The sequence below is a fragment of the Pseudomonas sp. WC2401 genome (assembly GCF_041200115.1).
GTDB lineage: Bacteria > Pseudomonadota > Gammaproteobacteria > Pseudomonadales > Pseudomonadaceae > Aquipseudomonas > Aquipseudomonas fragi.
Genome location: NZ_CP165623.1, coordinates 3,806,214 through 3,917,481, shown reverse-complemented (window position 1 = coordinate 3,917,481; position 111,268 = coordinate 3,806,214). Strand labels below are relative to the sequence as shown.

Below are 111,268 nucleotides of genomic sequence, written 5' to 3'. Positions count from 1 at the left end.
CGTCGGCTACTTGTTCACCCCCAGTGTGACCCGGCAGTGAAGCGCTGGCTTGCAGGTTGGCGGCTGCGCTCGCGCAACACCATCGCACGCTGGATTGCCTTGACCACCATTGTCGCGATGCTCACGGCGCTGGCATTCAATGCCCTGTTTACCCAATTGGCAGGGGTCTGGGCCTACCCGCCGCTGAGCGAGATCGGGCTTTTGGAGAAGATATCCCTGACCACCAAGCTGATAGAGGCCTCCCAGGCCCCGCAGCGCGAGCGCTTGGCGGCGGCCGCCACTGACAGCAGCCTGCATATCAGCTGGCATGCCAGCCGCGAAGGCCTGGATTTGCCCCAGGTCGCCGATGCTGTGCAGCGCACAGCCACCCCTCTGGCGCAGCGCCTGTTCAACAGCCCGGAACGACGCCTGGAGGCCTATCAGCCCGAGGACTGGCCACAGCAGAACGGTCATTACGCCTTGCTGGTGCAACTGGCAGATGGCTCCTGGCTGATGTTCAGCATTCCGTCGCGCAGTTGGGGCCTGGGGCAGTGGCAACGCAATTTGATCCTGGTTGTGCTGGTGCTGCTGTCTACCGCCCTGGTTGCGCTGATAGCCACGCGCCATCTGGCCAGGCCGTTGCAACAATTTGCCGAGGGTGCCCGACGTTTCGGGGTCGACTTTCGTGCCCCGCCCATCGAGCCGGTCGGGCCTACGGAGATCCGCCAGGCAATCCTTGCCTTCAATGCCATGCAGGCGCAGTTGCAGCACTTCATCAAGGACCGTACCCAGATGCTCGCGGCCATTTCCCATGACTTGCGCACGCCGCTGACGCGCATGCGCCTGCGCGGTGAGTTTATTGACGACCCTGATCAACAGCAGCGGTTATTTCGCGATGTCGACGAAATGCAGGCCATGATCAACTCCAGCCTGGCGTTCTTTCGCGATGACGCCCGGCTGGAGCAGGCCACGTCATTTGATTTGGCCGAACTTCTGCAAACTCTGGTGGATGACTACCGTGACCAGGCCATCGACATTGCCTTCAGTGGCCCCGCGCACCTGGTGTACTTCGGGCGCCCGCTGGGCCTTAAGCGTGTGGTCACCAACCTGCTGGACAACGCCATCAAATACGCCAGCGAGCCTGCCGTTGAACTGAGTGGCGACGATGAACAGGTGACGGTGCGCGTGCTCGATCGCGGGCCGGGCATTGCTGTGCAATGCCATGAACAGGTGTTCGTACCCTTTTATCGGCTTGAAGGTTCGCGGAACAAAAACACCGGCGGAGTGGGGCTGGGTTTGTCGGCTGCCCGCGCGATTGTGCTGGAGCATGGAGGCTCGCTGACCCTGAGCAACCGTCAATCGGGAGGGCTGCAAGTCAACGTGCAGTTACCGGTATTAAAGGCTGACGGCGCAGCATGATCGGCTAAATTTATGTGTTTTTGGTATCCGTGCCCAGCGCGTAAGTTGTTTTCCGGCAACTTTGGTTGACGACCGCGAGTTTGCCACTTGAGGTGCCCGGCGGTCGCTGCCGTGGGCCTTCACACCGCCACGGGCAGCGGCGAGCCGTGCTCCGTTGACGGAATATCATGCAGGGAAATCCGTGATGTCTCCGGCAACGCCAGGCCTCCGGCCAGGGCCAGCAAGGCCACTGCGATCAGGTAGAACGCCGGCGACAGATTGCTGTCCGTGATGCTGATCAGCCAGGTTGCCATCAGTGGTGCAGTACCGCCGAAGAGGGTGTAGGCCATGTTGTAAGTGATGGCTGAGGCCGTATAACGCGTGCGGGTAGGAAAGGTTTCCGAGAGCAATGCTGCGGTCACCACACCACACAACACTGCGCCTATTGCCAGAAGCATCACACCGACGACGGACGCGGCAAACCCGCCGGAGCTGGCCAGCAGAAACGACGGGTACACCGCGACAATCAACAGCACGCAAGCCGTTACCACCGTCGCCCGGCGCCCGACCCGGTCCGAATACAGCCCGGCCAGCGGGCAGATGGCGGCGGCGAAGAGCAGGGCGATCAGCGACACCAGCAAAGCGGTTGCCCGGCTCAGGCCACCGGCGACTTGCAGGTAGGTCGCAAAGTAGGTCGTGAACATATAGAACGACAGCGCCGTGAGCGACACAAAGGCCCCCAGACAGCAGATGGCCGCACCATGATGGCGCAAGGTTTCCTTGAGCGGTGAGTGGGCCACGGCATGCTCCTGCTTCACCGCCTGGAATGCCGGGGTTTCGTCCAGCTGCCAGCGCAGATAAAGCCCCACCAGCCCCAGCGGCGCGGCAATCAGAAACGGCAGGCGCCAGCCCCAACTGGCCATGGCCTCGGCCGATAACGACGCCTCGAGGGCGTAGGCCACCACGGCGGCGGCGGCAAAAGCGGTAAATGTCGATACCGGCACAAAGCTGCCATACCAGGCCCTTTTGTCGTTGGGCGCATGCTCCATCAGGTAGGCGCAGGCGCCTGCGTATTCGCCGCCTGCTGAAAATCCCTGGGCGCAACGGATCAGGGTCAGCAGCAGCGGTGCCATTACGCCGATGGCGGCATAGGTGGGCAGAATACCAATCAATGTTGTCGCCCCGGCCATCAGCAGGATCGTCATCGCCAGGGTGCGCTTGCGCCCGATACGGTCCCCCAGCATGCCGAAGAACACCCCGCCCAAGGGCCGAAAGGCAAAGGCCACAGCAAACACGGCAAAGGTCTTGAGCAATGCGGCACTGGCATCGCCGCTGGGGAAAAATTGCTGGGCGATGGTGGTGGCCAAAAAGCCATATACGGCAAAATCAAACCATTCGACAAAATTACCGATGGCGGCGGCGACAATCACTTTTCTCAGCGTTTTGGGGCTGACGTGCTCTGTGGATACGCTTGTCATGTTCAACCTCGACCTGTCATCAGTTTGCGATGATTATCGAGGCCGGCGCTGCAACGCTTCGCTCCAGAAGTGTCATCGGCGTATTCAGCACCGACGTGTGCCGTGATTTACACCTGCGGTGCTGGCGCCGGGCATGGCGCAACAGGGCGCTGGGCGCCAGGCCAGGGGGCTTTTTTCGAAAAATCCGGGTACTGCAGTATCGTCTGCAAAAAATCGTTGACGGGCATGGGCCGGGCGTAGAAATAGCCTTGCATGAAGTCCACGCCGCAGGCCCCCAGATAGTCGCGTTGCTCCTCGGTTTCAATGCCCTCGGCCAGCACCTGCAGATCCAGTTTGAGTGCCAGGTCGAGGATGGAGTCGAGGATATGCACCGACAGGGCATCGGCGCCGATCATGGAGACAAAGCTTCGATCTATCTTGATGTAGTCGACTTTGAATTGCTGCAAATAGCTCAGGCTGGAGTGTCCGGTGCCAAAATCATCCAGGGCAATTTGCACGCCGAGCCCATGCAGCTGTTCTATCAGTTGCAGCGCGGTGGGGGTGGGCTTGATCAGTTCGCGCTCAGTCATCTCCAGAACGATGATGATCGTACCTGGTTTAAACGCCTGCAAAAATGCAGTGCAATCATCCACCAGCTCGAAACTCTCAAAGTGTTTGGCGCAAATATTGAAACCGATATGAAAGGGCTGTACCAGCCCAGGCGCATGCGGCGCAAGTAATTGCGCGGTGCTGTGCATGATTGTTCGGGTCATGGCAATGATCAGGCCAGATCGCTCGGCAAGCGGTATAAAACTGTTGGGGGTAATGATCCCTTCATGGGGATGATCCCATCTGATCAGCACTTCGCATCCCACACAGGTACCCGAAGTTGACGAAATAACCGGCTGTAAATAGGGAATGAACTCATTCGCTGACAGGGCGCGCTGAAGTTCCATGCTCGGAGCCAGCACGCGGCCAAGCATCCAATAGGTAAACCACGCGGAAAACAGGCCCAATACCAATAAAAGGCCGAGCAGCACCGAATAGGTTTCGAGTGTATGTCTCAACAGAGTGCCCGGCGGGTAGGCGGCCTGAACAGTAAAGCCATACTCATTGGACACCTGTTTTTTGCTGGCCGTCGCAGCGTCATTGAAAGGCGGTGTGTGCGTGACGCCGTGTTGAGTCATCCAGGTGTTACCCACCTGAAGTGATAAGTTGCTGTGTTTATTGATCAGGTGCAGGGCATCCTGGATATGCCGGCCATCGATGCCCACCAGAACACTTTTATTGCCCTGTTGCGTTCTCAATACCAGAACTGAAGTTTTCGGCCCGGGGGTAGCGTGGTCAACCAGGCGCAAACGGCCACGCATATAACTCGACGGGTTGATCTGCATGTTTATATCGGTGCCGTATAAAGAACTGCAATACACCTGGTTATCAATGGCCAGGTTGGTGGCGCGCAGAAAGCGATACGTGGCCACCGCCTCGCGCAGTTCCTTGGCCACTTCAGGGCAGGGCACCCCGGCAAGGCTGATCAGTTCATCGGCAGCGGCCTGTGCCTCGACCAGCATGACCGTTATCTGCCGGAATGCCTCGTGAGCGGCATTGCTGGAGGTGCGGGACAGGTCTGATTGGGTCTTGAGGTAGACCAGGAAGCTGCCCAGGATGATAGGCAAGATGCCGATGGCAAACGAAATCAAAAGGACCTTTTTCGAGGAATAACGTAGTGCGCGATTCATGGACAGCCCTGCGAGGTTCAGCCGAATAAAATGCACGAGTCCCAGCCCTGAAACACACTGAACCCAAGGTCCGATACTAGCCCCTCAAAACCGCCAGTAACACCCGTAAACCGTGGCTTTCAGGAGGGGTAAGGAAAAGTAAGGGAAGTGAAAGCCTATATAAGGTTTATGGCGGGTTGCGGGGCCAGGGCTATGTGAGCATGGCGTTGAACTTGGCCGCGGACGCTTCAGCATGTATTCACCCAACGCAGTACCCATTGTGGGCAGGGACTTCGCTTTCAAGGCAGCCCTGGCCGTGCAGGAGCAGGAGGGGGTCAAGAATGTCGACTTTCGCAATGCCTTGCGTTTTCTTGATGTGCTGACCCGCCAGGGCCGCCTGTTGAACGAGGGCGAGCGCGAGGCTGTGGTCCATCAGATAGCCGCCCATCTGTGCCGCTGTGGCCTGTACCGCCCGCTGGTTGTATTTGCCCAGTACAACCGTGCCTTGACCCAGGTGGTGAGGTCTATCGCTTGCACACAGGATGATGTACTCAAGGCAGCCGATGTTATCAGGTACTTGTTCTCGGTACTGGCCAAGGCGAAAAGTCAGGGGGTTTGCTTGTATGACACGGGCGATACCAGTGATGTTTCATTGTTTGTACGGCGTGAGTTCCAGCGCGGCAGCAAATGGACCGGGCTATATGGTTACGGCGGTGCAGCGGTGATCAGGTTGGCACATGGCAAACCCCCATCAACATATTATTGATGTTGTAGTAGTACTCGACATCCGAGAACCGCGAATACGTAATAAGACCCCCCTCCAGCCCGCGGCGCATAAATAGGGCCTGTTTGTCGCTGTTGTCACTCTCGAAAACGGTGGCGTTATGGGTGTTGAATAAAAACCTGGAGGTGTCGAGTTTTTCAAAGTGTACGTCGAGTCGGCGGTTATATAAGAAGCCTTGTTGCTGCGGACTCTTCAGGTTGAAGTAGAGGTAGATTTCACCTGCGTCCATGTTAATTGACATGTCGCCTTTGCCGGTCCAGCGCTGACCATTCTCGGTTGAATAAACAAAATCAATAGAGGCATAGCATTGCGCTTGAGGGGTGTCCTCATGGTAGCTATAGGCTTGTAACGCAATCAGGGTGCCAAATACCATGATGGACGCCAGGCTCAGCCACAGGGTTATTTTTTTTGTTCGATAATGAGGTAGTTGGTGCATAGCGCCTCTCCTTTGCTCTCCGGCTTTTCGCAGCTGACTAAAAGTTCGGACAGGGTTTTCTTGATGTAATAGTTAGTGCCTGTCGTGCCCACGGCAGGGCCAAATATCGCCATCGCTGCTGCAATATCACGCGCGGCGGTTTTATCGCCCAGTTCAACATACTGTTTTGCATGTTCGCTTTGCGATAACAGCCGCCAGCGCTCCAGTTGCACCGGTTTATTAAACAGCATATAGGCATAACCCGCCGGCAAGAGCATGCCCGCTAACACGAGCGGATAAAAAAGGCCGTTGCGCCAGCTCTGTTTTCTGGATGGGGGTGCCGGTATAGGTGGGGTGATGTGTATTGGCGGTGGGGTGTCGTCCTGTATTGCTAACACCGGTGTTGGTTCAGGCAGGGAGCAGGCTTGAATACCCGTGTTATCGGTGGCCAGGGGCTCTGCCTGATGCTCCTTGTCAGGGGGTATGTTTTCGCTGGAGATTTTTTCAATATTTAAAAGCAGAACAACGCCGCGCCTGGGCAACGTTTTTAACACAGAGCGGTCCAGGCCGACTTCCGAGAGGTAATGCCTGAGGGTATGAAGGGCCTTATAGTAGCTGCTGTCCGATACGATAAGCCCGCGCTCTCCCCATACGCGCCGGATCAAGTCCTCCTTGTCGGTCACGCCCTCGATCAGGGCTAATAACAGGTGGCCCTCGTTACTGGTAAGGGTGGTTTGCAGTGGAGGGTTGCGCAGTAAAAGCTTGTCATGATCATAGCTGCATTTGACCGTCGTTAATGCGTTTGAAGTTTCACGGTCGCCCTGCATCTTACTTACCTTTGATGTTTTCCTGTGCAAGAAGATCATAGGCAGATGCTATCAGTCAAGCTTGGGTGTAGGAAATATCCTATCTATACGGTTGCGCTGTTTGTTTATTCGGGCAAGTGCGTAAAGTCAGTGTGTGTAAGAAGTTTTAAGCGTCTGAAGTGCTGCAAGTAAGGCTGGGTAAGATTATTAGGGGGTGGACTATATAAACTGAAAGTTGGATGTTTTATCAGGCGTTGGATAGGGTGATGGTTGCCATGTATGGGTTTGGAAGTGCGGTTGGAAAGTGTCTTGTATTGATGCTGGCGTTGGCTGCAAGTGCAGGGCTCGGCGGTTGCACTGCCCATGATTGGGTTCACGCGGCGGGAAGTATCCTGCAGGCCCGGGATGCCTACGATAAACAGGCGCGCGGCGACAGCATCGCGAGGGCCAACTCTGCTGCCGCGCAAGCCGGGCGCTAACGGGCAAATCTTCTGGCCGCCATCACGCACAGGATCACCGCTGCTGTCACGCCAAACATGCCCAGGCTGACCCTTTCATGCAGCAGGGTGGCGGCCAGCGCCAGGCCAAAAAACGGCTGCAGCAGCTGCAACTGGCCCACCGCAGCGATACCGCCCTGGGCCAGCCCGCGATACCAGAACACAAAGCCGATCAACATGCTGAACACAGAGATATAAGCCAGCCCGGACCAGGCAGGGGCGCTGATGCCTGCGAACGAGGGGGGCGCCCATAACCACGCCAGGGGGGCCATCACCGGTAACGCGAGCACCAGTGCCCAGCAAATCACCTGCCAACCGCCCAGGGTGCGCGACAGTTTGGCGCCCTCGGCATAACCCAGACCGCAGATCAGTACGGCCAGCAACATCAAAATGTCACCTTCGGGGGCGGCTGTCAGGCCCTGGGAGAGGGCATAGCCCACCACGCACGCGCTGCCCAGCACCGAGAAACACCAGAAGGCCGGCCGTGGTCGCTCGCCCCCACGCAGCACCGCGAATGCCGCCGTGGACAGGGGCAACAGGCCGAGAAACACAATGGTATGCGCCGACGTTACATGTTGCAGGGCCAGGGCGGTCAGCAGGGGAAAGCCGACCACCACGCCGCAGGCCACGATTGCCAGGGCCAGCAACTGGCTGCGCTGCGGTCGGCGGGCCTTGAGCAGGCCGAGCATGGCCAGTGCCAGCACGGCGGCAATGCTGGCGCGCGCCAGAGTCAAAAAAACCGGATCAAACTCCAGCACCGCCACCTTGGTCGCGGGCAGCGAGGCGCTGAAAATAACCACGCCAATAAACCCGTTGATCCAGCCGCTCAGGTTGTTATCCGCAGTGGGGTTTTGCAGGTTGGAAGTGCGTTCCATCGAATGTCACACTCAAGGTTGATTGCGCGATTGCATGCCGCACATCCTATGGCTGATGATTAATGACAATCAAAAAATTGTCATGGATACAAAGCCCGATGTCCCGATCCCGTTACAAGTCACTGGTTGACGCTTTTGCCGACGATATCCGCAGCGGACGCCTGTCGCCGGGCACGCGTTTACCCACCCACCGCGAGCTGGCGGCGCATGAGGGCCTGGCCCTGGTGACGGCCAGCCGGGTCTATGCCGAACTTGAGGCGATGGGCCTGGTCAGCGGTGAAATCGGGCGCGGCACTTTCGTCAGGGAGACCTCGCTGCCCCCGGGGCACGGCATCGACCAGCCTGATGTGACGGCGGGGATGCTGGACCTCAACTACAACTATCCCGCCGTGCCCGGCCAGGCCGAACTGTTGCGCACGGCCTTGCGCCAATTGGCGTTGTCTGGCGACCTTGAGTCCCTGCTGCGCTACCAGCCCCACGGCGGGCGCCTGCATGAGCGGGGGGCGGTGGCGCGCCATCTGCTGGCCAGCGGGTTGAACGTGCCAGGTGAGCAGGTGCTGATCGTCAACGGCGCGCAGCACGGGTTGACCGTGGCCCTGATGGCTTTGCTCCAGCCAGGTGACGTGATTGCCGTGGATGCCTTGACCTACCCGGGTTTCAAGGCGCTGGCGCTGGCGCTGCACCTTGAGCTGCTGCCGATCCCCGGTACCGAACACGGGCCGGACCTTGATGCCCTTGCCAAGCTGTGCCGCAGCCGATCGGTGCGGGCGATCTATACCATGCCCACGCTGCACAACCCGCTGGGCTGGGTGATGGACCTTGAGCAGCGCAAGCAGCTGGTCGCGATTGCCCGGCACCACGACCTGCAGATCATCGAAGACGCGGCCTACGCCTTTCTGGTGGAAAACCCGCCGACGCCTCTGGCTGAGTTGGCGCCGGAAAGAACGCTGTATGTTTCCGGGTTTTCCAAGAGTGTTGCCGCCGGCTTGCGCGTGGGCTTTATCGTGGCGCCTGCGGCCAAGGTCGCCGCACTGGAGCGAGTTATCCGCGTCACGGCCTGGAATGCGCCCGGGATAATGACAGCCATCACCAGCGCCTGGCTCGATGACGGCACGGTGAGTCGCCTTGAGGGGCAAAAGCGCAAGGATGCCCAGCGAAGGCAGCTGATTGCTGACGAAGTATTGGACGGATTGCATAGAGTGCGACACCCATCATCCTACTTTGTCTGGCTACCCCTCTCGGAGGACGCCAGGGCCGATCAAGTGGCTGCGGCACTTGAGCGTCAGCAGGTCTCGGTGTCCACGGCCCAGCCTTTTGCCACCTCGCCCCATGTGCCCCATGCAATCCGGTTGGCACTGGGATCGGTGGCAATCGGGGCGCTGCGCGAAGGGCTGGAGAAGGTGCGGTGGGTGGTTGGGGCGTACGCCTAGGTTTGAGTTTTTCCTATACCGCTTACTTTTATCTTACGTTGCTTAGTAAATTTCCCTACCTTGTCTGCTTAAGCGCAGATGAATAAGGACAGGGTGATGTCGGACGGATGGAGTGACCAGGAATTAGCCGCGTCGGTAGAGGCCTATCGCGACATGCTAGAAAAACAGGTTAGCGCCACCCCTTTTGTTAAGGCCCATATCTATCGCGGTTTAGCCAAACGTTTCGGCCGCGATGAGGGGGCTTTTGAGCGCCGGATGCAAAACATCTCAGCCATTTATGAAGCAAGGGGGCTGAGGTGGGTTAAGGGCCTCAAGCCGCAAAAGAATATCGGAACAGCGATCAAGGCCAGATTAATTGACATGATCGACTCGCAGCCGAATATCAGCCTTGTAGATGAGGAATTGGCAACCGCCGTAACCCAAGCAGAGCAAGAGCATGCCTTCGATCCGAAGAGCATTGAAGACGCCAGGAATCGCGTTCTTGCGAGTATTGTCCGCCGTCGTGGCCAAGCCGCGTTTCGGCAAAAGTTGTTGGTTGCCTATGGCGAGCGCTGCGCAATCACCGGGTGTGATCTAGTGCAAGTGCTGGAGGCTGCGCATATTCATCCTTACAGGGGTGAACAGACCAACGCAGTCTCAAACGGCTTGCTGCTGCGCGCTGATCTGCATACGTTGTTCGACCTTTACCTGATTGCCATCGTGCCAGGCAGTCGCCTTATTCGCCTGGCACCTGCATTGAGCCAGTCCGACTACACCCGCTACGAAGGCATGCCACTCAATACACCCGCATCCCCTTCAGCGATGGCCAGTAATGAAGCATTGCAGTGGCATGCCGATCAATGCACCTGGCTTAAATCCCCGACCGGCTCATCGGGCTGATCATACGCACACCCAAGCTCAGGGCCTGGGTCACCAAAGCCCGCATATCGGCAGTGTTTTCGTTCATGACGCACTGTGCCAGTTTTTCGCCCAGGGTTGGGGCGGTGTCGGTGCCTTCAGGGTAGGCCCGCAGGATCAACAGCCCGCTGTTGGTCAGGACCACTTCGAAAAAGGCTACACCCGACATGCCGTCGAAGTGGATGTAGCCAATGTCGGCCAGCCATTTGACCGTGGCCAGGAACAGGTTTTCTTCCTTTTCCAAGGCCTCGCGGTTGCTGTCCGCCAGGCCTTTATAGTCAATAAAGCGCTCGGCAGTCAGGGTGATGGGCAAGGGGAAGTTACGGTACAGGTGGCCCAGGATCAAACCGGCATAGCAGTCGAACAATTCGATATTGTTGGACGGCAAGGTGTTGATCGAGTGAAGGTTTTTCTCTGTGAGGTGACCGGCTAATCCTTTGAACATGCGAACCTCTGTCAGCTGTGTCTGTATGGCGTGACTGAATAAGCGTACCCCTTGGTATAGCACAGCCATGTACGGGGAACCTGACCTGTAGCAATTGTTACAAGGTAAGTCGAACAGCCCGGAAAATCCCTAAAAAATCAGGTGCATAACTGGCTATTTAAAATCAGGCTGCTATTACTGTGGGGCGCGATAACCTGCGCAAGGCCCGGTTGGCCGAGGCTATTAATTATCAGGAGGATAGATGTCAAAGCCTGCATGGATGCGCAACACCCTGGTGGCGGCTGCCTTGTTGAGTGTGCTGGCAGCGCCTGCCCATTCAGCGCAGGACCGCACCCTGCAGCTGGCCATTGGCGATGAACCAACCGAAGGCTTCGACCCGATGCTGGGCTGGAGCCACGGCAGCTATTTGCTGCTGCACAGCCCTTTGCTCAAGCAAAACGAGGATTTGTCCTGGAGCAGTTTTCTGCTTAGCGATTATCAGGCCAGCGCGGATGGCAAGACCTGGACCCTCAAGCTCAAGCCCGACCTGAAGTTCTCAGACGGCTCGCCGCTCACGGCCAAGGACGTGGCTTACACCTACAACAATGCGGCGGCCAGTGGTGGCAAGGTCGATATGGGCAACTTCCTCAAGGCTGAGGCGGTGGATCCACTCACGGTGCGTATTGAGCTCAAGGCGCCGCAAAGCACATTCGTCAATGTGCTCGGTTCCCTGGGGATCGTCTCGGCAGATAAATACGACGCCAAAACCTACGCGCAAAAGCCGATTGGCGCTGGGCCTTACCGGTTGGTCAGCTACCAGCCGGGCCAGCAGTTGATTGTTGAGGCCAACCCGTATTACGCCGGGCAAAAGAACGACTTCAACAAGCTGGTGTTTGTGTTCCTGGATGAAGACAGCGCCTTTGCTGCTGCCCAAAGCAAGCAGTTGGGCATTGTGCGTATTGCCCCTTCGCTGGCAGTGACACCTGCCGCGGGCATGAAGCTGTGGGTGCGCCCCAGCGTGGAAAACCGTGGCATTGTGATGCCAACCATTGCCTCAGGTAAAAAAGACGCTCACGGCTACCCCATCGGCAACGATGTGACGGCCGACGTGGCCATTCGCAAAGCCATCAACTACGCCATCAACCGCCAATTGCTCGCCGACCAGATCCTCGAAGGCCACGCGATCCCGGCCTACACCGGCGTGCAGGGCTTACCGTGGGACAACCCGGATGCGGCGTTCAAGGATGGCGATATCGACAAGGCCCGACAGTTGCTGGAAGACGCGGGCTGGATTGAAAACGCCCACGGTATCCGTGAGAAAGATGGCCTGCCGGCTAAAGTCACCCTGTGGTACGCCAGCGGCGATGCCACCCGCCGGGATCTGGCCCAGGCCGTGCGTTCGATGCTCAAGCCTGTGGGCATCGACGTGGACTTGAAGTCCGGCAGTTGGGAAACCGTCGAGCGCAACATGCACGCCAACCCGACCCTGTTTGGCTGGGGCAGCCTCGACCCGATGGAGCTTTACCATCACTACAGCAGCAAGGCGGCGGGCGTGGAGTACTACAACCCCGGCTATTACCGTAACCCGGTTGTCGATCAGCATCTGCAGCAAGCCCTCGATGCGCCGACCTGGCAGCAGGCCGTGCCGTTCTGGCAGCAAGTGGAGTGGGACGGCAAAACCGGTGTCGGGGTAAAAGGTGACGCGGCCTGGGCCTGGTTGCTCAATGTGCAGCACACCTACCTGACCGATGAGTGCGTCGACCTGGGCAAGGGTGCCCCGGAAATTCACGGCTCCTGGTCGTTGCTCAATAGCGTCGATGGCTGGAAGTGGACCTGCCAGTGATTCGCGGCGTGTCGCTTTTCGTGGTGCGCTTGATGGGCCTGCTGCTGGTCACGGCTGCGGGCACCTTTGCCTTGCTCAGTTTTTCTCCGGTGGATCCGATCCGCGCCTATATAGGTAACGATCTGCTGCACGTCCCCCCCGAGCAGTACCCGTTGATTGCGGCGCGCTGGGGGCTCGACCTGCCGTTGTGGGAGCGTTTTCTGCGCTGGTTCGGGCAAATGCTGCAAGGTGATTTCGGCTATTCCATGCTCTATAACGCGCCGGTCTCTCAAGTGATCGGTGAGCGTTTTGCTACCTCGTTTGCCCTGCTGTTTTCGGCCTGGCTGTTTTCCGGAATCGTCGGTCTGGCCATGGGGCTGACAGCGGGTCGTTACCTGAACCGTTGGCCCGACCGGCTGATCTCGACCCTGTCTTATGTGCTGGCGTCCATGCCGACGTTCTGGATTGGCTTGCTGTTGCTGTCACTGTTTGCCGTGACGCTCAACTGGGCACCGATCTGCTGTGCCTGGACCCCCGGCAGCAATGCCGAAACCGCATCCTGGGGTGACAAGCTCAGGCACTTGATCCTGCCCATGCTGGCCCTGGGGGTGCTGGGCGTAGGCAATATCGCCCTGCATACCCGCTCGCGGGTGGCTGAGGTGATGAACAGCGAATTTATCCGTTACGCCCATGCCCAGGGCGACAAAGGCTGGCCGCTGATCAACTTTCATATCCTGCGCCACGCCATCACTCCAGCCTTGTGTCTGCAGTTTGCCTCGGTGGGGGAGTTGATCGGCGGCTCGTTGCTGGCTGAAAAAGTGTTCGCTTATCCGGGCCTGGGGCAGGCCACGATCGATGCCGGATTGCGCGGCGATATTCCATTGTTGATGGGGATCGTGATGTTTTGTGCGGTACTGGTGTTTACCGGCAACAGCATTGCCAACGCGCTGTTGCTGCACCTTAACCGTGGGGCGGCGCGCCAGTCATGACTTACAACCCCAATGGCGCATTGCTCAGGCTTTGCCTCTCGTTGTTGATACTGCTGGGATTGATCGCCTACGGTCTCTCAATCATCCATATTGATGTCTCCATGGATCTGCTGGCACGGCGCCTGCCACCCTCTGCGGAGTACTGGTTTGGCACTGACAGCCTGGGTCGTGATCTGTGGTTGCGGTGTTTTCAGGGGATGACCACCAGCCTGCAAATCGGCCTGACGGCGGCCTTTAGCAGCGGTTTTCTGGCGATGCTGGCGGCCAGTTTGTGTGCATTGAACAAAACCCTGGATTACCTGATTCGCGGGCTTATCGACAGCATGCTGGCGCTGCCGCATTTGTTGCTGCTGGTATTGATTTGTTTCACTTTGGGCGGCGGTAAACAGGGGGTCATCCTGGCTGTGGCACTGACCCACTGGCCGCGCCTGGCCCTGATCCTGCGTGGCGAGATCATGCGCATCCGCGAGACGGATTTTGTGATGCTCTCGCACCGCCTGGGCAACAGCAGCTTCTATCGCTGGCGTCATCACTTGCTGCCCTTGCTGATGCCGCAGTGGATCGTCGGCACCCTGTTGATGTTCCCCCATGCGGTCCTGCATTCGGCGGCATTGAGCTTTCTGGGTTTTGGACTGGCACCCCATGATCCGTCATTGGGCCTGTTGCTGGCAGATGCGCTAAGGTACTTGAGCAGTGGCGCCTGGTGGCTGGCGTTTTTTCCGGGTTTGATTCTGGTGGGTCTGGTGCTGGTCTTTGACCAATTTGCGCGGGCATTGCAGCAGCTCTGGATAAGGATTACCTGATGCTGAAATTCGACCGGTTTGCGCTCGACGTTGCTCATTACCATTGGCTGGGAAACAAAACCTGGCATCCGCTGTTGAGCAATATCTCTCTTGAAGTACGCCCCGGTGAATTGACGGCACTGGTGGGCTCCAGCGGTGAAGGCAAAAGCCTGCTGCTGCAAAGCGCTTTGGGCTTGCTCCCGGAAAACATGCGCTGTCGCGGTGAAATAGTGCTCGACGGACAGGTGCTGGGGGAGGCCGGCAAGGTCAACCAGCGGGGCAAAGCCCTGTGCTACGTGCCCCAGGGTGTCAGCGCCCTGAACCCGCTGATCAAGGTCGGGCCTCAATTGCAGCGTGCCGCACAATTGAGCGGGGTCAGGCTGGGGCTCGATGCGGTGGCCGAGCAACTCAAGCACTACAATCTCAAGCCGGAACTGGTCGACGAATTTCCGCGCATGTTGTCGGGGGGCATGGCCAAACGCGTACTGGCCAGTTGCGCGGCCCTGACCCCTGCGCGTTATATCCTCGCGGACGAGATCACCTCATGGCTGGATGACGAACACGCCTGCCAGTTACTGACCCACCTCAAGGGCTTTTGCCTGCAAGGCCGGGGGATTTTGTGGGTGACCCATGATCTGGCACTGGCGGCGCGCTTTGCCGACAGGATCGCCGTGCTGCATCAGGGCGAACTGCATGAAACCCTGAGTGCTGAAGAATTGCGCGAAAACGGCGGCAGCCCTTGGTTGCAGTCACTGTGGGCGGCCTTGCCCGAGCAACAGTTCTTTGCCCGTCGGGTACCGGAATATGCTTGAGGTCCAGCAGCTCAGCATCGTTCAGGATGGCCGGCAGCTCTGGGACAGCGTGTCGTTCCAGGTCCGGCCGGGGGAGCGCCAGGGCATCTCGGCGCCCAGCGGTTACGGCAAAACTACCCTGGGCCGGGTGCTGGCGCAATGGCAGTCAGCAACTTCGGGCCGTGTGATGGTAGGTGGCAAGCCGTTGTCGCAAAAGGGTTATTGTCCAGTCCAGCTGGTGCCGCAGCATCCCGAGCAAACCTTCAACCCCTATCGCACCACTGGCGAGAGCCTGCGTGATGCCTGGTCGCCGGATGCTGTATGGCTGGCCCGTCTGGCGGTGAACCCTGACTGGCTGGCGCGCCGCCCTGACGAATTGTCGGGTGGCGAACTGGCGCGTATCGCCTTGCTCCGGGCACTGGATCCGCGTACCCGCTATCTGATTGCCGACGAAGTGACGGCGCAACTGGATGCCCATGTGCAGGCGCAGGTGTGGCAGGTCTTGCTGGAAGAAGCCCGGTGCCGGGCGTTGGGGATGATTGTGTTCAGCCACAACAACGCGTTGTTGCAGAAGGTGTGCTCGAGTATTTGGGTGCCGTAGTGCGCCGCAGGCAATCCGGCCGTTTAGCCCGGGCGGGTTGTTCCGGCCATCAATGCATCCACCACCGCGCGGGCCATCTCGACGCCGTGTATCACGTACCACATCTACCTGCTGTCAGGACCGATCACTGAACTCAGTGACTGGACGAGACTGTCCACGCATTTTAAACGCCGCAAGGCGGCTGGGATTCTCTCGGAAACTTCCCGCGAGTGAGAGGGATCAGGCAGGTGCAGGCGTTGCAATTTGTGTGGGAAACACCGGATTGCTTTTGTGGGAGCGGGCTTGCTCGCGATGCAGGCGACGCGGTTTAAAGTTGGACCGCGTTGCACCAATCGCGAGCAAGCCCGCTCCCACAGTTGCCAGTTGCCAGTTGCCAGTTGCCAGTTGCCAGTTGCCAGTTGCCAGTTGCCAGTTGGTCAGGGCTGATTTTCCAGGCCATGCAGTTCGCAGTACTGCGCCCAGTCCATACCCGCCATTTGCGCCACTTCGCGATGCGCTTCAAGGCGCTGTGCGGCGAATTCCTCAGGGGTGGCGCTGGTCAGTTGCAGCGTCAGCTCCCAGGCAAAAAGGCCCAGGCGTTCGGCTTCGGCCTCGAAGGCTTCGTTCAGGCGTTCCTGGCGATATTCTTTCATCGACTGGCCCACTGCGCGGGCAGCCAAAGGGTTCAACGTTGCAAGTTCTGCAGCCAGTTCGGGGTGTTCGTCGAGAAAACGATCAAGGGCTTTTTGATGTCGGGTGCCGGGTTCAGTCATGACTATTTCCACGCAGCAAGGCAGGGGCGCCGCTATACAGGATACGGCGGCCGGTGATGATGAACACTACGTCAATACCCAGCAAGGTAATGGCCGACAGATAATCGGCGCGGGGCAGGGTGATATCGCGTTCATAGCAGCTCTGCGCATGGCGTCCGACACCGCCAGCGTCAGCCAGTTGCGCCTGGGTCATTTTCAGGCGCAAACGCTCTTTTCTCAGCCGTTCACCATATGTGTTCATTTACGTCGCCCAAACAGGCACAAGTGATAATAAAAGAGTAAGTCAAACCGTCAGGCAGGGGAAGACTTGTGGGTAGGATGGGCCTTTTATTTAAAGGCACAGCAGGATGTCGCGAGACGATCCTGCCGGGCGGCGGTGCTTATTGCGCCGTTTTTTTCTCGGTTTCCGGCAGGAACCAGTTCAGCAGCAGCGCACAGATACCCCCTGTGGCCACCCCGGACTCCAGCACGTTGCGCAAGGCGGCAGGCATATGCGCGAGGAACTCCGGCACTTGCGATACACCCAGGCCCAGGGCCAGGGATACGGCAATGATCAGCAGGGCGCGACGGTCCAGGGTGATGCTGGCCAGGATATTGATGCCCGAGGCCGCAACGGCGCCGAACATGACCATCGCGGCACCGCCCAGCACTGGCTCAGGCACGGCCTGGATGGCACCTGCAACGCTTGGGAACAGGCCCAGCAAAATCAGCATGGCGGCAATCCAAACGCCGATATGGCGGCTGGCGATACCGGTGAGCTGGATCACGCCGTTGTTCTGGGCAAACACCGAACTGGGGAAAGTATTGAAGATACCCGCCAGAAACGAGTTGGCACCATTGACCAGCACGCCGCCCTTGATGCGTTGCATCCATACCGGGCCATCCACTGGCTGGCGCGAGACTTTGCTGGTAGCGGTCACGTCACCGATGGCTTCCAGCGAGGTCACGAGGTAGATCACCAGCATCGGAATAAACAGCGCCCAGGAAAACCCGAGGCCGAAGTGCAGCGGCATCGGCACCTGGAACAGTTCAGCCTGGTGCATGCCGGTGAAGTCCAGGCGGCCCAGGTAGCCGGCCAGGGCATAGCCCACGGCCAGGGCGATAACGATGGCGCAACTGCGCATCCACACCAGCGGGATACGGTTGAGGATCACGATAATGGCCAGCACCACGCCCGAGAGCATCAGGTTTTCGCCGTTGGCGAACGTGCCGTTGCCCATGGCCGTGAAACCGCCGCCCATGCTGATCAGGCCGACCTTGATCAGGGTCAGGCCGATCATCAGCACCACGATGCCGGTGACCAGCGGAGTGATCATGCGTTTGACGAAGGGCAGAACCCGGGAGATGCCCATTTCCACAAACGAGCCGGCAATCACCACGCCAAAGATCGCCGCCATCACGCCTTCAACGGGCGTGCCTTGCTTGACCATCAGCGCGCCGCCGGCAATCAGCGGGCCGACAAAGTTGAAACTGGTGCCCTGCACGATCAGCAGCCCGGCGCCAAAAGGGCCGAAGCGTTTGCACTGGACAAAGGTGGCGATGCCGGAGATGACCAGCGACATGGAGACAATCAGGTTGGTGTCGCGGCTGGACACGCCCAGTGCCTGGCAGATCAGCAGGCCGGGGGTGACGATCGGCACGATAATGGCCAGCAGATGTTGCAGCGCTGCCAGAAAGGCGATCCACGGCTTGGGACGGTCTTCAAGACCCAAGACCAGCTCGCTGGTCTGAGGCTCGGCTTCAAGCGGGGTTTTGAGAGAGGTCATGGCGTGCGCCCTGGAAAAAAGAGCGCGATTCTACTGGTGTTGAGCCATTACGCCCAGTGCTGGATTGCGCAGGGGCCTGGCTTGCTGTGGGAGCGGGCTTGCTCGCGATGCAGGCCGCTCGGTTTATCTGATCGACCGAGTGGCTGCTATCGCGAGCAAGCCCGCTCCCACAGTAAGGGGGGGATTACAGATGCAACGCATGCCCCAGCGCACGCAACGCCGCTTCCTGCACGGCTTCACCCAGGGTCGGGTGGGCGTGGATGGTGCCGGCGATGTCTTCCAGGCAGGCGCCCATTTCCAGTGACTGGGCAAAAGCCGTCGACAACTCCGAAACACCCGCGCCCACGGCTTGCCAACCGACAATCAGGTGGTTGTCACGGCGCGCCACAACCCGCACAAAGCCGGTTTTGGCTTCCAGGGTCATGGCCCGGCCATTGGCCGAAAACGGGAAGCTGGCGCTGATGTAGTCCAGTCCTGCTTCTTGCGCCTCGACCGGGGTTTTGCCCACCACCACGATCTCCGGGTCGGTAAAGCACACCGCGGCAATGGCCGTGGGGCTGAACTCGCGGTGCTGGCCGGCAATGATCTCGGCCACCATCTCGCCCTGGGCCATTGCCCGGTGGGCCAGCATCGGCTCACCGGTCAGGTCGCCAATGGCCCACACATTGCGCATGCTGGTGTGGCAACGGTTGTCGACGCGAATGGCCGGGCCGTTCATGGCCAGCGCCAATGCCTCAAGGTTGAAACCTTGTGTGCGCGGGCGACGACCCACTGCCACCAGCACCTGATCGGTTTCCAGGGTCTGGCTCTGGCCCATGCGGTCGCGCATCGACAGGGTCTTGCTGCTGGCCTGGAAGCCTTCGACGCTGTGTTCCAGGTACAGGGTAATGCCCAATGCCTTGAGGGATTCGGCTACAGGCAGGGTCAGATCCTTGTCGTAAGTCGGCAGGATCCGGTCGCGGGCTTCCACCACCGTAACTTCCGCGCCGAGCTTGCGGTAGGCGATACCCAGTTCCAGGCCGATATAGCCCGCGCCGACCACGGTCAGGCGCTTGGGAATGGCGGTGGGTTGCAGGGCTTCGGTGGACGAGATGATCGCGCCGCCAATGGGCAGGATCGGCAGGTCGACCGTCTGCGAACCGGTGGCCAATAGCAGGTGTTCGCACTCGATGCGTTGCCCGTCGACTTCCACGGCCTTGCCATCGAGAATGCGCGCCCAGCCATGGATGACCTTGACGCCATTCTTTTTCAGCAGTGCGCCGACGCCGCTGGTCAGGCGGTCGACAATGCTGTTTTTCCACTGCACGCTCTGGCCGATGTCCAGGGTCGGGGCCTGGGTCTTGATCCCCAGCGGCGAGGTGCCGCTACTGTAGCGCTGGGTGGTGTGGAATTGTTCGGCAACGTGAATCAGCGCCTTGGACGGAATGCAGCCGACATTCAGGCAGGTACCGCCCAGCGACTGGCCTTCGATCAGTACCGTCGGGATGCCCAGCTGGCCGGCGCGGATCGCCGCCACATAGCCGCCGGGGCCGCCACCGATAATCAGCAGCGTAGTGTGTTGGGTTGGCTGCATGTTCACTCCACAAACAGGGTGGCAGGTTGTTCGAGCAAGCCACGCATGGCCTGGATAAATTGCGCCGCGTCCATGCCGTCGACCACGCGATGGTCGAAGGAGCTGGAGAGGTTCATCATTTTGCGGATGACGATCTGGCCCTTGACCACCACCGGGCGCTCGACGATGCGGTTGACGCCGATAATCGCCACTTCGGGCAGGTTGACCACCGGCGTGCTGACGATGCCGCCCAATGCTCCCAGGCTGGTGAGGGTGATGGTTGAGCCGGTGAGTTCTTCACGGGTGGCCTTGCCGGTGCGCACGGCGTTGGCCAGCCGGGCGATTTCATCGGCAGCGCCCCACAGGTTGAGGGTTTCGGCATGGCGCACCACAGGCACCATCAAACCGCCGTCGCTTTGCGCGGCGACGCCGATATGGGCGGCGCCAAAGCGGGTGATGATTTGCGCTTCGTCGTCGTAGCGCACGTTGATCTGCGGGAAGTCGCGCAAGGCCACAACCATGGCTCGCAGCAGAAATGGCAGCAGGGTCAATTTGCCGCGGCTTTCGCCCCATTTCTGATTGAGCTGGGCGCGCAGTTCTTCCAGGGCGGTGACGTCCACTTCCTCGACATAGCTGAAGTGTGCGGCGCGGCGCTTGGCGTCCTGCATGCGCTGGGCGATCTTGCGGCGCAGGCCGATCACCGGGATCTGTTGCTCGTCATTGCGAATCGCATAACCGCTGGCCGGGGCGACGCCGGTGCTGGCGTCGCGGGCCAGGTAGGTATCCAGGTCGTCATGCAACACGCGCCCGGCCGGGCCGCTGCCCACCACAAAACGCAGCTCGATGCCCGCATCCCAGGCGCGCTTGCGCACGGCCGGGGAGGCCAGTGGCCGTTCATTGGCTTCACGCGCCACAGGCGCGGTGCGCTGCACGGGCGCCGGCTTGATCGACGGTGCGGCCACGACGGCCACTTCAACCCGGGCCTGGGGGGCGGCTTTGGCAGGGGCGGCTACAGGTTCCGCTGCAGTGACAGGCTGTGCGCCTTCGCGCAGGTTGCCAGCACCTTCGACTTCAATGCGGATCAGCTCGCTGCCCACGGCCATTACTTCGCCAGGCTGGCCACCCAGGGCCAGCACGCGGCCAGCCACGGGGGAAGGAATATCTACCGTGGCCTTGTCGGTCATCACATCGGCGACCACCTGGTCTTCGCTGACCATGTCACCGACTTTGACAAACCATTCCACCAGTTCAACTTGCGCAATGCCTTCGCCAATGTCCGGCATCTTGATAACGTGCGTACCCATTCAGACCTCCATAACCCGTTGTAATGCCGCACCCACTCGCGCCGGGCCAGGAAAATAAGCCCACTCCTGGGCATGGGGATAGGGGGTATCCCAGCCGGTTACACGCTCGATCGGTGCTTCCAGGTAATGGAAGCAGTGCTCCTGGACTAGTGCGATCAGTTCGGCGCCAAACCCGCAGGTACGGGTGGCTTCGTGAACAACAACGCAACGGCGGGTCTTTTTCACCGAGGTGACGATGGCGTCCAGGTCCAGCGGCCAGAGGCTGCGCAAATCGATGACTTCAGCGTCGATGCCGGTTTCTTCGGCGGCGGCCTGGGCCACATACACGGTGGTGCCGTAGGTCAGGATGGTGACTTCAGTGCCGGGGCGCACGATGGCGGCGCAGTCCAGCGGGACGGTGTAGTAACCGTCGGGAACGGCGCTGGCCGGGTGCTTCATCCACGGCGTTACCGGGCGGTCGTGGTGGCCGTCGAACGGGCCGTTGTACAGGCGTTTTGGCTCCAGAAAGATCACCGGGTCATCATTTTCGATGGCGGCGATCAGCAGGCCCTTGGCGTCGTAGGGGTTGGACGGCATCACGGTACGCAGGCCACAGACCTGGGTAAACATAGCCTCGGGACTCTGGCTGTGAGTCTGGCCACCATAGATGCCGCCGCCGCAGGGCATGCGGATGGTCATTGGCGCGATAAACTCGCCGGCAGAGCGGTAACGCAGGCGCGCCGCTTCAGAAACAATCTGGTCGGACGCCGGGTAGAAGTAGTCGGCAAACTGGATTTCGGCTACCGGGCGCAAGCCATAGGCGCCCATGCCCACGGCGGCACCGACGATGCCGCTTTCCGAGATCGGTGCGTCGAACACCCGCGAGCTGCCGTACTTGGCCTGCAGGCCTTCGGTGCAGCGAAACACGCCGCCGAAGTAACCCACGTCCTGGCCAAACACCACCACGTTATCGTCGCGCTCGAGCATCACATCCATGGCCGAGCGCAGGGCCTGGATCATCGTCATGGTGCTGGTACTCACGGCGTTCTCCATCTGAATTTTATTGTTGTCGTTCATCTGGTTATAACCCCAATTCCTGGCGTTGCCGACGCAAATGCTCGGGCATTTCCTTGTACACGTCTTCAAACATGCTCGCGGCGCTCGGGATTTGCCCACCGGCCAGGGTGCCGAAACGCTCGGCTTCCTTTTGCGCGCCGATGATTTCGGCTTCCAGTTCGGCGCTGACCGCAGCGTGCTCTTCTTCCGACCAGTTGCCGGTGGCAATCAGGTGCTGCTTGAGGCGAATAATCGGATCGCCCAGCGGGAAGTGGCTCCAGTCATCGGCAGGACGATACTTGGACGGGTCGTCAGAAGTGGAGTGCGGGCCTGCGCGATAAGTGACCCACTCGATCAGGGTTGGGCCCAGGTTGCGCCGTGCGCGCTCTGCGGCCCAGGCCGAGGCGGCGTACACCGCGATAAAGTCGTTGCCGTCCACCCGCAGCGAAGCAATGCCGCAGCCCACACCGCGCCCGGCGAAGGTGGTGGACTCGCCACCGGCAATGGCCTGGAAGGTCGAAATGGCCCATTGGTTGTTGACCACGTTGAGGATCACCGGGGCGCGGTAAACGTGGGCAAAGGTGAGGGCGGTGTGGAAATCCGATTCGGCGGTGGCGCCGTCGCCGATCCAGGCCGAGGCGATTTTGGTGTCGCCCTTGATGGCCGAGGCCATGCCCCAGCCAACGGCCTGTACGAATTGGGTGGCCAGGTTGCCGGAAATACTGAAAAAGCCGTAGTCACGCACCGAATACATGATCGGCAATTGCCGACCCTTGAGCGGGTCGCGTTCGTTGGACAGCAACTGGCAGATCAGGTCCACCAGCGGCACGTCCCGGGCCATCAGAATGCTTTGCTGGCGGTAAGTGGGAAAGCACATGTCGTCGATATTCAGGGCCAGAGCCTGGGCGCTGCCGATGGCTTCTTCGCCAAGGCTTTGCATATAGAACGACATTTTTTTCTGGCGCTGGGCGACCACCATGCGCGTGTCAAAAATTCGCGTCTTGAGCATGGCGCGCATGCCTTCGCGCAATACCTCGCTGGATACGCCTTCGGCCCACGGACCAAGGGCTTGGCCCTGGTCGTCGAGCACGCGGATCAGGCCTTTGGCCAGGTCGGCGGTATCGGCAGGTTCTACGTCGATCGGCGGCTTGCGCACCAGACCGGCATCGGTCAGGCGCAGGTAGCTGAAGTCGGTCTTGCAGCCTGGGCGGCCGGAGGGTTCGGGAACGTGCAGGCGCAGCGGTGCATATTCATTCATGGCTTTCTCTACGCTCGATCTTGTCGTGTTTATAGGCGCGGGAGCTAGGTGATACTGTCGAAGATCTGTCTGATAAAAGCCCAGATCTTGTCCTACAACAATCATATTCCTGACGCAGAAGAATATTTCTCTGTAGTTCGTTGTGCTTTGCAGCGTTTAAGGATAAGAATTCTGCATAAACATAAAAAACAGGTGCTTTTGTCTCATGCGCAAGCTTGATCGAACCGATATCGGGATTCTCAACAGCCTTCAGCAGAATGCGCGCATCACCAATGCGGACCTTGCGCGTTCGGTAAACCTGTCGCCGACGCCGTGTTTCAACCGGGTCAAGGCCATGGAAGAACGCGGCCTGATCCGCGAGCAGGTGACCTTGCTCGACGCCGATATGCTGGGGCTGCACGTCAATGTGTTTATCCATGTCAGCCTGGAAAAACAGGTCGAGGAAGCCCTGCAGCATTTTGAAGCGGCGATTTCCGATCGCCATGAAGTCATGGAGTGCTACTTGATGGCCGGCGACCCGGATTACCTGATCCGCGTGCTGGTGCCCAGCATCCAGGCGCTGGAGCGCTTTATGATGGACTTTTTGACCAAGGTGCCTGGGGTGGCCAATATCCGCTCCAGCTTTGCCCTCAAGCAGGTACGTTACAAAACCGCATTGCCGCTGCCGCCCGGCGGGCTGACCCTGGAGGAGTGATCACACCCGCAGCCGCCAGCGCTCGTTGAAGCGCAGGTCGACCACCGACAGCGGTTCCACGTCAATCAGGTTGAAGGAGGCGGTGGTTGCGGCCAGGGCATGCAGAATCGCCGCGCGGATCACAAAAGGGTGGGTCACCACGGCAAAGTGGCCATCTTCACGAAACTCGTCGAGCCAGGCGCTGACCCGCAGGCACAAATCCTGTACCGACTCGCCGCCGTGGGGGGCCGAGCAGGGGTTGTTGATCCAGTTGTTCAGCGCCTGGGGCATGCTCTGTTGCAGGTCACACAGACGCTGCCCTTGCCAGTCGCCGATATCGTAATCACCCAGGGCGGGCACGATTTCAATTTCGCCGCCCAGCGCCTGGGCGGTTTGCAAGGTGCGGGTTTCGGGGGCACAGAGGATGCGCACCGGTTTTTTCAGCCTGGCACTCAGCTCCGCTACCAGCAGCAAGCCCTTGGGGTCAGCCGGCTCGTCCAGGGCAAAGCGCCCTAGCCGCTGTGCCTCGGTGCGCGCATGACAAATAAAGCTGAGGCGGGTGGGCATGCTCAAGTCCTTGGGGGTATCGGGTTGCGAGTGACTGCGTGTGCTCGCCCTTCAAGTCAGTTTAGGCGAGTATTATGACGGCGTAATCCACTCTCAAGGTACTTTGCAATGGCTGCTGCTCGCTTGAAAAAAGTCTTCAATACCGCTGCATTGCTGGCACTGATGGCCAGCGCCAGTGCGGCGTTTGCCCATGCCCACCTCGAATCATCCACACCTGCCGCGGGGAGTACGGTGGCCAGTGCCGACGAACTGCGCCTGGTCTTTACCGAAGGCGTGGAGCAGGCGTTTACCAAGGTGGTGATCAGCCATGACCACACGCCGGTGGCGGTTAGCAGCCTCAAGACCGAACCGGGCAACCAGAAGGTGCTGATCGTGACCCCGGCGCAGCCCCTGCCAGCAGGCACTTACCAGGTGAAGTGGAACGCGGTGTCGGTCGATACCCACAAGAGTGCGGGCGACTACAGCTTTACGGTGAGCCACTGAGTTGATTGTCAGCGCAATGGTGGTGTGCCGGTTTGTACATTTCTGCGTGGTGCTGCTGATGTTCGGGGCCTGTGCCTTCAGGCTCTTGTTGCCGGCGGCTGGGCTTCGTGTGGAGATGGACCGACAGTGGCGCCCGGTCAATCGCCTGCTGGCGTGGGTGGGGCTGGGCAGTGGCCTGGCCTGGTTGCTGCTGACGACCCACTCGATGGCAGGCAGCTGGCCTGACACGCTGGCCCCGGCGACGCTGTGGCTGGTGTTGGGCAGCACCTTTTTTGGCCAGGTGTGGGCGTTTCACCTGCTGTTCTGCGTGTTGCTGCTGGTTGCCCTGTATGCGCGTGCGGGTTTTTACCTTGTCGGGACGCTGGCGGTCCTGTTGCTGGCCACGTTGGCCCCGGTGGGGCACGGCGCAATGCTGGATGGCTGGCGCGGGCAATTGCTGATGCTTAACCAGTGGGTGCATCTGCTGTGTGTCGGGGCCTGGATCGGCGGGCTGCTGGGGTTGCTGCTGACGCTTGTGCGGCCCGCGGCACAGGACGTGGCGGCGGTGTTGCAGCGCTTCAGCAATCTGGGGTTTGTCCTGGTTGCGGGGATTATTCTGACCGGGCTGATCAATACCCGGGTGCTCACCGGTGCGCTCTGGCCTACACCCCTGTTTGAGGGGTTCGCCCTGATCTTGTTGATCAAGGTGACGCTGGTGGGCGTCATGCTCTTGCTGGCGCTGTTCAACTTGCTGATGAGCCGCAGGGGGCACTTCGCCGTATTGCGCCGCAGCGTGGCACTGGAATGGCTGTTCGGGCTGGCGGCGGTGGCTGCCGTGTCGTTGCTGGGTACCTTGCCGCCGCTGGTGGTGGGGTAAAAGCCGGAGTGCATCCATTCGTAGCAGCTGACGAGTAGAACGAGGCTGCGTCCGGCTGCGCAGCAGTCGTCGATTCGGTCAGCCCGGTGGTTTATGCCTACCGCGAACACCGGGTTTACGGCCGCTTCGCGCCCGGACGCAGCCGTCGTTCCTCGGCAGCTGCTACGTATGCCGCTAGATCAGCAAAAACACGCCCAGCAATCCACCGAACACCAACCACTTCTCGGCGTAGTAACGCGTGCGGTTGCGTTTTTTCAGCTCCTTGCCGCGCAGGCGAATCTTGTACAGCCGGGTAAAGGCGCGGTTCAGGGCACCGGTTTTGTCAGTGGCAGCGTTCGGTGAGCTGGCGGACGCCATCACCGTGCGGCTGAACCACTGGTTGAAAGCGCTGGCCCAGCGATATTGCATCGGGCGTTCGATATCGCAGAACAGGATGATGCGGTTTTTATCCGTGGTGTTTTCGGCGTAATGAATAAAGGTTTCGTCAAATATCACCGCTTCGCCGTCACGCCACGCATAGTTTTCCCCGTCGACATTGATATAACAGCCCGGGTCGTTCGGCGTGTCCAGGCCCAGGTGAAAACGCAGGGAACCTGCATAAGGATCACGGTGGCGCACCAGCTTCGAGCCGGGTGGCAATTCGGCAAACATGGCGGCCTTGATAGTCCCGATGCCGTTAAGCAGCTCGATGGTGCGCGGGCACAGCTCGACCGCTGAAGGGTGATTGTCGCCATACCACTTCAGGTAAAAGCGCTTCCAGCCGCTCTTGAAAAAGGAGTTGAAACCCACGTCATTCGGCTGTTCGGAGCGCTTGATCGCGCCCGCGGTCATCAGGTTGCGCGCTTCTTCGCGGATTTCCTGCCAGTGCTCCTGCAAGGGTTGCAGCTCGGGAAAGTCGCCAGGCTTCAGGTACGGCTGGCTGGGGACCTTGGAGAACAGGTACAGAAAGCAGTTGATGGGCGCCAGGAAGGTGGAGTGATCGCTCAACTGGCGAACGAGTTTATGGCGAACCTTGCCCCGCAGGTGGACATACGCGATGGACAAAACGTAAACAGCAATAATGATGAGTTTCAAGAGTATCGTCACAAGTCAGGAGAAACGCAGCCCGGCAAACACGCAAGTGGCCCGATATCTCGTAAGAAATATCGGGTACTGGTGCCGCTTTTTGGGAGCCAATATGTAAGGTTAAAGCAGCACTTTGGCCATTTTCCAGCCTTTCATAACGTTTTTGTCATCTTTGCTTACAGTCTTTGGTCGTGTTGCGAGTGCCGCCCTGGTATGAAAAAGCCGCTTCAGGCTTCGTTGCCGGCGTATTTTCCCAGCAAGGCATCGACTTCGGCGGTCCCAGGGGCGGTGGCGGGGCCGCGGCGGGTAACGGCCAGGGCCGCTGCTGCATTGGCTCGCGTCGCCGCGTGTATGGGGCTGTAACCGGCCGCCAGTGCGGCAATCATCACCCCGGTATGGGCGTCGCCGGCACCGTTGCTGTCGACAGCCTGGACCTTGAACCCGGCCACAGGCTGCTGACCATGCCTGTCGCTGACCCAGCAGCCCTGCGGGCCGTCGCGCACAACGCTGACGCAGCCTTCGGGCAGGCGGGCGGCCAGGGCGGGCAGGGCGTCGAGCAGTGTCGGGCTGGCGGTGAAACTGCGTGCCTCGGCGCTGTTGCTGGTCCAGAGGCTCAGGCGCGGCAGCAGGGCGTTGAGCAGTTGCGGGGCGATATCGGCCAGTAACGGGCCGGGGTCGAACGCCACATGCACGCCGGGCGTCAGGCTCAGGATCCAGCGCAACAGAGGTTCGGCCTTGTGGGCATGCAACAGGCTGTAACCGCTGACATAGACGTAATCATCAGGCTGGACGATGACCTGTGCCAGATCCTCGGCAGACAATCCGCCTTCGGCGCCGATACAGGAAATAAAGGTCCGCTCAGCGCTGGCTTCGGTGAGGGCCACGCACACGCCGGTGTCCTTGCCCGGGTCGATGGCCAGGGACAGCTGAATACCTTCGGCATGCAGGGCCTCGCGGGCCAGATCACCAAACCGGCCCCGGCCGTGGCGACCCAGGTACACGCTCTGCAGGCCATTGCGTTGGGCGGCGGCCATCACATTGAAGCCACCGCCTGCGTAAAAACAGGCGTCATGGGCCAGGACATCGCCACCGGAACGGGGCAGGGTGTCCAGCGCCATCGCCAGGTCGACGATCACCTGGCCGGTATGCAGCAATCTAGCCATGGGCGGCCTCCGGTGCGCAGCGGCGGCGGTCTTTGGCGCCGCCCGACAGGGCATACAAGCCCGCGGCGACTGCGAATGTAACGACCCAGCCAAGGCCGTTGTGGCCCAGCCATGAATCGGCCAGCGGCCCGACAAACCAGTCCGCATCCGAACTGCCCACCCGGGTAAAACAGAACCCCAGCACCAGCGCGATGGCCCAGGCCCCCAGTGCGCGCCACTCGATGCCGCCTTTGTACCAGTAGGCGCTGCGGGAGCTGACGTCGAGCAGGTCGTGGGCGCTGTAATAATGGCGGTGCAGCAGGTCGACGATAAAGATCGCCACCCAGGCCGTGATTGGAATGGCCGTGAGTGAGATAAACGTGATGAAAGGGCCGTAAAAACTGTCAGCAAACAGCATGAAGTAAATCGAGCCACAGAATATGGCCACGATGTCCACGACCACGGCCTGCACCCGCTTGATGTTCACGCCCAGGGTCAGGGTCGTCAGGCCTGCGGAATATACTGACAGATGATTGGACAGCAGCAGGCCGCCAAAGGCGCTGAGCAGGTAGGGCACAGCCATCCAGGACGGCAGCAGGTTGCGGATGGCCGCAATGGGGTCGGTGGCGGATGCCAGCGCGTGGTTGCCCACGGTCAGCAGACCGCCAAGGGTGATCAGCAACACCAGCGGGATCCCTGCGCCCCAGGCCGCCGAGACCACCAGTTGCGAGGCGCTGACGCTGTGTTTCTGGTAGCGCGACATATCGGCACCGGCGTTGGCCCAGCCGATGCCGGTGCCTGCAGCCATGATGCCAATGCCAATGATCACGGCGCTCATGGGCGCGGGGCTGGCGTTCAATACCCCTGGCCAGTCGATGGTGGCGCAGAGAAAACCGCCCACCAGCAGGTTGAGCGCGCCAAACACATAGGTTGCCCACTTCTGGATCACCAGCAGCGTGGCATGGCCAAGCCCGGAAACCGCCAGGGTCAGCAGGGTGAAAATACCGATAAATACCAGGGTCAGCAGCGGAGCGCTTTTGGCTTCGGTGGGGGTGTTGAACAGGATCGTGCTCAGAGACAACAACACGAAAGCGGCGGTGGTGGTATTGACCGTTTCCCAGCCTACCCGGGACATCAATGACACCAGCGTAGGCGCCATATTACCGCGCACGCCGAAAATGGCCCGCGACAATGTAAGGCTTGGCGCTCGCCCACGTCGTCCGGCAATGGAGATAACGCCGACCACGGCGAACGAGCCTGCGGCACCGATCAAGGCAACAATCACCACCTGCCAGATTGCCAGTTGATGAAAGGCCACCAGCGTGGCCCCCAGCGGCAAGCCGAGAATGCTGATATTGGCGGCAAACCAGACCCAGAACAGTTGAAGCGGGTTGCCCTTGCATTCGCTTTCGGGGACGGGCTCGATGCCGCGGGTTTCCAGTTGCCCGGCAGAGTGCCCGGCGTCAGGGGATGTCATGGCGTGTAGCTCCTGAAGCTTTTGTTATCGTTGTAGGCAGGCCGGGCTTGGGTGTGAGGCCCGTCGTGGTGCGGTCAAGGGCAGGGGGTCAGCTGTGGCGAAGGGCTAGCAAGTCGCGCACCAAGGGGTCCAGCTGCATGCTGTTGACCGCGACGATTTGCTTGATCAGCGCCGCAGGCCAAAGTTGCAGGCCGCCGCAGGCACCCAGCATGGCGCCGAGCATGGCGGCAATGGTGTCGGTATCGCCGCCAATGCTGGCGGCCATGCACAGGGCATCGAAGCTGCTCAGGGATCCGCTGGCCACGCGCTGGGCGAGGGCAAAGGCGGCGACCACGGACTCTTGAGAGGCTACCGATGTGCCGATCACGTCATACAACAGGTCGCCGATATTGTCAGGGTTGCACTCGCGACTGGCCTGCCTGGCCCAGCGAATGCGCGGGCCAATGCGGCCGCCAGCCACCCAGTGGCCGTGGTGTTCGGCCATAAACGCCATTTCAGTACCGGCATTGAGGGCGTGCTCAAGTTGGGTGCCATTGAGCCCGCTGGACACCACGGCGGCAACCGCGGCGGCACTGGCAATCCCCAGGCTGGTGTTGTGCGTCACCTGGCAGGCCTGGACCACAGACTGGATAAAACGCTCTGGCTGGCGCACGTCGCTGGCGATGCCCACCGGGGTTATGCGCATGGCTGCGCCATTGGTGGTGCCATGACGCCCGGACTCTTCGGGGCTGTGGCCCGCGAGGATCATCTCGATTGCACGCTTGGTCGACGGCCCCAAAAGGTCCTGGGAGCCTTTGGCCTGCATGTTGGCTTCCCAGGCAATCAGGCGTTGGGCAAGCAGGTGCGGGTCAATGCTGCCCCGGCCTTCGACCAGCAGTTGGCCAACCAGGATGGCCTGCTCGGTGTCGTCGGTAATTGAGCCTGCAAGCATGCCCGGGGCGATGGGCTGATCGGCGGGGGCGTTTTCAAGGGTGCCAATGTGGCCAAAGCGGGACAGAATCTGCCCGCGGCTCAACGACTGGGTCGGCATGCCCAGGGCATCGCCCAAAGCCAGGCCATAAAACGCGCCCAGCGCTCGATCCATCGCGGTCATGTGGGTGTTCCAAACGAGTGGTACATGCGAAAGTGCTGTGGGTCCAGCCAACTTTCGACCATTTCCATCAAGCGCCCCTGGCGGTCGTAAGTAGTGCGCAACGCCTTGAGAAATACGGTCCCGGCAGGGCGCCCGAGCATGAGGGCGTCTTCTTCGTTGAGGGGTTCGGCGCCAATCCATTGGTCGCCGCGATCTGCGACAAAACCGTAGGCTGCCAGGGTTATGGTCAGGGAATCGTCGATCAGGCCAACCCTTGGCAAGCCTTCCAGGCCACCGGTCGCGGGCATCAGCGAGCGCTCCAGGGAGATGGCGGTGCCATCGTCCCGGCGCCGGCGACGTTCCAGGATAATAAACTGGCTCAAGCCAAATTGATGGAGCAGATCCGGGCGCTCTATGGCCTGGAGCCTGAGCTGCTCAGTGTGGATGCGGGCACCGGTGCTGGCCAGTGCCTGGGTCCAGCCGTTGTTCTGGTCGAGGGTAATACCGTCATAGGTGACGATGGCGCCGCCTTCATTTTGCGTGGCTATATATTTTCGCCTTTCCAATTCCGTCAGTGCTGCACGCAACGTGCTGTGGCTGACGCCCAGTTCTTGAGCCAATTGGTCTTCTCCTGGCAGTGGGTTGCCGTCTGCCAGGAGACCGCTTTCGATACGGTGGACGAGCTCGTCGACCACCCGTTGTTGTTTGTTGAATCGAACCTGTTTGATCATGCCGAAAGTAATAGCTCAGCAATTGAGGTTCGGCAATATTCTCAACCTGGTATCAACCATAAAGGGGTGGTTATAACGGCTGTTGCGTGTCAGCAAGGATGCCTTGCGCCGGCGGGCAGCCCCGGCGCAGGGGGGGACGGGTGTTTCAGCCGCACGCCTTGAGGTTGACCGGACCCACGAACTCGTTGCCGCGGCCCATCACACAGGCTACCGCCTGATTGCGCTGGCGCTCCCAGGCCTGGACCGGATAGGTCTTGTTCCACGCCTCGTACAGCTGGCGGTCCTGTTTTGACAGGCGCAAGTTGTATTGCTTGCTCATATAAAAGTAGGTGCGGGCAATCATGCCGCGAATGGAGGGCCGGGGCATGACCTTCTTGGACTTGAAATCAACCTGTGTCAGGCACGAGCCATATTGGCCCTTTTGCACGGGCAGCCAGCCAAAACTGAAGTTGTTTCTGTCCCCGTTGACCTCGCCGATGCTGGGCACCAGGTTGTGCAGGTCCGCTTCGGCCACCTTGAACACCGGGTCGTTGCGGGTGCAGTTTTTGCGTCCACCACTTTGCCAGCACTGGCGGTGATGACCGATCTGCCAGGCGGGCACGATATGCTCCCACTCAATCCGTGCGGCGCGGTTGGCATTTTTGCGTGGGGTATAGCCACAGGCTTTCAGGTCGACACGGTTGCCGGTGTATTTGCAGCCGCAGTAGAACTCGGTGGACTGCGGTGCGTAGAGCTTCCAGGCGACTTTCTTGGCTTCGCTGAAGGTTTGCGGGGCGCCAGCGTGAGCGCTTAAAACGGTAAAGAGACTGACCAGTGCCAGTAAACAAACCCTCATCGACTCAATCTTCCTCAGGCACAGTCCAGAACACGTTAATGGCACCATCATCGCGATAGGCAATGGTGACGTTGTCGTTTTCGGAAATTTCTTCGATCAGGCGTTCCCAGAACTCGGGGTTGTCGCCTTCAAGTCGTTCAAGCACCGCCATCTTGTCTTTTTGCGCTTTGGGCGAACTGATGATTTTTTGTATACGCGTGCCGAAAATTTCGTAGGGGCTCGGTGGGGTCGGCTCTTTCGCCGCTTTTTTAGCCATGATGCGATCCTTGGTGTGCTGTATGCGCATACAGTATTTAACTGCGCCAGATTTGGCAACTGTTTGCTGCTTTGGCAAGCAAACCGGCGCTTGGTTCTGGGCGCAAAAAAAAACCGCCTCCCGGAGGGGAGGCGGCTTATTGAATCGCAAGTGCTTGAAACTCCGGGTTTAGTACTCCCAGAACATGCGCTGCAGCTCTTTGCTGTCCTGGGTCTTGGTCAGTGCAACCATGGCCAGGATGCGGGCTTTCTGAGGGTTCAGGTCGTGGGCGACCACCCAGTCATTCTTGTCGTCCGGCTGTTCTGCGTTACGCAGTACGAAACCGCCGCTGTTAACGTGAGAAGAACGAATGATTTGTACGCCATCTTTGCGCAGGGCTTGCAAGGTTGGCACTACGCTCGACGCCACCGAACCGTTGCCGGTACCTGCGTGGATGATGGCCTTGGCGCCGGATTGGGCCAGTGCCTTGTAGGCGGTGTCGTCTACATTGCCGTAGGAGTAGGCGATGCCTACGTTTGGCAGGCTCTTGATGTTTTTGATGTCGAACTCGGAATCCATGGTGTGGCGCTTGGCCGGCAGGCGGAACCAGTAGGACTTGCCTTCAACCACCATACCCAGCGGGCCCCAAGGGCTTTTGAAGGCTTCGGTCTTGATGTTGATCATTTTGCTGACATCGCGACCGGACTGGATTTCGTCGTTCATGGTCACCAGCACGCCTTTGCCGCGCGCTTCCTTGCTGCCAGCAACGGCAACGGCGTTGTACAGGTTGAGCATGCCGTCAGCCGACATGGCAGTGCCCGGGCGCATGGAGCCGACCACGACAATCGGCTTGTCGGTTTTTTCCACCAGGGTCAGGAAGTAAGCGGTCTCTTCCAGGGTGTCGGTGCCGTGGGTGATGACGATGCCATCGACATCATCGCGTTCGGCCAGCTCGGCAACCCGGCGGCCCAATTGCAGCAGGTTGTCGTTGGTGATGCTCTCGGAAGCAATTTGCATCACTTGCTCGCCGCGCACGTTGGCCAGCTCGCTCAGTTCGGGAACACCGGCAATCAGCTTGTCGATACCGACTTTGGCTGCCGTGTAAGTGGCGCTGTTGGCAGCGCTGGCGCCTGCTCCGGCAATGGTGCCGCCAGTGGCCAGAATGATGACGTTGGGTTTGCCGGCCGCTTCTTGCGCCTGGGCAGTTGGCAGAGCCAGCAGCAGTGCCAGGGCACCTGGAATGATTGATTTCAACACAGCATTTTTCATTATTTTTTCTCTTATTAGTGAGTGTGCCGATGTACGCACACCGAGCACGGCACGGGCCATCCATTGGCGGCGTGCGGCGTAGGTGAAGCACTATCTATGCCAGTGGCAAAGGCTCTGGGTGGCCCGTTCAAGCCACTGATTCACAGGGTCCAATGTCACTTGCTGCAAGCTCTGTTGCGAGCCTGGACGGTTTCCCGAACAAAGGCAGGTTTTATGTTCGGAGAATCGAATGCGCCGTGGGGTGGGCAGGGGCTTTTTTCACGTTGACAAATAACCAGCGGTTTTCCATAGTGAGGTTCAAGCAAACGTTTGCGCGGCGTTTTTTGAGCCTGTGATGACAGGCACTCACCCTGAGCTGTTGCCCGTCACACGGCGCTTGGCATTCAGGTGTAGCGCAGGCAGGACGTTGCTCACAATAATCATAAGATCGGAGTTACTGCCATGAAGCTGCCATTTGCTGGTCGCCTTCTCGCTGTCGCCATGCTGGCTGCAGCATCCCTCGCTCTGCCTCTCGCCCATGCCGAAACAGCGCCAAAGCCCAAGGTCGGGCTGGTGATGAAATCGTTGGCAAACGAATTTTTCGTCACCATGCAAAAGGGCGGCGAAGACTATCAAAAGGCCAATGCGGCCACGTTCGACCTGGTCTCCAACGGGATCAAGAACGAAACGGACACTGCAGGCCAGATCGACATCATCAATCAAATGATCATTGCCAAGGTCGATGCGCTGGTGATTGCGCCCGCAGATTCCAAGGCCCTGGTTTCGGCGATCAAAAAAGCCCGGGATCGCGGGATCGTAGTGGTCAACATCGACAACCAGCTGGACCCTGACGTGCTCAAAAGCAAAGGCCTCGATGTGCCGTTCGTGGGGCCCAACAACCGCCAGGGCGCGCGTGAAGTCGGGGAGTACCTGGCGACCAAGCTGCAGGCAGGCGATGAAGTGGGGATCATCGAGGGCGTGTCGACCACCACCAATGCCCAGATGCGCACCGCAGGTTTCAAGGATGCAATGACCGCTGCCGGCATGAAAATCGTGCCGGTGCAGTCAGGCAACTGGGAAATCGACGGCGGCAACAAGGTTGCAGCGGGCATGCTCAGTGAGTACCCGAACCTCAAGGCTATCCTGGCCGGCAATGACAGCATGGCCCTGGGCGCGGTGTCGGCTATCCGTGCCGCAGGCAAGGCCGGCAAAGTCCAGGTAGTGGGCTATGACAATATCGATGCGATCAAGCCGATGCTAAAAGATGGCCGGGTACTGGCAACGGCCGATCAGGCGGCCGCCAAACAGGCGGTTTTCGGCATTGAAACCGCGCTCAAGCTGGTCAGAAAAGAGCCGGTCGAGAACCTCAAGGACGGTGTCATCGACACCCCTGTGCAACTGGTCACCCACCCTTAATCCGGCCCGCTGTCGCAGGCACCTGCCCAATCGGCAGGTGCCCGGAGAAATGTCATGTCTGCACCTGATGCCAGCGTGGTCCTCACGGTCGGCGGGATTGGTAAAACCTATACACAACAGCCGGTACTGGCAGGTATCGACTTGTCGCTGTATCGCGGCGAAGTGCTGGCCCTGACGGGGGAGAATGGCGCCGGTAAAAGCACCCTGTCGAAGATCATCGGCGGCCTTGAAATGCCGACCCTGGGGCACATGCATTTCAATGGCCAGGCCTATGCGCCCGGCAGCCGCTCGCACGCCGAGAAGCTGGGGGTGCGCATGGTCATGCAGGAGTTGAACCTGCTGCCCACCCTGACCGTGGCGGAAAACCTGTTTCTGGATAATCTGCCCGGGCGCCTGGGCTGGATCAGCCGCAAGCAATTGCGCAAGGCGGCGATCGAGGCTATGGCCCAGGTTGGCCTGGAGGCGATAGACCCCGACACCCTGGTCGGTGAGCTGGGCATTGGCCATCAGCAAATGGTCGAGATCGCCCGCAACCTGATTGGCGACTGCCATGTGCTGATTCTCGATGAGCCCACGGCGATGCTCACGGCGCGTGAAGTCGAGATGCTCTTTGTGCAAATCGAACGGCTGCAAGCCCGGGGCGTGGCGATCGTTTATATCTCCCACCGGCTTGAAGAGTTGGCCCGTGTGGCCCAGCGCATTGCCGTGTTGCGCGACGGTTGCCTGGTGTGTGTCGAGCCAATTGCCGATTACAGCAGCGAGCAACTGGTCAACCTGATGGTGGGGCGCGAGCTGGGCGACCAGTTGGACCTGGGGCCGCGCAGCCTGGGTGAACCGGCGCTCAAGGTCACTGCGCTGAGCCGTACTGACAAGGTGCGCAAGGTCTCGTTTGAGGTCAGAAAAGGCGAAATATTCGGTATCTCAGGTTTGATCGGCGCAGGGCGGACGGAGCTTTTGCGCTTGATCTACGGCGCCGACTTGCCCGACAGCGGCACGGTTGCCCTGGGCTCACCGCTGCAGGTGGTCAGCATCCGCTCGCCCGCCGATGCCGTGAAACAGGGCATTGCCCTGATTACCGAGGATCGCAAGGGCGAAGGTTTGCTGTTGAGCCAGTCGATCAGCGCCAATATCGGCCTGGGCAACATGCAGCGCGTATCCAGGGCGGGTGTGGTTGATGGCCAGCAAGAGGCGGCATTGGCCCGGCGCCAGATCGACGCAATGGGCATCCGCAGTAGCGGCCCCGAGCAGGTGGTGTCGCAGCTGTCCGGTGGCAACCAGCAGAAGGTGGTCATTGGGCGCTGGCTGGAGCGCGACTGTTCGGTCCTGTTGTTCGACGAACCCACGCGTGGCATCGACATTGGCGCCAAGTTCGATATTTACCGCCTGCTGGGCGAGTTGACGCGCCAGGGCAAGGCGCTGGTGGTGGTGTCCAGCGACCTGCGTGAGTTGATGTTGATCTGTGACCGCATCGGTGTGCTGTCTGCGGGGCGTCTGATCGATACGTTTGAGCGTGACAGCTGGAGCCAGGAACAGTTACTGGCCGCGGCCTTTGCCGGTTATCAAAAAAGAGATGCGCTGCTCGCAGAAGCAGCGCCACAGGAAGCCCTATGAAAACCTCTCTCGCGCCGCGAAAAAATACCCATAACTACTATGGCATGGGCACTTACCTGGGGCTGGCAGGCGCCTTGCTGGCCATGATCATTCTGTTTTCCAGCCTGAGCGATCACTTTTTCTCCTATGACACGTTAAGCACCCTGGCCAACCAGATTCCGGACCTGATGGTGTTGTCGGTGGGCATGACCTTTGTGCTGATCATCGGCGGTATCGACCTGTCGGTAGGCTCGGTACTGGCCCTGGCGGCGTCTACCGTCAGCGTGGCGATTCTGGGCTGGGGCTGGAGCATCCTGCCGGCGGCCCTGCTGGGCATGGGCTGCGCAGCACTGGCCGGAACCCTTACCGGTTCGATCACCGTGGCCTGGAAAATCCCGTCGTTTATCGTGTCGCTGGGGGTGCTGGAGATGGCCCGGGGAGCGGCCTACCAGATGACCGGTTCGCGCACGGCCTATATCGGTGACGCTTATGCCTGGCTTGCCAACCCCATCGCCTTCGGCATTTCCCCCGCCTTTATCATCGCCTTGCTGATTATCGTGGTTGCCCAGGCAGTGCTCACCCGTACCGTGTTTGGCCGTTATCTGATCGGCATTGGCACCAACGAAGAAGCCGTGCGTCTGGCAGGTATTAATCCAAAACCTTACAAGATCCTGGTCTTCAGCCTGATGGGCTTGCTGGCCGGGGTAGCGGCACTGTTCCAGATCTCGCGCCTTGAAGCGGCAGATCCCAATGCCGGCTCTGGCCTGGAGTTGCAGGTGATCGCGGCGGTGGTGATTGGTGGCACGAGCCTGATGGGCGGCCGTGGTTCGGTAATCAGCACCTTCTTTGGCGTGCTGATTATCTCGGTACTGGCCGCGGGGCTGGCGCAAATCGGCGCGACGGAGCCGACCAAGCGTATTATTACCGGTGCTGTCATTGTGATAGCAGTGGTATTGGACACATACCGCAGTCAACGTGCACAGCGACGGAACTGAGCAATGGCAACGATTAAAGATGTCGCGGCAATGGCAGGCATTTCGTACACGACGGTTTCCCATGTGCTGAACAAGACGCGCCCGGTAAGTGAGCCGGTGCGCCTGAAGGTTGAGGAGGCCATTGCCCGCCTCGACTATGTGCCCAGTGCGGTGGCGCGTTCGCTCAAGGCCAAGACCACGGCCACGATCGGCCTATTGGTGGCCAATAGCCTGAACCCGTACTTTGCCGAACTGGCGCGTGGTATCGAAGACTACTGTGAGCGCAACAACTACTGCGTGATCCTGTGCAACTGTGACGACGACCCCGAGAAGCAGCGCAACTACCTGCGGGTGCTGCTTGAAAAACGGGTCGACGGGCTGGTGGTGGCTTCGGCAGGCGGGGATCTGGGCATGGCCAGCGGGCTGGTCGGAGTGCGCACGCCGATGGTTATCGTCGACCGCAGCCTTGAGGGTGTGGAGGCCGACCTGGTGTGCATCGATCACGAACTGGGGGCGTACCTGGCCACTCGCCATTTGCTGGAACTGGGCCATCGTGCCATTGCCTGTATTGGCGGGCCGGCCATCACCCGCGTCGCCCAGCTGCGTCGGGCCGGTTATCTGCGCGCGTTGGCAGAGGCGGGCGTGGCGGCGCCGCAGCACTGGATGATCGAGAGCGACTTCAGCAGTGTCGGGGGTTATCAGGCCGCTGTCGGCCTTTTGCAACACAACCCGCCATCGGCCATTTTTGCCTGCAATGACATGATGGGCATTGGTGTGCTGCGGGCAGCAGCAGAACGCAATATTCGGGTGCCGCAGCAGTTGTCGGTGATGGGTTTTGATGATGTACAGATGAGCCGCTATGTCTATCCGTCGTTGACCACGGTCGGGCAGTCAATAGTGCAATTGGGCGAAATGGCTGCGCAGTTGCTGTTACGCCGTATCGCATCGCCCGGGCGTGCGGTGGAGCAACGAATCATCAAGCCCGAGATTGTGTTGCGCGAGTCCACTCGGGCTTATGCCGATGCCGCGTTCAAATCCCCCCAATCAATCACCGGATGAGTGTCGATACATGCAAGCAAATGTAGTGGTGGTTGGCAGCCTGAACATGGACCTGGTGACGCGTACGCAGCGGTTGCCGCGCCCGGGAGAAACGGTGTTCGGGCAGTCCTTTACGACGGTGCACGGAGGCAAGGGGGCCAATCAGGCGGTGGCAGCATCGCGCCTGGGTGCGGCTGTGGCTATGGTCGGTTGTGTTGGCAGTGACGCCTATGGCGTACAGCTGCGCGACGGGCTGCTGGCCGACCGTATTGATTGCCAGGCAGTGCGCACCGTACCAGGCAGTGCAAGCGGCGTGGCGCTGATCACGGTCGCGGCTGATGGCCAGAACACCATTGTGGTGGTGGCAGGTGCCAATGGCTGCCTGGAGCCTGACGATATCCAGGCATTTGATCAGGTTTTGCAAGCCGCGCAGGTGCTTGTTTGCCAGCTTGAAGTGCCGATGCCTACAGTAGGTTATGTACTGGGTCGCGGGCGCGAACTGAATAAAACCGTAATTCTCAATCCGGCCCCGGTCAGTGGTCCGCTGCCTGGGGCGTGGTACGACGCGATCGATTACCTGGTCCCCAATGAGAGCGAGGCCTGGGCGCTCAGCGGCGTAGTGGTTGATGGTCTTGAGTCGGCAGAGCGTGCTGCTCGCCAACTGATCCAGTTGGGCGCGCGCAAGGTGATTGTCACCCTGGGTGCCCAGGGTGCGCTGTTTGTCAGTGCGCAGCGGGTTGCGCACTTTGCGGCGCCCAAGGTTGAAGCGGTCGATGCCACGGCGGCGGGGGATACCTTTGTCGGAGGCTTTGCAGCCGCGCTGGCGGCGGGGATGGCTGAAGATGACGCTATTCGCTTTGCCCAGGTAGCAGCAGCGTTATCGGTAACCCGCGCCGGTGCTCAACCCTCCATTCCCATGTTGCATGAAGTACAGGGCCTTGCCACACCATGAAAAAAACTCCGCTGCTCAATATCGCCCTGTCGCGGCTGATAGCCTCGTTGGGGCATGGCGATATCATTGTTATTGCCGATGCCGGGTTGCCCGTGCCCAAAGGGGTCGAGCTGATTGACCTGGCACTGACCCCAGGCGTACCGGACCTTGCCAGTACCCTGCAGGCCTTGCTCAGCGAGATGCAGGTGCAAAACCATGTGCTGGCCCATGAGCTGCTGCTGGCACCGTGCGCGGCGCTGTCATCCATTGAGGTGCATGCCAGCAAAGGGGCGTTGGGCTCGCAGCGCCTTCTGTCCCATGACGCTTTCAAAGAGCTTTGCCTGCAGGCAAAAGCAATTGTTCGCACAGGCGAATGCCACCCTTACTGCAATATTGCCTTGATATCAGGCGTCATCTTTTAGACAGACACTACATGGAGTTGGTTATGCCGGTATTTACCCGTTTGTTTCAGCCACTGATCAGGAGTGTCGTGCTTTTGTCCGCCATCACGATTTCGAGCGTCCACGCAGCCGACAAGATTGATCTGATTATCGACACCGACCCTGGTGCAGATGATGTCGTCGCGTTACTGCTGGCGCTGGCCTCGCCCGAGCAGCTGAATGTGCTGGCCATTACCACCGTGGCGGGCAATGTGCGGCTCGACAAGACCTCGCGCAATGCTCGCCTGGCCCGAGAGTGGGCTGGGCGCGAAGAGGTTCCGGTGTATGCCGGGGCGCCCAAGCCTCTGGTGCGCACGCCGATCTACGCCGAGAACATCCATGGTCAGGAGGGGGTGACCGGGGTGCCGGTCCATGAGCCTGCCAAAGGGCTTGAGCCGGCCAATGCGGTTAACTACCTGATCGATACCTTGCGTACGGCCAAGCCAGGCAGCGTGACCATTGCCATGCTCGGCCCGCAGACCAACCTGGCACTGGCCTTGATCCAGGCGCCCGATATCACCAAGGGCATCAAGGAAGTCGTGGTGATGGGCGGGGCCCATTTCAATGGCGGCAATATCACGCCGGTAGCCGAGTTCAACCTCTATGCCGACCCGCATGCGGCAGAGGTGGTTTTGCACAGCGGCGTGAAACTGACCTATGTGCCCCTTGATGTCACCCACAAGATCCTCACCAGCGAAGCACGCCTCAAACAGATCGCCGCGTTGGGCAATACGGCCGGCAAGCTGGTGGGGGATATTCTCAATGAATACGTCAAAGGCGACATGGTTCACTACGGCTTGCCGGGCGGGCCTGTACACGATGCCAGTGTGATCGCTTACCTGCTCAACCCCGGGTTGTTCTCCGGGCGCGAAGTCAATCTGGTCGTGGATACCCGTGAAGGTCCCACGTTTGGCCAGACCATTGCGGACTGGTACAACACCCTGAATCAGCCAAAAAATGCCTTTTGGGTTGAAAACGGCGACGCCCAGGGGTTTTTTGACTTGCTGACGGAGCGCCTAGGCCGCTTGAAATAAGTGGCGCGTGCCCGGGCTCAGGTCAGTTTTGCCAGTTCCGTATGGCGATATTTTTCGAACACCTGGCTGACAAAAGCGCGTGCGGCCTCTGTGCCAAGCTCTTTGACCAAAAGGTCGATGCCGATGATCGCCAGCTCTTCAGGGCTGCCCGGGCTATAAGAGCACTGTCCTTGATGCCACTTGGCCTTGATATCTGCGTCGATGCTGACTGTTGTCATGGGGTGCTCATGAGAGGGGCGTGAAAGAGCGATTTTAGCAAAAAGTCGCTGTGACGCCATCGACAGAGCCGGGTTAATCGCGTCATGGGGCATTTGCTGTGTCAAATTGCCCATCGGCGCGCTGGTGCGTGCCACACTTGCATTTTTTTCCAGAGGTGCATGCGCCATGCAAATTGATTTGAACGCCCCTGACGGGCTTACCCTGGCGTCGGTACGTCAGTTGCTGGCTTCGGCCAGTGACGATGGCCACACGCAATTGCGTGTGACACGCGCGGGTGTTGCCTTTATTTCTTCTGGCGTGGTGGGCGGTGCAGATATAGACGGGCTGCTGTTTCGCCTAGAGACCTGGGCAGCAGGCTCAGGTTATGTCGGAAAAGTTGCGGCCAGTGATGAGGTCTGGGTGATGCAAATTTTCAATGCGTTAAAAGACAACTGGCCTAACCCGCCATTTGACTACATTGATGTGTACTAATTCTTACACATATTTGGCAATGATTAGAGGCGTACGCTACATGCCTGCTCGGGCAAACTGCCTGCGCGTTGGCTAAACAGAGGGTGCTGACAGGCAGCATGCAACCTATATGCGAAAAAGCTGTCGCAAAGGTTCAGACTTTTTTACTTAAGGAGGCTTCATGTCTTGGAAGCTAGTGTCATTGGGTTCGTTGTTGGCGGTCGTAGCGCTGTCCGGGTGCAGTACGTCAGGTTCGGGCAGTGAGCCCGCTGCCGAGGCAGGGCATAGCCGCTGTGATGCCAGTGCAGCTGCCTTTGTAATCGGCAAGAAAGCATCGGCCGAACTGCTGGAGCAGGCTCGCATCAAAGCCGGTGCGCAGAATGCACGCGTCTTGATGCCCCACGATGTCATGACGCTCGAGTACCGCTCGGATCGTTTGAACCTGAACACGGATGACCAGGCGGTCATTACCCGCGTGAACTGCGGCTAACGTTCTGTCAGGCATAAAAAACCCCGTCACATGGACGGGGTTTTTTTGTTCGAAGGAGATTTACTCCGGACGAACCTGTGCAGCTTGCATACCCTTTTGGCCTTTCTCAGCCACGAAGGAAACGGTCTGGCCTTCTTTCAGGCTTTTGAAACCGTCGCTTTCGATAGCTTTGAAGTGTACGAACAGGTCGTCACCGCCACCTTGAGGAGTGATGAAGCCGAAGCCTTTTTCATCGTTGAACCATTTTACGGTGCCGGTTTGGCGATTAGACATGGTGTATCTCCAAGAAACTTATATTTTCAGTAGTACTGTGCTGCTCAGGCCAACTGGGCACACCGAGCTATCATAGTCGAAATGTGCGCTTTGGAACCCCCCCTGAACCACAGTTTGCTGCGATGTTAGCTTCGGTCTGCTGCCTGAAATGCTCGAAGCCCCCGGTTTCCGGGGGCTTGAGGGTTAAACGGGCTTGGAAAAAAAGCACTCGCGAATGAATATTTTTTACGCGAAAAATGGTTTCTGGCTATTTTTGCCCTGAATCAGGCCCGAATTCGCTCTGCAGTCAGGTCTATTTTTTCGCGCGGCAGGCCTGGATTGCGTCCAGCGCCTTGGTTCGCAACTCTGCACTCGGCTGGGTAGTCTTGCTCATCAGTTGGGTGATTTCAGCCGTGCTGAACTTTTCGGACAGTTTTTCCGCGCCGCATGCACAGTGTTGCTGGGCGGTCTTGACGTCGACACTTTGGCTTGCCGCCGCTACGCAGTCCTTCATGTAGTCGTTTTTTGCGCCTGCTGGCCAATTATCGGCTTGGGCGCTCAGGGGTAACAGCAGTGCCAAGGGTGCTGCGAAGGCGAGTAAGCGGATCGTGCGCATAAGTTGCTCCTTGTAAGCATGAAAGCCGAGTGTGTATCACTGAGTATCTGAAAGGTGAGTGCAGCTCAAGTTCACCGCTTTGTAAAAAAGTACCCTTTATTTTGGATGCGGGGCAGGGTGCGCAACAGGCAGCGTACATCTGTGCTAGCATGCCGCCCTTGGCTTTTTTTGCGTTTGCATGCTCGCGCAGTTGCAACCCAGAGCCATCAACCCTATTTATTTGAACTCCAGTCACTCTGGTTCGGTTTCCGGTTGGCCGCAAGGCTCCTGCCACTGTGAGGCAGGCAGACCACCGAATCGCGTACTGGCTCATCCCAACCCACGTGACCTTTGGTAGGGGTCACCACTAGGAGAGGAGGCGCCATGCCAACTATTACTCTTCCCGACGGCAGTCAACGTTCTTTCGATCATCCGGTATCCGTGGCCGAGGTTGCCGCGTCCATTGGCGCAGGCCTGGCCAAAGCCACCGTGGCCGGCAAGGTCAACGGCAAGCTGGTTGATGCCTGTGACCTGATCGAACATGACGCCACCTTGCAAATCATCACGCCCAAGGATGAAGAGGGGCTGGAAATCATTCGTCACTCTTGCGCCCACCTGGTCGGCCATGCAGTGAAGCAACTGTTCCCTACGGCCAAAATGGTCATCGGGCCGGTGATTGACGAAGGTTTTTATTACGATATCGCCTATGAGCGTCCGTTCACTCCGGATGACATGGCCGCTATCGAGCAGCGCATGCAGCAGCTGATCGAAAAAGACTACGACGTCATCAAGAAAGTGACGCCGCGTGCCGAAGTCATCGAGCTGTTTGCCGCGCGTGGTGAAGACTACAAGCTGCGCTTGATCGAAGACATGCCGGATGAGCAGGCCATGGGCTTGTACTTCCATGAAGAATACGTCGACATGTGCCGTGGCCCTCACGTGCCCAATACACGCTTCCTGAAGTCGTTCAAGCTGACCAAGCTGTCGGGCGCCTACTGGCGCGGCGATGCCAAAAACGAGCAGCTGCAGCGTATCTACGGCACGGCCTGGGCTGACAAGAAGCAACTGGCAGCCTACGTTCTGCGTATCGAAGAAGCCGAAAAGCGCGACCACCGTAAAATCGGCAAGCGTCTTGGCCTGTTCCATACCCAGGAAGAAGCGCCGGGCATGGTGTTCTGGCACCCGAACGGCTGGACCCTGTACCAGGTACTTGAGCAGTACATGCGCAAAGTACAGCGCGACAATGGCTACCTGGAGATCAAGACTCCACAGGTCGTCGATCGCAGCCTGTGGGAAAAGTCCGGTCACTGGGCCAACTACGCCGAAAACATGTTCACTACCCAGTCGGAAAGCCGCGACTACGCGATCAAGCCGATGAACTGCCCTTGCCATGTGCAAGTGTTCAACCAGGGTCTCAAGAGCTACCGTGAGCTGCCGCTGCGTCTGGCCGAGTTCGGTGCCTGCCACCGCAATGAGCCGTCGGGTGCCCTGCACGGCATCATGCGCGTGCGCGGCTTTACCCAGGACGATGCGCACATCTTCTGTACGGAAGAGCAGATGCAGGCCGAGTCCGCCGCCTTTATCAAGCTGACCCTGGATGTCTATGCCGACTTCGGCTTCAAGGACATCGAGCTCAAGCTGTCGACACGTCCTGAAAAGCGTGTGGGCTCCGATGAACTGTGGGATCGTGCCGAAAGTGCATTGGCCTCAGCCCTTGATAGCGCGGGTCTGCCATACGACTTGCAGCCGGGTGAAGGTGCCTTCTACGGGCCGAAGATTGAATTTTCTCTGAAAGATTGTCTGGGTCGTGTCTGGCAGTGTGGTACCCTGCAGCTCGATTTCAACCTGCCGATCCGTCTTGGCGCAGAATATGTGTCCGAAGACAACAGCCGCAAGCACCCGGTTATGCTGCACCGCGCGATCCTTGGATCGTTCGAACGCTTTGTCGGTATCCTGATCGAGCATTACGAAGGTGCGTTCCCTGCATGGCTTGCGCCGACGCAGGCAGTGATCATGAATATCACTGACAAACAGGCAGATTTTGCTGCTGAAGTTGAAAAAACTCTCAATCAGAGCGGATTTCGTGCCAAGTCTGACTTGAGAAATGAAAAGATCGGCTTTAAAATCCGCGAGCATACTTTGCTCAAGGTTCCCTATCTCTTGGTTATCGGAGATCGGGAAGTCGAGATGCAGACTGTCGCTGTGCGTACACGTGAAGGTGCTGACCTGGGCTCGATGCCCGTCGCGCAATTCGCTGAATTCCTCGCACAAGCGGTTTCCCGGCGTGGTCGCCATGATTCGGAGTAATTATTATTAAGCGTGAAATGAGACAAGATAAACGAGCTGCACCGAAAGCCCCGATCAACGAGAATATCTCGGCACGCGAGGTTCGGTTAATTGGGGCTGAAGGCGAGCAGCTTGGGATTGTGTCAATTGAAGACGCGCTTCTTAAAGCTGAAGAGGCCAAACTGGACTTGGTGGAAATTTCCGCTGATGCAGTACCCCCAGTTTGCAAGCTGATGGACTACGGCAAATCGATCTTCGAAAAGAAGAAGCAGATTGCTGCTGCAAAGAAAAACCAGAAACAGATTCAGGTTAAAGAAATCAAGTTTCGTCCAGGGACGGAGGAAGGGGATTACCAGGTAAAACTGCGCAACCTGGTACGTTTCCTGAGTGATGGGGACAGGGCCAAGGTATCGCTACGATTCCGCGGCCGTGAGATGGCCCACCAGGAGCTGGGTATGGAACTGTTGAAGCGGGTTGAAGCTGACCTTGCGGAATACGGTACCGTCGAACAGCATCCTAAGATGGAAGGACGCCAGCTGATCATGGTCATCGCCCCGAAAAAGAAGAAGTAATCAATAGGGCACGGCAGGCCTTCTGATTATGTTTATCAACTGAATGCGGAGTATCCGAACATGCCAAAGATGAAGACTAAAAGTGGTGCTGCTAAGCGGTTTCTGAAAACTGCTAACGGTATCAAGCACAAGCACGCTTTCAAGAGCCACATCCTGACCAAAATGTCGACCAAGCGTAAGCGTCAACTGCGCGGTAGCAGCTTGCTGCATCCGTCTGACGTGGCAAAAGTCGAGCGCATGCTGCGCCTTCGTTAATTTTTGGTTAAGACTAGAGGAAGTAACTCATGGCTCGTGTAAAGCGTGGCGTTGTCGCCCGTAAACGTCACAAAAAAATTCTGAAACTGGCTAAAGGCTACTACGGCGCACGCTCACGCGTATTCCGTGTTGCCAAGCAAGCGGTAATCAAGGCAGGCCAATACGCCTACCGTGACCGTCGTCAGAAAAAACGTCAGTTCCGCGCTCTGTGGATCGCTCGTATCAACGCTGGTGCTCGTATCAACGGTCTGTCTTACAGCCGTTTCATCGCCGGCCTGAAAAAAGCTTCCATCGAGATCGACCGTAAGGTTCTGTCTGATCTGGCAGTGAACGAAAAAGCGGCGTTTGCTGCGATTGTCGAGAAAGCTAAAGCCACTCTGGCTTAAGTACCCCCGACAGTCACTCGGGCTTGCCTGTGCAAGCCCGGGTGCTAAACGTCATAAATAGGGGAAGAGCCTTCAAGCTCTTCCCCTATTTTGTATCTGGAGTCTGTACATGGAAAACCTGGATGCGCTGGTCTCTCAAGCACTAGAGGCTGTGCAAAGCGCTGAAGATATCAATGCCCTGGAGCAAATCCGGGTTCAATACCTTGGTAAAAAGGGTGAATTGACTCAGGTGATGAAGACCCTGGGCAATCTGCCGGCAGAAGAGCGTCCGCAAGTCGGTGCGCTGATCAACGTTGCCAAGGAGCGTGTCACAGAGGTTCTCAATGCGCGCAAGGCGTTGTTTGAAGAGGCCGAACTGGCCGCCAAACTGTCTGCCGAGTCCATTGATGTGACCCTGCCTGGCCGTGGCCAGACCTCTGGCGGTCTGCATCCGGTAACCCGGACTCTGGAACGTATCGAACAGTTCTTTACCCACATTGGCTACGGCATTGCCGAAGGCCCTGAGGTTGAAGACGACTATCACAACTTCGAGGCGCTCAACATCCCAGGCCATCACCCGGCCCGGTCGATGCATGACACCTTCTATTTCAATGCCAACATGTTGTTGCGCACCCATACCTCGCCGGTACAGGTCCGCACCATGGAATCCAAAAAGCCGCCGATCCGCATCGTCTGCCCGGGCCGTGTGTATCGTAGCGACTCCGATATCACCCATTCGCCGATGTTCCACCAGGTTGAAGGCCTGCTGGTCGATCGCGATATCAACTTCGCGGACCTGAAAGGGACCATCGAAGAGTTCCTGCGGGTGTTCTTCGAAAAAGAACTGGCCGTGCGTTTCCGTCCATCCTACTTCCCGTTCACCGAGCCTTCCGCTGAAGTGGATATGGAATGTGTGATGTGCAGCGGTAAAGGCTGCCGTGTCTGCAAGCAGACTGGCTGGCTGGAAGTCATGGGCTGCGGCATGGTTCATCCGAACGTGCTGCGCATGTCCGGGATCGATCCGGAAGAGTTCTCGGGCTTTGCCTTCGGCATGGGCGTTGAGCGTCTGGCCATGCTGCGTTACGGCGTGAACGACTTGCGTCTGTTCTTCGACAACGACTTGCGGTTCCTCGCGCAATTTCGCTAGTCGTAACGAATTCTTAGGAGAGCAGGATGAAATTCAGTGAACAATGGCTGCGTGGTTGGGTAAACCCGCAGGTAGGTCGCGACGAGCTGGTTGCTCGTCTGTCGATGGCCGGTCTTGAGGTCGACAGCGTTACGCCGGCCGCCGGTGTATTCAGTGGTGTGGTGGTGGGCGAGGTGCTGAGCACCGAGCAGCACCCAGATGCCGACAAGCTGCGCGTTTGCCAGGTCAGCAATGGTGCCGAGACGTTTCAGGTAGTGTGCGGCGCGCCCAACGTGCGCCCTGGCTTGAAAATTCCGTTCGCCATGATCGGTGCTGAACTGCCGGGCGACTTCAAGATCAAGAAGGCCAAGCTGCGTGGCGTCGAGTCCAACGGCATGCTGTGCTCGCAAGCAGAGCTGCAAGTGGGCGAGGGCAATGACGGCCTGATGGAGTTGCCGGCTGATGCGCCGGTGGGCGAAGACATTCGTGTGTACCTGGGTCTTGAAGACGCCAGCATCGAAGTCGACCTCACGCCGAACCGTGGCGACTGCCTGTCGCTGGCAGGTCTGGCCCGTGAAGTGGGCGCTCTGTACAACGCCCCGGTCACTCGCCCGGTGGTTGCGCCAGTTGCTGCGGTACACGAGGAAGTGCGTCCGGTTGAAGTGCTGGCACCTGCTGCTTGCCCGCGCTACCTGGGCCGTGTGATCCGCAATGTCGACCTGTCCCGGCCAACGCCGCTGTGGATGGTTGAGCGCCTGCGTCGCGCTGACGTGCGCAGCATCGATGCCGCTGTCGACATTACCAACTATGTCATGCTGGAACTGGGTCAGCCGCTGCACGCGTTCGACCTTGCCGAGATCAATGGCGGCATTCGTGTGCGCATGGCCGAAGAAGGCGAGAAGCTGGTACTGCTCGACGGCCAGGAAGTCACCCTGCGCAGCGACACGCTGGTTATTGCCGACCATACCCGTGCCCTGGCTATTGCCGGCGTAATGGGTGGCGAGCACAGCGGTGTGACCGACAAGACCCGCGACGTATTCCTTGAAAGCGCTTTCTTTGATCAGATCGCTGTAGCTGGCAAGGCCCGCTCCTACGGCCTGCACACCGACGCTTCGCACCGCTATGAGCGTGGCGTGGACTGGAAGCTGGCGCGTGAAGCCATGGAGCGCGCCACTGGCCTGCTGCTGGACATCACTGGCGGCGAAGCTGGCCCGATCATCGAAACTGTAAACGAGCAGTACCTGCCATCGATTGCGCCAATCACCCTGCGTGCTGCGCGTATCAGCCAGATGCTGGGCATGGAAATGGACTCGGCGGAAATTGAGCGCCTGCTCAGTGCCCTGGGCCTGACCATTACCGCTGAAGGTGAAGGGCAGTGGCGTGTAGAAGTGCCTAGCCATCGTTTCGATATCAGCCTGGAAGTTGATTTGATCGAAGAGCTGGCGCGCCTTTACGGCTACAACCGCTTGCCGGTTCGTTATCCGCAGGCCCGACTGGCACCGCAAGCCAAGGCCGAAGCGCGCAGTGACCTGCCGGAACTGCGTCGTCTGCTGGTAGCGCGTGGTTATCAGGAAGCGATCACCTACAGCTTTATCGACCCGAAACAGTTCGAACTGTTCAGTCCGGGTGTTGAACCGCTGCTGCTGGCCAATCCTATCTCCAACGACATGGCTGCCATGCGTGCCTCGTTGTGGCCAGGCCTGGTCAAGTCATTGCAGCACAACCTGAACCGTCAGCAAGATCGCGTCCGCCTGTTTGAAAGCGGCCTGCGTTTTGTTGGTCAACTGGAAGGCCTGAAGCAAGAGCCGATGTTGGCTGGTGTGGTGTGTGGCAGCCGTTTACCTGAAGGTTGGGCACAAGGTCGCGATGTTGTCGACTTCTTTGACGTCAAGGCTGATGTTGAAGCGGTGCTGGGTTTTGCTGGTGCACTGGATGCATTCACCTTTGTGCCGGGCAAACATCCTGCCCTGCATCCGGGTCAGACTGCACGTATCGAGCGTGACGGTCGCGAAGTTGGCTATGTCGGTGCCATCCACCCTGAGCTGTCCAAAAACCTTGGTCTTGACCGTCCAGTGTTTGTTTTTGAACTGGTTCTGGCAGAAGTCGCGGCAGGTAAAATGCCGAAATTCCATGAGTTATCGCGCTTTCCTGAAGTGCGTCGTGACCTGGCGTTGTTGGCTGATCGTGACGTAGCAGCCAGTGCTGTACTGGATGTAATTCGTGAAAATGCAGGCGAATGGCTGACAGACCTAAGGTTATTTGATGTTTACCAGGGTAAAGGCATTGATCCGCATAGAAAAAGCCTTGCGGTTGGCTTGACCTGGCAGCATCCATCGCGCACTCTTAATGACGATGAGGTGAACGCCACAACGCAAAATATCCTCACCTCGCTTGAACAAAGGTTGAACGCCACGTTAAGGAAGTGACGTATGGGGGCTCTGACAAAAGCTGAGATGGCGGAACGTCTTTATGAAGAGTTGGGCCTGAACAAACGTGAGGCCAAAGAATTGGTCGAGCTGTTTTTTGAAGAAATCAGGCACGCTCTTGAAGACAACGAGCAGGTTAAATTGTCGGGTTTTGGCAATTTTGATCTGCGTGACAAGCGACAGCGGCCAGGCCGCAATCCGAAAACGGGAGAAGAAATCCCGATCACGGCTCGCCGTGTAGTCACTTTTCGTCCAGGGCAGAAGTTGAAGGCCCGAGTAGAGGCTTATGCTGGAACCAAGTCATAACGACGAGCTCCCGCCGATCCCGGGCAAACGCTACTTCGCCATCGGCGAAGTTAGCGAGCTGTGCGGTGTAAAACCGCACGTGCTGCGCTACTGGGAGCAAGAATTTCCTCAGCTCAACCCCGTAAAACGTCGCGGAAACCGCCGGTATTATCAGCGCCAGGATGTGCTGATGATCCGGCAGATTCGAGCGTTGCTTTATGATCAAGGGTTCACCATTGGAGGGGCGCGCTTGCGGCTTTCTGGTGATGAAGCCAAAGATGACACCACGCAGTACAAGCAGTTAATTCGGCAAACGATTAGCGAGCTTGAAGATGTTTTGCAGGTCCTGAAAAAATAACCAAAGCGTTTTAAAATACTTTCGTATTTCAAAAGCTTAAGGTATATTTCTCGACGTTCTAGCAAGTTGTAACGCCTAGTCGGGGCGTAGCGCAGTCCGGTAGCGCACTAGCATGGGGTGCTAGGGGTCGAGTGTTCGAATCACTCCGTCCCGACCATATTATTCAATGACTTAGCCACCTTTTGGGTGGCTTTTTCATTTCTACCCTAGTGACTTTTCGAGTGACCTTGGGTTTCCTGCTATCCCTGCCTCCTCTTCAGGATCGTCAGCGCTGGTGCGCGTGAGTCGGTTACTGATACCTTGTTTGCAGCCTCAATCAGTTGGTCCAGCTCTGCCGCTGAGTAGTGACTGGTGATGCTGCCGTTCTTATGGCCGAGCAATGCTTTGCGATCCTCCTCAGTCACGCCTGCTGCACGCAGCCTTCTGCCAAAGGTGTGCTTCAGGTCGTGAATGCGGATCCGGGCGAAACCATCATGTGCCGGCCGCAAATACTTCTCCTGCCATTTCTTCGCCGCCCTGACCCTAGCCTTCTTCCAGGCTGAGTCATTCATGCGGTGAACCATTGTTTCGTCCCCATCGCCGTCTGGCTTGCCGAAAGGGAAGACGTACAGCTTGTGCTGGCCTCGCTGCTTCTCAATGACCGACTTGGCCACCGTGTTGAGAATCACCAGGCGCTCGTCCCGGTTCTTTACGCCAGATCGTGCACTTCGTCCGCCGAACCCGGCCGGAATCAAAAAAACCGTGGTATCCAGTTCCGGTACCGCGATTTCCCAATCCCACTGAAGCTTGCAAACCTCCTGCTCCCGACACCCCGTATTGACCTTGAACATGGCCATGGTCTGCAGGTGTGGCGGCAGTTCTGCGAACAAGATCGACTGCTCTTCCCAAGAAAGTGGGTAGGGCTTGCGGCAGTTCGTCTTCTCATCCAGGAGCGAGATCATCGGCACAACATCAAGCCATGGTCTGCGCTCATCATCACGCCACTTGCGCGCACATAGATTGAGAACCCTGATTGCCCGTTGAAGGGCAATATTGACCGTGCGATTCGTTACAGGCTTGCCCTCGGCAGGGTGCAGTTTGGAATGAATGTACGGTGCCAGGGAGTCGTCATCGATGTGCGTGATCGGCATGTCCCCAATGAACGGATCAAGCTGAGCCATATAGGTTGCAGATATATGGATTGACGCCTGATCCTTCACCTCCAGCAAGAAGCGGGTAGCCGCCTCTCGCCAGGTCCTGACCTTTTTGACACCGTAGACCTTTTCCTGTCGAAGCTTTTCCAGCAAGTGGATCAGGTACTGCTCGGCTTCTTGGCGGTCACAAGTGCCAGTACTCTCTTGAATTCGTTCTCCTCTGTACTTTTTGTCGATTTTCCAGATGCCGCTCGGCATTTTCTGGAGGCCGGTGATTGCTTTTTGGGCCATGGCGTAGCTCCGTTATCTTTGCCTTGGCGCTCGCTGCGAGGCCGATTGTTGTCCTGATTGACTGCTTTTTCAATCAGCCTGCTTGCGATGTACGCATCTATCCACTCGTCCAGCTCGATCCGGTCAAAGCCGACACCCTGGGTGCCGATGCGGAATTCCCGGACGTGGGGCCTGACTGTTTTGTCGAATTCGCCGCGGCACATCCCGAGATAGCCCGGTGCTTCGCCGGCACGAAGAATGCGCGGCAGGTGCTGTCCGACCTTTGCGGCTGTTGCGTTTGCCATGGTGAAATACTCCAAACCGCCGCGCTGGGCGGCATAGGGCGGGTTACGGGCGGTGAGGGTTATGCAGAACGGCGTCGGCTTTCTTTCTGGCGTTCTACATCGATCTGCTCATAGAGGGCATCGACCCTTTTGCCTTTCCGGTCGAGGGCCTGAGATCGTTTAATGTGATCTTGCACTGCCTTGCCATAGGGCTGCATCAGCTCAAGAAGCCGCAATTTCTCTTCAGGGTCTTTCGATTCATTGAACCTGGCGGCCAGCCGATCGCGCTCCTTGAAGTCCACCGCATCGAACGCCCGACTTTCTTTCTGCATTTCCTCAAGCACTTCGGCCGATTGCCTTTGCCAGCGGATGTACAGAACATCGCTTAGTTTGGGCTGGTAGAAATGCTGGCTCCTGATCCAGGCCACCAGGTCATCCTTTGTCATCTCATCAAGAACATCTTTCATGGCTTGCTTGCTCATCAGTAGTCACCCCAGCCCAAGCCCTGAATGTATTCGTTCGGAATGGTAACGGCCTCGGCCGGCACCGTGCTTTCGACTTCAAGGTTGCCGAAATACTCAATAGCTGCCTTGGCGCGCTCCATCGAGAGCTGTGCATGACGCATCTGCCAGGACTTGCGCGCCTTGTACGAGCGCAATGCCAGCGCCTTGTCGGTGTAGGCAAAACGCCTGCCCCAGTTTCCGCCTTCTTTCAGGACGCGCTTACGGCGCTTCTTTACCGTCTCGGCGGTCCAGGTGTATTGCGGGCCGGTGGCCAGATCGCAAGTGTGTTTGTCGCCGATGTAGAAGCATTGCGCTGTTTCGCCGATCACCTGGTACGTGATGCAGTGCACCTCAAGCCCATCAGGGCCAATGGTGTCTATGTAGCGGAAGTGGTCCGGCCAGGCTTTCTTCTTTTCTTCAGGCATGACTTCGTCCTTGCCGCTGTAGCGGCTGACTTTGAATTGGGGGAGGGTTACTTCGGGGTGTTGAGACGGGCTACCTCTAAAGCATCTTCGCCTTGCTGAGTCATTTCCCAATATGCCGGGCTGCGCTGCACGCGATTCAAAAGCCCTAGCTGTGTCAGAACGTCAAACCAATGGCGACCAATATCAACGTCTTGATTGTCGCTTGCGCACTCTTCAAACCGGCGCAGTTTGCTGATTACCTTTTCGGCGAATGGCAGCACCACTGCTACTGGTGCGTGTTGTTCGGCGTAAAGTGGAGTTTCTACCTTGCAACAAATTTCAAAGCAGTTGCCGCATTCTGCCTTGGTAAGAACTGCCCCGTCGGCATACAGCACCGCAACCGGCTCGCTCTTGAGCAGGGTGGCTGGCTTATCGAATGCTCCCGACTGCATCAGTTCCAGCAGGCGATCAGCGCCAATTTCATCGGTGTCACCCCAGCAATGATCATCGCCAACTGCCTGAAGGCATTGAGCGTCGTCTTCTGTTAGCTCGCCCGAACTGCCAATCCAGCCGCACTTGATGCACTCGGAGACGTAGTACAGGCCCACGAGCGGCTCAGTGCCCAGCTTTCGGTGCTTGATTTGATTGCTCATATTTTCTCCCGTGCACGCCGCTCAGCCGCTTCGGCCTGGCGCAACTTGCTGCATGTGGTGTGGTTGCCGTGGGCGCGTGACCTGTTGCATTGGTCACAGACTGTTTGCAGATCCAGCGGCCGCATGGGGCCGCCGTTGATCCTGACTGTTCGGCGCAGGGCGCTCATGCCGCCTCCTGCTGGACGTCCGGCTTTCGGATCAGTCCAAGGCGAACGCCTTCATCGCGAACAATCAAGATATCGTCGCCATAGCCCCAAGGATTCTCGAAGCCGTTATCCATGGTTGGCTGGAAATATCCGTAGCGCATCGTCTTCCCGATGAGTACGAATGCACCGATAGATCCGGCCAGGCTCTTGAGGGTGCCGCCGTGCGAGAAACCATCCCCGCGACCTTCCTTTACAACGTTGATGCGGGCACCGGTGTAGTCGTCAAACAGCCAGACGATGTTGCGGCGAGCGTTGAGGGTTAGGTACGCATCGTGCCCTGCGCCCCTGTTACGAAAGAAGCGCCGGCCGCAATTAGCAATAACCCTGATGAATTCGTTCGCAGCGATGATCCGGTCTAGGCGCAGCTGGCCGATGGTTTTGTTTTCTGTAGGCATGGGGAGTCCTTGCCGGGCCATGCCCGGGCGGTGGAGTGGGGGAATGATGGCTTTACGGAATCAGGACCAAGCGGTAGAGTGCGCGAATCCTGAAGCTCCGAATGGATCGAGCGAAAGTCAGCTTTGTGGGGCGCATCCACATGGCGGGCCGCCAGCAAGCCTAGGCACGTCTGGCGACGGGGGTGTGCAGTGGTAATCCCATTGCATCACTCGCACTTTGGACTCGGTACAGGAGGTTCTTTATGCAAATCAAGATCACTATCAGGCTAGACCTGCCAGTTTTGATCGTGCTGCTTAAGCTCGCACTGATCTTGCTGTAATGGTTGACCCAGGGGCAGAGCCGCTTCCTGGGGTTTACCCTCTTTATCCTCCGCAGTAACCTGAATCACACTGTGAGGGAAACATCTCCATTTGATCTCGCGGCCTGGGCGCTGCCGCCCATTGCACGACAGCCCGGATTCCGATAGCACCTTTGCGGCGTGCTGTGCGGAACATCACGCGGGGCTTTCCCTTCTGGGTGAAGCCAAGATCTCTCTCGGTGATGTCGATCAGCCGTATCCGATCCTCGGAAAGCAGTCGGATGTCGTCGATATTCGCATTGATGCACGGGTAACATTCAAGGGAGCGGTGCGGCATGACTTTAAAGCCAGCCCTGCGTATCAACGCATCGCGCATTTCGTCCGTGTGCCTTACCAGAGGCTGCCAAAGTTCACGGCCCCCGTGTCTCTCCGAATTTGTTACATGCTCCGGAGCGTTGGAACGGTGCTTGCTCTCGCTTCGACGCACGCCGGTCAGTGCGGCGGCTTCCTGCTCAGGGTCATTAATTCCAGCCACTTCAATGCTGGTATCACCTTCAGCTCGGCGGTACAGAATTGACCTTGTCCACCAGCCCCCGGCCAACCACATTTCCTTTTGACCAGAGCGAGCATACCTTCCGACTTGGTGCGCTCCGTGACAAAGCCGTAGGCCTGGGCAAGTTTCTCGCCTTGGACCACACGCTCTGACCACCAGCTTGCCGACCAGCCAGTGTCGGAGTAGAGGCAGACGACATCCTTCAAGTTTCGTTCATGCGCCCACTGGATTAGGGCGATGGAGTCGTTCCCATAACTGCAGAACAATACATTCATGATTATCTCCAGCCAGTAACCGGGCTCACCGGCTGGCGTGATTCTTTGATATGAGGTATTACGGGTGACCGGCATGGAGCAGAACTGAGGTGACAATGAAGTTTAGTGATGTGAAAGTAAGCTCGCGAGGTGAGATCGATCTCACAAAAATGATGCAGTCCGGACATCCAGTTGCGTGGCTATCAAAGCTATGCTGGGAAATAACAGAAGCAATGGTATGCCTCGATCCGAACCCTGTAGCCCGCGTTTATAAATCGATGAATTGTGCGATTACTGCGTGGCATATGCACGATTGGATCTGGCAATTTAGTGACGATCAGATGAAGTCTGAGCTTGCCAGACATCTGAATGTCCAGAAATTCAAAAGCATGCAAGATTTCAGCCGTGCCATCCAGAAAGCATGCCCTGCAATATCGCTATGTAGGCAAGTTGGAACGGCAGTGAAGCACGTATCTGTAGCTTACAATCGCCCGGATGTCACGACTCGCGTAGTCCATAGTGATCAAGACGGGATCATTAGCTATAGCGTCTTGATTGTTGATGGTGAAACTGAGCACTTAGATATTGCTGTCTACAGTGCAGCATTTGAGGTTTGGTCCCGTATATATGTGCATCTTGAGTTTCCTCTATGGGAGCAAGTTTATGCCTTGTGGCCCCAGTGGCAAGAGATGGAGAACTCGAAGTCATAACGCCATGGCATGGATGATAGATTGGTCGCGGGTCTTAGGCCGAAGCGCGTTTTAGTTGTTCGGTGAGTTGTGTTGGTAGCCCGCGTAATAATAAGCTGCCGGCCTCTGCATCATATTCAATGTCTGATCCGAGCATGTGAGATTCAAAGCTGATCGACAGGCCATTAGTGCGCCCAGTGAAGCGCCGGAACTGGTTCAAGGTGCGCTTATCTGCTGGGATTTCAGGCGAAAGGCCGTAGTCCTTGTTGCGGATAAAGTCGAAGAAGGCTTTCGGGCGGTCTTCGTCGATCAGCTCTGACAGTTCGTCGAGGGTGATCGGTTCGCCAATCTTGGCCTGGGCCATTGAGTAGCTGACCAGCGCCTGAGTCTTTTCGCGGGCGCTGTCTTCGTGTAAATCCTCAGCAGTTACAAAGTCGCTGAATGCCTTGAGCAGCGTGCGGGTTTCACCCGGGCCGTCGACACCTTCCTGACAGCCGATGAAGTCCCGGAAGTAGTCGGTTGCTTTGCGGCCCTTCGAACCTTTTAGGTACGAAATGTACTGCCGCGACTTCGGGTTGCTGCGCCATTCCGAAATATTGATCCGGGCTGCCAGGCTGATGTTGCCGAAGTCCAGATGCTTGGAAAGCGTGACGCTGAGGTCAGGATTAACGGTGACCCCTTCGCTGTTCTGGAGCAGGGCAACTACCAGGTAGTCGGTCAGGCCTTGCTGGTAGTGAGCGAACAAGGCTTGCCCGCCAACGGAGAGGTTTGACTCTTCCATCAGCTTGGTCAGGTGCTCGACAGCGGTAGTGCTGAACTCGATAAAGTCGCCGCCTTCGATGTAGGCCTGCAACCAGCCGCTGAAGGGGAAGGCGCCGGATTGGGCGTGAAAGAAACCCCAGGCCTTGCCGGTCTTGGCGTTGTAGGCGACGTTCAGGTCGTGGAGCAGGTTTTCAGTGACCTGCGATTCGGCCAGTTCTGTGCCGCTGACGTGCAAAACTGCGGGGGAGCCATCTGGCTTCTTGTCGATCGTATGGATGATGCTGTGACGGATAGGCATGGGCTTACCTCGGAATAGCGCCGCCCTCCGTGACCGGATGCAGCGAGGTTATTTATCGTTAGTGACGTGCAGCCGTGACAATCAATGAAGGCGGATAAACTCCGCTAATTGATGATCGGTCATGCGGTCGGCGCCGCGAATGAAGCGCGATATCAGGTCCTGCTCTTCATCAATCCCGGTGCGCGCCATGGTTCGTTTCAAAGCGGCGTCATCGTTGTGATAAAGAGCTGTGACAATCTTTCGTGACAGCAGGAGCGCTTCTTTTTCCTCTGCGCTCAGCTTGTCCCGCACGCGCTGTTCGCGCTTGCGCTCGGTTGCAGATTTGGCCATGGCCTTTCTCTTCAAGTCCGGTTGGTGGCAGCGATGGGGGATGCGTAGTGGCAAGTTGCTATAGCTTTGTGATCAACTAAACGGTCTGAACTACTACTCAAAGGATTCACATGAAACTGAAAATCACCGCCCTGTGCCTGCTCGCTGTGTTGGGTGGCTGCACAACTGCCGGTCCATACGTCACGAATATCTCTAGCGATGGTCGCAACGGCCTGAACATTGAGCGGTGCGCTGTGAAGCTGAACGCATTTATGGGAACCGTTAGCACTACAGAATGCACAAGCCAGAACCTGCAGCTCAGCCGTAACAACTAAGGGCGCGAACTCTGCCCGGAGTCCTGACTTTTCAGCTGCGAGTGCGCTGGGCGGCAGATGGTGTTGAGTTTTTCGAAGGCTGCGCCTTACTGAGGCGTTGATGCGTCTCACAGATGGCTGCCGAAGAAGACAAACACGGCGAGTATTGCACCGATGCGTAATGCCCAATTTCGCAGGTGTTGCCCGAATTGCTTGATGTTGAACTGCGCGGCTTTGGCTTCCAGTTCCCGGGCATGGTTGGTGGCGTTGTTGTGACCGAAGCGCTCGGCTACGACCACGCCAGTAGCCCGGTTGACCAGCAAGAAGGTGTTGTTGCCGCTTGGGCGCACAATGATCACCGGTGCCAGTGGTGGCGGCATTACGCCGGGCTTTTGGTAAAACTCGGCAGTGGCCTGGCGTGTGCGTTCGCGCAACCCTTCAAGAATTGCGCAGCGCTTGGCGAAAGATATATGCATGGTCGATCCTCGACAGGGTTACGGTTATTCGTCAGCACTCAGGCGCTGCGCTGTTTGCCGATGGGTGCGTAATGGAGTGCTGACGAATAAACGCAGGTATTAAAAAGCCCAGTCGAAACCGGGCCGTGTTGCACTCTTAAAACACCACCGTATGTAAGAGCCTGGCTGTGCGGGCGTGCCCGTCTTTGTTTACTTGTGCATGGCTGAATCCTCCGTTTTGATCGTCAGCAGGGCGGGGTGATACAGGTGTCCAGCGTCTGCTGGGTTGGCGTCCGCATCGGTCTGTACTCAAGCGGGGTAATGCCGAAGATCAGACCGATGCGTCCTGGTGCTGGGGAGTACCAGGGGCTCGGGCAGTTAGCGACAGGCTGTCGTGGCGCTGGTTGATTCGGGTTATACGGTCAGCTCAAGTGCGTCGGCGCGGCGCACCAGGCGCATTTCGGCGAAGCGACGTTCTGAGGGGCGACGGTCGCGGCGCGACATTTCGCTGTCTGTAGCGGCGTGCAAGGCGATCAGCCCGGCCAGTAGCAAGCAGAGTGGGCTGATGATCTGTCGACGCATCGCTTCGGCGATCATTGCGCCCTGACGGTGAACGCCAAGCTTGTACATGGCGCAGGCCAGTCGCTTGACCACGGTGCCCGGCGCAATGTCGAACGCTCTGGCGATCTCTTTGGCGGTCAGTCCCTGGGCAACTGACAGCACGAATTGCAGTTCCCGCGGCGCAAGGCCTCGGCCGAGGTGGCCTTTCCATGCACCGTCTACGATTGTCGATTCCATGATGTTTACTCGGTTGTTTTCCCGCTGCATCCGGCAAGCCAGGTGCAGAAGTGAAAGTGTCCGTTAGCAAGCCTGAGCGCCGAATGTCGGTGGCCTAAGCGATGCCTTATTGCGTGCTGTTCCCTGAACTCAAACGCCGTATGGCGTCAGGGCTTGTCTGCAGGTTGTTAAAGAGCGTTCCGGTTACCCGAGCCCTGTTGGGGCCTGTCGAGCCAGTTTGGCTACTCGACGAGGCAAAGATAAGCCAATGCCTATTTTGTGTAAATAGGCATTAGCTAATTATTTTCCTGTGGACGTGAAAAAGCCCGCGTTGGCGGGCTTCAGTTTGTTGCTGGAAACAGGTGCTCGGTTGGCTGGTTTAGCCAGCCAGGCGGGGTTCAGCCGTACAGTTTGGCTGTCGACTTCAAGGCATCGGTATGCAGAAAAATATCGTCCAGGGTTTCTATCGGGTGCCGAGTTTCTTTTTTGTCAGCATCGAACAGGCCGAGGTATTTTTGCGCACGGTTGAAGTGGAGGCGGGCGATGGGCTTTCTGTTGTTGTCATCAAGAAGAATGCCGAAATAGCTCTGGGTGTCACGAGCAACGATGCGTTTGGCATCAACCTCGGTACGCACAATCGCTTTGACGATGTTGTAGCCTTCAGTTTCTTCTTCAGTCGTAACAATCAGATCCTTCTCTTCGTCTGCCGGGAGTTCAACCTCTGGTGTAAGAGAGGGCGTCACGGGCTGACTTGAAAACACCGGCTGAGTATTACCGCTGATAGCGGACTTGAGGCGTTCGTTAATTTGGTCACCGAGAAACTGCACTGTAGCCTTTCTGGTCAGGTGGCCGAACTGTTCGCGGACTTTTTGGGTAATGACGCCATCGTAAATTCGAGAAGCGAAAAGCCTTACGAAATCATCGTCAGGCTCATTGAATTGAGCAGCCAGGATACGTTTGATTTGGCCGACATATTTGAGCTCGCCTGCGGCACTGATGATGGAGTCCACATCAAACGCCGATTTGGTCAGTTTTTGCAGCTCAGGGATGGCGTGTTCGTCGATATTCAGGAGGTCGAGTTCTAGAAAGGGCTTCTCGTCCATTTTGTTTGGGGCGTCCAGGTCGGTGAAGAACTTGTAGACCTGGCCGTTTGTAAGAATGGAAATGCGTGCGCTTGTGACATGGAAGTAGCGGAAGAGCTGGCCGGCATGGTTGATGTTCAACGGCTCGCCGATTTTCTTGCTTTCAATGAGGATCTGAATGGCACCATCTTTCAGGATGGCGTAATCAACCTTTTCGCCTTTTTTCGTGCCGATATCGGAGGTGAATTCAGGCACTACTTCAAGCGGGTTGAAAACGTCATAACCCAGAATGGACTGGATAAAGGGCATGATAAAAGCATTTTTAGTTGCTTCTTCGGTTTGAATGGCTGCGCTCTGTTGTCGAATTTTTGCCGCTAATCCTGCGAGCTTTTCTTCAAATTCCATGATTCCCTCCACAGGGAAAAATTTTCTACAGTTTGCGAGCATTCCATGCGAGAAGAACCCTTGCCTGGATATGGACGCGTTCGAGTTGTGCGCCTTCAATCACAATTGCCGGATAAATCGGGTTGTCAGAAATCATTCTCAGCGAGCCGCCGGTCATTCGCTGCAGCCGCTTGATGAACAGGTCGCCATCCAGGGTGAAGACGTAAATCGCGTCCGTCCGAATCTCAGTGATGCCGCGATCAACGAGCAAAGAGTCACCATTACGGAAGGTGCCATCCATGCTATCGCCGTCACCATCAATGATGGCGAGGTTCTCTAGTCTGGAGTAATTGAGGCCTTGGCTTTTGAGCCAGTCAACGTGAACAGTTATATCCCGTATGACTTCGGTGTTGTGTTCGGGAGGACTTCTGCCTGGCCCCATAGATGCCGTTACATCAAGGTGGGGGATGGTGAAGAAGTTAATGTCTGCGCTCTTTCTGCGAAAGTTAATGGCAAACACGTTGCTCTCCTGATCAACATCAGTTGCTTGCACAACAGGACTCGATACAGATAGAAAATCGGATACGCGATCGCTAAGACCCCAGTGCGAGGGCTTAGCCACATCCGAGAAATAGTCCATCAGCTCCATGAGCTTGGCTTTGTCTATTCGCCCAGTCTTCACCCAACCCTGGACAGACGGAGGCGCCACGCCGAAATCTTCGGCGAGCTTCTTTTTTGAAACACCTTTGGCGAGTCGAGCTTGCTCGATGGCTGCGCCTAATTCTTTACCTGTAAGCATTGCCTAATTAAGCCTATCCGCAGGTTGAGTAGGCAATAGCTTGTCCGTGATTAGCTAATGCCTTATATTTGCCCGGCGATCTAACGGAGAACATCCATGACACCAGCACAAGCAGCTCGGGAGGCGGCCCGCATCGTAGGGAGCCAGACCGATCTGGCAAAGCGCCTTACCGTCTCAGCCCCGACTGTCAGTCAGTGGTGCTCTGGCGACCGGCCAATTCCCCCACCAAGAGCTCTGCAAATCGAAGCTTTGACAAAAGGCCAAGTAAAACGCGGTGACCTTTGCCCATCGTTTCCCTGGTCCGAGATGGTCGCGTAGTCCAGAGATTCGATTGTCAGGCCATTTGGCACAAGGGAACAGCACCTCGGATTAGCTGTTAATCCATCCAGTTACCAAATCGCAGGCAAAAAAAAGCCGGTGGCTAGACCGGCTTCTTCACAACTTCTTTCGGGGGCCATTATGTGCACCATTTGTTCATCACGCAACACCGCTGACGTGATACCTCGCCTTGCACAAATACTTGCCACGACCACCGCACAGGAGGCCGTGTAATGGCCCGTATCCGCACGATAAAACCCGAGTTCTGGACCAGTGAACAGGTCATGGAATGCAGCCCTTTGGCGCGTCTGTTGTTTATCGGCGTGTGGAATTTCTGCGACGACGCGGGCAATCACCCCATGTCGGCCAAGACCCTGAAGGCACTGGTGTTCCCAGGCGATGACATCACCTCGGCGAAAGTCGGTGAACTGCTCGCCGAGTTGTCAACGAATGGGCTGATCGATCTCTACGAGGTGTCGGGTAAAGAGTACCTGCACGTCAACGGCTGGAAGCATCAGAAGATCGACCGACCGACGATCAAGCACCCTGCATATCGACTGACTATCGACGCTGACTCGGAGAGTGCTCGACGAGCCCTCGCCGAGGAACCGCCAGAGCCTAGACGAGCCCTCACCCCCGGAAGGGAAGGGGAATGTAAGGGAGAAAACCCACCCAACGCGCACGAGACGTTCGACCCACGCGAAATGGTCGCCATGACCCTGGACTGGTTGCCAGATCCAGAAACCCTAAAAACCTATGCCGTTCACGTTGGCCTGTCTGGCGCTCTGTTCACTCCAGCCGTGATTGCCCTGTTCACCTGCCACTACGAGCCGAAGGGTGTGATCAACACCCAGGCCGAGTGGGTGAGCATGCTGGTCAAGTGGGTGCAGCGTGATCAGGTCAAAACCGCCGGAACCAACGTCAGCCGGTTCCCGGGCAAGCCCCGTTCTGACGAACCCTTTGACGATGAAAACACCGACTGGCTGCATCAGGAGGCCACCCAATGAATCAAGTTTCAGTAATCGCCACCGGCCTGTGGGCCAAGGTGCAGACCGGCCAGTTCATCGCTGCCGGTGAAAGCGAAAACATTCAGCCCGCCGCCGAGCTGTCCCAGGCCACGGCCAAGGTCATCAACGGCTTGTTCCGTGAACTGCGCTCGATCTTCCCGGCATGGAAGCAGGCTTGGCCGGATATGGCGACCTACAAAGCCGCCAAGCAGCAGTGGATGCGCGGGTTTCTTGAGGCCGGGATCTGCAGCACTGAGCAACTGCGTTTCGGCCTGATGCAGGCCCGCCAAGCTGCCAAGGACTTTGTGCCGAACGTGGGTGTGTTTATCGGCTGGTGTACGCCTACAGCAGAAATGCTCGGCCTGCCGAGGTTAGCTGCGGCCCATCGCGAGGCTTGCCGTAACGCGCATCCGTCGATGGCCGGTCAGGCCAAGTGGACCCATGACGCGGTGTGGCATACGGCCAAAGAGTGCGGTTTTGAAAACCTCAATCGGCTGTCCCACGACCTGAGCATCAAGCTGTTTGAGCGCAACTACACGATCACAGTACGCCGCATTCTGGCGGGCCTGCCGTTGCAGAAAATGCCGCTGGCTTTACCGCCACGGGCCATTGAACGCAGCGCGCCCGAAGTGGGCAACAAGGCTCTGGCGGCACTGCGGGCCATGCGTTCGGGAGGTGCTGCACATGCCTAACTTCCGCCTGGCCCCGGTTAAGCCGAGCGCCTACCGCTGGGCTGTTCACTGCTGCTCCTACAAGCTCGATTTGAGCCATAAGCCCGACCAGGCCGTGGCCCTGTTTGATCATGAAAGTGCGGCACACACGTTTGGTCGCCTGATGTGGCCAACCACTTACGAGGTTGTCGACCGGCAACCTGCGCAGGAAGGTGACTGTTGAACACCAAAATCCAAACCCTGACCGTGAAGCTGTCCGACGCCGAGATCGGGCGTAATGCCAAGCTTGAGCATGTGCGTGACCTGCGTGATGCCGGCCACCCTGCGTTGCACTTCCGGTTCTCCAAGAATCGCACCCGTGGCTCCTGGTACTTGCTCAACAAGCGCCGCTGGCACCGCATTGGCGCCTTTCCGGACTTGAGCGCCAAGCAGGTGCTGGCCGCGCTGCCGGCCGTGCGCCTGCGCGTTTCGGCTGATGCAGGCTCGACCATTTCCCAGTGGGCTACTACGGGCGAACTGCTCAACTGGTACGCCGATCGTATGGCCCGTGACCGTAGTTTGTCGGCCAAGCGCAAGAATACCGGTGCCTCGGCCATGAAGTGTCACCTGCTACCACGGCTTGGTGATTTGCCGTTGGAGGAGGTCAACAAGGCCACCCTCGACACCCTGTTTATGTGGCCGCTGCAGGAAGCCCTCTCAATCGATTATGTGCGTCTGGCGTTTCAGTTGCTGGCCCTGGCATTCCGGCAGGCGTTGAAGCTGGGCCTGATCTCGTCCAACCCGATGGCGGGAATCAAGTTCAGCGACTTCTCCAAGGCCAAGGTAGGGATCAAGCCGTCGCGTCTGCGTGGTGTGCAGTTGCAGGATCTGTTGGGCGAGCTGGAGCAGGCCATGGCGAGCAATCCGGCTGACGCCATGCTGGCCCTGATGATGCTGTGCCACGGCACCCGGATCGGCGAGACCCGGCAAGCGCGCTGGCCGCATATCAGTCTGGCCGAGCGCGAGTGGTTCATTCCGGCTGAACACACAAAGACCGGCGTGGAGCATCACCTGCCACTGACTGACCAGGTGCGCGCCCTGTTGATCCAGTACCGCGAAACCCAAACTGCCAGCGGCTATGACGGCCAGTACCTGTTCCCGGCCCGCAATGGCAAGGCGCTGAGCGAAGGGCAGGCTAGTGCCGTGTTCACCCGGTTGGGCAAGGGCGACTGGACCAGCCACGACCTGCGCAAGGTAGCCCGTACAGGTTGGGCAGACCTCGGCATCGACCACCTGATCGGTGAGCTGCTGATCAATCACGCGATGGGCCACAACGTGAAGGTGTACATCCAGTCGGACGTGATGGGCCGCAAGCGTGACGCGCTGGAGAAGTGGCACGACCATCTAGACCAGAAGGGTTTCAACCTGATCCATGGGCAGACAGGCGTTAGATTCGGAGAATCCGGTAATACGCTGGAGGCCGCTAACGGCGTGGCGTGCAGCTCTATTCAGAAAACAACCATAGGTGAGGTTTCAAAATGATGATTCGTAAAACGCTGCACCGGCCTTTGGGTGATACCGAACACATGCTTGAGCAGTGGGGCTGGTGGCGAATGGACGGGATGGGGATTCCCAGCTATGCCTCGCCAATGCTGGCTTTGATGCGTGACGCGCTGCCTTCCAGCACGAAGTCTTACACCATCACTGATGAACTGGCATGTGCTGTAGACGGGGCGTTGGCCAGGCTGTGCAAGCGTGACCAGCAGATGGGCGATATGGTCTGGCTTTATTACGGATCCAAGTGGCCGGCAGTGCGGGTAGGTCGCCACTTCAAAGTGAGTGAGATGAAGGCGCGAGAGCTGATCAAGGCGGGCGTGGCTTGGATCGACTGCGTTCTGGAGACCCTGCGTGAGGCAGCGTGAAAAGAGTTGTCCATATGGAATAGCTCTGTTTTTATAGCACCGTGTTTAGCTGTTACAGCGGGACACCACAGAGAAAGCCCGGCCATTGAGTCGGGCTTTTCAATTTTAGATAGATTGTGGCGTCTTCATAGGTAAGCAAAATAATTTAAGTTCTTGGGTTCTATGTCGATAATGTCATGTTGCCATCATATTTGGATGGGCATTATGGAAGCCAAGGAGTAACAAATGTCAGATGTGTCGTGGTATTACGCGTTAAATGGTTCGAGATGTGGTCCGTACACTCTCGAGCAGATGAGTGGTTTTTTGAGCTCTAATGATATTAACGCTGATACTAAAGTCTGGGCGGGCACTGGTGATTGGGTCAGCTTGAAAGATACTGTGCTGGCTCAAAATATTCAGCGACCGTCTGGGCCCCCACCTTTGGCAGCCTCTGATGTTGATGATCGCTTTGTATGGGCTTTGGTTGGTGTACAGCTGGTAGGCGGGTTAGTCGAGTACTTATCAGGCATCAGCATTTGGTGGGCTTTCCTCATCCTAAATATAGGTCTGTGCGTCTTCGATGAGAGGCGCTTGAAGGCTGCGGGTCATTTGGCTCCGCAAAGTTACTGGGCGCTTCTTGTTCCAGTTTATCTTTGGAAGCGTGCGTCGCTACTGAACCAGAAAAAACACTATTTTTACGGCTGGATGGCTGCATTCATTGTGTCGGTTTTGCTAAGTGTCGTTGGAGACGAGTCTGCAATTGAGGACGCGGCATGCCCTATCGTTACCGAAATCATTCACAAACAGTTCTATCAAACGTCGTCTTGTCTTGCCGTGACGATTGACGAAGAAGTGAGGAGCGGTTTTTATCTCGCCCATGCCATTCTCGATAATGGTAACGACATTGATATCACTATTGAGAAGAAAGGGGAGCAGATTTTAGTCCGCATTCCCAAGCAGTAATTACCTAGTCTGAGCCAGATCGAATCTGCTCCTAGTTGTATTTCTTGGTTTTTACAGTTCATTAAGCCTCGGCATTTGCCGGGGCTTTTTCGTTTTCGGCCCCGCCACACCCATCGCGTCAAGCTGGGAGTGCTGTCGGGGCCGAACCCATTCTGCTCCCAGCTCGGGAGGACACCGGATGCCTCATATGCCTGATAAGCCAGACACCTGGGTGATAGCGCTCGCGTGGCTGAGTCAGCACTCGCCGACGATCTATGCCGCCACACTGTCCTTTGTAATGGCGGCGCTGCGGATCATCTACGGCGGCGGCACTCGGCGGCAGGCAATGCTCGAAGCAACCATCTGCATGCTGCTCACCACCAGCCTGATTGCGGTGCTGGAGTACTTCGGCCTGCCGTCCAGCCTGGCTACACCGGCAGGCATCTGGATTGGTTTCTTGGGTGTGAAGAAGATCGCCGACCTGGCTGACCGCTTCGCTGACTTCAAGCTGCCACGGCGGTCCGAGTGATGGCCTGCAGCGGATGCGCCGCCCGGCGCGAACAACTCAACAAGTGGAAGGCGATTGCATATGAGCGAGCAGCAGAGCTCTTTGGCTGGCCTGCTCAGCCAGGTACTGGCCGAACAGATCAAGCAGACAGTGATCCTCCAGCGGATAGCAACCCAGCAGACCCAGTTGATCACAGCCTTGGCGGAAGAGGGGATTGAGCAGAACCCCGAGTCAGAGCCTCTGACCTACATGAGCGGCGCACCGCGCCATCCAGCATGAGCCGCCTCCAGACACTGGCCACACGCCTGCAACCCCAAGCCAATCGCATCGCAACCGCAGTGCCTGGGTCATGGCGCAGTGACAAGGCCACCTCGACCCAGCGCGGTTACGGCTACGCATGGCAACAGGCGCGACTGGTGCACCTCAATGCCCATCCCTTGTGCGTCTACTGCGAGCGTGATGACCGGGTGACAGCGGCCAGCGTGGTCGACCACGTCATCCCGCACCGTGGCGACATGACGCTGTTTTGGGATCGCAGCAATTGGCAATCGCTGTGCAGACCTTGCCACGATATCGTCAAAAAGCGTGAGGAATCAGCAGGTTGAACGGCCTTGCAGTGTCAATCTTTATTGTTCGTTTTGGCCACAAATATACGAATGAGAATATTTATCAATAAAGTTGTTGCAATTAATTCGCATTTGTGGTTTCGAGAATGATTCTTATTTGATTTAATGAGAATATTTCTCATTTAGTGGGGGGGGAGGGTAAAACTCCAGAGGCCTTTTGCTCCTAGACCACCCATCCCCGCACGCGCACATTTTTTCCCCTTTTCAGGAATTATTGTTAATGGCTTTAACACCCAAGAAGCGGGCATTCGTCGACGCTTTGCGGGGCGGTGCCTCAAACAAGGACGCAGCCATCGCCGCAGGCTACGCGGCGTCCAGCGCATCGGCCGCCGGATCACGGCTGGCAAAAGACCCTTACGTCATGGCCGCAATGGCCGGGACGACCTTTAACAAAAAAGTTAACAAAATTGTTAAAGCTCCAGCAGCGCAACAACCGGCTGCTGATGCGCCACAAGCAGCTGATTCCGATGACGGCCCGGGCTTCGATTTGAACAGGGCCTTGTCATTCTCCGACCCGAAAGCGTTCCTGCTGGCTGCCATGAATGACCATGAAGCCGAGGCAAAGCTGCGGGTCGATGCCGCCAAAGCGCTGATGCCCTTTATGCACCCGCGCAAAGGCGAGACCGGCAAAAAGACCGAGCGCGAAAACGCGGCGAAGATTGCCGGGGCAGGGCGCTTTGGCTCAAGCCCACCCCCATTGAAGGCGGTCAAGTAAATGCAATGGACGACTGCCTGCCCGGACTGGGAGGAAAAACTGCGCCTGGGGCAGTCGATTATCCCGCGCCCATTGTTTCCGCAGGAGGCCGAAGACGGTCTGGCGGTGTTGCGCGAACTAAAGATCGTCGACGCCCCAGGCAGCCCGACCATTGGCGAGTCCTGCGCCGAGTGGGTGTTCGACTTTGCCGGGGCGATCTTCGGTGCCTACGACTACACCACCGGGCGCCGGATGATCTCGGAATACATGCTGTGTATCCCCAAGAAGAACTCCAAGTCGACCATTGCCGCCGGGATCATGCTCACCGCGCTGATCCGCAATTGGCGCATGTCGGCCGAGTTCATCATCCTGGCCCCGACCAAGGAAATTGCTGACAACTCGTTCAAGCCTGCGGCCGATATGGTCAAGCACGACGAAGAGTTGCGCGACCTGATGCACGTCCAGCCGCACCTGCGCACCATCACCCATCGGGAAACCGGCGCCACGCTCAAGGTGGTGGCCGCCGATGGCGACACGGTGGGCGGCAAAAAGGCCGTGGGCGTGCTGATCGACGAAGCCTGGTTGTTCGGCAAGAACGTCAAGGCGCCGGACATCATCCGCGAAGCCACGGGCGGTCTAGCGTCACGGCCTGAAGGCTTTGTGATCTGGCTGACCACGCAGTCCAACGAGCCGCCTGCCGGTGTGTTCCGCGAAAAGCTCAAGTACTCCCGCGCCGTGCGTGACGGGCGTATCGATGACAACCAGTTCCTGCCGGTTGTCTACGAGTTCCCGCAGGCAATGATCAAAAGCGGCGAAGCCCGCCTGGTCGAGAACTTCCACCTGGTGAACCCGAACATGGGGTTCTCGGTGGATGAAGCCTTCCTGTTGCGCAGCTTCAAAATGGCGCAAGAAGCAGGCGAAGAAGAACTGCGCGGCTTTCTGGCCAAGCACGCCAATATCGAAGTCGGTTTGGCGCTGCTGTCCGAACGCTGGGCCGGGGCGGACTTTTGGGAGGTGCAGGGCAAGCGCCCTGGCTTGAGCTTCGATGACCTGCTGCGCCAGTGCGAAGTGATCGATATCGGCATCGACGGCGGTGGTCTGGATGACTTGCTGGGCTTTGCAGCTGTCGGCAGGCACCGAACCACCCGTGAGTGGCTGTTGTGGACGCACGCATGGGCACACCCATCTGTGCTCACCCGTCGCCAGTCCGTGGCGGCCAACTTCCACGACTTCGCCAAAGACAAAAACCTCACCTTGGTCGATCAGATCGGCCAGGACGTAGAGCAGGTGGCAAATCTGGTTTCCCGGGTTGAGCAATCCGGCCTGTTGGACAAGGTCGGGCTCGACCCGGCGGGTATCGGCGCGATTCTCGATGCCCTGGTCGAAGCCGGTGTACCCGAAGAAAAGGTTATTGGTATTTCACAGGGCTGGAAGCTGGGCGGCGCGATCAAAACCGCCGAGCGCAAACTGGCCGAAGGCACCTTGATCCACGGCGGCCAGCCGATGATGGCCTGGTGCTGCGGTAACGCCAAAGTAGAGCCACGCGGTAATTCGATTTTGATCACCAAACAGGCTTCGGGCTCGGCCAAGATCGACCCGCTGATGGCCACGTTTAATGCGGTGACGCTGCTGTCGCTCAATCCCCAGGCCCAAAGTGGCCTCGACAACTACCTGACCGATGGATTCTTTGGGCTCATCGGCTCGAACTCATAGGCTGAATATGGCTTCTCGTTGGTACAACCCACTGTCGTGGCGCATGTTTGGCTACACCGATCCGGCCTCGGGTAACTATGTTGAAGTTGACCTTGAGGTCGGAGGTAGAAAAACCAAGGCTGGTGTCCGGGTCACGACCAAGACCGCACTGTCCATCAGCATGGTCTGGTCTTGCGTAAAGATCCTGTCGGAGTCGCTTAGCGGCCTGCCTCTGAAGTTATTCGAAGACACCGACAAGGGGCGAGAATTGGTGCCCCGCAACGACCGGTCACAAAAGCTGCTGCGAAAGCCCAACCCATTCATGACCATGCTGAACTTTCTTAAGTTCGTGGTCGTAAATATGGCACTACGAGGCAATGCGTTTGCACTCATCGAGCGCAACACCCATGGCGACCCTATCGGGCTGGTGCCGCTGGACGGCAAGACAGTCTCCATTGATACCGATGACGATCTGCTCTATTGGATCACGCCAAGCAAAGGTGACCGGTTCCCGGTATCGCCGGAGAACATGCTTCATTTCAAGCTGTTCAGCCTGGACGGCATCGTCGGTTTATCGCCCATTGAACACCAAGCAGAAACCATGGGCCTTGCCTCGGCTGGGCAGCAGTGGTCTGCACGATTTATGCGTAAAGGCGGATTCACTGGCGGTTATGTCATCTACAAGCAGTTCCTTACCAAGGAACAGCAGACCCAGGTGATGGAAAAGTTTCCAGACGTTCGGAAGGCCGATGCTGACGACATCGGAAAGATGGCCATCCTTCAGGGCGACCCCACGATTGTTCCGGCAGGTATTACACAGAAGGACGCCCAGTTCATTGAGTCTCAGCAGTTCCAGGAAGAAGCACTGGCGGGCATCTATGGCGTGCCGCTGTGGCTGGCCAACCGGGCTGGCAAGACCTCGATCATGGGGTCGAACCTTGAACAGCAGCTCACCGGCTACATCACATTCGGCCTCAAGCCCTTTATTGATGCTGTCGAAGACGAGCTCAACGACAAGATCTACCGATCCACTTCCCGCTTTGTAGAGTTTGCCGTTGAAGGCTTGCTTCGGGCTGACAGCGCCGGGCGGGCTTCCTATTACAAGGCCGCTCTGGGCGGATCGGGCGGCTCCGGCTGGATGTTTATCAACGAAGTTCGCGCAAAAGAAAACCTGCCTCCCCTTGAAGGCGACGAATACAACCAGGTCACGCGTTGGGAGATGGATAGAAATGGCGAATCTTGAGGTTCCTTTTGAGCTCAAGTCAGTGGATGACGCTGGCAACTTCGAAGGCTATGCCGCGGTATTCAACAACGTGGATCTGGGCGACGACGTAATCCTGCCCGGTGCCTTCACCCGCGTGAAGACCACGCGCGGCGGCAAGCTGAAGTTGGCTCTGTATCACGACCTGACCCGGTTAGTGGGGCTTGCCGATTACACCCAAGACGATCATGGCCTTCTGGTGAAGGGCAAGATCAACCTGGCGGTGAGCTATGCGCGTGACGCCTATGAGCTGATGAAGGCCGAGGTGCTCGACAGCATGTCGATCGGCTTCAACACCATCAAAGCAGATTTCGAGGATCGCGCCGGACGCCGTGTTCGCATTATCAAGGAGGCTGAACTGTGGGAGGCCTCCTTCGTTCCGTTCGGTATGAATCCTGAGGCGCAAGTCCTCAGCGTCAAGTCTGATATCAGGCTTTTCGAGAACGCCCTGCGCGAGCGCATGGGTCTTTCTCGGAAGGAGGCGGCTACGGTCGCTTCGCTCGGCTACCCCGCACTCCGCCGTGATGGCGGCAGCGAGGCCACGGTGATCGTGGAAGAGCTGAAACAAATTTCCACGCTATTCACCCACCATTTCGGAGTATCGCAATGAGCGAAGTAAAAGAACTGAAGGATTCCCTTGAGCTGCAACTGAAGACTGGCTTCACCGGGCTGCAAGCCAAGTACGATGCGGCCATCGCTGAAGTTGAAAAGGGCAATAAGGTCACCACTGACCTGAAGAGCCAGATCGACAACCAGAAAGGCGAGTTGCAGCGCGTGATTGACCAGGTTCAGGATCTGGAGCAGAAAGGCGTCAAGCTGCGCGGTCAGCCTGGTGAGGCTAAATCCTTCATTGATCTGGTCGACACCCACGACAACTACAAGGGCTTGCAGCAAAAAAGCATCAGCATGGCCGAGATCGAAGTTACCAAGTCGGATCTTGCCGGCATGAAGGAAATGAAGGTTGGCAGTGCTGGTCTGGTGGCTCCGATTTACGACCCGGTTATCCAGCCTGGCATTCGCCAGGAGCTGCGAATCCGCGATTTGCTCACCACCATCCCCGTGACTGGTCAGAACTACACCTATTTCCGCGAGAACGTGCATACGCGAGGCGCCGCGCCAGTGGCAGAGGGTGGTCTGAAGCCGACCAGCAACGTCACGTTCACCACCGAAACAGACCGGGTGAAGAAAATCGCGGTCTGGATGCCAGCCACAGACGAGGTTCTCTCTGATGTACCTCAGATGTTCGCTTACTTGCAGCAACTGCTGCGCTATGACCTCAAGCTTGAGGAGGAAGGGCAGATCCTCAAGGGCGACGGTACCGGTGAAAACCTGAATGGCCTGATGACTCAGGCAACCAGCTATAACGCGGCCCTGAGCAAGGCGGGTGACACTGCCATTGACCTGTTGCGCCGTGCCATTTATCAGGTGCGCAAGCAGTCGCAAATGTCCGCCGACGGCGTGGTCATGACCGAGCTGGACTGGATGAACATCGAGCTGCAAAAAGACGGCGAAAACCGCTATCTGTTCGCCAACCTGCAGGGTTTGGTAACCCCAATCATCTGGGGTCGACCAGTCATCACCTCGGACAGCATGGATGAAGGCGAAGCCGATGTTGGCGGCGAGTTCCTCGTGGCCAACTTTGCACGTTCGACCACGCTGTTCGATCGCATGTCGTTCCAGTTCAAAATGGGCTTGATCAATGATCAGTTCATTCGCAACGAAATCGCGCTGCTGGTGGAAGAGCGTCTTGGCCTCGGTGTGCGCCGCAAAGAAGCGCTGGTCAAAGGCCAGTTCCCAACGGCTGCTTAAATTCCAACGCTCATGAATGGCCGGCATCTAGCCGGCCTTTTCGTTTCAGGAGAGACCATGAAAATTAAAGTGATTTGGGGCTTTGTCGGTAACGGCGCGCTGCTGGGTCATGACTCGAACAAGGTGAAAGCCGGTGCTGTTTTCGAGGACGTTGATGATGAATACGCCCACACGCTGATCGGCAAGAGCCTGGCTGTCGAACTCGATGGCAACGGTAAGCCCCGGTTGTTCAAACCCAAGGAAACCAAACCGGTCGCGCCGAAGGATGAACAGGCCGCAGCTGACAATGTTGCTGCTGATCAGGCCGCTGCAAAAGAGGCCAAGTAAATGATCGATCTGGCCCGCATAAAGCTCCACCTGCGGCTGGAAGGGGATTTGGACGATCCGCTGGTCCTTGGGTTTCTCGCCGCGGCCAAATCCCATGTGGCCATGCACTGCGACAGGGAACTGGTAGAGACAGTGCCAAACGGGCCCGATCAAATGGGCCTCACTCCGGATGTAGAACAGGCTTTGCTGCTGCTTGTAGGGCACTGGTATGCGAACCGTGAGGCCGTGGTAACCGGTGTCACGACCACAACCGTACCGCTCGCTGTCGAGCGCCTTCTTATGTACAGGAAGCGATACTGATGAGAGCCGGTCTTCTGCGGCATCAGATCGTCATCCAGCACCAAACCGCACAGCAAGACCCGGTCACAGGCGAGGTGGTAACAGCTTGGGTCGAGTTTGCGCGTGTATGGGCGGCAGTCGACCCACTCAGCGCCCGCGACCTGATTGCCGCGCAGGCCAGCCATTCCCAGGCCAGCGGACGCATCACGATCCGCTATCGCCCAGGCGTGCTGCCGACCATGCGCATCCTGCATCGCGGGCAAATCTTCACAATCATCGGTCAGCCACTCCCGGACAGAAATTCGGGCCTGGAGTACCTGACCCTTGTTGTCGCTACGGGGGTGAATGATGGCTGACGGTATGCACTTCAATATCCAGGGGCTCAATGGCGTAGTCGACAAAATGCGCACCCTGGGCCCACGACTGCAAAAGAAAGGCCTGCGTAAAGCGGCGCGGGCTGCAATGAACATTGTGCGTGACGCCGCGAAAGCCAACGCCAAGGCCATCGACGACCCGGCCACCAAAGAAAAGGTGTTCCGCAACCTGATCACTCAGGAGTCGAGCAAACAGTCCAAGCGCGAAGGCGGAGTAGTGATGCGGGTCGGCGTGCGTGGCGGCTCGGGCTCCAACCAGCACAGCAAAGACGCCTCCGGCAACCCGGGCGGCGACACTCGGCACTGGCGTTATATCGAACTCGGTACCGAACACAACCCGGGGGTACCGTTTATGCGCCCGGCGTTTTCCAGCAACGTGCAGGCGGTCACCGATCGCTTTGTCGCGGTGCTTAACACTGAAATCAACGCTTTGCTGGGGGGCTCGCTGATGTACGCGCCGATTTTCGCCGTGTGCGCCGCCGACCCGGCGGTAACGGCCTTGCTGGGTCTTTCGCCCGTGCGGATCTATCCCTTTGGTGAGGCACCCGAAGGTGTCGCCAAGCCCTATGTGGTGTGGCAAACGATCGGCGGAAACCCTGAAAATTATCTGGCTCAACGCCCGGACATCGACGGTTTCAGTCTGCAAATCGATGTTTATGGGCTCTCCGTGACACAGGCCCGTGACGTTGCCAAAGCCATCAGAAACGCTATTGAACTCAAGGCCAATATTGCGCGCTGGGGCGGCGACTCACACGACCCGACCACCAAGACCTACCGCTACAGCTTCGATGTCGACTGGCTGGTACCGCGCTAATCCAACACCGCCCCCCGGCCCGCCTTGAGCGGGCTTTTTCGTTTAAAGGAGACACCCATGTCCGTTCTCACACAGGGCACGCAGGCTTACATCCTCGTGCCGGCTGCGCCCGGTACCGGCCCGCTGACCGTTATGGAGGTGGAGTGCATCACCACCTTCGACCCGGCGGGATCACCCGCAGACCAGATCGAAGACACATGCCTCAGCGATAAAGATCGCCGTTACAAGAAGGGGTTGCGCACGCCCGGCCAGGCATCCATTGGCCTCAACGCTGACCCCACCAATGCAAGCCACGTCCGCGTGCATCAGCTTTCCGAAGCGGATGACGAGGACAACATCAAGTGGGCCATTGGTTGGGCCGATGGGGCTGCGCCGCCGACCTTGAATGAGGCGGGTGATGACTTTGAATTTCCAAAAACGCGCACCTGGTGTGCCTTTGAGGGTTATGTGGCCGACTTCCCGTTTTCTTTCGCGGCAAACGCAGTGGTTGCCTCGACCGTTTCCATTCAGCGTTCCGGCGGTCTCGCCTGGATCCGCAAAACCATCTAAGGGCTTTCCATGAACCTCAAGCAACTCAAAGCCAAAGGCGGCATCGTCGACGGCGCACTGGTTAAAAAAGAAGTGACCTGGGTTCACATCGACTCAAAAACCGATAAGGAAGTAACTGAGAAGTTCGATGTGCATATCCGCCGTCAGTCGTTCGGCGTCATCGAGCGCCTGTTTGCTCCGGGCGAAGCCGAGCAAAGCCGAAATGCCAAGTACATTTCAGGCAGCGTTCTTTTGGGCGAAGAGGGTACCGAACCCCTCACCTATGAAGACGCTTTCAATCTGGAATCGTCCCTTGGCTTTGCGATTCTCAACGCGGTCAATGAAGTCAACGGCACCGGGAAGGATCAGGCAAAAAACTAAGCGCCTCCGATGAGTTCTGGCACGAACTGGTGCTGAACCGCATCGGAGGCAGCACCATTGCCGAAGCCAAGGAGCGGCTGACCCACCGCGAAGTGCTGGACTGGATCGCTTATCGAGAAAAGTACGGCACTCTCGATCAAAACCGGCGCCTGGAGCGTCACTTCGCGTTGCTCACTCATCTGACCAGCAGGGTGGCTGGCGGGAAAATGGATCTGAGCGATTTCATGGTTTACAGCCAGGCAGAAGGGACGATCAGTCTGGAAGAGGCCATGGCGACATGGAAGTGAGGCTTAAGGGCGCTGCCGCGGCTTTTTCGAGATTCAGCCAAAATAGGACACCAAACCCGCCCCGGCGGGTTTTTTAACATCTGGAGATTGATAAATGGCCTCGCGCTCACTTGGCACGTTGACGCTCGATCTCATTGCGCGCATTGGCGGCTTTGAGCAGAGCATGGATCGCGCCTCCCGCTCTGTGTCCCGGACTGCGTCGGTGGCCAGCGCATCCTCACGGGAAGTACTCACACTGCAAAACAGCTTCAGGTCGTTGGCCAGTGTCGCAGCCAGTATTGCGGGGCCGTTGGCTGCAGCCCTGAGCGTCAAAGGTGTGTACGACATGACAGAGGCCTATGGCACTCTGACAAACCGTTTAAAGCTTGTGACCAGCAGCTCAGCGGAGTTGGTAGCTGCTCAATCGGCGGTGTTCAACATCGCTCAGGCATCGGCTCAGCCTTTGGCCTCGACCGCAGAGCTTTATCAACGCATTGCCACCAACCAGGAAGCGCTAAAGCTCTCCGGTGAGGGTGTGGCAGGTGTCGTCGGTACCATCAGTAAAACCCTCGCGGTGTCCGGCGCGTCCGCTGAAAGTGCCAACGCTGCATTGATTCAGTTGGGTCAAGCCTTTGCCTCGGGTGTGCTGCGCGGCGAGGAGCTGAACTCCGTTATGGAGCAGGCGCCTGCACTGGCCCAGGCCATTGCGGCGGGCATGGGCAAAACCGTTGGCGAGTTGCGCTCGATGGGGGCGGCTGGCGAACTGACCGCCCAGGCAGTGGTTAAAGCCCTACAAAGTCAGGTCGGGGCAGTGGATGCACTGTTCGACAAAACGGCGACCACTATTGGCAACAGCTTCACCAAAATTGGCAACTCTCTGACCCACTTTGTGGGCGAGCTTGATCAGGCCACGGGAGCCAGCAATCAAATCGCGACCGCATTTGTCAGCGTGTCCAAGGCTATTGATGGCAGCCTGCCGGGTGCTATTTCCGGGGTTAAAAACAATTCAGATGCATTGGCTCAGGCGCTCACTACAGGGCTGCTTGTAGCCCTTGCCCGGGTTGCGGGCGGGTATGCACAGCAAGGTGCTTCAGCGCTGTACGCCGCCCAGGCAAATCAAACAGCACTCACGGCCAGCGCAAGAACGGCAAAGCAGGATCTGTGGGCCGCCCAGGCCAAGCAGATCGATGCCAAGGCTATGGTGGCCCGGGCTGAACTTGAAATTGCAGCAGCACAAGGCAAGCTCGCCTCCGACCGGGTGCGACAGACTTCCGAACTGGCCAATCTACAAGCAGTGCAGGCAACGCTTCTTGCTGAGCGCAATTTGGAACAACAGCGGTTACTTGCACAAATTTCTGCAAAGGGCCGCACACTCTCGATTGCGCGTTTGGCGGAATTGCGACTGGCTGAAGTTGCGACGATAAAACAGGTCGAAATCGCCGAGCGGTCCCTCGCGGCCACTACATCGGCAACATCCGCCCAGATTCAGGCGAGTTACGCCATGCGTACCGCCGCGACTCTGGCTTATGGCGAAACAACAGCGGTGGTGAACGCTGCAGTTATTGCATCCGATCGGGCTGCGGCCGCAGCAAGCGTTACAGCTCGTGCCTTTGCGGGGCTGCGTGCGGCGGGTGCGGGCTTGCTCACGTTGATGGGTGGCCCATTGGGGCTGGCCTTTATTGCGGGCGCTGTAGCCCTTTCATTTGTTGACTGGAGCAGTAAATCCCAAAAACTGATGGGTGATTTGAGCGATCTTCAAACCACAGTCGATCAACTGCGCCAAAGCTTTGCCGGGCTCAACGAGGATCAGCAGCGCGCCAAGATCAGCGAGTGGAAAGACAAGCAGCTTGGGGCGACGCTGGCGGTCCAGGACGCTTACGACGATCTTGAAACATCAATCAAGTCATCAATGGTCAGCTTGTCCAATGTCCGGTCCCCGGAACACAGCAAGCAGCTGAAAGCGTTTGAAGAGTTGTCGAGTCGCCTCAAGGATGCGCGCGCCAATGGCCAGTCACTGACGCCTATTTTGGATGAGCTGGCCAGCAACCCCGGCGTGCGTCCTGAAGCGGCAAGAAACTGGATTGATCTGGCGGGCAAGGTCGGTGATGCCCAGCAGGTGCTTGATCAAACAACCGAGCGCCTTGATGTTCTCAGCAATTCGCTCACCCGAAATACCACCGAAACCCAGCTCAACACCCAGGCCAAAGCGGGGATGACTGCCGGTGGACAAAAGTACCTGGCAACGTTGCAGGAGCAACTTAAAAAGCTTCAGGACAACGGTGATGCCGTCAAGGAAGCTACCCGGCACATTGAAGACCATACGGACTTATCTGAAAGCGACCGGATTGCCATCTTGTCGACAAGTCATGCGATCAAGGCGCAGACCGATGCCAACAAAGCAGCCACCAAGGCAACCAAAGACAACACCTCGGCGGTCAAAGCCAACCAGAAAGCGTTCGACAGCACCGAAGATGACTATCAGCGGCAAATTGAGCTGATCAACACCACCACCGACAAGCAGAAAAACGCCACTGAAGTCGCCAAGCTGGCCTTTGAAATCACCAGTGGCAAGCTGGTTGGCATCAATGCCAAGCAGCAACAACGCCTCGAAGGCCTGGCCGCCGAGCTGGACGCCCTGAACAAGATCAAGGCCGCCACGGAAGACGCCGCCAAGCTCTCCGCCTTCGACTCAACCCTCAAACTCGATATCCAGACCCAGACCGATGGTTTTGCCCTTGAGCTGGAAGGTGCAGGGCGCGGTGACAAGTACAAGGCGCGCTTGAAGGAAACGCTGGCCATCCAGCAAGACTTCAACAAGCAGATGCGCGACCTGCAGGAGCAGCAGAACAGCGGGAAAATCAGCGAAAGTCTCTACGAGAGCGAAACCGAGCTACTCAATGAAGCGTTGGCGACTCGGCTGGTCATGCAGCAGGACTATTACAACCAGCTCGATCAGGCGCAGTCCAACTGGTTGGACGGGGTTTCATCTGCCTGGGAAAGCTATCTGGAAACAGCCACCGACTACAGCCAGCAGGCGAGCGACGCGACTACGGGCATCTTGGGCGATACCAAGTCCTCGCTGTCTGATCAGTTCCAGGGGCTGGTAAAAGGTACCACCGATCTGGGTTCTGCATTTATCAGTCTCGGCAGCACCATGGGCAGTTCGATCCTTGGCGCGCTCTCCGATATTGCTGCCCAGTGGGCTGTGACGCAGGCGCTGAAGATGGCCGGCATCGCCACCGAAACCAGCGCAACGGTTGCGGCCGAGGCGACAAAAACCGCTGCCAAAGTGACGGCTGATACGGTCACCACGGGCTCGTCCCTTGCCGCAACGGCAACCACCACTGCCGCTCAAATTGCAGCAGCTGCAACCACAGCGTCGGCCTGGCTGCCGGCGGCACTTGTCGCCTCGATTGGTTCGTTCGGCGCCGCTGCTGTTGTGGGCGGTACCGCATTGATTGCGGCTTACGCCTTGATGAAGGGCTTCAAGGAGGGCGGCTATACCGGCCCCGGCGGCGTCAATGAAGTGGTAGGCGTGGTCCACGGTCAGGAGTTTGTTGTCGATGCTGAAAACACCAAACGCATCGGCGTCGACAGGCTGAGTAATCTGGTCGGTATGGCGCATAACGGTATCGACGCGGTTCCGCAAACGGGCACTTGGTTGCTTGAAAAGGGCGAGCGGGTCACCACTGCTCAAACCAGCGCCAAGCTCGATCAAACCCTGGACCAGATGTCGCAAGGCTCGGGGGGCGGCATGAACGTTCAGATCATCAATAACAGCAACAGCCAGGTGCGCACTAAGCAGGACCGTAAAGGCGAGCTGCAGGTGATCATCGACGCAGTCCGCGAAGACTTCCTGAGCGGTGTGTCCTCGGGCGACTCGTCGTACTCCCGGGCTATCGAAGGCACCTACCACGGCATGAGGAGAGGCGCATGAGTCTGATCGAGCGTGTGTACGCCTCGGGCGGTGACGTGATCATCGACACCCTGGAGCTGACGTGCCCGGCCTGGACGGATCCGGTGTTGATCTGTGGCGGCTTTGAGGATGTGGCCTGCATCGCCGAGGATGGCCGCAGCCTGCAACTCATTGCCGCTGGCATCGATGTATCGCTGCCGAAGAAGAGCAATAGCGCAAGTCAGACGCTCAACTTCGCCATCGACAACGTGCTGGGCGAGGCACAGCAGAAAATGGACCAGGCCAAGGCGGCAGGTGCGCCGATCACGCAAACTTACCGCCGCTACCTGGCCAGCGACCTGTCGGCACCGGCAGAGCCCCCGATCCGCATGAAGGCCTTCGGCGCCGGTATCGAGGGCACCACTGTGCAAATCACGGCGGGCTACGGGGACCTGATCAACCGGGCATTTCCCCGCGACAAGCTGACCACGCTGAATGCGCCCTGCATGAAGTACCTGTAACGGATCAAACCCATGCTCAACAAATTCTTACTCGCGCCCTATGTGGACGGCGGGCGGGGCCCGGCTGAGTTCGATTGCTGGGGGCTCTGTATTGCCGTGCGTCACGAACTGTTTGGTTTACCGCTGCTGCCCAGCCTGGGCGGTGTAGGGCGCCATAACCCCAAGGCTTGCACCAAAGCCTTCCGCCTGCTCTCGGGGGTGATGGAAGTTTGCGAGCCTGAGCCCGGCGCGATCGCGGCGGTGCTGCGCGGTGACCTCTGTATCCACGTGGGTGTGGTGGTCGATATCGACGGCCGCCTTGCGGTGCTGGAAACCAACCCCAACTCAGGTCCGCGCTGGTTGTACCTGCGGCAGTTTGAAGCCACTTACTTGAAGGTCATTTATTACCGTGATCAGCGTATTCCCAAATAAGCTCGACGGCGCGGCCCTTGAGGTGCACAAAACCAACCGGCGCATGACCCTGGCTGCGTGGCTAAAAACCATCGCCCCAAGTTACGAGCCCCGCGATGCGCCGCCGGTGAGTATCACCGTCAATGGCGAGATCATCGCGGCGCACCGCTGGGCCGAGTTTGAGTTTGCGCCTGCCGATGACGTCGAAGTGCGCGTTGAGCCCAAAGGCGTGGTGGCCGCCGTCGCGGCGGTGATCGCGGCAATCCTTGTGGCCGTAGTCATGTCGCGCAATATGGCCACAATTCCCGGTACCGCGACCATGGGGCAAGGCAGGGGGCTTGATGAAGTCTCGGCCAAGGGCAACAAGGTCAAGCTGGGAGACCTGATCCGGGAGATTGCGGGGCATCAGCGGGTTTACCCCAGCTACCTGACGCCGTCCGTGCGCCGCTTTGTTGACCGCCGGGCGCAGTGGGTGGAAATGCTGCTGTATGTCGGCAAGGGCAAGTACCAGATCCCGCTCAACAAGGTGAAGGTGGGCGAAACCCCGCTGATCAGCCTGGGCGCCGACGCAAAATTCACCCTGTACAACCCGGGTGATGACCTGTCCGGTGAGACGGCTGCACAGTGGTGGCACAGCGCGCCGGAAGTGGGCGCCAGTGCCAACGGTTCTGCCGGTTTGCAGTTGACCGTTTCCACGACCCTGACCCGCTTTGTCACTGCGTCCGTCCTCCAATTTAACGGCTACAACATCTCGATCCCGACAGGTGCCGGCTCTTTCCCGGCTGACTGGACCAGCAGCCTGCTGATCAACGTGCTGTCGCCTTACCCCTACACCGTGATTGATGGTGGTGCAGGGCGGGACATCATCACCGGCGACCTGGCCATGCTCGCGCCGTACCCGGGCATGCTGATCGAGGTCAACGGGGAAAATGCGGGCAACTATGTGGTGCATTCGTACACCCCGTATTCGCAGGCGATCCCGCCGAGCGCGGGCACGGCCTCGACCCTCACCGGCAGCGCAGCGCCGTCTCGTTATGACTTCGACGTCACGCCACTGACATTCACCGTGCGCCTTGGCACCACCCCGTATTCGGTCGAGCTGGCCAGTGATGTGACGGACTTAGCTGGGCTTGTCGCGGCTTTCAATACGGCAAAAGGATCGGCGCCGTTCGTTGCGAGCGCCTCATCCGGGCGCCTGCGGATCACTGAGCTTTCGCCATTCACCGGGCTGGCCCTGGCTGCGTCAGGCGGCTCAAGCATGCTCGGCTCAAGTCCGGTCAGCGTGAAGGGCGCAGCGACAAGCAGCGGCACCCCAGAGCGCCGCGCCGAGATGACCCTCAACTACGACAGCGGCCAGCCGGTCAACGGCCTGGCAATGGGGGAGGGCCTGGCCACCATCGGCCCGCGTGGGCTGCGCTATCGAATCATTACCACCGCTGTTGGCACCCTCGCAGTGGAACGCCTGACTTCCAGCGGTGATATCGACGAGGACTGGCCCGGGTTCAGCCTGCAGGAGACGATTCACGGCCGCATTGAACTGGACTCGTCAAACCTTGAGGGTGGATATCGAGGATCGTTCGCCGCGTGTCCTGAAGGCGAGCTGGTCACCGAAATCGAGTGGGACGTGTTCTTCACCGGCGGCCTGATCGGCAATGGCAAAAAAGGCGACCAGTACGCCGTTTCCTCCGGTCATCAGTTTGAGTACCGGGACATGGCTACATCAGGCGCCTGGACGGTGCTGCCCCAGTCCGTCACCGGCAACTCGATGGATGCTCAAGGCTTCACCTATCGCCAGACCTTGCCCTATCCCATGCGCCCTGAGTGCCGTATCAAGCGCATGCCCAAGGTGGGCGGGGTCAACTCGGGCGAAGTGATGGATGACGTGATGTGGTACGGCCTGCGCGGCAAGATGATGGGCGCGCCGACGCGTTACAACGACATGACCGTAATTGCCGTGCGCGTGCGCAACGGTGACCGGCTCTCGGCGCAATCTGAAAGCCTGGTCAGTGTCGAGGCCACCCGAGTGCTGCCGGTGCGTTCGGGCGGTGCCTGGACCGTGGAGACACCGACGCGGGATATCGTGCCGTGGTTCCTGTACATCGCCAAGTCGGCCGGATACACCGATGCCGATCTGGATCTGCCCGAGCTGGACCGACTTCACGATGTGTACCGCGCACGCGGCGATACATTCGACATGACGATTGACGATGCCAGCACGGTCAAGGATGCGATGAACGACGCGCTGGCTGCCGGGTTCTCCGAGCTGACCATCAACCGCGGGCTGCTGCTGCCGGTGCGCGACGAACCGCGCACGCAGTTCGAGCATATGTACACGCCGCAAAACATGACCAAGGGCCTCAAGCGCCAATTGGTGTTCCCATCGAGCGACGACTTTGACGGGGTTGATGTCGAGTACTTCAGCTCGATCACCTGGGCATGGGAAACCGTCGAATGCCGCTGGGCGGGTGACTTGGGCAACAAGGTCGAGAAGGTCAAGGTGCCAGGCATATCCGATCGCACTCGCGCCTGGCGCATCGGCATGCGCCGCCGTGGGCACCAGAAATTCCGCAACGACACCTATCGCTGGGAAACCGAGCTGGACGCGCTGAACTCGGGGTACATGAGCTACGTGGCGGTTGCCGACGATGTGCCGGGGTATGGACAGAGTTCGATTTTGCTCAGCGTTGAGGCAGTACCTGGTGAGATCACACTTGAAAGCACCGAGCCATTCGACTGGTCTGCTGGTGGGCCGCATGTGATTGCGTTGCGCAGGCAGGACGGCACGCTTTCGGGCCCGTGGCCAGCGACCCAGGTCGATGATTACCGGGTAAGCGTAAACAGCCTGGACTTCGACCCGGACACCAGTTGGGACCCTGAACCGCCGCATCTGCTGTTTGGCCCGGTCAACCGCTGGAGCTACCCCACGCTGGTCACGGTCGTGAACCCATCGAGCGGCGGCAACGTCACGGTAGAAGGCATGCCCTATGACGCCCGGGTTTATCAGTACGACAACAGCGCGCCGACATGAACCCACCAGCGGCACAAAGAGGCAGTAAATGATTGCATATCCCGAGTTTCTGCCCGAGCCGCAGCGTGACGGTTATGGCTTCCAGCCGGTAAGCCCGATGGCCCGCTCTGAACTCCAGAGCGGGCGCGCCAGGCAGCGACGGCGGTTCATCTCGGTTCCCACCGTGGCTTCTGTTACCTGGTTGATGGATGACACAGAGGCGCAACTGTTTGAAGGGTGGTTTGAGCACATCCTGCTGTCGGGCAGCTTGTGGTTCCAGTGCCCGCTCAAAACGCCGCTGGGCATGGATGAACACCGGGCGCGATTCGTTGATATCTACGAGGGGCCAATTCTGGTCGGTGAGAGCTTTTGGCGGTTTACCGCGAAGCTGGAGCTGTTCAAGCGGCCGATTCTGGCTGCCGAGTGGATCATCGATGCTCCGGACTACGTTGCCATGGCTGACATCTTCGATATCGCTATGAACCAGAAGTGGTCGAAGGCTGAACCAAGCTCGTAACAGTCAGCCCTGGCCACAGCACCGCCACATTTTTTCCACCGGCAGCTCGCCGGAAACTTAAAACAGCGCTTACGCATCCGCACTTTTGGCGGAGGTGTCGTCGCGCCTGCGAGAAACTGCCCATGGCTTACAACACTGGCAACCCGATCGGTTCAAAGTCCCCAAAAGACTTGTCCGATAACGCCCAGAATCTTGATCTTCTTATGCTTGGGGGGAACCCCTCATACCCAGACCGTAAGGGTGTTGCGCGCAAATCGTGGAAGGGAATGGAAGCTGAGCACGTCGCGGATCAGTTGCGCCGCGTCACTGACTTCAACTCTGCCCAGACTGATCGCAAAACCCAGTTCACTAAGTTCCTGGAGTCCAGTGGTTATGAGGCGCCTGTGCCGTACGCGGCAGGCCTTACATTGGAGCGGGCCACTCAAGCCGTCACTTTTCTGGGTAACGAATACAGAGTTAAAAGCCAGTTTTTACCGCTGATCACGACTGACTGGGCGACGGATGAGTCAAGACTGAAGTTGATTGGTGATGACTCTCTGCGCCAGACCCTGGCAAAGCCGGCAGGTGTGTTTGAAATTGGTTGGGAGCGGGGAGAGCGCAGCCCAATTTATACGGGACTTGGTGGGTTTCTGAACGCCGGTAACTTCAATCTATGGGAAAAAGAATTTGTTGATAAAGCCGTCAAGAATAACCCGGTTGACCCTGCTACTTGGGATTGGGCGCCTGCCCTTCAAGCTGCTATCGACAAGGTAGTGCTACTTGCCAAAATCAAAGGGACAACCTATGGACTTCCGGGTATTGAAGTACCGGCCTATCTCTACAACATGAGCAAGACAATCCTGACGGCGCCCTGGATCAAAATAGGCATCGTTGGAAACACCATTTTCGATTTCTCCAAAGCTCCTGTTAATACTCAAGGTATTAACATAAGTGGGGCGTTGGCGAATGTGACGACAGATATATTTTCGTTCACGGGCGCGTGCCTTGATGCCAGTCGAGGAAATTTGCATTTGCTGGGCAATGGCCTGAACACTTCAAGAGGGTCAGCCGTTTTTGCCGGTAACTCTGTTGACGGCCTACCCGTTGCCCGTGAAATCACGCTGAAAAATGTCACTGCTCGAAACTGGAAGAATGCGCTTGAGTTCGGGAAATACGGCTCGTACTTGTTCAGTGGTGACGGGCTGCGGTTTGAAAATAATTTCAATGGAGTTGTGACGCCTGAAGGGAAGGTTCGCAACTCTGGCGAGCGCATGACCATTACCAACAGCATTATTGGTGGGTCTGGGATAGGTGGTGCCGCAATTTTGCACCGCAGTGATACGATGGACTTGAGCTTTACCAATACATCGTTTGACTTTAATCACGACATTCTAAGATGCGATCCAGGCGCCACATACGCCGCCATCAGCTTCAATGGCCTTTGCCACTTTGAGGGGTGGGACGGTTATCTGGTGAACTGGGATTCTGACGGCGCTAACTTCTATGTAACGTTTGGCGCTTCCTGCACGATACTTCCCACGACATACCGATTGGATAAGCCGCTTAAACGAAATTCACCCTCCCGCAACCTGGTACGTCTTGGCGGCACAGCGAGTTCTCGGGTGGATGTGCGTTTTGAAACTCCGGTTATTCGGCATACCAGTCCGCCATACACAGAAGATCCTTTCGTTGCATTGGATCTGCACCAAGGCAACCCAGTTAGCCACAAGGGCTGCCGTATATCCTCCTACGATGCCTACTCGTTTTCAGCGTTTGGCACACGTGACAGTGTTTCGAATACTGATTTTGACTTCCAGCTGGATCCATTGGGAACTGGCCTTGCATCAATGAAATGTTGGGAGAAGGTGACAGCCAGCGCCGCTTCAGACGAGGTGCTGGTTGACGATGGGACAGGGAAAAAAGTTCTGAGGATTCGAGGCACTTCAGCCACCAATTACTCCCATATCAGATCCAAACAATGGTACCCAGTGAAGGGTGGAGACACGGTTTTTACATGGTCCTCTATTTCCATCAAAGGCCTGAGCCAGCCTTCAGACATGAGTCCACTTTTGCCGAATGTCCAGCTGAGTTTTGAAATTCAGTACGCTGACGGAAGAATAGAGCGGGTAGCCTCAAGAACCGTGAATATGGGCGGCATATTCTCAGATGCAGAAATGCCTAACTTCGATGAAGGCAAGTCGCGGTATATAGCTGCAGGTTCTCTCGGTTATTTATTGCCTGCAGGAGTTGTGGCTGTGCGTCCATACATTGTTTATGTGGCCTTTGTCGGTGATCTATACATATCCCGTATTGGGCTGTGGAGGCAGTAAATAGTACGATTTGTATATAAGGCGACCAGATGAAATACTACATTGTTAAGTACGTGAAGGAACTGCCTTTGGGGTTCGGTGGCACTGCTCAAGGCCCTGTTATAAAGTTGTTATCTAAACACAAGGCTGATGTAGGTTTGCTTGAGCATGAGAAGGTTCATGTTAGACAGTGGTATGTCGGGCTGATATTTGGACTGGCTGTCAGCACTATGTTGATGTTGCTGGTTTCGCTGTATTTTTGGCCGTTATATGGAGTGGCACCTTACGTTCACCCCCTGACATACCGACTGATAAGAGTTTATAGGCGGTGGTGCGAAGTGCGAGCATACCGAAAGCAGATACAAGTTGGAGGCTATTCAAGCATCCACTTTGCAGTAATTGCCCTAGTCGAAAAATACGACCTGGGTTTGTCAGTCGATCAAGCTCGAACACTACTACTCGACTGAAAACATTTCATTAAGCCCGTCCGCTATCGAGCGGGATTTTTTGCCTGGAGAAACCCATGCCCATCACTGTGCAGCAACTGCTGCAGATCCTCCCGAACGCCGGCCAAGTGGCCGGCGTTTTTGTTCCTGTCTTAAACGCCGCGATGAGCCGGTACCAAATTATTGGGCTGAAGCGAGTCGCGGCATTTATCGCACAAGTTGGCCACGAGTCCAGTCAGTTGATGCACCTGGTGGAGAGCCTGAGCTACAGCGCTGATGCTTTGCGAAAAACTTGGCCAAGTCGTTTCGACATGGAACTGGCCAGCGCAACTGCACGCAAGCCCGAGCAGATAGCCAACATCGCCTATGGCAACCGTATGGGCAACAGCACCCCCGGCGACGGCTGGAAGTATCGCGGGCGTGGCCTGATTCAGATCACCGGTAAGAACAACTACCGTGCGTGCGGGGAAGCGCTGGGCCTGGACTTGATCGCGCAGCCTGAACTGCTGGAGAAGCCGCAGCACGCTTGCATGTCAGCCGCGTGGTTCTGGGCAACGAATGGACTCAACACCCTGGCCGATGCTGGCAAGTTTGAAGCGATCACCCAGCGCATCAACGGTGGGCAGAACGGCTCGGCCGATCGGCAGGCGCTGTACGCTCGTGCGCTTAAGGTGTTGGCATGAAGATCGATGCGGTGAAGTGGGGAGGGGCGCTGCTGATCATCCTGGTCCTGATGGCTGGTAGCGCCTGGTCGGCATGGACGTGGCAGGCCAACGCCTACGGCCGTCAACTGGCCGATAAGGATGCTGCTTACCAAACCGAGCGAACAAATCTGGCCAATGCCAACTCCGCGCAAGTCTTAGCGGAGCAGGGCAAGCGCTTCGCCTTGGAGCAATGGTTGGCAGCCAGCGACAAAGCACATTATCGAGCCCTTACCGATGAGAAAACCAAGCAAGCACGCCTGCGTGATCGTCTCGCTACTGCTGACCTACGGCTGTCAGTCCAACTCGACGCAACCGCCGCAACTAGTTGTGACGCAGTGCAAGCCACCACCAGCACCAGCGGCCTGGTTTATGGCGCCCGTAGAGCCAGACTTGACCCAGCGCATGCTCAACGAATTATCGGAATTACCAGCGATGGCGATCGAGGATTGATCGCGCTGCAGGCCTGTCAAAGTTTTGCCAGGGGCATTTCCCACTAATTTTTTTTGTACCTTTCTGCTTTGACGTAGGAGTGGAATGAGAGTTAGGGTGAGCCATTATGAATATCCAACATAAACAAGGAGTAGGCTGATGGGTTTTTATAGATTTATGGCGAGCAAGTACATGGACGATACCTTAAAAGGAAAGCTTAGATTTACGTCGCTTTCGTATTACCGGCTGATGGAGAAAGTTTGGGATGATGGATGGATTGGAGATTGTCAAGAGGGCCAGGCTTTTACGACGATTGATAAGCTGGATCTTCCTCCTGGAGTGGATGTAGATGGAGCAAGGAAGAAGCTAGAAGACGCAAGAATGATTAAAGGGTCAGGGTTTCATTTGACTATTTCCAATTTGATTAACGTAAGCGAAGAAAATGGTTTTGTGCTGTGCTTTGCCAAAGGTGAATTAAATGATTTGAAAAAAGAGATGCTTCGTGATGGATATGATTCTTGCGCTAGCTTTCGTGATTTAGATTTGATTGCTAGGAAAATATATGAGAGCGGAGTTGATGGCGAAGGTCGGAGGTTGTCAGATATTTTCGATAGGCCTATAGTTAAAGATGTTTCATATGGAGCTAATCAATTCGAGCTTAGAGAAGTTGAGGGGTTTGTGCGCGGATCTGCGCTTGTAAAAAGGGAAAAATATATAGAGCAGAACGAGTGTCGTATATTTTTTTCTCCAAAGGTTGATCTGGATATTGATTTTGTAAATGTAAGTGTTGATCTTTCGGGCGGATATGTAGTTGAAGAGTTTAGGTTGGCCCCTATTCCAGCATCAATTTCGAAACGATTAGATGATATTGAAGATCCATTAGTTCTTCTTGGGAATATAAGGAACAAAATTTACTCCCTGGGAGGGGAAGAAGGTTTGGCCCTCTACAAACAGTCTCAAGGAAGGGCTGCATTGTTAGCATATTGGCAGTTAAGGAAAGACCATCGTTGGCATCGATTGGATACTTTTTTTTGCATGAGCAATCACAATGGTGGGTCAATGGCTCAATTCACAAGGTTGTTAGATCAGTACTTTGAATTGGTGACAGGTATGGATTATTGGGGGGTGGCAAATTGGGCTCACAGTTTACGATCTAATTGATCCGTAATCTAAAAGTGGGCTAGTCGCAATTGGTTTTGTTGTGACTAAAAATCACATGTTGCTTTGTCTCGGGTGTGAAGATGCAGACGTTACAAACCCCAAATTGATAATTGCTTGTTCTGCAAGAACCGGCGCAGCAGGAGGGAGAAAAGCCTCAGTGACTTTTCGAGTGACATCGTTACTCGGTATCCAGCAGCGTTGGGCGTCGTTGCAGCGAGCGCCGGTTGCTGGAGTCCCGTATTTACTGGCGCTGAGTAAGTCCAGCTTGAATGGGGTGCTAGGGGTCGAGTGTTCGAATCACTCCGTCCCGACCATATTATTCAATGACTTAGCCCAATCTGTGAAGGTTGGGCTTTTTCATGTCTGAAATTTAGCCCCACATTTACCCCCATCGATTTTTAGGCGACGTAAGCCTTGCGCCGGTTTGGCTCGTCTTAAGCTCGCGGCGAGATTTTGATGTTACGGGCTGCACTTTGAAATTTTCGATGTTCAATTTCATGCTCGTAGCCTTAGGCGCAGACCGTATTTCTTCGCCCCGAGCGCATTCCAGATCCTGCCACACCGGGCGAACGACTCGCCCAACAGCCCCGTACCCACCCGCAGAGGGATGCAGGCATTCAATAGATCCACTTACTGAATCCCGCGCTGGCCAGCCGGGGTAGTCCACCTAGATAAAGTCGACCGCGACGTCCCTGAGCTGTAACTGCGGGAGTATCTAAGGCAAAGCTTACTGCCCGCGTGAGAACGTAAGCGGTTTCACTTGAGTCTGTACATAGCTGTGCCCAGCTGGAGTGGGTGCACTGGCCATGACCAACACGTTCAGAATGTTGATTTTCAGGTCAATTGAACCTGTAAGGGACAAAGCCGAAGCATTCGCGAGTTTGAGTGTCGCCAGGCTGACCGATTGCAATGACAGTCCACTGGCGTGAGCATTGATGTCGGTGAAACCAGATACTTCGATCTCGCCCTCCTTGGAAAATAGTCTGCCGGTAACATAGCCAAATGCATGGTGTTCGCAAGCATGAACGCTTAGGTCCAAGTGGCTTCCATCGGTGGCGAGCCAGACGCCGTTTAAACGGTCCTTAATCTCTCGCAGTGGTGTTGGTTCGATAGGCAGGGGCTGCGGTGCGAGGGTAACTCTGCGGTAGATCAGCTTATCGATGTAGGTTCCTTGGTCGGCAAGTCCAGGAAAGTCACTTGTGGCAACCAGCAGGTGCGAAAGCACCAATGTGTCGTCATCATCCACTCGGTAAAGTTGCCCACATAATCCGGAAGTCCAGTTCCAGCTAGGGTCAGTCGTACCTTTGCCCACGGAGTGCCATTCAATGGCGAGTGATACGGGGCAACCCTGTTGCTGTTTCGAGACAGGAGAAATTTGATAACCGCTGACTTCGTATTGTCCTGTTGAACCAGTGGACGACTGATAAGTGCCTGATATCCGATTTCCCTGTACCGAGAGCGTCATGACTGAACCGTAGTCATTCCTCCAGGTCCCGGCGGCAGACAATGGCTGCAGAGGAGCTTGCGCCCTTTGGGTGGCGCCGAGTATCAGCTTTGTGCAGGTGGGTGGCCTGGGTACTGTATTGAAGTGTCGCGAAGATGATCGAGTGATGATCTGTGGTCCGTCTGGGCGGTTGTACAGCCATACGCCAACAGGTGCCAACGAGTAGTCGCCCGGACGGCATTGCACAACGCGATATTCATAGACGGTATAGCAATGCTCCATCACCACCGAACCGACCAGCACAAGATCGGCTAGCCCAAGTGGTTCAAATTGAGGCAGTTTTTGCCCTTTATCAGGGCCTTCTTCGATTAATACACTGTAAAGGTCTGCCCCGATCGTAATCTCACCATCAGCAAAGCCAAGCACTACATCTGGAAAGCCGCCTTGAGCGATTCGCTCCAGGGTTTGGCGCATAAGCCGGTCGTCGCCTTTGAATCGGGAAGATCCGGAGTCCAGGGCAAAAATGATGTCCCTGGCCAATACATCGCCGCCGACTGCGTAGGAGACCAATGGTGTGGACCAGATGTACTCTACGCCAGGCACCTTGCTGTAGACCGACCAGGGTAGAAACAGATGAGGGCCTCGAGTCTTGCTGGTATCAATTGCTCCCAACTGACACTGACCTCGCCCTGAAACTGTATCCAGGTCGAAAGCAATGAAAGGTTGTTGTGGGTCAATCTTTCCGGTGCTCATCAGCTCTTGAAAAACGAATGAACTTCGGCCGTCGGTATAGGCACTGCTACTAGGAAGGCCAATGCCTTCGTCCCAATCCAGCTGGCTGAATTGTGCACCGGCATAGTCCGCGGCCAGTAGGAGTTGGATGTGCAGTTTCGTCTTGTTGAGTGTCATCACGTCTGCTGCCGACTCGACTTGCATTGTCCCCCACGGGCCGAAACTGTAGGGTCTTTGTAAACAGTCGGTGAATCTGAAACTGCTGGAAGACTGATAGTCGAACCGGCCAGCGCTGTAGTGCAGGCAGCGATCCGGTGCGCAGAGAGTGGAGGTCGCCCATGTGATATTGGTGCCCGTGTCGAGCGCCAGCTTCAGCGGTTGTTCGGGCGTACCGATGGGCACGGTTGAGTACCACGGCGTGGCGCCGTTGTTCTGGTATGGGCCGCGATGCATGGTCAGGGTCAGCCCCTGTGGCTGGTGGTCATTGTCCATGGTGAGTTCCATCTCTGATCATTGTGGTTGTCACTTTCGTGGGGGATTTGTTGATACGGCTGGAGCGGTAGGCATCCATGCTTCTACCGCTATTCAAACGCATTAACCGGTGAGAAAAATGTCAGCGTTGGCCGATTTAATATGTCTGAAAAAGCGCTATGGCTTATGTCACTCCAGAGTCTTGCCTTCGGTTTCGGGAATGAACAGCGCCAGTAGTACGGTTACCAGCATGAAGGCGTTGATAAAGGTGGTGGTGATGTTGAACGATGTGCCATAGGCCACCAACGCACCGATCAAGGAAGGTGCCAGAATATTGGCAATACGCTGGGCCAGAATTGCCCAGCCGTAACCAATAGTGCGCAGTCGGGTCGGGTACAACTCAGCGATCCATGTGCCCCACACCCCCCAGGCGCCCAGGCTGAAGAAGGCCAGGGCGAAGTTGCTCAGGTAAAGCATCTCCAGGGTTTGCGAGTTGGCAAAGCCATAGCCGGCAATGACTGACGCACTGATGAAGCCAATGATGATTTTCTTGCGGCCATACCGATGGGTCAGCCACGATGCGGCCATGTAGCCAGGAATCATGCACAGCGCTGACAGGGCAATGAAGCCGTAGCTCTGCGGCAGGCTCAGGCCGCGTTGCTGCAGCAGGGTTGGCAGCCAGGTCTGCAGTCCCCAATAGCCCCAGGAAAAGGTGAAGTTAACCAGGATCTGCAGCGTACTGACCTTCAGCAGTGCTGGTGCGAATAGCTCGCGATGCTGACCACTGCCGGCCAGGTTTACCTGCAACTTACAGTCTGCTGGCACCAGCACTGCTCCGTCACTGAGGCGGGCAATCACGGTACGTGCTTGAGTTTGGCGGTCGACACTGGCAAGCCAGTACGGTGACTCAGGCACCCAGCGTGCCACCACCAATGCCCACAAACCGCCGAGCGAACTCACGGCAATGACAGTGCGCCAACCATAAGGCATCAACCACACCGTAGCACCCAGTGCCAACAACATACCGATCGGCCAGCCCGACGCCAGGTACACAGTCAAGGCACCTCGCTGGCGCACCGGCAGCAGTTCCTGGTAATGGGCGAAGGTAACGACCATCATGCCCACGGCCGCCACACCGGACAGCAGCCGAAGTGCGTACAACGTAGTGAAGTCCGGTGCGAATGCGCTGAGCAGCGAGATCAGGCCGTAACTGCTCAGACTCCAGATCACGGCACCTTTGCGTCCGATGCGCTCGGCCAGCTTGCCCCACACCAGCGAACCCAACAGCATGCCGATAAACATGGCGCCAATCAGGTGCCCAACGGCCAGTGCATCGAGATTGAAGTCCTGAGCAATCAGCGGTGCGGTGTAGACGATGATCATCATCTCCCACGCCTCGATGGCGAAGACGAAGAACAGCGCCAGACAACATTTGAGGTGCTCGCGGGTCAAGGGAACATCGTGAAAAACATCGCCGATCTGACGGCAGCATGGAGCTTCGGGATCGGACAGTGGCATGCGCTCGCTCATGGGGATGAGATCCTGGTGGGGGAGATGGCAGTCAGCCGCCTCTAGTGGTAGGGGCTAAGCATCGATGCGATTACCGATTGGCACGGGGCCCTGGAACAAACCAAAGGCATTGATCTGCGCTTCGGGTGGAGGCTCGCAGCTGCCAACGCGGCTTGGAGACCAGCCAAAGCGTCGCTTCATGTCAGCCAGGGCTTCGGCCATTTTGAAGGCCGCCACGACAGGGTCGATGACCGGTACGCCGACTTCACGCTGAACCTGTTCGAAGAAACCGAACTCGATGGTGCAACCCAGAATGATGGCTTCGGCGCCGTCTTCCTCAACTGCCAGGAAGGCCTGTTCAATAATACGGCGTCGGGTGAGGGCGGGGTCTTTCTGGAACTCATCGACGCCCATGCCCAGTGCGCGCATCGACGCGAGTCGATCAGCGGCACCGTAACCCCGTACTCGCGCGCGCATCTGCTCCATCCACTTGTCACGTCCGACGATGATCGAGAAGCGGTTGGCCAGTTGCGCGGCGACCTGCAAGCTTGCCTGACAGGGGCCGACAACCAGGCAGTCAGCGGAAATCTCCCGCGCGTCTTCCAGCGCCGGATCGTAGAAGCAGCCGATCACCAGGGCATCAATGTTCTGCTGTGCGCAGTCGCGGGCGATGCGCAGGGTTGGCCCATAGGTCAGTGCCTCATAGGTCCGGTATTCGAGGTGCGTCGGGCTGGGCTTCATGTCAAAGGACACAACCTCAATACGGGTTGAGGGCTGTTTGATCCCGTGCAGCAGATCGGCAATTGGCTTATCAAAGGTGGGCAGGCCAATCGGATTGAGCCAGCGTACCGAGACCGGTTCGTCGTGCGGTTGGGGGGTGGGTGCTGTCGCAGTCTTCATTCGGTGGTGCCTCGGATTTGATGTTTTGAAGGCCTAGAAGAACTTCACCACTGCCATGGTCAGCTCATTGGAGCGGCGCAGGTTCTCGCTGTGGTGGTAGTCGATATTGAAGTTGGCGGAGAGATAGAGGTTTTGGCGGGAAAACCCGGTGTAGGTCATTGAGGGGCCGATTTTTCCGACTTTCGACGGGGCAAAGCTGGAGGCCGCTCGGTTGTTGACGTGGTAAACGTGGTGAACCCCCAGCCACAAGTCGTCGCGTACCCGATAGCCGGCGGCGATGTCAGCAAACCAATAGCTGACACCGCCGCGCAGCTGCTGTGGGTTGCCGTTACCCAGGTCGGTGGTGTTGCGATTGCGGGCGGCGTAATGCACGCCAACGGGGGTAAAGGTGGCCGCGAATCGACCCACTTGCAGATAGTTGGCGACGCTGAAGCTGGCTGCATAACGGTTGGCGAACGCACCGTGACCGGCGATGTCATCGTTGCCGTTGGGAAATTCGACCATCAATGTTGGATTGGTCCAGAAGGTGGTGTAATCCGAGGTGCCGTAGGCGCTGGTGGGTTCGACCACGTTGTAGTAGTAGGCGAAGCCGAGATTGGGCGATGCGACGCCCCAGGCATTGGTGTTTTTTGCGCCATTGGTGCTCGCGTAACCAGGGACAGCACCGACCCAGAATTGCAATTGATCACGGGTCGTTTCGGTAAAACCGGTCTCTGAAAAATAGGCCAGGACGGTATTGCCCCCCGCCCGCACGTTGCCATCGGCATTGCGGTTGTAGACGGGGAAGGTCTCCACGGCCCAGCGCCCAGGCAGCCCTGGTTGACCAAAGCCGATGAACTGTTCGGCCTGCGCCGATGCGTTGATAGCCAGCACTGTGGCCAGCGAGAGGCCATAGGTGCGCAAAGCGCGATACAGCTGGTGTTGCAACATGACGATTCCCTCTTATTGTTTTAGGTGAACGCATGGAGACCGCCGGGTGGCGGCAAAATCGGGGTCAGGCCTCTACGCCATACACAGCGCATGCGGTGGCGGCGTCGATGTAGCCGTTTTTCAGGTCCTCTCGCACCGCACCGGGAGCTCGTGCCCCCGGTGGGCCGTAGCCGCCCCCGGCACCGGTGCGCACCCTGACCAGATCGTTGGCGTTGAGCTCGATGCTGCTGGCCATGGCATAACGCTGCGGTTCATGACCCTCACGCAGCACTTCGACGTAATTGGGTGTGCCCTCAAGACCTTGCTGCAGGCCCCAGGGTGGTACAACGGAGCGGGTATAGCCGCAGGTCAGGAAGCTGGCGTCGCTGCGCACGCGGTAGTCGATGCAGATGCCGCGACCGCCACGGTACTGGCCATGCCCGCCTGGCTCATCGTTCAAAGCCATGCGTTCGACATACAGGCCATAACGGGCCTCGCAAACTTCTACCGGGCAGTTGTAGGTTTCGCCATGCAGCCCCGAGTACACCGCGTTATTGCCATCGCGTCCGGCCTGGGCGCCCCAGCCACCTATTTCCGGCTCTACCAGGGTGAACGCTCGGCCGGTGTCGGGGTGCTGGCCGCCGATGATGGTGGCGCAGACCGAGGCAAAGTTGCCGGCGGGCAGGCGGTCGGGGAACTGCTGGGCCAGGCAGCGCAGGATCAGGTCGTGCACGCGGATCAGGTTCTCGAAATAAAAGCCTTCAGCTGCCGGTGAGCGGGCATCGAACAGTGAACCGGGACGGGTCAGTACATGGAGCGGGCGGAAGGTGCCGCCGTTGGTGATTCCCTGAGGTGAAGTCAGGGCCTTGAACGCCATCTGTGCGGCAACTACGGCACCGTCCCGGCTCAGGTTGGTCGGCCCGGCGCACTGGTCAGGGTTATCGCGCAAGTCGATGGTCAGGCTGCGGTCATGGATCTGTATGGCAACCCTGAACAGGCTGCCATCGTCCTGTGGTTCTTCCAGCGACAAGGCAATATCGGGCAGCTCAGCCAGGGCCATGCGCGAGACCTTCTCGCCCAGATTCATGAAGTCCTGCATCGCCAGCAGAAACAGATCCGTGCCGTACTTGGCAGTCAACTCGCGCAGGCGCAATGCGCCACCACGAACAGCGGCTACCCCAGCCCAAAGGTCGCCCTCCATGAAGTCCGGCATGCGCGTATTGGCCCGCAATATTTGCAATACCGAGTGGATAGGCTGGCCGCGGCTGATCAGTTTGACTGAGCACAGACGCAGGCCTTCCTGAAAGATATCGGTGGCATGGGTCGAGAGCGACCCCGGCACCATGCCGCCGACATCATTCCAGTGGGCAATGTTGGCGGTCCAGGCCACGCGCTGCCCCTCAGTGAAAACCGGCATCGCCAGCACTACATCGTTGAGGTGGGTCACTGCGCCGCTGTGTGGGTCGTTGCAGATAAAGACATCGCCATCCTGGATATCATCCGGCCCTGGATGCTGCTGCAGGATTTGTTTCACCGCCTTGTCCAGCACTCCCACAAAGGCCGGTATACCAGCCCCGGAACTGGCGATCTCACCGTCGGCATCGGTGATGCCAGTACCCATGTCGAGCACCTCGTAGATGACCGGGCTCATCGCTGCCTTGCGCATGGCGGCGAACATCTCGTCGGCAATGGCTTGCAGTGAGTTCTGGATGATGTCGCGGGTAAAGATATCGAGCGTTTGCATGGGAAAACTCCGGTCATCCGTTAATCGTGATGTGCAGGTTGCCAAGCCGATCCACAAACACGTGATTGCGCGGGTGGACCAGTACGGTAGTGCCCGCATCCTCAATGACGGCAGGGCCGTCAAAGCACATGTGAGGCTCAAGCAACGCATAGTCGTAGATGGCTGCGTCGTGGATGCCATCAGTGGCGAAGTCCACCACGCGCTGGCCCTTGTGCGTGGCCTCCAGCGAACGCCCGCTGACCGGTAGTTCCTGCGGACTCCACTTGTCTATTTGGGCGATGGCTACCAGATGAAATCCGACGATCTCCAGCGGAGCATCCAGGCGATAGGTGTAGTGCTGCTCGTAGATAATGTGGAAGCGCTGTGCAATCTGTGCCCAGTCGAGGTCGAGCTGTTCATGATCGTCCAGCGCTACCTCCACTGAGTGTTCCTGATTCTGGTAGCGCAGCTTGCAATGCACCTGCAGCACGACCTGTTCCGGGGCGATCGCTTCAGCCACAAATTGTTCTCGCGCCGAGGACATCAGTTGGTCTAAAAACGCCTGCGCCTGGCGCAATGCCTGCTGTTCGCAGGGGTCGACGAAACGGTTGATGAACAGGTCGCGACGCAGATCGCACAGCGTCATGCCCCATGCTGAAAACACCGACGCGCCGCGTGGCACGATGACCTTCTTGACCCCAAGCTCTTGAGCCAGGGCCACCGCATGCAGGGCACCACCTCCGCCAAAGGCCATCAGGGTCAGCTCCCGCGGGTCGTGGCCACGACTCAGCGAGACCAGCTTCAACGCGTTCACCATGTTGTTATTGGCCAGGCGCACCACACCACGTGCGACTTCTTCAGCGGGCAGTTGCAGGCGCTCGCCCAAAGAGCTGAGACCAAGCGCGACGGCCTCCAGGTCGGCGACCACCTCGCCGCCGCAGAAGTAGGTTGGGTTGATCCGCCCCAGGGCCAGATTGGCATCGGTGGTGGTGATGTCGCAGCCACCTTGACCATACGCCACAGGCCCGGGTTGGGCGCCGGCAGAGTGGGGGCCGACATGTAGCTTGTCGAAGTCATCCACCCAGGCGATTGATCCACCGCCGTTGCCTATTTCCACAAGGTCCACCACTGGCACCATGATCGGGTAACCGGCATTGAGGCGGTCGCGCTCGATCCAGTAGTCAGTTTTGATCGTGACCTGGCCGTCACGGATCAGTGCGCATTTGGCGGTGGTGCCGCCGATGTCCAGGCCCAACAGGTTGGGCTCGTCGATCAAGCGTCCAAGTTCTGCGGCTGCCCAGAAGCCGCTGGCCGGGCCGGATTCGACCATGGTGATCGGGATGCTGCGTGCATGGGCAACGCTGTCGACTCCGCAGTTGGACTGCATGATGTACAGCGGGGCGCGGTAGCCCGCATCGCGTAATCCGCTTTCAAGTTCATCAAGGTAATGTGCCGCAATCGGCTGCACATAGGCTGACAGCACGGTCGTGCTGCTGCGTTCATACTCGCGCCATTCACGGGTGATCTGGTGCGAGGCCACGGTTGATACCTGTGGCCATAGCCGCTTGATTTCTGCCAGCACGGCAAGTTCGTGAGCGGGATTGGCGTAGGCCTGCAGCAGGCAGATGGCAATGGCCTCCACCCCCTCTGTGCGCAACTCATCAAGCATTGCGGCCAGTGGTCCCAGTTGCAATGGCTCGCGCTCGCTACCATCGGTATGCAGGCGTCCAACGATCTCCCGGCGCAGGTAGCGCGGTACAAAGGGCGCCGGTTTTTCCCATTTCAGGTTGAAGTAGTCCGGGCGGTTGGCACGAGCGATTTCCAGCACATCGCGAAAGCCTGCGGTGGTGATCAGCGCGGTCTTGACCCCGCGGCGCTCAGTTAGCGCGTTGATGACCACCGTGGTGCCGTGAGCGAGAAAGTCCACATCCGGCAGGCTTACCCGTGCCTTCTTGAAGACATTGAGGATGCCCTCGGCGAAGTTCGGTGGTGTGGTATCTACCTTGGCGGTTCGCAATGTCTGCTGACCTGTGTCCGGATCATTCTCAAAGAACACCAGGTCAGTAAAAGTGCCACCCACATCGGTGGCTACGCGCACGATTTTGCGGTTCGATTGCACAATGCATCTCCCGGACTTTGTTGTTCTTGTAAGAAACCGGAGATGATCGCCATCGCGACCACCTACTGATGATCACGATGCTAGGCAGTGCAGAGGGGGAGATGCTACGGGTTGTAGGGGTAGGGGGCAGGGCAACCCGCTATCGAGCCTACCCGGATGGGTAGGTTTATGGCTTAGAAGGGGGGGAGATGCCCTTGGCGTAAGGCAACGTTGATAGCTGCAGTGCGATTATCCACGCCCAGTTTGGCGAACAGGTGCTTAAGGTGAAACTTCACCGTGTTTTCGGAAACATCCAGCTCGAGGGCGATGGTTTTATTGGACTGGCCGGTGGCGAGCAGGCCCAGCACCTGGTGCTCCTTTGCACTCAGCGTGGTCTCTGAACGCTTCGGGTGTACGCGCCAGCCGCGCAGTTTTTTAATGACAGCGGCGAGCATGGGAGTCGGCCCCGGGTGGGCAGTCAGTGCAGGCAACAGGCAGGGGCCGACCTCTAGAAGCAGCCCCGACAGAGCATGTTTCAGTATCGGTGCCAGTACTTCAGATACATCTGCAGATTCCAGACTCCCAGCCTTGTATCTGGCGGCCAGGGCCATCAATTGCAGGCGCCATGCAGGTAGCAGCAGAGACTTGCTTTCCATTACGGTGGCTGCGCGCTGCAGACGTATCAGTGCTGCACCTGATGAGCCGCTTTGTAACTGCACCCGTGCCAACGCCAGCGTCGCGGCTTCCTGGTTGCGCCAGTCAGCGTCAGAGCTGGCGGTCTGTTCAAGATCGACCTGCACAAGGGCCTGACGTGCGGCTTGCAGTTGCCCGCCTTGTGCCAGTGCATCGATGCGCCAGGCCTGCACGAGTCGATATAGCCGTGGCCATTGGCGCAGATTTGCCAGTTGCGCTACATGATCCAGCTTGAGCAATGCGGCATGCAGCCCATGACTGCGCAATCGGGTCCGCCATTCTACTTCAGCCGTCACCGCGACGATGTCCAGCCAACCGTCTGCATGCTCCAGCGCGGCCCAGCCGTTCTCAAGCCAGGGTCGGGTTTGTATCCATTCCCCTTGCCAATACAGATGCCGGGCCTTGAAGCAACCTACCAGTGCGCGCAAGGAGCTTTCCGGGCCGAATTGGGTATTAGCAAATGTGAGTGCTTCTTCCAGCAAATGGTTGGCATCGTCAATCTGCCCTGACAGCGCAAGTGCCTGGGCTTCGTGGATGCGGCAATAGTTTTCCCCGCGAGGGCTCGCAATAATCCGCATTTTGATGTGCGCGGCCCGGAGGGTGTGCAGACTTGAAGCCAGCTCGCCCCGGGCCATTGCGGCCAGTGCATGAACGCACTCGAGTGTGGCTTGCGCGAGTGTTTGGTCAAGGGGGCAGGGGGGTTCATGGGCGCTTGGGGGGGTGGTATCAATGTGTTCCAGATGATCCTGATAGGCCGCTGCCAGAGTTTGAATAACGTGGAAATCGCGGGTCAGTCGTGCGTTCCCGGCCAGCGCACTGCGGGCACGTTGCAACAGCTCTGAGGACAGCGGGTGATCGCCCAGCTTGGCATGTAGATAGGCCTGGAGCAGCAGCAAATCCGGGTGGCTGTTGCAGGTACCAGCATCGAACTGGCGCAGCAGGCTTTGCGCGTAGCGGATCCCTTGGTGCAGCACCAGCTCCCACCCGCCGGCACGGACGACCAGGCTCACCGCCAACGACGTGTCGTCAGCCTTTAACGCATGATGGACCGCTTGGCTCCAGTCCCTCTGATGAGCCAGCCAGTGGGCCGCTGCATGATGTATGGCTCGTGCCTGTTGGCTGTCGACGCGCAGCCGGAGAAAGTCTCGCAGCAAGGTGTGATAGCGGAACCATTGGCGCTCGGCATCCAGCGGAATCAGCAGGGTGTCGAGATGGGCAAGTTGTCTTAAATGATCGGCGCTGTCATGTCGACCGCCTACCGCATCCGCCAGATCGGCGTTGAAGCGTTGCAACAGGGATGTCTGCAGCAAGAGTGTTTGGCAGCTCTCGCTCAGGCTGTTGAAAATGTGAGTGGTGAAATAGTTGGCCACATCAGCCACGCCACCGGAGAAGGCCGCCAATCCGTAAGCCGAACCGTCACTGCTGGAGCGCCACAGGCGAGCCAATTGTACCGCTACAGCCCAGCCCTCGGTGCTCTCGTGAACCTGAAGCAGCGTGTTTGCGTCCAACGCTTCGCCCAATATGCAGTGCGTTTCCTGAAGGGACAGGGTCAACTCCCGGGCACAGATTTCATGCACCCATCCCTTGGCCTTCCAGCGTGCCAGCGGCCAGTCTGGGCGAGTTCGACTCGCAACCACCCAGTGTAGCCACGGGGCCGCTTGTTCCAACAGCTGGCCCAAGATACCCGCCGTATCTGGGCTGGCAGCGAGATGATAGTCGTCCAGGAACAGGGTGATTGCACGATTTTCGCAGGCAAGTGCGTGGAGCAACGCATGGAGTGTCCGTTGTGGCTGAACATCCAGCGCCTGCGATGTGGCCAGATGGGGCAAATGCGCCAGCTCAATGCCGGCATGGTCAAGGGCCAGGATCAGGTATGCAAGAAAGCGCTGCGGTTCGCCATCGGCTTCATCCAGTGACAACCAGGCCACTACCGCCTCGGAAGCCTGCTGTCGCAAAACCTCATGCCATTGCATCAGCAGCGTGGTTTTACCGTAGCCAGCCGGAGCCGTCAGCAGTGTCAGGGGAACACAGGCTTTCTCCTTCATCGACGCGAGCAATGCTTCCCGAGAAACTGACGTGGGTAATATCTGTGGCGGGGTCAGCTTGCTGATCCAATACCATGCATTCGATGAATGGGAGGGGGGCTTCTGGGCCATGATGAGGGGCACCGATGCTTTTGTTTTAGAGTTGTAACAGTAAATACGCGCAAGCGTTGCTTAACAGTGTTACAGCCTGTGCATTCAGTGCGGCACGTTCTTTAGTGCAGATGTTTTGAAGTCGAGGATGGCCTTGCCAGGAAGCAGCGCAGCCGGTGCCTTGACCGCGCCGATCCTTACACCGGTGTGTACTACCTTGGCCTATTAACGCCTTCTGGATCTGCCACCGTCACAAATGCTGGTGCCGCAGTGTGCCCCCTTTACTGTCTCCGGCAGCGGAGTTTATGCAGACGCGAGAGCCCAACCCCCTGCACGCAGCGCAGCATGAGTGGCATTTACCTCTGCGCTGCACTCCTGCTTACGACGGATCAGATCAAGAATGCCTCGCTGTCATTGGTGTGGTGCCCAGCTTCAATCTGCGCCTTGATCCAGCCATCCTGCTGATCACTCATCGTAATGGTTTTACCCACAACCGGGAACTTTGTACGTTGATTCAAACGCATGTGCTTTGACTTTTGGTGAGGGGGCAGGCCCCAAAAAAACCGAGGCCTTCCGAGATTTCGACAGGTTTTAAAGCTATTCAGCAATCATAAAACCGATCACAGGCAAGATCACCAAGGTACTGATTGCCATCGACAGCACATTGCCGATATAGGGATGCAGGTACTTGGGTAATCGCTGCGCAATGGCACAGGCCAGTGGCGGTGCGATCAGGGCACCGAGCAGTGCGCTGGCGATCATCACTGTAAAATCGCCGCCATAAGTCAACACCGCTGCAGGCACGACTGAAACCAGTGGCACATAGGTGGGATACCAGCCGCGGATTTGCCATTGCCGGCGCCAGACAATGACGCCCACCAATGAGGTCAACGCTTGCGCAGCGAGCATAGGCAACAGCAGCCCAGAGCCATAGGCAGGGCTTAACGGGTTCAAGGCGTAAGCCAGTAGCACCCCCGCAAGCATGCCCAGGCTGGCCCACTCATTGCCATAAAATGGCGCTTCGGAAAAGTCCGCCAGTACGCGACGTAATGTCCAGATCACGCCGTAGTTCGGCTTTTTCTCAGGAGTTATGGGTGGATTTTCTGGTTTCTGCTCATGCTTGGGTGCCACCAGCGCTGGAAAGCGCCGACACAACATAAAGGCTGCCACACTGCCCAGTGCCATGCCTAGCACATTGCCAATCACCGCAGGCAATCCCAGGGGCACGCACACGAAGTTCACGATCAGCAGGCAGGACGGCGTGACCAGCAGCGCACCCAGAATTGCGCCATTGAGGGTGACTTTCCAGCCGGCACCAAAGAACAGCACCATGGCAGCGGGTAATGACACGAAAGCGGCGAAGGTGGGTTGCCAGGTGTCAGCGGTCAGGGTCCAGCCCCACAGGGCATTGCTCAGTAGCAACCCCAACAGTGAGCTGGTCACCAACCACGGCCACAAACCCGTGCCATAGCTGATGCTAAACCCTTGCCAGGATTGGGCGTAGCGGCTGGCCCAATAACCCAGCGCGCCTCCGAGTAACAAGCCCAGTGAGGCAAGCTCATGCTTGTAAAGCGCTACTTCGCTGATATCGCCAAGCACCCAGCGCAACCAGGCCCAGGGGGAGGGCATGCTGTTCATCATGTCGCTGTAGGTGGGCCAGCAAGCGGTGCTGTTTGCGCAATACCCCACGGCCACCCAGGCGGTTACTGCGCCAAACATCAGCGCAATGCCAATAAGCATAATCAGCAGACGTGCAGCAGATCCTGAAACTTCTCTTGCAGATGTATGTTCCATGACTGCCCCCGATCAACGTGGGAAGCGGAAGTGATGGCCATAGCCAAGCATCTCGTCATACACATCGACGCGGCGGTCACGGAACAGGTCGTTCAGGTTGTTCCAGATAGGTGCGCTGCGCGCGGTAGACAGGTCGATATCGGCATACAGAATGGCTTGCTCGTCCGCCGGAGCCACTTCCCCGATGGGCCAGCCATTGGTGCCTGCAATCAGCGAGCAGCCCAGATAGCGTGCATCCTGCTCCTGACCAATCCGATTGGCGGCGGCGATAAAGACATTGTTAACGTGTGCTGCGGTCATCGTCAGGTAAGTGGCCATGCATTTGCCGGAAGCATCAAACAGCGGCGGTGGCGTCCATACCCAATTGTTGAGGCTGCAAATAATGTCGGCGCCTTGCTGAGTCAGCAGGCGGGGTACTTCGGGGAACCAGATATCCCAGCAAATCAGCAGGCCGATACGTCCGATCGGGGTTTCAAATACCGGAAAACCGATATCCCCGGGTGTGAACCAGAGCTTTTCCTGGTTCCATAAATGCGCTTTGCGGTATTTGCCGATATAGCCGTCCGGTCCCAGCAATACCGCCGTGTCAAACAGCTGCATATCGTCCTGTTCGACCAGGCCTGCAACCAGATACACCTCATATTCCTGAGCAAAGCGGGTCCATGCCTGAACGCTTGGGCCATCTGGAATGCTTTCGGCGTGGTTGAAGGCATCCTGGCGATTGGCAAATAGATAGCCCGTGTTGGCCAGCTCGGGCAGCACAATCAGATTCGCTCCGTTTTCGGCCGCTTGCGCAGCCAACTCCAGGCTCATGTCCAGATTCGACAGACAATTATCGGTGCCCACTTGCGGATCAAACTGGATAACTGCAACACGTACCGGGCTGACTGCGACAGACTCGCTCATAACTGACACCTCTTCTTGTTGTTATGGGGCCACCTCTTGGTGGCCATTTAGTAGGAAGAGTTACCCGTGCCAGCGTCTATCGCCGGATTCCTCTCAGGTTGTAGTCCGTAGGCGTAAATTTTGAGCGACATGTATGTATGGACAACATGAGGGGAGGCGTTGGTGCGTAAAAAGCTGTTTAACAACCGACCTTAAGGTCGTGCCCGATACTCGGGATAATTATCCAGCGTAAAGCCTCCGTTGAACTGTGCGTGCGTGGTATGGCACAGGTGGATGACGGCATCGATCGCGCCACGCAAACAAGGCTCGGTCCAGCCCGCATCAACGGAAAACGACTCTCCCGATAAATACAGGCCTGAGAGATGGGCAAAGTCGCGGTTGTACTTCATCAAGCTAACCGCTTTGTAATAGGTGCCTGCGCGATACAGCTTGGCGCATCCCAGGGCATTTTTGTCGGTGATCCAATCGTCACGGTTCACGCTCCTACGATGCACTGGTTTTTGGAAATTGGCTGAAAATGTAGGGGCAGGTTGTGAGTGAGTGGAGTTAGATAGTTACTACCTGAAATCATCGTGTCCATGCAGGAGCGGGGAGATCCGCGCAGTTAGCTGGAAGGCGCAAGCGGCATCATCATCGCTGGCTTCTCAAGCACGTTCAGCTGTATCTGAACAATCGAATGGACACCAAAGATACGGCTGCCGAGATTTTGTTCCAGGTGTTGGCGTCATGCAGTGACCTGGAAACCCTGCAGGCGCACGCGCCACTCGACTGATACGCCGCCACGGCGGTACTCTCGCCGGGCGCCGCTGGCGTTTGTGCCGCTGCTTCTACACCTGCCATTTTTGGGGTCTCCATGGACAGAATCGCCTTCAAACCGCTCCTCCTTGCCGCCGGCCTCCTGGCGTTTATGCCTATTGCCCATGCCGCCAGCACGCTGGTCTACTGTTCCGAGGCCAGCCCGGCCGGCTTCGACCCCAGCCAATATACCAGCGGCACCGATTTTGATGCTTCCGCCGAAACCGTGTTCAACCGCCTGACCCAGTTCAAGCGCGGTGGCACCGAAGTCGAACCCGGCCTGGCCACCCGCTGGGATGTCTCCAAAGACGGCCTGGCCTATACCTTCCACCTGCGGGAGGGCGTCAAGTTCCATACCACCGATTTCTTCACCCCGACCCGGGATTTCAACGCAGATGACGTGCTGTTCACTTTCACTCGCCTGCTGGATGCCGAGAGCCCGTTTCGTAAGGCTTACCCCTCCGAGTCGCCCTATTTCACCGACATGGGCCTGAACACCACGATCAAGAGCGTCGACAAAATCGACGACCACACCGTGCGTTTCAACCTCAATAACGTCGATGCATCATTTGTACAAAACCTGGCCATGAGTTTCGCCTCGGTGCAATCGGCCGAATACGCTGCGCAATTGCTCAAGCAGGGCAAGGCCGAAGAGATCAACCAAAAACCGGTGGGCACCGGGCCGTTTGTGTTCAAGCGTTATCAGAAGGACTCGCAGATCCGCTATGTCGGCAACAAACAGTATTGGAAGCCCGAGGATGTAAAACTCGACAACCTGGTCTTCGCCATTACCCCGGACGCGGCCTCGCGCTTGCAGAAACTCAAGGCCGGGGAGTGCCAGGTCAGCGGCTACCCGCGGCCCGCGGATATCGAAGTGATGAAGCAGGATCCCAACCTGCGGGTGCTACAACAACCCGGGTTCAACCTGGGCTTTCTGGCCTACAACGTGACACATGCGCCGCTGGACCAGCTAAAGGTGCGCCAGGCCCTGGACATGGCCATCGACAAGCCGGCAATCATCAAGGCTGTGTATCAGAGCGCCGGGCAATTGGCGCAGAACGCCTTGCCGCCGGCGCAATGGTCGTATGACCCGACCATCAAGGATGCCCCCTACGACCCGGTCAAGGCCCGGGCGCTGTTAAAAGAAGCCGGGGTTGCCCCGGGCACCACCATCAACCTGTGGGCGATGACCGTGCAACGCGCTTCCAACCCGAATGCGCGCATGTCGGCACAAATCATCCAGCAGGATTGGGCCAAGGTAGGGATCAAGGCCAATATTGTCAGCTACGAATGGGGCGAGTACATCAAGCGCGCGAAAAATGGCGAGCACGATGTGATGATTTACGGCTGGACGGGCGACAACGGCGACCCGGATAACTGGCTCGGCGTGCTTTACAGTTGTGCAGCGGTCAAGGGCAGCAATTACGCCAAATGGTGTAACCCGCAGTACGACAAACTGGTGCAGCAGGCCAAGGTCAGTAACGACCGTGAGCAACGCATCCAGTGGTATCAACAGGCACAGAAAATCCTCAAGGAACAGGTGCCGATAACACCTATTGCCAACTCGACGGTGTTCCAGCCCATGCGCAAGGAAGTGACCGACTTCAAGATCAGCCCTTTTGGGCTGACGCCGTTCTACGGGGTCAGCCTGGACAAGTAGGCGGCATCTGCTGTCACGTAAAAGCCCCTCCCTGCCCAAGCGGGCAGGGAGGGGCTTTTGTAGGGCAGCAGGCAAGTGCTTGCCTGCGGGGTTATCGGGGGCGCACACCTTCGTAGGCGTCCTGGAGCAGTTGTCGAATGGCCTTTGCTTCGATCGGGCGCGGGTTCCAGTACGGGTTGGACAGGGCAATATCTGTGGCACGGTCCAGGTCGGCCTCGCTCAGGCCCAGGTCCTTGAGCCGGGTGGGCGCACCCAGTGAGCTGGACAGGTCAAATAAGGCCGCCGCAGGGCTGCAATCCTTGACGTTTAATGCCCGGCAGATGCGTGACAGGCCGGGTGCCGCCGACTGGTTGTAGGCAATGGCGTGTGGTAGCACGATGGTGTGGGTCTGGGCGTGGGGAAGATTGAAGCTGCCGCCCAGGGTATGGCAAAGCTTGTGATGCAACGCCATGCCCACGTTGCCCAAAACCGTGCCGCACAACCAGGCGCCATACAGGCAGTCCCCCCGTGCATTGAGATCGGTCGGGTTGTGACGGATGACCTTCATGCCTTCGGCCAGAGCCCGAATACCTTCTTCAGCCATCAATGACATCACCGGGTTGCCATCTTGGGCATACAGGCCTTCGGCTGCGTGGGCGATGGCATTCATGCCGCTGGTGATCGACATCTCGACAGGCAGGCTGACCGTGAGTTGGGGGTCGTAAATCACGGTTTTTGGCAGTACCCGAGGATCTTTGCCGGTGCGTTTGAGGCCATTTTCGGTAAGGCCGAAAACGGGCGTCATCTCGGAACCGGCGTAGGTCGTCGGTATGGCGAGGATCGGCAGGCCCGAGTCCATTGCAATGGCCTTGCCCAGCCCGGTTGTAGAGCCACCCCCGATGGCCACGGCGCAGTCGGCTCCCAGTTTGCGGGCCACTTCCCGGGCTTGCTGTGCCGTTTCGACAGGAACGTGCATCACCGCCTTGTCGAAGATGCCGGCTGCCCGGCTACCGAGCAAGTTCACCACCTGTTCGGCCTGGGCATGTTGTTCCGCCGTGCAGAGAACCAGAGCTCGCCTGGCGCCTAGCCGATCGATTTCCGCCTCCAGTTGCTGCAGTGAACCCTGGCCAAATATGACGCGTGACGGCTGGCCGTTATAGATGAATGGGGGCGTTGACATAAGGCAGGTCTCCAGAGGTAGCGGGCGGGGATGGGGCAGGGCGCTGGGCGACCGGGGTGGGCTGATAGGCCAACAGTTGCCAGCGCTCTCCCGTTTTGGTCCAGACGCTCAGTGTTTGGTTGTTGAGGCTCTTGGCCACGCCGTGGGACACGATATCGGCCGACATGTGCCCAAAGGCCAATGCGATATCGCCGTACACGCGCACGTCATGCACGGCGTGATCGATGCGGTGATAGTGGTAAAGCCCGTTATGGCACTTGTGCAGGTAACGGCTGAGATCGTCTTGCACGCCATTGGAGTGCACATAGACCAACTCGGGGTGGGCCAGGCGCTTGAAGCTGTCAAGGTCGCCCTGCTGCATCGCCTGATAGCGCTGGTTTTCCAATGACGCAATCAAGGCGGTAGTGGCTGAATCGCTGTTCATGCTGACCTCGGCGGGTAGATAACAGTGCAGTGATGCGGCCTACTCGTTCGCCAGAACGAAATCGAAGGCCAGGGTCTAAAACGGTTCATTGCTGAACGTGCCTGCAGGGGTCATACCGCCCGGGTGGCGTTGCCACTGCGTAATAAGTGAGGAGCGCACGCCAAATAACGGGTCCGAATCCAGGCAAGGGTCGTCCTGGCGAAACACCTGGGTGGTCAGCCGCTGATAACCGCGAGCCTGCACGGTGAACTCAAGGTGCGCAGGGCGCCTGTCCGGTCGGTTCAACGCGGCAAGCAACTGGCCTGCAGGGCCATCAGGAAGAATGCGCGGGTTGTCCGGCAGGGAGGTACAAAAGTGATAGCGCCCCTGTTCATCGGCTTGCAGCAGGGCCCGCTCGATGTGGCGGGTCGCATGGGTGCAGCCAGGTTGGACTTCCAGCGTGGCATGGGGGATGGCGTTGCCCCTGGTATCCAGCACGGCACCGCGCACATAGCCTTTCGGGGGCGCGGCACCGGCACTCAGATCAGCGCCTGGATCGAGGTGCAGGACGGGTTGTGCCGATGGCGCATGGAACGCCGCCGTCTCGGTGCAACCTGCAGGCTTGCGGTCATTTTGCGCAAGCACCAGGGTGGAAAGCCCAAGCACATGTGACAACAGTGCAAAGTGCTGGCGCTGTGGCGTGTTGGCTGCACCGGTCTGGGCAAGAAAGTCGATGCCGCGTTGCCATTCCGTTTCTGTCAGTTTGGTATCGCGGGCAAAGGCGTGCAGGTTTTGCACCAGGCTGGTCATGATTTCGCACAAACGGGTGTCGCCGATAGCGCTGTTATTGGCCAGCACGGCTTGGGTGATGGTCATTTCGTCCAAGTTGCGCATGTTGACTCCCAGACTATGTGCGCTCTGTAGTTGCCTGGCCATCTCAAGTAATGGCGGCGGATTGGCTTCTCTGCCATAGCGCCGCACGTTATAGTTCCGCAGAATGTAAGAAAAGGCCGTATATGGAATTCTTTATTTCATATATGAAAGAATAAAAAAGGAGTACGCCTTGGATCGACTGACCGAACTTGAACTTTTTGTATTAACAGCTGAAGTGGGGACCTTGACCAAAGCAGCCGAACTGCTGGGTTTGTCCAATGCGGCAGCCAGCCGGCATCTGGTGGCTCTGGAGCAGCGTCTCAATGTTCGTTTGATCGACCGCAACACCCGACGTCTGGCCCTGACCAATCTGGGCCATCAGTTCTACGGCAGCTGCAAAAGTCTGCTGGGCGAGTTGAAGGAGGCCGAGGCATCGCTCAACGAGTCGCTGGTACAGCCAGTGGGCACGCTGACGGTGACCGCGTCGATTTCGTTTTGCATGTTGCATATTGCACCGCTGATTCCGGCCTTTCGCAAAATGTACCCGCACATCACCCTGAAGGTGCTGGGGGAAAACCGCTACTTCGACATCATCGACAGCGATATTGATCTGGCCATCCGAACCAAGGAGTACGAGCCCGATTCCAATATCACCATCCGCCGCCTGGCCGAGACGCGCCGCGTACTTGCCGCATCGCCCGGTTACCTGCAGCGCATGGGCACGCCTAAAACCATTGACGACCTGGCCCGCCACGACCTGTTGATCTATAGCCACGCCAATCAGCCTCGTGTCATGCGCTTCACCCAAGGCAAGGACGAAGTGGCGTTCAAAGCCGAGCCCATCATGGAAACCAACGATGGGCAAATCGTGCGGGCTGCGGCACTGGCGGGCGGGGGGATTCTGGTGCAACCCAAATACATCATTAATGCCGATCTGGTGGCGGGGCGTTTGATTCCGGTTCTGGACGATTGGGACTTGCCCAGGCTGACCATTAACATGGCGTTCCAAAGTCGTCGGTATATGCCGGCCAAGTTGCGAGTGTTTATCGAGTTCCTGTTGGCCGACTTCAAGAAACATGAACATGAGCGTTACTGGACGCGTTAATGCCGTTATCCGCTGCGCGGCGCTGACGGCTGTTTGTTCAGACGAACTTGCATAAGCGCCGGACCCCTTTCAAGGCACTGCATTCGACAGTGCCCACCCGTGATCGTGATCTTCAGTTTTCCACCAGGTGGAAAACACATTTGCCGATCGCGCATTTGTTTTCCGATTCAATCGCAGTAGTCTCACCCCCACTGAGCGAACACATAAATTCAATAAAGGTTGACCTCATGTCGAATCACCCAACCACGGCGAGTGCGTCGTCGAAAATTCTTTGGCGCATCGCCGCCATCACGACCATGGGCTCGCTGGCATTTGGTTATGACACCGGCGTGATCTCCGGCGCGTTGCCATTTATGGCGCTCGATGCCAGCCAGGGCGGCTTGGGGTTGAACCCTGTCTCTGAGGGGCTGGTGGCATCGGCGCTGATTTTTGGCGGGGCCTTTGGCGCCTTGTTTGCCGGGCATTTGTCCGATCGCTATGGCCGCTTGGGCGTGCTCAAGGCGCTGGCGGTGTTGTTTGCACTGGGAGCGCTGGGCACCGCCGTCGCGCCGACGCTGTGGGCCATGGTTGCCACCCGTTTTAT

At 57.9% G+C, this 111,268-nt stretch carries 116 protein-coding genes, 1 tRNA gene and 3 pseudogenes (2 of these 120 only partly in view); 68 read left to right on the top strand and 52 right to left on the bottom strand.

Annotated features, from left to right (window positions below; genetic code table 11):
- On the top strand, positions 1–40 hold the 3' end of the coding sequence (locus tag AB3G35_RS17875; RefSeq protein WP_016781455.1) for a response regulator. It extends 671 nt beyond the left edge of the window; the window shows 40 of its 711 coding nt (coding positions 672–711); its start codon lies beyond the left edge, outside the window; it ends in the stop codon at positions 38–40.
- Positions 37–1,398 carry a cell wall metabolism sensor histidine kinase WalK gene (locus AB3G35_RS17870; protein ID WP_095040178.1) on the top strand — a complete coding sequence of 454 codons (1,362 nt, stop codon included), beginning with the start codon at positions 37–39 and terminating at the stop codon, positions 1,396–1,398. Before AB3G35_RS17875 ends, AB3G35_RS17870 begins: the two co-directional genes overlap by 4 nt.
- Positions 1,399–1,517: 119 nt before the next feature.
- Here AB3G35_RS17870 and AB3G35_RS17865 read toward each other — a convergent pair whose 3' ends face one another.
- The gene (locus AB3G35_RS17865) at positions 1,518–2,855 is read right to left on the bottom strand and encodes an MFS transporter (protein ID WP_369781893.1); all 1,338 of its coding nucleotides are present in this window, start codon (positions 2,853–2,855) and stop codon (positions 1,518–1,520) included.
- A gap of 107 nt (positions 2,856–2,962) precedes the next feature.
- Positions 2,963–4,573 (bottom strand): EAL domain-containing protein, encoded by a 1,611-nt coding sequence (locus tag AB3G35_RS17860; protein ID WP_369781892.1) that lies wholly within the window; start codon positions 4,571–4,573, stop codon positions 2,963–2,965.
- Between the two features lie 232 nt (positions 4,574–4,805).
- Between AB3G35_RS17860 and AB3G35_RS17855 the strand changes: the two genes are divergently transcribed.
- Positions 4,806–5,318 carry a hypothetical protein gene (locus tag AB3G35_RS17855; RefSeq protein WP_169910973.1) on the top strand — a complete coding sequence of 171 codons (513 nt, stop codon included), beginning with the start codon at positions 4,806–4,808 and terminating at the stop codon, positions 5,316–5,318.
- Here the strand turns inward: AB3G35_RS17855 and AB3G35_RS17850 are convergent.
- From AB3G35_RS17850 to AB3G35_RS17840, 3 genes are all read right to left on the bottom strand, one after another.
- A complete protein-coding gene (locus AB3G35_RS17850) occupies positions 5,278–5,772 on the bottom strand; it encodes a hypothetical protein (RefSeq protein ID WP_029611483.1) in 495 nt (164 codons plus the stop codon). The two genes, AB3G35_RS17855 and AB3G35_RS17850, sit on opposite strands and share 41 nt — an antisense overlap.
- On the bottom strand, positions 5,736–6,578 hold the full coding sequence (locus tag AB3G35_RS17845) for a transcriptional regulator (RefSeq protein WP_369781891.1): 843 nt from the start codon (positions 6,576–6,578) through the stop codon (positions 5,736–5,738). Before AB3G35_RS17845 ends, AB3G35_RS17850 begins: the two co-directional genes overlap by 37 nt.
- Before the next feature lie 454 nt (positions 6,579–7,032).
- On the bottom strand, positions 7,033–7,929 hold the full coding sequence (locus AB3G35_RS17840) for a DMT family transporter (protein WP_369781890.1): 897 nt from the start codon (positions 7,927–7,929) through the stop codon (positions 7,033–7,035).
- Positions 7,930–8,027: 98 nt separating this feature from the next.
- On the opposite strand from AB3G35_RS17840, the gene AB3G35_RS17835 reads away from it, so the two are divergent.
- Positions 8,028–9,359 carry a PLP-dependent aminotransferase family protein gene (locus AB3G35_RS17835; protein WP_369781889.1) on the top strand — a complete coding sequence of 444 codons (1,332 nt, stop codon included), beginning with the start codon at positions 8,028–8,030 and terminating at the stop codon, positions 9,357–9,359.
- A 96-nt stretch (positions 9,360–9,455) separates the two neighbouring features.
- The gene (locus AB3G35_RS17830; RefSeq protein WP_369781888.1) at positions 9,456–10,238 is read left to right on the top strand and encodes an HNH endonuclease; all 783 of its coding nucleotides are present in this window, start codon (positions 9,456–9,458) and stop codon (positions 10,236–10,238) included.
- On the opposite strand, the gene AB3G35_RS17825 is transcribed toward AB3G35_RS17830, so the two are convergent.
- The gene (locus tag AB3G35_RS17825; protein ID WP_086797777.1) at positions 10,210–10,701 is read right to left on the bottom strand and encodes a hypothetical protein; all 492 of its coding nucleotides are present in this window, start codon (positions 10,699–10,701) and stop codon (positions 10,210–10,212) included. The genes AB3G35_RS17830 and AB3G35_RS17825 overlap by 29 nt on opposite strands.
- A 241-nt stretch (positions 10,702–10,942) precedes the next feature.
- Here AB3G35_RS17825 and AB3G35_RS17820 point away from each other — a divergent pair, with 241 nt between their 5' ends.
- Genes AB3G35_RS17820 through AB3G35_RS17800 form a run of 5 tightly spaced genes read left to right on the top strand, consistent with a single transcriptional unit; the run spans position 10,943 to position 15,665 of the window.
- A complete protein-coding gene (locus AB3G35_RS17820) occupies positions 10,943–12,523 on the top strand; it encodes an ABC transporter substrate-binding protein (RefSeq protein ID WP_016781443.1) in 1,581 nt (526 codons plus the stop codon).
- 8 nt (positions 12,524–12,531) lie between these two features.
- Positions 12,532–13,491, top strand: coding sequence for an ABC transporter permease (locus AB3G35_RS17815; protein WP_231386494.1), 960 nt, complete (start codon positions 12,532–12,534; stop codon positions 13,489–13,491).
- Entirely contained in the window at positions 13,488–14,294 is an 807-nt protein-coding gene (locus AB3G35_RS17810; RefSeq protein ID WP_029611480.1) for an ABC transporter permease, read from the top strand. The genes AB3G35_RS17815 and AB3G35_RS17810 overlap by 4 nt, the downstream gene beginning before the upstream one ends.
- Positions 14,294–15,085 (top strand): ATP-binding cassette domain-containing protein, encoded by a 792-nt coding sequence (locus AB3G35_RS17805; RefSeq protein ID WP_106116802.1) that lies wholly within the window; start codon positions 14,294–14,296, stop codon positions 15,083–15,085. Before AB3G35_RS17810 ends, AB3G35_RS17805 begins: the two co-directional genes overlap by 1 nt.
- Complete coding sequence (locus tag AB3G35_RS17800) at positions 15,078–15,665, top strand: ATP-binding cassette domain-containing protein (protein ID WP_106116801.1); 588 nt, start codon at positions 15,078–15,080, stop codon at positions 15,663–15,665. The genes AB3G35_RS17805 and AB3G35_RS17800 overlap by 8 nt, the downstream gene beginning before the upstream one ends.
- A 416-nt stretch (positions 15,666–16,081) precedes the next feature.
- Here AB3G35_RS17800 and AB3G35_RS17795 read toward each other — a convergent pair whose 3' ends face one another.
- From AB3G35_RS17795 to AB3G35_RS17765, 7 genes are all read right to left on the bottom strand, one after another.
- A complete protein-coding gene (locus AB3G35_RS17795; RefSeq protein WP_369781887.1) occupies positions 16,082–16,417 on the bottom strand; it encodes a DUF6388 family protein in 336 nt (111 codons plus the stop codon).
- Positions 16,410–16,658 carry a helix-turn-helix domain-containing protein gene (locus AB3G35_RS17790; protein ID WP_050901276.1) on the bottom strand — a complete coding sequence of 83 codons (249 nt, stop codon included), beginning with the start codon at positions 16,656–16,658 and terminating at the stop codon, positions 16,410–16,412. The genes AB3G35_RS17795 and AB3G35_RS17790 overlap by 8 nt, the downstream gene beginning before the upstream one ends.
- Positions 16,659–16,797: 139 nt before the next feature.
- Positions 16,798–18,183 (bottom strand): nucleobase:cation symporter-2 family protein, encoded by a 1,386-nt coding sequence (locus tag AB3G35_RS17785; protein WP_016781435.1) that lies wholly within the window; start codon positions 18,181–18,183, stop codon positions 16,798–16,800.
- Between the two features lie 184 nt (positions 18,184–18,367).
- Positions 18,368–19,756, bottom strand: coding sequence for a dihydrolipoyl dehydrogenase (lpdA, locus tag AB3G35_RS17780; protein WP_159259489.1), 1,389 nt, complete (start codon positions 19,754–19,756; stop codon positions 18,368–18,370).
- A 2-nt stretch (positions 19,757–19,758) separates the two neighbouring features.
- The gene (locus AB3G35_RS17775) at positions 19,759–21,039 is read right to left on the bottom strand and encodes a dihydrolipoamide acetyltransferase family protein (RefSeq protein WP_086797769.1); all 1,281 of its coding nucleotides are present in this window, start codon (positions 21,037–21,039) and stop codon (positions 19,759–19,761) included.
- Complete coding sequence (locus tag AB3G35_RS17770) at positions 21,040–22,095, bottom strand: alpha-ketoacid dehydrogenase subunit beta (protein ID WP_086797767.1); 1,056 nt, start codon at positions 22,093–22,095, stop codon at positions 21,040–21,042.
- 4 nt (positions 22,096–22,099) lie between these two features.
- Positions 22,100–23,332 carry a 3-methyl-2-oxobutanoate dehydrogenase (2-methylpropanoyl-transferring) subunit alpha gene (locus tag AB3G35_RS17765; RefSeq protein ID WP_169910983.1) on the bottom strand — a complete coding sequence of 411 codons (1,233 nt, stop codon included), beginning with the start codon at positions 23,330–23,332 and terminating at the stop codon, positions 22,100–22,102.
- 205 nt (positions 23,333–23,537) lie between these two features.
- On the opposite strand from AB3G35_RS17765, the gene bkdR reads away from it, so the two are divergent.
- Entirely contained in the window at positions 23,538–24,026 is a 489-nt protein-coding gene (gene bkdR, locus AB3G35_RS17760; protein ID WP_016781430.1) for a Bkd operon transcriptional regulator BkdR, read from the top strand.
- Here bkdR and AB3G35_RS17755 read toward each other — a convergent pair whose 3' ends face one another.
- The gene (locus AB3G35_RS17755) at positions 24,027–24,572 is read right to left on the bottom strand and encodes a histidine phosphatase family protein (RefSeq protein ID WP_369781886.1); all 546 of its coding nucleotides are present in this window, start codon (positions 24,570–24,572) and stop codon (positions 24,027–24,029) included.
- Between the two features lie 108 nt (positions 24,573–24,680).
- Here AB3G35_RS17755 and copC point away from each other — a divergent pair, with 108 nt between their 5' ends.
- On the top strand, positions 24,681–25,055 hold the full coding sequence (gene copC / locus AB3G35_RS17750; RefSeq protein WP_369781885.1) for a copper homeostasis periplasmic binding protein CopC: 375 nt from the start codon (positions 24,681–24,683) through the stop codon (positions 25,053–25,055).
- 4 nt (positions 25,056–25,059) lie between these two features.
- Positions 25,060–25,911, top strand: coding sequence for a copper homeostasis membrane protein CopD (copD, locus tag AB3G35_RS17745; protein WP_169883119.1), 852 nt, complete (start codon positions 25,060–25,062; stop codon positions 25,909–25,911).
- 174 nt (positions 25,912–26,085) lie between these two features.
- Here the strand turns inward: copD and lpxO are convergent, their stop codons facing one another.
- The 8 genes from lpxO to AB3G35_RS17705 form a co-directional block, all read right to left on the bottom strand.
- Complete coding sequence (lpxO, locus tag AB3G35_RS17740) at positions 26,086–26,985, bottom strand: lipid A hydroxylase LpxO (RefSeq protein WP_369781884.1); 900 nt, start codon at positions 26,983–26,985, stop codon at positions 26,086–26,088.
- A gap of 218 nt (positions 26,986–27,203) precedes the next feature.
- Entirely contained in the window at positions 27,204–28,139 is a 936-nt protein-coding gene (locus AB3G35_RS17735; RefSeq protein ID WP_369781883.1) for a PfkB family carbohydrate kinase, read from the bottom strand.
- Positions 28,132–29,595 (bottom strand): cytosine permease, encoded by a 1,464-nt coding sequence (locus tag AB3G35_RS17730; protein WP_369781882.1) that lies wholly within the window; start codon positions 29,593–29,595, stop codon positions 28,132–28,134. Before AB3G35_RS17730 ends, AB3G35_RS17735 begins: the two co-directional genes overlap by 8 nt.
- 88 nt (positions 29,596–29,683) lie before the next feature.
- On the bottom strand, positions 29,684–30,688 hold the full coding sequence (locus AB3G35_RS17725) for an ADP-ribosylglycohydrolase family protein (RefSeq protein ID WP_369781881.1): 1,005 nt from the start codon (positions 30,686–30,688) through the stop codon (positions 29,684–29,686).
- On the bottom strand, positions 30,685–31,398 hold the full coding sequence (locus tag AB3G35_RS17720) for a GntR family transcriptional regulator (RefSeq protein WP_016781422.1): 714 nt from the start codon (positions 31,396–31,398) through the stop codon (positions 30,685–30,687). The genes AB3G35_RS17725 and AB3G35_RS17720 overlap by 4 nt, the downstream gene beginning before the upstream one ends.
- A 145-nt stretch (positions 31,399–31,543) precedes the next feature.
- Complete coding sequence (locus AB3G35_RS17715; protein ID WP_369781880.1) at positions 31,544–32,233, bottom strand: endonuclease; 690 nt, start codon at positions 32,231–32,233, stop codon at positions 31,544–31,546.
- 4 nt (positions 32,234–32,237) lie between these two features.
- Positions 32,238–32,489: a DUF1654 domain-containing protein gene (locus AB3G35_RS17710; RefSeq protein ID WP_016781420.1), complete on the bottom strand. Its 252-nt coding sequence runs from the start codon at positions 32,487–32,489 to the stop codon at positions 32,238–32,240.
- Between the two features lie 168 nt (positions 32,490–32,657).
- Positions 32,658–33,737, bottom strand: coding sequence for an asparaginase (locus tag AB3G35_RS17705; RefSeq protein WP_016781419.1), 1,080 nt, complete (start codon positions 33,735–33,737; stop codon positions 32,658–32,660).
- A gap of 441 nt (positions 33,738–34,178) precedes the next feature.
- Between AB3G35_RS17705 and AB3G35_RS17700 the strand changes: the two genes are divergently transcribed.
- From AB3G35_RS17700 to AB3G35_RS17670, 7 genes are read left to right on the top strand one after another with little or no spacing between them, the layout of a single operon-like run.
- On the top strand, positions 34,179–35,132 hold the full coding sequence (locus AB3G35_RS17700; RefSeq protein ID WP_016781418.1) for a sugar ABC transporter substrate-binding protein: 954 nt from the start codon (positions 34,179–34,181) through the stop codon (positions 35,130–35,132).
- Between the two features lie 54 nt (positions 35,133–35,186).
- Positions 35,187–36,743, top strand: a complete 1,557-nt coding sequence (locus tag AB3G35_RS17695; RefSeq protein ID WP_203304609.1) for a sugar ABC transporter ATP-binding protein — start codon at positions 35,187–35,189, stop codon at positions 36,741–36,743.
- The gene (locus AB3G35_RS17690) at positions 36,740–37,717 is read left to right on the top strand and encodes an ABC transporter permease (RefSeq protein WP_016781416.1); all 978 of its coding nucleotides are present in this window, start codon (positions 36,740–36,742) and stop codon (positions 37,715–37,717) included. Before AB3G35_RS17695 ends, AB3G35_RS17690 begins: the two co-directional genes overlap by 4 nt.
- A 3-nt stretch (positions 37,718–37,720) precedes the next feature.
- Complete coding sequence (locus AB3G35_RS17685; protein ID WP_369781879.1) at positions 37,721–38,755, top strand: LacI family DNA-binding transcriptional regulator; 1,035 nt, start codon at positions 37,721–37,723, stop codon at positions 38,753–38,755.
- Between the two features lie 10 nt (positions 38,756–38,765).
- The gene (gene rbsK, locus AB3G35_RS17680) at positions 38,766–39,686 is read left to right on the top strand and encodes a ribokinase (protein WP_016781414.1); all 921 of its coding nucleotides are present in this window, start codon (positions 38,766–38,768) and stop codon (positions 39,684–39,686) included.
- Positions 39,683–40,087 (top strand): D-ribose pyranase, encoded by a 405-nt coding sequence (rbsD, locus tag AB3G35_RS17675; RefSeq protein ID WP_086797754.1) that lies wholly within the window; start codon positions 39,683–39,685, stop codon positions 40,085–40,087. Before rbsK ends, rbsD begins: the two co-directional genes overlap by 4 nt.
- A gap of 23 nt (positions 40,088–40,110) precedes the next feature.
- Positions 40,111–41,139 (top strand): nucleoside hydrolase, encoded by a 1,029-nt coding sequence (locus AB3G35_RS17670; RefSeq protein ID WP_369781878.1) that lies wholly within the window; start codon positions 40,111–40,113, stop codon positions 41,137–41,139.
- Between the two features lie 17 nt (positions 41,140–41,156).
- Here AB3G35_RS17670 and AB3G35_RS17665 read toward each other — a convergent pair whose 3' ends face one another.
- Positions 41,157–41,357, bottom strand: a complete 201-nt coding sequence (locus AB3G35_RS17665) for a hypothetical protein (RefSeq protein ID WP_016781411.1) — start codon at positions 41,355–41,357, stop codon at positions 41,157–41,159.
- A 166-nt stretch (positions 41,358–41,523) separates the two neighbouring features.
- Between AB3G35_RS17665 and AB3G35_RS17660 the strand changes: the two genes are divergently transcribed.
- Positions 41,524–41,829 carry a hypothetical protein gene (locus tag AB3G35_RS17660; protein ID WP_203304608.1) on the top strand — a complete coding sequence of 102 codons (306 nt, stop codon included), beginning with the start codon at positions 41,524–41,526 and terminating at the stop codon, positions 41,827–41,829.
- Between the two features lie 160 nt (positions 41,830–41,989).
- On the top strand, positions 41,990–42,298 hold the full coding sequence (locus tag AB3G35_RS17655) for an I78 family peptidase inhibitor (protein WP_016781409.1): 309 nt from the start codon (positions 41,990–41,992) through the stop codon (positions 42,296–42,298).
- 60 nt (positions 42,299–42,358) lie between these two features.
- Here the strand turns inward: AB3G35_RS17655 and AB3G35_RS17650 are convergent, their stop codons facing one another.
- Positions 42,359–42,571, bottom strand: a complete 213-nt coding sequence (locus tag AB3G35_RS17650; protein WP_003179963.1) for a cold-shock protein — start codon at positions 42,569–42,571, stop codon at positions 42,359–42,361.
- A gap of 292 nt (positions 42,572–42,863) precedes the next feature.
- The gene (locus AB3G35_RS17645; protein ID WP_016781408.1) at positions 42,864–43,166 is read right to left on the bottom strand and encodes a hypothetical protein; all 303 of its coding nucleotides are present in this window, start codon (positions 43,164–43,166) and stop codon (positions 42,864–42,866) included.
- Positions 43,167–43,529: 363 nt separating this feature from the next.
- Between AB3G35_RS17645 and thrS the strand changes: the two genes are divergently transcribed.
- From thrS to AB3G35_RS17600, 9 genes are all read left to right on the top strand, one after another.
- A complete protein-coding gene (gene thrS, locus AB3G35_RS17640) occupies positions 43,530–45,452 on the top strand; it encodes a threonine--tRNA ligase (protein ID WP_016781407.1) in 1,923 nt (640 codons plus the stop codon).
- Complete coding sequence (infC, locus tag AB3G35_RS17635; protein WP_169844844.1) at positions 45,452–46,003, top strand: translation initiation factor IF-3; 552 nt, start codon at positions 45,452–45,454, stop codon at positions 46,001–46,003. Before thrS ends, infC begins: the two co-directional genes overlap by 1 nt.
- Positions 46,004–46,063: 60 nt before the next feature.
- The gene (rpmI, locus tag AB3G35_RS17630; protein ID WP_002553160.1) at positions 46,064–46,258 is read left to right on the top strand and encodes a 50S ribosomal protein L35; all 195 of its coding nucleotides are present in this window, start codon (positions 46,064–46,066) and stop codon (positions 46,256–46,258) included.
- 29 nt (positions 46,259–46,287) lie between these two features.
- Complete coding sequence (gene rplT / locus AB3G35_RS17625; protein ID WP_003442184.1) at positions 46,288–46,644, top strand: 50S ribosomal protein L20; 357 nt, start codon at positions 46,288–46,290, stop codon at positions 46,642–46,644.
- Positions 46,645–46,753: 109 nt separating this feature from the next.
- Positions 46,754–47,770: a phenylalanine--tRNA ligase subunit alpha gene (pheS, locus tag AB3G35_RS17620; RefSeq protein WP_016781405.1), complete on the top strand. Its 1,017-nt coding sequence runs from the start codon at positions 46,754–46,756 to the stop codon at positions 47,768–47,770.
- A gap of 26 nt (positions 47,771–47,796) precedes the next feature.
- Positions 47,797–50,175 carry a phenylalanine--tRNA ligase subunit beta gene (pheT, locus tag AB3G35_RS17615; RefSeq protein ID WP_016781404.1) on the top strand — a complete coding sequence of 793 codons (2,379 nt, stop codon included), beginning with the start codon at positions 47,797–47,799 and terminating at the stop codon, positions 50,173–50,175.
- 3 nt (positions 50,176–50,178) lie between these two features.
- Positions 50,179–50,481: an integration host factor subunit alpha gene (gene ihfA / locus AB3G35_RS17610; protein ID WP_002553164.1), complete on the top strand. Its 303-nt coding sequence runs from the start codon at positions 50,179–50,181 to the stop codon at positions 50,479–50,481.
- Positions 50,462–50,818: a MerR family transcriptional regulator gene (locus tag AB3G35_RS17605; protein WP_016781403.1), complete on the top strand. Its 357-nt coding sequence runs from the start codon at positions 50,462–50,464 to the stop codon at positions 50,816–50,818. Before ihfA ends, AB3G35_RS17605 begins: the two co-directional genes overlap by 20 nt.
- 80 nt (positions 50,819–50,898) lie before the next feature.
- Positions 50,899–50,975, top strand: a tRNA-Pro gene (locus AB3G35_RS17600).
- An 82-nt stretch (positions 50,976–51,057) separates the two neighbouring features.
- Here AB3G35_RS17600 and AB3G35_RS17595 read toward each other — a convergent pair.
- The 7 genes from AB3G35_RS17595 to AB3G35_RS17565 all read right to left on the bottom strand — a co-directional run bounded on the left by AB3G35_RS17595 (position 51,058) and on the right by AB3G35_RS17565 (position 55,793).
- Positions 51,058–52,209 carry a tyrosine-type recombinase/integrase gene (locus tag AB3G35_RS17595; RefSeq protein WP_369782755.1) on the bottom strand — a complete coding sequence of 384 codons (1,152 nt, stop codon included), beginning with the start codon at positions 52,207–52,209 and terminating at the stop codon, positions 51,058–51,060.
- Entirely contained in the window at positions 52,110–52,526 is a 417-nt protein-coding gene (locus AB3G35_RS17590) for a hypothetical protein (RefSeq protein WP_369781877.1), read from the bottom strand. The genes AB3G35_RS17595 and AB3G35_RS17590 overlap by 100 nt, the downstream gene beginning before the upstream one ends.
- Before the next feature lie 59 nt (positions 52,527–52,585).
- Entirely contained in the window at positions 52,586–52,987 is a 402-nt protein-coding gene (locus AB3G35_RS17585; RefSeq protein WP_369781876.1) for a hypothetical protein, read from the bottom strand.
- Positions 52,987–53,433 (bottom strand): hypothetical protein, encoded by a 447-nt coding sequence (locus AB3G35_RS17580; protein ID WP_369781875.1) that lies wholly within the window; start codon positions 53,431–53,433, stop codon positions 52,987–52,989. The genes AB3G35_RS17585 and AB3G35_RS17580 overlap by 1 nt, the downstream gene beginning before the upstream one ends.
- 47 nt (positions 53,434–53,480) lie before the next feature.
- Positions 53,481–54,065 carry a hypothetical protein gene (locus tag AB3G35_RS17575; protein ID WP_369781874.1) on the bottom strand — a complete coding sequence of 195 codons (585 nt, stop codon included), beginning with the start codon at positions 54,063–54,065 and terminating at the stop codon, positions 53,481–53,483.
- Positions 54,066–54,228: 163 nt separating this feature from the next.
- Positions 54,229–54,666 (bottom strand): hypothetical protein, encoded by a 438-nt coding sequence (locus AB3G35_RS17570; RefSeq protein WP_369781873.1) that lies wholly within the window; start codon positions 54,664–54,666, stop codon positions 54,229–54,231.
- 791 nt (positions 54,667–55,457) lie between these two features.
- Positions 55,458–55,793 carry a hypothetical protein gene (locus AB3G35_RS17565; protein ID WP_369781872.1) on the bottom strand — a complete coding sequence of 112 codons (336 nt, stop codon included), beginning with the start codon at positions 55,791–55,793 and terminating at the stop codon, positions 55,458–55,460.
- 95 nt (positions 55,794–55,888) lie between these two features.
- On the opposite strand from AB3G35_RS17565, the gene AB3G35_RS17560 reads away from it, so the two are divergent.
- Entirely contained in the window at positions 55,889–56,482 is a 594-nt protein-coding gene (locus tag AB3G35_RS17560) for a hypothetical protein (RefSeq protein WP_369781871.1), read from the top strand.
- A gap of 34 nt (positions 56,483–56,516) precedes the next feature.
- Here the strand turns inward: AB3G35_RS17560 and yejK are convergent, their stop codons facing one another.
- Both yejK and AB3G35_RS17550 read right to left on the bottom strand, forming a co-directional pair.
- The gene (yejK, locus tag AB3G35_RS17555) at positions 56,517–57,521 is read right to left on the bottom strand and encodes a nucleoid-associated protein YejK (RefSeq protein ID WP_369781870.1); all 1,005 of its coding nucleotides are present in this window, start codon (positions 57,519–57,521) and stop codon (positions 56,517–56,519) included.
- 81 nt (positions 57,522–57,602) lie between these two features.
- Entirely contained in the window at positions 57,603–57,851 is a 249-nt protein-coding gene (locus tag AB3G35_RS17550; protein WP_133079642.1) for a hypothetical protein, read from the bottom strand.
- Positions 57,852–57,961: 110 nt separating this feature from the next.
- Between AB3G35_RS17550 and AB3G35_RS17545 the strand changes: the two genes are divergently transcribed.
- The gene (locus tag AB3G35_RS17545; protein WP_048358250.1) at positions 57,962–58,165 is read left to right on the top strand and encodes a hypothetical protein; all 204 of its coding nucleotides are present in this window, start codon (positions 57,962–57,964) and stop codon (positions 58,163–58,165) included.
- Between the two features lie 107 nt (positions 58,166–58,272).
- On the opposite strand, the gene AB3G35_RS17540 is transcribed toward AB3G35_RS17545, so the two are convergent.
- The 4 genes from AB3G35_RS17540 to AB3G35_RS17525 all read right to left on the bottom strand — a co-directional run bounded on the left by AB3G35_RS17540 (position 58,273) and on the right by AB3G35_RS17525 (position 61,641).
- The gene (locus AB3G35_RS17540) at positions 58,273–58,620 is read right to left on the bottom strand and encodes a hypothetical protein (RefSeq protein WP_133079641.1); all 348 of its coding nucleotides are present in this window, start codon (positions 58,618–58,620) and stop codon (positions 58,273–58,275) included.
- Positions 58,621–59,013: 393 nt separating this feature from the next.
- Entirely contained in the window at positions 59,014–59,397 is a 384-nt protein-coding gene (locus tag AB3G35_RS17535) for a LuxR C-terminal-related transcriptional regulator (RefSeq protein WP_133079640.1), read from the bottom strand.
- A gap of 377 nt (positions 59,398–59,774) precedes the next feature.
- A complete protein-coding gene (locus AB3G35_RS17530; protein ID WP_048358247.1) occupies positions 59,775–60,863 on the bottom strand; it encodes a type I restriction endonuclease in 1,089 nt (362 codons plus the stop codon).
- 25 nt (positions 60,864–60,888) lie between these two features.
- Entirely contained in the window at positions 60,889–61,641 is a 753-nt protein-coding gene (locus AB3G35_RS17525; protein ID WP_053069519.1) for a S24 family peptidase, read from the bottom strand.
- A gap of 96 nt (positions 61,642–61,737) precedes the next feature.
- Between AB3G35_RS17525 and AB3G35_RS17520 the strand changes: the two genes are divergently transcribed.
- The 32 genes and pseudogenes from AB3G35_RS17520 to AB3G35_RS17365 all read left to right on the top strand — a co-directional run bounded on the left by AB3G35_RS17520 (position 61,738) and on the right by AB3G35_RS17365 (position 89,376).
- Positions 61,738–61,959 (top strand): Cro/CI family transcriptional regulator, encoded by a 222-nt coding sequence (locus tag AB3G35_RS17520; protein WP_074836787.1) that lies wholly within the window; start codon positions 61,738–61,740, stop codon positions 61,957–61,959.
- A gap of 233 nt (positions 61,960–62,192) precedes the next feature.
- Complete coding sequence (locus tag AB3G35_RS17515) at positions 62,193–62,966, top strand: DnaT-like ssDNA-binding domain-containing protein (protein ID WP_133079639.1); 774 nt, start codon at positions 62,193–62,195, stop codon at positions 62,964–62,966.
- Positions 62,963–63,658 (top strand): replication protein P, encoded by a 696-nt coding sequence (locus AB3G35_RS17510; RefSeq protein WP_019829107.1) that lies wholly within the window; start codon positions 62,963–62,965, stop codon positions 63,656–63,658. Before AB3G35_RS17515 ends, AB3G35_RS17510 begins: the two co-directional genes overlap by 4 nt.
- Positions 63,651–63,860: a hypothetical protein gene (locus AB3G35_RS17505; protein ID WP_369781869.1), complete on the top strand. Its 210-nt coding sequence runs from the start codon at positions 63,651–63,653 to the stop codon at positions 63,858–63,860. Before AB3G35_RS17510 ends, AB3G35_RS17505 begins: the two co-directional genes overlap by 8 nt.
- Positions 63,857–65,158: a tyrosine-type recombinase/integrase gene (locus AB3G35_RS17500; protein WP_369781868.1), complete on the top strand. Its 1,302-nt coding sequence runs from the start codon at positions 63,857–63,859 to the stop codon at positions 65,156–65,158. Before AB3G35_RS17505 ends, AB3G35_RS17500 begins: the two co-directional genes overlap by 4 nt.
- Positions 65,155–65,538 (top strand): antiterminator Q family protein, encoded by a 384-nt coding sequence (locus tag AB3G35_RS17495; RefSeq protein WP_176464626.1) that lies wholly within the window; start codon positions 65,155–65,157, stop codon positions 65,536–65,538. Before AB3G35_RS17500 ends, AB3G35_RS17495 begins: the two co-directional genes overlap by 4 nt.
- Positions 65,539–65,763: 225 nt before the next feature.
- Entirely contained in the window at positions 65,764–66,480 is a 717-nt protein-coding gene (locus AB3G35_RS17490) for a DUF4339 domain-containing protein (protein WP_095028352.1), read from the top strand.
- A 178-nt stretch (positions 66,481–66,658) separates the two neighbouring features.
- The gene (locus AB3G35_RS17485) at positions 66,659–66,988 is read left to right on the top strand and encodes a phage holin, lambda family (RefSeq protein WP_019829116.1); all 330 of its coding nucleotides are present in this window, start codon (positions 66,659–66,661) and stop codon (positions 66,986–66,988) included.
- 60 nt (positions 66,989–67,048) lie between these two features.
- Complete coding sequence (locus tag AB3G35_RS17480) at positions 67,049–67,246, top strand: hypothetical protein (protein WP_095028351.1); 198 nt, start codon at positions 67,049–67,051, stop codon at positions 67,244–67,246.
- On the top strand, positions 67,243–67,572 hold the full coding sequence (locus AB3G35_RS17475) for an HNH endonuclease (protein ID WP_095028350.1): 330 nt from the start codon (positions 67,243–67,245) through the stop codon (positions 67,570–67,572). Before AB3G35_RS17480 ends, AB3G35_RS17475 begins: the two co-directional genes overlap by 4 nt.
- 241 nt (positions 67,573–67,813) lie before the next feature.
- On the top strand, positions 67,814–68,308 hold the full coding sequence (locus AB3G35_RS17470) for a terminase small subunit (RefSeq protein WP_369782754.1): 495 nt from the start codon (positions 67,814–67,816) through the stop codon (positions 68,306–68,308).
- Positions 68,309–70,000 carry a terminase large subunit gene (locus AB3G35_RS17465; RefSeq protein ID WP_369781867.1) on the top strand — a complete coding sequence of 564 codons (1,692 nt, stop codon included), beginning with the start codon at positions 68,309–68,311 and terminating at the stop codon, positions 69,998–70,000.
- A 7-nt stretch (positions 70,001–70,007) separates the two neighbouring features.
- Positions 70,008–71,222, top strand: a complete 1,215-nt coding sequence (locus AB3G35_RS17460; protein WP_369781866.1) for a phage portal protein — start codon at positions 70,008–70,010, stop codon at positions 71,220–71,222.
- Positions 71,209–71,850 (top strand): HK97 family phage prohead protease, encoded by a 642-nt coding sequence (locus AB3G35_RS17455; protein ID WP_369781865.1) that lies wholly within the window; start codon positions 71,209–71,211, stop codon positions 71,848–71,850. The genes AB3G35_RS17460 and AB3G35_RS17455 overlap by 14 nt, the downstream gene beginning before the upstream one ends.
- Positions 71,847–73,049, top strand: coding sequence for a phage major capsid protein (locus AB3G35_RS17450; protein ID WP_369781864.1), 1,203 nt, complete (start codon positions 71,847–71,849; stop codon positions 73,047–73,049). The genes AB3G35_RS17455 and AB3G35_RS17450 overlap by 4 nt, the downstream gene beginning before the upstream one ends.
- Before the next feature lie 57 nt (positions 73,050–73,106).
- Positions 73,107–73,376: a hypothetical protein gene (locus AB3G35_RS17445; protein WP_369781863.1), complete on the top strand. Its 270-nt coding sequence runs from the start codon at positions 73,107–73,109 to the stop codon at positions 73,374–73,376.
- Positions 73,377–73,676 (top strand): head-tail connector protein, encoded by a 300-nt coding sequence (locus tag AB3G35_RS17440; protein ID WP_369781862.1) that lies wholly within the window; start codon positions 73,377–73,379, stop codon positions 73,674–73,676. It begins immediately after the preceding gene.
- Entirely contained in the window at positions 73,676–74,011 is a 336-nt protein-coding gene (locus AB3G35_RS17435; RefSeq protein ID WP_369781861.1) for a phage head closure protein, read from the top strand. The genes AB3G35_RS17440 and AB3G35_RS17435 overlap by 1 nt, the downstream gene beginning before the upstream one ends.
- Positions 74,004–74,471: pseudogene (locus tag AB3G35_RS17430) on the top strand (HK97-gp10 family putative phage morphogenesis protein); the annotation flags it as partial. The gene AB3G35_RS17435 and the pseudogene AB3G35_RS17430, both read left to right, overlap by 8 nt.
- A 6-nt stretch (positions 74,472–74,477) precedes the next feature.
- A complete protein-coding gene (locus tag AB3G35_RS17425) occupies positions 74,478–74,843 on the top strand; it encodes a DUF3168 domain-containing protein (RefSeq protein ID WP_369782753.1) in 366 nt (121 codons plus the stop codon).
- 57 nt (positions 74,844–74,900) lie between these two features.
- Positions 74,901–75,392: a phage tail tube protein gene (locus AB3G35_RS17420; protein WP_095028342.1), complete on the top strand. Its 492-nt coding sequence runs from the start codon at positions 74,901–74,903 to the stop codon at positions 75,390–75,392.
- A gap of 9 nt (positions 75,393–75,401) precedes the next feature.
- Entirely contained in the window at positions 75,402–75,752 is a 351-nt protein-coding gene (locus AB3G35_RS17415; protein ID WP_369781860.1) for a phage tail assembly chaperone family protein, TAC, read from the top strand.
- A 29-nt stretch (positions 75,753–75,781) separates the two neighbouring features.
- Positions 75,782–76,039 carry a hypothetical protein gene (locus AB3G35_RS17410; RefSeq protein ID WP_019822897.1) on the top strand — a complete coding sequence of 86 codons (258 nt, stop codon included), beginning with the start codon at positions 75,782–75,784 and terminating at the stop codon, positions 76,037–76,039.
- Positions 76,040–76,133: 94 nt separating this feature from the next.
- Positions 76,134–79,955, top strand: coding sequence for a tape measure protein (locus AB3G35_RS17405; RefSeq protein ID WP_369781859.1), 3,822 nt, complete (start codon positions 76,134–76,136; stop codon positions 79,953–79,955).
- Entirely contained in the window at positions 79,952–80,434 is a 483-nt protein-coding gene (locus AB3G35_RS17400) for a DUF1833 family protein (RefSeq protein ID WP_369781858.1), read from the top strand. Before AB3G35_RS17405 ends, AB3G35_RS17400 begins: the two co-directional genes overlap by 4 nt.
- A 12-nt stretch (positions 80,435–80,446) precedes the next feature.
- Entirely contained in the window at positions 80,447–80,845 is a 399-nt protein-coding gene (locus AB3G35_RS17395) for a hypothetical protein (RefSeq protein WP_369781857.1), read from the top strand.
- A complete protein-coding gene (locus AB3G35_RS17390) occupies positions 80,823–83,852 on the top strand; it encodes a host specificity factor TipJ family phage tail protein (protein ID WP_369781856.1) in 3,030 nt (1,009 codons plus the stop codon). The genes AB3G35_RS17395 and AB3G35_RS17390 overlap by 23 nt, the downstream gene beginning before the upstream one ends.
- Before the next feature lie 28 nt (positions 83,853–83,880).
- Complete coding sequence (locus AB3G35_RS17385; RefSeq protein WP_369781855.1) at positions 83,881–84,348, top strand: hypothetical protein; 468 nt, start codon at positions 83,881–83,883, stop codon at positions 84,346–84,348.
- A gap of 122 nt (positions 84,349–84,470) precedes the next feature.
- Positions 84,471–86,657 carry a hypothetical protein gene (locus AB3G35_RS17380; RefSeq protein WP_369781854.1) on the top strand — a complete coding sequence of 729 codons (2,187 nt, stop codon included), beginning with the start codon at positions 84,471–84,473 and terminating at the stop codon, positions 86,655–86,657.
- Positions 86,658–87,159: 502 nt separating this feature from the next.
- Positions 87,160–87,765, top strand: coding sequence for a glycoside hydrolase family 19 protein (locus AB3G35_RS17375; RefSeq protein ID WP_369781853.1), 606 nt, complete (start codon positions 87,160–87,162; stop codon positions 87,763–87,765).
- Positions 87,762–88,283 (top strand): lysis system i-spanin subunit Rz, encoded by a 522-nt coding sequence (locus AB3G35_RS17370; protein ID WP_369781852.1) that lies wholly within the window; start codon positions 87,762–87,764, stop codon positions 88,281–88,283. Before AB3G35_RS17375 ends, AB3G35_RS17370 begins: the two co-directional genes overlap by 4 nt.
- 91 nt (positions 88,284–88,374) lie before the next feature.
- Complete coding sequence (locus AB3G35_RS17365) at positions 88,375–89,376, top strand: hypothetical protein (protein ID WP_369781851.1); 1,002 nt, start codon at positions 88,375–88,377, stop codon at positions 89,374–89,376.
- A 727-nt stretch (positions 89,377–90,103) separates the two neighbouring features.
- Here AB3G35_RS17365 and AB3G35_RS17360 read toward each other — a convergent pair.
- The 11 genes and pseudogenes from AB3G35_RS17360 to AB3G35_RS17310 all read right to left on the bottom strand — a co-directional run.
- On the bottom strand, positions 90,104–92,044 hold the full coding sequence (locus AB3G35_RS17360) for an avidin/streptavidin family protein (RefSeq protein WP_369781850.1): 1,941 nt from the start codon (positions 92,042–92,044) through the stop codon (positions 90,104–90,106).
- A gap of 168 nt (positions 92,045–92,212) precedes the next feature.
- A complete protein-coding gene (locus tag AB3G35_RS17355) occupies positions 92,213–93,553 on the bottom strand; it encodes an MFS transporter (RefSeq protein WP_369781849.1) in 1,341 nt (446 codons plus the stop codon).
- 54 nt (positions 93,554–93,607) lie between these two features.
- Positions 93,608–94,432 (bottom strand): aspartate/glutamate racemase family protein, encoded by an 825-nt coding sequence (locus tag AB3G35_RS17350; protein WP_369781848.1) that lies wholly within the window; start codon positions 94,430–94,432, stop codon positions 93,608–93,610.
- Positions 94,433–94,465: 33 nt separating this feature from the next.
- On the bottom strand, positions 94,466–95,362 hold the full coding sequence (locus AB3G35_RS17345) for a hypothetical protein (protein ID WP_134048810.1): 897 nt from the start codon (positions 95,360–95,362) through the stop codon (positions 94,466–94,468).
- Between the two features lie 64 nt (positions 95,363–95,426).
- Complete coding sequence (locus AB3G35_RS17340) at positions 95,427–97,085, bottom strand: hydantoinase B/oxoprolinase family protein (RefSeq protein WP_134048808.1); 1,659 nt, start codon at positions 97,083–97,085, stop codon at positions 95,427–95,429.
- Between the two features lie 13 nt (positions 97,086–97,098).
- On the bottom strand, positions 97,099–99,183 hold the full coding sequence (locus AB3G35_RS17335) for a hydantoinase/oxoprolinase family protein (RefSeq protein ID WP_340079587.1): 2,085 nt from the start codon (positions 99,181–99,183) through the stop codon (positions 97,099–97,101).
- A 173-nt stretch (positions 99,184–99,356) separates the two neighbouring features.
- A complete protein-coding gene (locus AB3G35_RS17330; RefSeq protein ID WP_369781847.1) occupies positions 99,357–102,023 on the bottom strand; it encodes a LuxR C-terminal-related transcriptional regulator in 2,667 nt (888 codons plus the stop codon).
- 294 nt (positions 102,024–102,317) lie between these two features.
- Positions 102,318–102,514: pseudogene (locus tag AB3G35_RS17325) on the bottom strand (type II toxin-antitoxin system ParD family antitoxin); the annotation flags it as partial.
- 73 nt (positions 102,515–102,587) lie between these two features.
- The gene (locus tag AB3G35_RS17320) at positions 102,588–103,730 is read right to left on the bottom strand and encodes a hypothetical protein (protein WP_369781846.1); all 1,143 of its coding nucleotides are present in this window, start codon (positions 103,728–103,730) and stop codon (positions 102,588–102,590) included.
- Between the two features lie 66 nt (positions 103,731–103,796).
- Positions 103,797–104,690, bottom strand: a complete 894-nt coding sequence (locus AB3G35_RS17315; protein WP_369781845.1) for a nitrilase family protein — start codon at positions 104,688–104,690, stop codon at positions 103,797–103,799.
- Between the two features lie 191 nt (positions 104,691–104,881).
- A pseudogene (locus tag AB3G35_RS17310) lies at positions 104,882–105,154 on the bottom strand (amine oxidase); the annotation flags it as partial.
- Between the two features lie 389 nt (positions 105,155–105,543).
- Here AB3G35_RS17310 and AB3G35_RS17305 point away from each other — a divergent pair.
- The gene (locus AB3G35_RS17305) at positions 105,544–107,145 is read left to right on the top strand and encodes an ABC transporter substrate-binding protein (RefSeq protein ID WP_106117468.1); all 1,602 of its coding nucleotides are present in this window, start codon (positions 105,544–105,546) and stop codon (positions 107,143–107,145) included.
- Between the two features lie 91 nt (positions 107,146–107,236).
- Here AB3G35_RS17305 and AB3G35_RS17300 read toward each other — a convergent pair whose 3' ends face one another.
- The 3 genes from AB3G35_RS17300 to AB3G35_RS17290 all read right to left on the bottom strand — a co-directional run bounded on the left by AB3G35_RS17300 (position 107,237) and on the right by AB3G35_RS17290 (position 109,601).
- Complete coding sequence (locus tag AB3G35_RS17300; protein ID WP_106117469.1) at positions 107,237–108,304, bottom strand: maleylacetate reductase; 1,068 nt, start codon at positions 108,302–108,304, stop codon at positions 107,237–107,239.
- Positions 108,279–108,728 carry a nuclear transport factor 2 family protein gene (locus tag AB3G35_RS17295; RefSeq protein WP_016781296.1) on the bottom strand — a complete coding sequence of 150 codons (450 nt, stop codon included), beginning with the start codon at positions 108,726–108,728 and terminating at the stop codon, positions 108,279–108,281. The genes AB3G35_RS17300 and AB3G35_RS17295 overlap by 26 nt, the downstream gene beginning before the upstream one ends.
- A 75-nt stretch (positions 108,729–108,803) precedes the next feature.
- Positions 108,804–109,601, bottom strand: coding sequence for a dioxygenase (locus AB3G35_RS17290; RefSeq protein WP_369781844.1), 798 nt, complete (start codon positions 109,599–109,601; stop codon positions 108,804–108,806).
- Positions 109,602–109,770: 169 nt separating this feature from the next.
- Here AB3G35_RS17290 and AB3G35_RS17285 point away from each other — a divergent pair, with 169 nt between their 5' ends.
- Positions 109,771–110,685, top strand: a complete 915-nt coding sequence (locus AB3G35_RS17285) for a LysR family transcriptional regulator (RefSeq protein WP_016781294.1) — start codon at positions 109,771–109,773, stop codon at positions 110,683–110,685.
- Between the two features lie 227 nt (positions 110,686–110,912).
- On the top strand, positions 110,913–111,268 hold the 5' end (the start) of the coding sequence (locus tag AB3G35_RS17280) for a sugar porter family MFS transporter (RefSeq protein WP_016781293.1). Its footprint extends 1,084 nt past the window's final position; the window shows 356 of its 1,440 coding nt (coding positions 1–356); it begins with the start codon at positions 110,913–110,915; its stop codon lies off the right edge, out of view.

Excerpts from the sequence above, each read along its gene's own strand:
- AB3G35_RS17865 (WP_369781893.1), bottom strand. The coding sequence starts at position 2,855 with ATGACAAGCGTATCCACAGAGCACGTCAGCCCCAAAACGCTGAGAAAA.
- AB3G35_RS17860 (WP_369781892.1), bottom strand. The coding sequence starts at position 4,573 with ATGAATCGCGCACTACGTTATTCCTCGAAAAAGGTCCTTTTGATTTCG.
- AB3G35_RS17855 (WP_169910973.1), top strand. The coding sequence starts at position 4,806 with ATGTATTCACCCAACGCAGTACCCATTGTGGGCAGGGACTTCGCTTTC.
- AB3G35_RS17850 (WP_029611483.1), bottom strand. The coding sequence starts at position 5,772 with ATGCACCAACTACCTCATTATCGAACAAAAAAAATAACCCTGTGGCTG.
- AB3G35_RS17845 (WP_369781891.1), bottom strand. The coding sequence starts at position 6,578 with ATGCAGGGCGACCGTGAAACTTCAAACGCATTAACGACGGTCAAATGC.
- AB3G35_RS17840 (WP_369781890.1), bottom strand. The coding sequence starts at position 7,929 with ATGGAACGCACTTCCAACCTGCAAAACCCCACTGCGGATAACAACCTG.
- AB3G35_RS17835 (WP_369781889.1), top strand. The coding sequence starts at position 8,028 with ATGTCCCGATCCCGTTACAAGTCACTGGTTGACGCTTTTGCCGACGAT.
- AB3G35_RS17830 (WP_369781888.1), top strand. The coding sequence starts at position 9,456 with ATGTCGGACGGATGGAGTGACCAGGAATTAGCCGCGTCGGTAGAGGCC.
- AB3G35_RS17825 (WP_086797777.1), bottom strand. The coding sequence starts at position 10,701 with ATGTTCAAAGGATTAGCCGGTCACCTCACAGAGAAAAACCTTCACTCG.
- AB3G35_RS17820 (WP_016781443.1), top strand. The coding sequence starts at position 10,943 with ATGTCAAAGCCTGCATGGATGCGCAACACCCTGGTGGCGGCTGCCTTG.
- AB3G35_RS17810 (WP_029611480.1), top strand. The coding sequence starts at position 13,488 with ATGACTTACAACCCCAATGGCGCATTGCTCAGGCTTTGCCTCTCGTTG.
- AB3G35_RS17805 (WP_106116802.1), top strand. The coding sequence starts at position 14,294 with ATGCTGAAATTCGACCGGTTTGCGCTCGACGTTGCTCATTACCATTGG.
- AB3G35_RS17800 (WP_106116801.1), top strand. The coding sequence starts at position 15,078 with ATGCTTGAGGTCCAGCAGCTCAGCATCGTTCAGGATGGCCGGCAGCTC.
- AB3G35_RS17795 (WP_369781887.1), bottom strand. The coding sequence starts at position 16,417 with ATGACTGAACCCGGCACCCGACATCAAAAAGCCCTTGATCGTTTTCTC.
- AB3G35_RS17790 (WP_050901276.1), bottom strand. The coding sequence starts at position 16,658 with ATGAACACATATGGTGAACGGCTGAGAAAAGAGCGTTTGCGCCTGAAA.
- AB3G35_RS17785 (WP_016781435.1), bottom strand. The coding sequence starts at position 18,183 with ATGACCTCTCTCAAAACCCCGCTTGAAGCCGAGCCTCAGACCAGCGAG.
- lpdA (WP_159259489.1), bottom strand. The coding sequence starts at position 19,756 with ATGCAGCCAACCCAACACACTACGCTGCTGATTATCGGTGGCGGCCCC.
- AB3G35_RS17775 (WP_086797769.1), bottom strand. The coding sequence starts at position 21,039 with ATGGGTACGCACGTTATCAAGATGCCGGACATTGGCGAAGGCATTGCG.
- AB3G35_RS17770 (WP_086797767.1), bottom strand. The coding sequence starts at position 22,095 with ATGAACGACAACAATAAAATTCAGATGGAGAACGCCGTGAGTACCAGC.
- AB3G35_RS17765 (WP_169910983.1), bottom strand. The coding sequence starts at position 23,332 with ATGAATGAATATGCACCGCTGCGCCTGCACGTTCCCGAACCCTCCGGC.
- bkdR (WP_016781430.1), top strand. The coding sequence starts at position 23,538 with ATGCGCAAGCTTGATCGAACCGATATCGGGATTCTCAACAGCCTTCAG.
- AB3G35_RS17755 (WP_369781886.1), bottom strand. The coding sequence starts at position 24,572 with ATGCCCACCCGCCTCAGCTTTATTTGTCATGCGCGCACCGAGGCACAG.
- copC (WP_369781885.1), top strand. The coding sequence starts at position 24,681 with ATGGCTGCTGCTCGCTTGAAAAAAGTCTTCAATACCGCTGCATTGCTG.
- AB3G35_RS17735 (WP_369781883.1), bottom strand. The coding sequence starts at position 28,139 with ATGGCTAGATTGCTGCATACCGGCCAGGTGATCGTCGACCTGGCGATG.
- AB3G35_RS17730 (WP_369781882.1), bottom strand. The coding sequence starts at position 29,595 with ATGACATCCCCTGACGCCGGGCACTCTGCCGGGCAACTGGAAACCCGC.
- AB3G35_RS17725 (WP_369781881.1), bottom strand. The coding sequence starts at position 30,688 with ATGACCGCGATGGATCGAGCGCTGGGCGCGTTTTATGGCCTGGCTTTG.
- AB3G35_RS17720 (WP_016781422.1), bottom strand. The coding sequence starts at position 31,398 with ATGATCAAACAGGTTCGATTCAACAAACAACAACGGGTGGTCGACGAG.
- AB3G35_RS17715 (WP_369781880.1), bottom strand. The coding sequence starts at position 32,233 with ATGAGGGTTTGTTTACTGGCACTGGTCAGTCTCTTTACCGTTTTAAGC.
- AB3G35_RS17710 (WP_016781420.1), bottom strand. The coding sequence starts at position 32,489 with ATGGCTAAAAAAGCGGCGAAAGAGCCGACCCCACCGAGCCCCTACGAA.
- AB3G35_RS17705 (WP_016781419.1), bottom strand. The coding sequence starts at position 33,737 with ATGAAAAATGCTGTGTTGAAATCAATCATTCCAGGTGCCCTGGCACTG.
- AB3G35_RS17700 (WP_016781418.1), top strand. The coding sequence starts at position 34,179 with ATGAAGCTGCCATTTGCTGGTCGCCTTCTCGCTGTCGCCATGCTGGCT.
- AB3G35_RS17695 (WP_203304609.1), top strand. The coding sequence starts at position 35,187 with ATGTCTGCACCTGATGCCAGCGTGGTCCTCACGGTCGGCGGGATTGGT.
- AB3G35_RS17690 (WP_016781416.1), top strand. The coding sequence starts at position 36,740 with ATGAAAACCTCTCTCGCGCCGCGAAAAAATACCCATAACTACTATGGC.
- AB3G35_RS17685 (WP_369781879.1), top strand. The coding sequence starts at position 37,721 with ATGGCAACGATTAAAGATGTCGCGGCAATGGCAGGCATTTCGTACACG.
- rbsK (WP_016781414.1), top strand. The coding sequence starts at position 38,766 with ATGCAAGCAAATGTAGTGGTGGTTGGCAGCCTGAACATGGACCTGGTG.
- rbsD (WP_086797754.1), top strand. The coding sequence starts at position 39,683 with ATGAAAAAAACTCCGCTGCTCAATATCGCCCTGTCGCGGCTGATAGCC.
- AB3G35_RS17670 (WP_369781878.1), top strand. The coding sequence starts at position 40,111 with ATGCCGGTATTTACCCGTTTGTTTCAGCCACTGATCAGGAGTGTCGTG.
- AB3G35_RS17665 (WP_016781411.1), bottom strand. The coding sequence starts at position 41,357 with ATGACAACAGTCAGCATCGACGCAGATATCAAGGCCAAGTGGCATCAA.
- AB3G35_RS17660 (WP_203304608.1), top strand. The coding sequence starts at position 41,524 with ATGCAAATTGATTTGAACGCCCCTGACGGGCTTACCCTGGCGTCGGTA.
- AB3G35_RS17655 (WP_016781409.1), top strand. The coding sequence starts at position 41,990 with ATGTCTTGGAAGCTAGTGTCATTGGGTTCGTTGTTGGCGGTCGTAGCG.
- AB3G35_RS17650 (WP_003179963.1), bottom strand. The coding sequence starts at position 42,571 with ATGTCTAATCGCCAAACCGGCACCGTAAAATGGTTCAACGATGAAAAA.
- AB3G35_RS17645 (WP_016781408.1), bottom strand. The coding sequence starts at position 43,166 with ATGCGCACGATCCGCTTACTCGCCTTCGCAGCACCCTTGGCACTGCTG.
- thrS (WP_016781407.1), top strand. The coding sequence starts at position 43,530 with ATGCCAACTATTACTCTTCCCGACGGCAGTCAACGTTCTTTCGATCAT.
- rpmI (WP_002553160.1), top strand. The coding sequence starts at position 46,064 with ATGCCAAAGATGAAGACTAAAAGTGGTGCTGCTAAGCGGTTTCTGAAA.
- rplT (WP_003442184.1), top strand. The coding sequence starts at position 46,288 with ATGGCTCGTGTAAAGCGTGGCGTTGTCGCCCGTAAACGTCACAAAAAA.
- pheS (WP_016781405.1), top strand. The coding sequence starts at position 46,754 with ATGGAAAACCTGGATGCGCTGGTCTCTCAAGCACTAGAGGCTGTGCAA.
- pheT (WP_016781404.1), top strand. The coding sequence starts at position 47,797 with ATGAAATTCAGTGAACAATGGCTGCGTGGTTGGGTAAACCCGCAGGTA.
- ihfA (WP_002553164.1), top strand. The coding sequence starts at position 50,179 with ATGGGGGCTCTGACAAAAGCTGAGATGGCGGAACGTCTTTATGAAGAG.
- AB3G35_RS17605 (WP_016781403.1), top strand. The coding sequence starts at position 50,462 with ATGCTGGAACCAAGTCATAACGACGAGCTCCCGCCGATCCCGGGCAAA.
- AB3G35_RS17595 (WP_369782755.1), bottom strand. The coding sequence starts at position 52,209 with ATGCCGAGCGGCATCTGGAAAATCGACAAAAAGTACAGAGGAGAACGA.
- AB3G35_RS17590 (WP_369781877.1), bottom strand. The coding sequence starts at position 52,526 with ATGGCAAACGCAACAGCCGCAAAGGTCGGACAGCACCTGCCGCGCATT.
- AB3G35_RS17585 (WP_369781876.1), bottom strand. The coding sequence starts at position 52,987 with ATGAGCAAGCAAGCCATGAAAGATGTTCTTGATGAGATGACAAAGGAT.
- AB3G35_RS17580 (WP_369781875.1), bottom strand. The coding sequence starts at position 53,433 with ATGCCTGAAGAAAAGAAGAAAGCCTGGCCGGACCACTTCCGCTACATA.
- AB3G35_RS17575 (WP_369781874.1), bottom strand. The coding sequence starts at position 54,065 with ATGAGCAATCAAATCAAGCACCGAAAGCTGGGCACTGAGCCGCTCGTG.
- AB3G35_RS17570 (WP_369781873.1), bottom strand. The coding sequence starts at position 54,666 with ATGCCTACAGAAAACAAAACCATCGGCCAGCTGCGCCTAGACCGGATC.
- AB3G35_RS17565 (WP_369781872.1), bottom strand. The coding sequence starts at position 55,793 with ATGAATGTATTGTTCTGCAGTTATGGGAACGACTCCATCGCCCTAATC.
- AB3G35_RS17560 (WP_369781871.1), top strand. The coding sequence starts at position 55,889 with ATGAAGTTTAGTGATGTGAAAGTAAGCTCGCGAGGTGAGATCGATCTC.
- yejK (WP_369781870.1), bottom strand. The coding sequence starts at position 57,521 with ATGCCTATCCGTCACAGCATCATCCATACGATCGACAAGAAGCCAGAT.
- AB3G35_RS17550 (WP_133079642.1), bottom strand. The coding sequence starts at position 57,851 with ATGGCCAAATCTGCAACCGAGCGCAAGCGCGAACAGCGCGTGCGGGAC.
- AB3G35_RS17545 (WP_048358250.1), top strand. The coding sequence starts at position 57,962 with ATGAAACTGAAAATCACCGCCCTGTGCCTGCTCGCTGTGTTGGGTGGC.
- AB3G35_RS17540 (WP_133079641.1), bottom strand. The coding sequence starts at position 58,620 with ATGCATATATCTTTCGCCAAGCGCTGCGCAATTCTTGAAGGGTTGCGC.
- AB3G35_RS17535 (WP_133079640.1), bottom strand. The coding sequence starts at position 59,397 with ATGGAATCGACAATCGTAGACGGTGCATGGAAAGGCCACCTCGGCCGA.
- AB3G35_RS17530 (WP_048358247.1), bottom strand. The coding sequence starts at position 60,863 with ATGGAATTTGAAGAAAAGCTCGCAGGATTAGCGGCAAAAATTCGACAA.
- AB3G35_RS17525 (WP_053069519.1), bottom strand. The coding sequence starts at position 61,641 with ATGCTTACAGGTAAAGAATTAGGCGCAGCCATCGAGCAAGCTCGACTC.
- AB3G35_RS17520 (WP_074836787.1), top strand. The coding sequence starts at position 61,738 with ATGACACCAGCACAAGCAGCTCGGGAGGCGGCCCGCATCGTAGGGAGC.
- AB3G35_RS17515 (WP_133079639.1), top strand. The coding sequence starts at position 62,193 with ATGGCCCGTATCCGCACGATAAAACCCGAGTTCTGGACCAGTGAACAG.
- AB3G35_RS17510 (WP_019829107.1), top strand. The coding sequence starts at position 62,963 with ATGAATCAAGTTTCAGTAATCGCCACCGGCCTGTGGGCCAAGGTGCAG.
- AB3G35_RS17505 (WP_369781869.1), top strand. The coding sequence starts at position 63,651 with ATGCCTAACTTCCGCCTGGCCCCGGTTAAGCCGAGCGCCTACCGCTGG.
- AB3G35_RS17495 (WP_176464626.1), top strand. The coding sequence starts at position 65,155 with ATGATGATTCGTAAAACGCTGCACCGGCCTTTGGGTGATACCGAACAC.
- AB3G35_RS17490 (WP_095028352.1), top strand. The coding sequence starts at position 65,764 with ATGTCAGATGTGTCGTGGTATTACGCGTTAAATGGTTCGAGATGTGGT.
- AB3G35_RS17485 (WP_019829116.1), top strand. The coding sequence starts at position 66,659 with ATGCCTCATATGCCTGATAAGCCAGACACCTGGGTGATAGCGCTCGCG.
- AB3G35_RS17480 (WP_095028351.1), top strand. The coding sequence starts at position 67,049 with ATGAGCGAGCAGCAGAGCTCTTTGGCTGGCCTGCTCAGCCAGGTACTG.
- AB3G35_RS17475 (WP_095028350.1), top strand. The coding sequence starts at position 67,243 with ATGAGCCGCCTCCAGACACTGGCCACACGCCTGCAACCCCAAGCCAAT.
- AB3G35_RS17470 (WP_369782754.1), top strand. The coding sequence starts at position 67,814 with ATGGCTTTAACACCCAAGAAGCGGGCATTCGTCGACGCTTTGCGGGGC.
- AB3G35_RS17465 (WP_369781867.1), top strand. The coding sequence starts at position 68,309 with ATGCAATGGACGACTGCCTGCCCGGACTGGGAGGAAAAACTGCGCCTG.
- AB3G35_RS17460 (WP_369781866.1), top strand. The coding sequence starts at position 70,008 with ATGGCTTCTCGTTGGTACAACCCACTGTCGTGGCGCATGTTTGGCTAC.
- AB3G35_RS17455 (WP_369781865.1), top strand. The coding sequence starts at position 71,209 with ATGGCGAATCTTGAGGTTCCTTTTGAGCTCAAGTCAGTGGATGACGCT.
- AB3G35_RS17450 (WP_369781864.1), top strand. The coding sequence starts at position 71,847 with ATGAGCGAAGTAAAAGAACTGAAGGATTCCCTTGAGCTGCAACTGAAG.
- AB3G35_RS17445 (WP_369781863.1), top strand. The coding sequence starts at position 73,107 with ATGAAAATTAAAGTGATTTGGGGCTTTGTCGGTAACGGCGCGCTGCTG.
- AB3G35_RS17440 (WP_369781862.1), top strand. The coding sequence starts at position 73,377 with ATGATCGATCTGGCCCGCATAAAGCTCCACCTGCGGCTGGAAGGGGAT.
- AB3G35_RS17435 (WP_369781861.1), top strand. The coding sequence starts at position 73,676 with ATGAGAGCCGGTCTTCTGCGGCATCAGATCGTCATCCAGCACCAAACC.
- AB3G35_RS17425 (WP_369782753.1), top strand. The coding sequence starts at position 74,478 with ATGTACGCGCCGATTTTCGCCGTGTGCGCCGCCGACCCGGCGGTAACG.
- AB3G35_RS17420 (WP_095028342.1), top strand. The coding sequence starts at position 74,901 with ATGTCCGTTCTCACACAGGGCACGCAGGCTTACATCCTCGTGCCGGCT.
- AB3G35_RS17415 (WP_369781860.1), top strand. The coding sequence starts at position 75,402 with ATGAACCTCAAGCAACTCAAAGCCAAAGGCGGCATCGTCGACGGCGCA.
- AB3G35_RS17405 (WP_369781859.1), top strand. The coding sequence starts at position 76,134 with ATGGCCTCGCGCTCACTTGGCACGTTGACGCTCGATCTCATTGCGCGC.
- AB3G35_RS17400 (WP_369781858.1), top strand. The coding sequence starts at position 79,952 with ATGAGTCTGATCGAGCGTGTGTACGCCTCGGGCGGTGACGTGATCATC.
- AB3G35_RS17395 (WP_369781857.1), top strand. The coding sequence starts at position 80,447 with ATGCTCAACAAATTCTTACTCGCGCCCTATGTGGACGGCGGGCGGGGC.
- AB3G35_RS17385 (WP_369781855.1), top strand. The coding sequence starts at position 83,881 with ATGATTGCATATCCCGAGTTTCTGCCCGAGCCGCAGCGTGACGGTTAT.
- AB3G35_RS17380 (WP_369781854.1), top strand. The coding sequence starts at position 84,471 with ATGGCTTACAACACTGGCAACCCGATCGGTTCAAAGTCCCCAAAAGAC.
- AB3G35_RS17375 (WP_369781853.1), top strand. The coding sequence starts at position 87,160 with ATGCCCATCACTGTGCAGCAACTGCTGCAGATCCTCCCGAACGCCGGC.
- AB3G35_RS17370 (WP_369781852.1), top strand. The coding sequence starts at position 87,762 with ATGAAGATCGATGCGGTGAAGTGGGGAGGGGCGCTGCTGATCATCCTG.
- AB3G35_RS17365 (WP_369781851.1), top strand. The coding sequence starts at position 88,375 with ATGGGTTTTTATAGATTTATGGCGAGCAAGTACATGGACGATACCTTA.
- AB3G35_RS17360 (WP_369781850.1), bottom strand. The coding sequence starts at position 92,044 with ATGGACAATGACCACCAGCCACAGGGGCTGACCCTGACCATGCATCGC.
- AB3G35_RS17355 (WP_369781849.1), bottom strand. The coding sequence starts at position 93,553 with ATGAGCGAGCGCATGCCACTGTCCGATCCCGAAGCTCCATGCTGCCGT.
- AB3G35_RS17350 (WP_369781848.1), bottom strand. The coding sequence starts at position 94,432 with ATGAAGACTGCGACAGCACCCACCCCCCAACCGCACGACGAACCGGTC.
- AB3G35_RS17345 (WP_134048810.1), bottom strand. The coding sequence starts at position 95,362 with ATGTTGCAACACCAGCTGTATCGCGCTTTGCGCACCTATGGCCTCTCG.
- AB3G35_RS17340 (WP_134048808.1), bottom strand. The coding sequence starts at position 97,085 with ATGCAAACGCTCGATATCTTTACCCGCGACATCATCCAGAACTCACTG.
- AB3G35_RS17320 (WP_369781846.1), bottom strand. The coding sequence starts at position 103,730 with ATGCTTATTGGCATTGCGCTGATGTTTGGCGCAGTAACCGCCTGGGTG.
- AB3G35_RS17315 (WP_369781845.1), bottom strand. The coding sequence starts at position 104,690 with ATGAGCGAGTCTGTCGCAGTCAGCCCGGTACGTGTTGCAGTTATCCAG.
- AB3G35_RS17305 (WP_106117468.1), top strand. The coding sequence starts at position 105,544 with ATGGACAGAATCGCCTTCAAACCGCTCCTCCTTGCCGCCGGCCTCCTG.
- AB3G35_RS17300 (WP_106117469.1), bottom strand. The coding sequence starts at position 108,304 with ATGTCAACGCCCCCATTCATCTATAACGGCCAGCCGTCACGCGTCATA.
- AB3G35_RS17295 (WP_016781296.1), bottom strand. The coding sequence starts at position 108,728 with ATGAACAGCGATTCAGCCACTACCGCCTTGATTGCGTCATTGGAAAAC.
- AB3G35_RS17290 (WP_369781844.1), bottom strand. The coding sequence starts at position 109,601 with ATGCGCAACTTGGACGAAATGACCATCACCCAAGCCGTGCTGGCCAAT.